This is a genomic window from Flavobacterium crassostreae (genome assembly GCF_001831475.1).
GTDB classification, from domain to species: domain Bacteria; phylum Bacteroidota; class Bacteroidia; order Flavobacteriales; family Flavobacteriaceae; genus Flavobacterium; species Flavobacterium crassostreae.
In genome coordinates, this window is the sequence record NZ_CP017688.1 from 2,825,898 (window position 1) to 2,941,240 (window position 115,343).

Genomic DNA, 115,343 nt, shown 5'->3' on the forward strand with positions numbered 1-115,343 from the left:
GGAATCCGATATTTAACACCGTATCTTTTTAATTTGGATGTGCGAATTGATAGTAAATTGAGACCGCAAATCAGTCTAAATCGTTCTATTATGATTTTTCCAAAAACAGCACTTTTTGGCAGTTATGAGTACCAATTTGATTTTGATTGGGCTAATAATTTACCAGTAGGTGAAAATTTTTCAGGAGAAACAACTTGGAATGCAGGTATCGAATATTTTTTATCTCGAAATTTTTCCTTGACGGCTGGTTATGCTAACCGATATGGTGCAGGTGCTGGTTTATCTGCCCGTTTTTAAAATGTAAATAGTATTAATTCTAAATATAAAAATCATGAAAAATACAAAATTAATTGAAGCCTTAAATAATTGTGTTACACACTGCAATTATTGCGCAGATGCTTGTCTTGATGAAGACAACGTAAAAATGATGGTCAACTGTATCCGAAATGATAAGGCTTGCGCCGAAATTTGTGCTACCACAGCAAAATTGCTTGCTTCGAATTATGAAGATGTAAAATCGCTAGTAGAAGCATGTCTAAAAATCTGTCAACAATGTGCAGATGAATGTGCGAAACACGAACACCAACATTGTAAAGATTGTGCTGAAGCATGTAAAAAATGTGCTGATGCTTGTCAAGAATATCTTGGCAAATAATTTTGCGGAAATTTTAATTTGAAATCCTAACAGGTTTAGACAACCTGTTAGGTATCTTTATAGCAATCAATTTCAAATTGGAAAGTAAAAAAACAATAATGTTCATTGAACTTTCAAGTGAACGAAACGACGATTCCTTTTCAAAACAAAAAATAATCAAGTGAAATTATTTATAAAAAATATGGTTTGTCCGCGTTGCGAAACTGCTGTAAAAGTGGCATTAGAAAAAATGGGTGTTCCAATTATTGCAATGAAATTAGGAGAAGTAGAAATAGCAACTGATTTAAACAAAAGTCAAATGCTAATACTATCAAAAAACCTGAATGAACTTGGTTTTGAATTGTTAGTTGATAAAGAAGATAAGACTATTGAAAGGGTAAAAAATTTATTAATTGATTTGGTATACTATAAAAAAGAACCGATCAAAATTAACTTTTCAAACTATTTGGCTGAGGAGTTACGTCAAGATTACAGTATTTTAAGCAAGCTGTTTTCAGAAAAAGAAGGAGTAACGATTGAACACTTTTTTATTGCTCAAAAAATTGAACGTGCAAAAGAATTACTAATTTATAATGAGATGACGCTGGGCGAAATTGCGATTCATTTAAATTATAATGATGTGGCGCACTTAAGCAATCAATTCAAAAAAACTACTGGTTTAAATCCTACTCAATTCAAATTATTGAATGATAAAAAGAGAACTGATATTGGCGCTTTGTGAATTTTACTATACTTTCTACAAATAATAAAATGAAACGCAGTCTTCACGGGCGGACTTCTGTTATTCTAAATTTATTTACTACACTTTTTATCTAGCCTCTTATAATAGATGTTCGGTGAACTTCGTTTCATAATCTCAGAAACGCAGTAAACAGTAATTTTTAGAACTTGAAACGAGTTCTGTTTGACAAAAATCACAATTGTAGGATAGCATATTATTTCTTAGCGCAATCAACAGTGTCAAATACATATTTAACACGATCAAAATCTATAGGTATTACCGAAGCATCTTAATGGGCGCTCAGAGCGGTTTCAGTTTTTCATTTTTCTAAAATAAACCTATTCCCTTTTTTTTAAAAATCCAACAAGATTTTTATACGTTGATATTCTATTTTCTCCTAAGATAAAAACTATAATTGGCATTTAGGAACCTAAGTCAAAATGTCAATTCGTAAACTTACAAACCTTAACCACAATTGTACAACTGCTTAAATTGATGCTATTTGTACATTTGGTATGTTAATTTAAACAAATAAAAAATGAAACATTCTTATCAAATTACCGGAATGAGTTGCAACGGTTGTCGCACCTCAGTTGAAAAAGCATTAAACACTATTGATGGAATTGATGCCTCAGTTACTTTAAATCCGCCTGTTGCAACTGTCACAATGGAAAAACATATTCCAATTGAAAAATTGCAAGAAGCATTATCATTAGCGGGAAATTATAGTATATCAGTAGAAAATTCTACAAATAGCACTTCTGAAAAAGTAATAGAACCCGTAAAAAAATCGTGTTGCTAAAATAATTCAGTATTTTTAGTTTGGATAAAACTTCAATAAGATTTAACGCTAAAAACCCAGTTTTATGAATGACCACAGAATAAATGGAGATATGAGTATGAATTAATACTCGTTTAGGGAATGCAAATGTATAGGTGGATTGCAATAGTAGTTGTGATACTTTTTGTATTTGTAGTCTTAAAACAGAATCGAAAAAGTAAATAATTTTTTAAATAAAAAACTTTATTCAACCTTATATTTTGACAGGGTTGAATAAAGTTTAATAAAATTTTGTAATTCTTATTTTGACTTTATATAAAAAATACAATTTTCTCTTTGCTAATAAATCACCTATGAAAGAAATACAAAAAATCAACAATGAGATCAATGATTTGACTTTAAAAATAGAGCAACAATATCCCGAATTGTACCAATATCTGAATGAAAACCCAGTAACAATTCCCTGTTGTGAAAATCCAGAGTTGGACACGAAAGTATTTTCTGATTGGCTGGAGAGTTTGAAAGATCTACTAAAAGATTTTATAGAAAATCAGCAAAAGTCACTTACTAAATGAGTAATTACAAGAAAAACAGTTTGACATTAACAGGAGCAGTTTCGTTAGGAACTGGAGTTATGATTGGTGCAGGAATTTTTGCATTATTGGGACAAGTGGCAGCACTTTCTGGCGAACTTTTCCCTTACGCTTTTCTCATTGGCGCAATAATTTCTGGATGTAGTGCTTACGCGTATATTAAGATGTCTAATGCTTATCCATCAGCGGGTGGTATTGCAATGTATCTCAAAAAGGCTTACGGTTTTAGTACCATCACTGCAGCGGGATCGCTTTTAATGGCTTTTTCAATGATAATTGGCGAAAGCCTTGTGGCACGCACATTTGGTACCTACACCTTACAACTATTTGATATCAGTAATAAAAATATTTGGACACCCATTTTGGGTGTTTTATTATTAATAATTGCTTTTTTAGTTAATATTTCTGGAAATAAAGCCATTGAACGTTCCTCCTTTATTTTGGCAGTGATCAAAATAGGTGGTCTATCGATTTTTGCCATTGGTGGATTGTGGGCAGTAGGATTTTCATTTAGCAAAACTTTGCCCACTGCGGTATCTGACAATTATTCAATACAAAGTTATATAGCCGCTTTGGCATTTACAATTTTGTCTTACAAGGGATTTACCACCATTACAAACAGCGGCGGCGAGATTGTAAATCCGAAAAAGAATGTTGGATATGCCATTATGATTTCCCTCCTGATTTGTACCGTGGTCTATTTATTAGTGGCTTTCGCAGTTGCTTCAAATTTATCAATACCCGAAATTATAACAGCTAAAGATTTTTCCCTTGCAGAAGCCTCAAAACCCACCTTTGGAAAATATGGTTTATGGTTTACAGTGGGTATCGCCATAGTAGCAACAATTTCTGGCGTTATTGCCAGTATATTTGCAGTATCAAGAATGACTGCTATGCTTACTGAAGCAGAACTTATTCCGCATAAACATTTTGGAATGCCAGGTTCATTGCAAAAGCATATGTTAGTTTATACCGTGGTAATTGCAATTATACTGACTGCGTTTTTTGACCTGAGTCGTATTGCTTCATTGGGTGCAATTTTTTACTTAACAATGGATATAATGCTACAATGGGGCGTTTTGAAAAATTTGAGAAAGGAAATAAATGCCAATGTTTCAATTATCATTTTAGCAATTGTTTTAGATTTAACTGTATTGACAGCATTTATATGGGTAAAACTATCTTCAGACCCTTTTGTTGTGCTATTATCAAGTATTTTAATGGTCCTTATTTTTATCATTGAAAAATGGTTTTTGAAATTAAGTAATCGAAACAACGAAAAAGAATAGAAAAAATATATTTAAATAAAAATTAAAAAATGAAACATACTTATCACATAAACGGAATGTCTTGCAAGGGTTGTAAGAATCACGTTGAAGGAATACTTTCAAAAATCGACGGCGTTTCAAAAGTTACTGTCGATTTAGAAAAGGAAGAAGCAATCATCGAAACCGAAGAACATTTTCACATCGAAAAATACCAAGAAGCATTAAAAAAAGATGGAGATACTTACACCATCCACAATATTGATGACCTCCCTAAAAAAGATAAGGATGCGACTTCCGTGGAAGTTAAAAAAGTAAATGGCAACGGAAAATATTATTGCCCGATGCATTGCGAAGGTGAGAAAGTCTATGACAAAGCAGGCGATTGTCCGGTGTGCGGAATGGATTTAATCCAACAACCCGTTTTGCATCAAAGTCATCAATATACTTGCCCTATGCACCCTGAAATCATACGTGATGAACCTGGTTCTTGTCCTATTTGCGGAATGGATTTAGTGCCAATGGAACCAACTGAATCTGAAGAAGACAAAAACTACCAAAAGTTATGGCATAAAATGAAAGTGGCCTTACTTTTTAGTATTCCTGTTTTTATAATCACTATGTCTGATATGATTCCGAATAATCCATTATATAAAATTATGGACTTAGAAAAATGGAATTGGGTACAATTTGTTTTAACCATCCCTATTGTATTTTATGCCTGCTGGATGTTTTTTGAAAGAGCATGGAAATCAATCATAAATTGGAATTTGAACATGTTCACCTTGATCGGAATTGGGACGGGTGTAGCTTTTATTTTTAGTATTGTTGGTTTATTGTTTCCTGAAATATTTCCTGCCCAATTCAAAACATCTAGTGGAACTGTGCACCTTTATTTTGAAGCAACTGCAGTAGTATTAACATTGGTATTATTAGGACAATTATTAGAAGCAAAAGCACACAGTAGAACGAGTGGAGCCATTAAAGAATTATTAAAATTAGCTCCAACACAAGCTACAGTAATCATTGATGGTGAAGAAAAAGTGATCTCAATTCATGATATAAAAAAGGGCGATTCTATTCGAGTAAAACCCGGAGAAAAAATTCCTGTAGATGGAATCATTACGGAAGGAAACAGCACCATTGATGAATCAATGATTACTGGAGAACCTATTCCAGTAGACAAAAGAATTGACGATAAAGTAAGTTCTGGAACCATAAACGGAACTAAATCTTTTTTAATGGTTGCCGAAAAAGTCGGCTCTGAAACCTTACTGTCTCAAATTGTTCAAATGGTTTCAGATGCTAGTCGCTCACGAGCTCCAATTCAAAATCTAGTAGATAAAATTTCAAAATATTTTGTTCCCATTGTAGTTTTAATATCAGTAATTACCTTTTTTGTTTGGTGGTTATTTGGGCCAGATCCAAAATTAGTTTATGGCTTTATTAATGCCATTGCGGTCTTAATAATTGCTTGTCCATGCGCATTAGGATTAGCAACACCAATGTCTGTGATGGTTGGAGTGGGTAAAGGTGCAAAATCAGGTGTATTAATTAAAAACGCAGAAGCCATTGAAAAAATGGATAAAATTGATGTTTTAATAACCGATAAAACAGGAACTATTACGGAAGGAAAACCCTCGGTAGAAAAAATAGTAGTTAAAGAAGGTAATGAAAATGAAGTTTTAGGAAAAATAGCTTCATTAAATAAAAATAGCGAACATCCATTGGCTACAGCCGTAGTAAATTTTGCCAAATCTAAAAATGCACCTTTTTTCAATGTAGCCGATTTTGATTCAGTCACAGGGAAAGGAGTAATTGGGTTTATTGATAAGGTAAAAATTAGTTTAGGTAACAAAAAATTATTGGAGCAAGAAGGAATTCAAGATTTTTCGACTATTGAACAGGAAGTAATTGCGGAACAAAAATTAGGTAAAACAGTTTCATATATTGCTTTTGATCAAAAAGCGGTGGGTTATATTACCATTACAGACGCAATAAAAAAATCAAGTTTGGAAGCTATTAATGAATTAAAACGTCAAGGTGTTGAAGTTGTGATGCTAACTGGAGATAACGAAAACACTGCCAGAGCTGTGGCTTCTGAGTTGAATCTAACCGATTTTAAAGCAAGCTGTTTGCCTCAAGATAAATTAGAATATATCAAAAATTTGCAAGCCCAAGGCAAAATAGTTGCCATGGCAGGTGATGGTATTAATGATGCTCCAGCTTTAGCGCAAGCCGATATCGGAATTGCAATGGGAACCGGAACAGATGTAGCTATTGAAAGTGCTAAAATTACTTTGGTAAAAGGCGATTTAAAGGGTATTGTAAAAGCCAAGAATTTAAGCCACGCTGTTATGAAAAACATCAAGCAAAATTTATTTTTTGCTTTCATTTATAATGTATTAGGAATTCCAATTGCAGCTGGAATACTATTTCCTTTCTTTGGAATTTTGCTCTCGCCAATGATTGCGGCTTTGGCAATGAGCTTTAGTTCGGTATCCGTTATTGCAAATGCCTTAAGATTAAGAAATGTTAAAATATAGAAATACACATTATTTAAATGATATTCAAAAAAAAGAGCATATTGTCTAATAATATTTTCACTATAATTTGTTTTTTAAAATTAGTTAAAAAAAATAAAAGAAATATTTTTTAAAAAAAACTACTTTTACAGCAGTGAAATTTACAAACGCCATATTATCAATTCTTTTTCTAATACTTTCCAGTATGCCTTGTGCAGATGCGGAAACAATTGTTGCAAACAGTAAAGTCACAATTAGTAGTCAATCAAGCCAACACTCACATAAAGATGTTTGTTCTCCTTTTTGTACTTGCAACTGTTGTGGCTGTCAAGGTTTCGTCTTTAATACAATATATAATTACAAAATTATTTCTATTAAAAAAATAATTGCCAAAAAAGTACCCGAATACAAAACTATTTTAACTTTCTATTTCTACGGAAGTATATGGCAACCTCCACAAATATAAAATGTGAATTTTTATAAAATTAAAAAAGTATGACTACTCTGTTATGGAGTTAATCAATACTTAATTTTAAATTATTAATAAATATTTTCATTTATATGTCAAAATCTAAACAAAAAAAAACGCTTACTGTTTATACTATCCTACGTACTATAATGATAATTTTAGTTTGTTTAATCTTACTATTAGGAATAGCTGCAAGAATTTTACACTATTATAAAAACCATTTTAATTAGTTAAAAAAAATAAAAAATAAAAGAAATATTTTTTAAAAAAAACTACTTTTACAGCAGTGAAATTTACAAACGCCATATTATCAATTCTTTTTCTAATACTTTCCTGTATGCCTTGCGCAGATAGGGAAGTAAATAGTTGGGCGCATACCACCACATTGGAACTTAAATCAAATCACGATAATCATTCCCACGATAAAGAAAAAGATTTATGTTCTCCATTTTGTATTTGTAGTTGTTGTGGTTCACAAGTTGTAAGTTATTTTCAATCAAATATTATTGACTTTCCAATACCATTCGAAGGTATTAAAACACAATTACCTACATACACATCCGTTTTTGCTTCCAATTTCTTCGGAAGTATTTGGCAACCCCCTCAAATAGTATAATGATACTCTGCAAATTTTGCGGAGTTAGAAAGTTGTGACCTTTCACAAATAATGGCAAATATTCTATTTGCTGATTTCTAATTCATTATAATATTTTTCAATGTTAGACAAAATCATACAATTTAGTATAAAGAACAAGTTCATTATACTCTTATTCACCCTTGTGCTTATAGCTTGGGGAAGCTATTCTGTTAAAAATTTACCTCTGGATGCCTTGCCAGATGTTACTAATAATCAAGTGCAAATCATTACTACTGCACCAACATTGGCAAGTCAGGAAGTAGAACAATTAATTACTTATCCACTTGAGCAATCCGTAAAAACGATTCCGAAAGTAATTGAATTACGTAGTATCTCTCGTTTTGGACTTTCAGTAGTTACAGTAGTATTCAAAGATGATGTAGATATATATTGGGCTAGAGAGCAAATATTTCAGCGCTTAAAGCAAGCCGAAGAAAACATTCCTTCCTACGCAGGTTCCCCAGAATTAGGTCCAATATCTACTGGTCTTGGAGAAATTTATCAATACGATTTATATGCCAAAAAAGGCTACGAAGATAAATATGATGCAGTAAAATTACGAACCATTCAAGATTGGATTATAATTCCACAATTACAAGGTGTTGAAGGTGTTGCAGAAGTAAGTACCTGGGGAGGAAAACTAAAACAATATGAAGTTGCCATTAATCCTAATAAACTGAATAGTTTAGGAATAACCATTACCGATATTTTTGAGGCACTGCAAAAAAACAATCAAAATACAGGTGGTGCTTATATCGAAAAAGATCAATATGCCTATTTTATCCGTGGTGTTGGTATGGCAACGGGTATCAAAGATATAGAAAACATCGTTGTTGCCAATAAAAATGGAGCTCCTATTTTAGTGCGAAATGTAGCCAAGGTTAGAGAAGGCGTTGCACTACGCTATGGAGCTGCTACTAAAGATGGTAAAGGCGAAATAGTTTGCGGAATGGCACTTATGCTTAAAGGTGAAAATTCCAAAGCCGTGAACGATAGAGTAAAAGAAAAAATGGCTCAAATCAACAAAACACTTCCTGAAGGTGTCGTTGCCGAAGCTTTTATCGATAGAGGTAAACTAGTAGATAATGCAATAGGAACGGTTACAAAAAATTTATTGGAAGGAGCCTTAATTGTAATTTTTGTATTGATTTTATTTTTAGGAAATCTTAGAGCGGGATTAATTGTTGCTTCTGTAATACCATTGTCTATGCTTTTTGCTGTAATTCTAATGAATTATTTTGGTGTAAGCGGAAATTTAATGAGTTTAGGAGCAATCGATTTTGGAATTATTGTCGATGGTGCAGTAATTATTGTCGAAGCCACGATGCACCACCTGCAAAAACTTAAAAGGCAAAAAGATTTAACCCAATCCGAAATGGATAGCGAGGTTTTCAAATCGGCTTCAAAAATCAGAAACAGTGCTGCCTTTGGAGAAATCATTATCTTAATTGTGTATTTACCAATCCTTGCATTGGTAGGAACGGAAGGAAAAATGTTCCGTCCAATGGCAATGACTGTAGGTTTTGCCATAACAGGAGCTTTCATTTTGTCATTGACATATGTACCAATGATGAGTGCACTATTTTTATCAAAAAACACGGAACATAAGCCGAATTTCAGTGATCGAATGATGGCTTGGTTGGAAGGAATTTACACTCCTTTTTTAGAAAAAGCCTTACGTTTCAAAAAAGCAGTATTGGCTATTTCATTAGGATTATTTGTACTAGCAATAGTAGTTTTTCAAAATATGGGTGGCGAATTTATTCCCACAATTGAAGAAGGAGATTTAGCTATTAATGCAACGATAATGACAGGAAGTTCGCTTTCGCAAATGGTAAAAACAACTACTGAATATGAAAAAATTCTAAAAGCAAAATTTCCCGAAATCAAAACCATAGTATCCAAAATTGGAAGTGGTGAAATCCCAACCGATCCAATGCCGATAGAAAGTGGCGATTTGATTATTGTGCTTAAAGACAAAGACGAATGGACTGGTGATTATGATAATTGGGAAGATTTAGCCAATGCAATGAAAGAAGAAATGGAAGCCATTCCTGGTGCAAATATTGAAATTTCACAACCCATTCAAATGCGTTTTAATGAATTAATGACGGGAAGCCGAAGTGATATTGCCATTAAAATTTTTGGAGACGATTTAGAAATTTTAGATACTAAAGCTAAAGAATTGATTGCTACAGTCAATAATATAGAAGGGATTGGTGACTTAAAGGCCGATAAGGTAACAGGCCTACCACAAATAACAGTAAAATATGATTACAGTAAAATAGCCTTGTATGGTTTAAACATAACGGATATAAACCAAATCATTCGTTCCTCTTTTGCCGGAGAAAGTGCTGGTAAGATTTACGAAGAGAGCAAACGATTTGACGTTGTTGTAAGAATGGATTCAGCAAACAGATCGGATATTACTGATGTTAGTGATTTATTTATACCATTACCAAATGGGCAACAAGTACCACTTTCACAAGTCGCAACAGTCTCTTATGAACAGGGTCCTGTTCAGGTTTCGCGTGAAAACGGTAAGCGTCGAATTACTATTGGGTTAAATGTACGTGGTAGAGATATAAAAAGTGTGGTTGAGGAAATTCAACTAAAATTAGACAAGAATTTCAAACTACCAGCAGGGTATTATATTACCTATGGAGGTCAATTTGAAAACTTAATTGAAGCTAGTAAGAGACTTTCAATTGCTGTACCTGCTGCGTTACTCTTGATAATGGTTTTGCTGTTTTTTACTTTCAAAAGTATGAAGCAAGCAGGACTAATATTCACTGCTATTCCACTATCTGCAATTGGAGGAGTTTTTGCTCTTTGGCTAAGAGGAATGCCTTTTAGTATATCAGCAGGTATTGGGTTTATTGCCTTGTTTGGTATTGCTGTATTGAACGGAATTGTATTGATTTCCTATTTCAATCAACTTAAAACTGAAGGTATAACTGATCCATTACAAAGAGTATTAATGGGGACAAAAACACGTTTACGACCTGTTTTAATGACAGCCGCTGTAGCCTCTTTAGGATTTATGCCAATGGCATTATCAACAAGCGGTGGAGCTGAAGTTCAAAAACCATTGGCAACGGTTGTTATTGGGGGATTATTATCGGCTACATTATTAACATTAATCGTTTTGCCAATTTTATATTTACTCTTTGAAAAAGGAATTAGAAGAAGAAAAAAAATGACAACACCAATAGTTACCGTGATTGTTTTATTAATTAGTAGTTTTTCTTTTGCTCAAAGTGGTCAACCCATTACACTACAAAAAGCCATCGATATGGCAAAAAATAATAATATTGATTTGAAAATTGCTGATAAGGAAATTGAAAAACAAACTGTCCTTAAAAAAACAGCCTTTCAAGCCGATCCATTGCAAATTGAATATATGGGTGGACAATACAATGGCATAGACTATGACAATAATGTAAGTATTCAACAATACTTCCCTATTGGTGGAAGCACAAAAGCAAACAGACAACTTCAAGAAGAATTAGCAAAATTAGCCGAAAAACGAAAAGCATTATCTGAATATGAAATAGAAAAAGCAGTAACAATTGCATATTATCAATATTTATATGGTATCTCTATTCAAAAGTTAAATGACGAACTATATGATGTTTATTCAAAATTTCTCAAAAATGCGGAACTTCGATTCCAAACTGGAGAAAGTGGGAATATAGAAGTCATAAGTGCTAAAGCTAAAATAAAGGAAATCGAAACCTTAAAAGCTCAAATTCAATTTGATTTAGTAATTTATCAAAAACAGTTGCAATATTTTATTCAGACAAATGAAGACATACTTCCGGAGAGTACAACTCCCTTAAAATATGCTAATCCATCAACTTTAAATGAAAACAAAGTAGAAACACTGTTAAGTGATTATTATACGCAGCAAGCCACCGTTTTTGAAAAAGAATCAAATGCGTTCAAAAAAATGAGAGCACCAAAATTAGGCTTGGGTTACTTTGGCCAAACATTAAACAAAGAATCCTATTTTCAAGGATTTACGGTTGGTTTACAACTGCCTTTGTTTAGTGGAGCAAATACAGCTCGTGCAAAAGCATCTGAAATAAGTATGTCGCAATCGCAATTAGAATTCGATAAAACAAAATTGACTTTAAAATTGCAAAAGGAAGAATTGGTAAATCAATTTGCAAAGCAAGAAAAAGCAACTCTGTATTTTGAAAATGAAGGCTTAAAATATGCCGAACAGATAATCTCAACAGCTCAAAAAAGTTATGCAAATGGTGATATGAGTTATTGGTCCTATATTAGTTTTCTAAATCAAGCTATTGACATTAAAAAACAAAATATCGAAGCAGTCAACGCTTACAATCAAAGTGCAATACAAATGCAATTTCCATCCATTTCTAACAACTAAAATTTCTCAAAATGAAAAATATAAAATCAAAATTCAAAATTTTATTAATACTTAATACTTTATTCTTACTACTTCTCACCTCTTGTGGCGAAAAGAAAACAGAAGAAGAAAATCACGAAGAAGAAAAATCAGAAAACGAAGTAGCATTAACCGCTGTACAATTCAAAACAGTTGGTATTGAAACAGGAGTTTTAGAAAATAGGAATCTTAATTTAGTGATAAAGGCCAATGGATACACAACAGTTCCTCCACAAAATATGGCTAATATTTCTACCTTAATTGGTGGAACAGTTAAAGATATTTTGGTTTTGGAAGGTACATTTGTAAACAAAGGAAAAGTATTGGCAACTATTCAAAATTTAGAAGTTGTCGAAATGCAAGAAGATTATAATTCAGCTATTGCTAATATTGAATACCTACAATTAGAATACAATCGTCAAAAAACATTAAGCGATGAAAATGTAAATCCTAGAAAAGTGCTTCAAGAAGTCAAAGCAAAACTGGATGTTGAAAAAGCGAGAGCAAAAGCGTCGAAGAGTAAATTACAAGCTTTGAATATGAGTACAAACGGCTCAAGTTTGGTGCCAATAATTTCGCCAATATCAGGTTATGTTGGAAAAATAAGTATTGCTAAAGGAGCTTTTGCAGAAACGGGAATAACACTTTTTGAAGTAGTTGATAATAGTCAGATGCACTTGGATTTAAATGTGTATGAAAAAGACTTAGGTTCTATATCAGTGGGGCAAACGGTAGATTTTGTTTTAACAAACCAAGGAAACAAGGCTATAAAAGGAATAATATTTGGTATCAATAAATCCTTTTCAAACGAAAGCAAAACCGTAGCTGTTCACGCCAAAATCAATCCAGCAGATTCTAAAGATTTAATTTCAGGAATGTATGTTTCTGCTAATATCAATATTAAAAATACCACCGTTCCTGCTCTACCCAAAGAAGCTGTAGTAAAAAATGGAGATAAATATTTTGTCTATATTCAAGAAGAACACGAAGAAAAAGCGACTAAGGAAAATACAGAAACTCACCAACAAAAAAAAGGAGAAGCACATACTGACGAAGCTGTTGGCGAGGAAGAAGGACATAACGAAGTACATTTCAAAGCAATAGAAGTAATGCCTGGCACAACCGATTTAGGGTACACCGAAGTAAAATTTGTTGAAGCAATTCCTGCCAATGCAAAAATTGTGACAAAAGGAGCTTTTTATTTACTTTCTGCTATGAAAGGCGGTGGAGAACACGAACATTAAAAACCATGTAAACCATATAAATTATGAAAAATACTGACAAAACACAAGATGATTCAGAATGCTGTAGAATAGAAAAAAAAATCAATAAAGCAGAACAACAACATTCAGACGATGATGGACATGATCATGACCATTCAATAAAAGAAAAATCTACATTCCAATTATTTCTACCAGCAATAATAAGTTTTGTCTTATTATTGTTGGCAATTGGATTAGATAATTATTTTAACCAAAATTGGTTTAAAGGTTGGGTCAGAATAGTTTGGTATGTTATAGCTTATGTGCCAGTAGGACTTCCAGTGCTAAAAGAAGCTTTTGAAAGCATACGTAAAGGCGATATTTTTTCAGAATTTCTATTAATGGGAATAGCCACTATTGGAGCTTTTGCCATTGGCGAATATCCCGAAGGGGTCGCTGTAATGTTATTTTATGCAATTGGCGAAATATTCCAGTCGTTGGCAGTACAGCGCGCAAAAAGAAACATTAAATCATTATTAGACCAAAGACCTGATACTGCTACAGTAATCGAAGATGGAAATACCATTGATAAAAAAGCCTCAGAAATCACTATTGGAGAAATCATTCAATTACGCCCAGGGGAGAAATTAGCTTTAGACGGAAAATTACTTTCAGACAACGCTTCTTTAAATACAGCAGCATTAACAGGAGAAAGTAAACCGGATACCAAACAGAAAGGAGAAATTGTACTGGCAGGTATGATTAACCTAAACAAAGTTGTACTTGTCGAAGTGACTACAGCTTTCACTGATAGTAAATTGTCCAAAATATTACAAATGGTTCAGGACGCTACGGCTAAAAAAGCGCCAACAGAACTATTCATCCGAAAGTTTGCTAAAATTTATACTCCAATTGTAGTGTTTCTAGCAATCGGGATCTGTTTAATTCCAATGCTTTTTGTGGAAAACTACATTTTCAATGATTGGTTGTATAGAGCATTAGTTTTCTTGGTTATTTCTTGTCCTTGTGCTTTAGTAATTTCAATTCCATTGGGGTATTTTGGTGGAATTGGCGCAGCAAGTAAGAATGGTATTTTGGTGAAAGGATCTAATTTTCTCGATATAATGGCATCTATCCAAGTGGTCGTTATGGACAAAACAGGAACATTGACCAAAGGCGTATTTAAAGTCCAAAAAGTTGTTGCCGTAGGTATTTCTGATGCCGATTTAGTAAAATATACTGCCGCATTAGAAACCAAATCCACGCATCCAGTAGGAACTGCTATTATCGAATATGCCAAAGGGTCAGAAAAAAATGCAACCGTTATTGATGTAGAAGAAATTCCAGGACACGGATTAAAAGGAAAAGTAGATGGTAACGAAATCTTGGCAGGAAATGTAAAACTGATGAAGAAATTCAATATCAGTTACGATACAGAAATAGACAACACACCATTTACAATTATAGTAATTGCCATCAATCAAAAGTATGTAGGTTACTTTCTAATTGCTGACGAAATCAAAGAAGATGCCAAACAAGCTATTGAAAGTTTGCACAAAATAAATGTAAAAACAGTAATGCTTTCGGGAGATAAACAAGCTGTTGTTGATGCTGTTGCCAAAGAGTTAAATATAGATCAAGCTTATGGTGATTTATTACCTGAAAATAAAGTCGAAAAAGTCGAGGAATTGAAATCTCAAAACTTAAAAATTGCCTTTGTTGGAGATGGTGTAAATGATGCGCCAGTAGTTGCCCTTGCCGATGCTGGAATTGCAATGGGTGGTTTAGGAAGCGATGCCACTATTGAAACGGCAGATATTGTAATTCAAAACGACCAGCCTACGAAGATTTTTACAGCAATAAATATCGGAAAAAAAACCAAACAAATTGTCTATCAAAACATTGGTTTAGCATTTGCAGTAAAAGCTATTGTTTTGGTACTCGGAGCAGGAGGTTTAGCCACAATGTGGGAAGCCGTTTTTGCAGATGTAGGTGTGGCATTGTTGGCAATTTTGAATGCAATTAGAATTCAGAGAATGAAATTTTAAGTAAATTAAACCAAATGCGTAAATCAACATCCACTATTATTTTTGCATTTCTCTTTACATTTTCAGTACTTGTATCTGGTTATATAATGCTGGGACTTCTCCCAGTGTTTATTTTTGCATTAGGATTTTTTTGGGTTATTCTTTGGCTCATTATTCCAACAAGCGTATCATTCCGCACTATTAAAACCCCTTACTTTCTAACATTGGCATTCTTCGACTTACACAAATACAAATAACGAAAAATGGACTTTTTTCCACGGCTTTCAGAAATTACCGAGTTGTCAGTTCCTGAAACAAATTCATTTCTTGTTTACCTACTGTATTCTTGTGCACTTTTATGGCTATTCATTCCTTATCTTATGAAAAGAAAACTTAGTTTTGGTCTGAATTTAAATTATTCAAATACAACAAACCCTTCTGAAGTTTCAGAAGGGTTTGTTTTTTAAAATTTGGAACATTCTGCCTAGTTCAATATCCATTCTCGAAAAGGCGAACCATTTTTTACCCATGTCTTTGAGTGATGCTCCAATATGGTAAAGTTCTGTATCGTCAATAATCAAAAAGCGGTCGTGAGCATCGGAAAAAAGCTCGATCTCAATTGGAGGGTATTGGCTGTTGTACCGTTGCAAATCCAATCGTAGCAGATTGCTGATAGTTTTGGTATAAATCATTGCAGTTACATTAGTATTCCGTTTGCCCAACAAAGTAAGAACTGTATCATCCACATAATTATCAAGCAGGATAACAGAACTTTTGGCATTTCGGATAATATCGGACACAAAAGTATAAGCATCAAAAATTTGTCCATTATAGAAAACACCTTTTTCGCTATGTAGTTTGTCGGTTTCCAATGCTTTAAAAATTTCTTCAAAATTCTGGTCGGCTTCTAATTGTTTGAGTTCAATCTTATCCAAACGATGAAAAAGCGAAGCATTACTGATGAGCATTCTACGCATTTCTGCGAAAGCGTTTATAATTTCAATACTGACTTTTATGGCAATTTCTGAACGAAGTACAGCAGAAAGCATTGCAATGCCTTGTTCGGTAAAAGCGTAGGGCAAATAACGTCTTCCGCCGTAATTTAAACTTGAGGTTCCAATTTGGAACCTCAAGTTTTCAACTTCCTTTGCATTCAGTTGAAAGCAAAAAGAAGTAGGAAATCGTTCAGTATTTCTTTTTACGGCTTTATTGAGGTTCTTTGTTTCCACCTGATAAATCTTTGCCAAGTCGCTATCTAGCATAACTTGTTGATCTCTTACGGTATAAATCTGATTTTCAATTTCCTGCCGACTAATGATAGCTTTACTTTCCATTACTTTTTATAGAATTTTTTTTTTCTCAAATTCAAAGGAACTTTCAGCCTTATCATTTAATACGATATAGGCATCGAATTTCTTTCCAGCTTTACTTTTCATCCCTTTAAGCAGAGCCGTTTTGCCTTTCTTGACTAGGCTTTCAATATCAGCAATGCTGATCTGTAGGCCACAAACATTGCGGAACTGTAACCAGTTACAAACTTCATCAGAGCATTTAACTATTTTATCTCTAATAATCAGTTGCTGGGTTTTACATTTTGGGCAAATAAGTTGGGGCAGGTTTTCGTGGATAATATTGGTTTGTAACAATTCATTTGTAATAGATTTTGCATACGTTTCCATTTCCTTTTGAAAAGCCCTTGCATCCGCTTCGTTGTTTTCAATTTTCTGCAATGCCAATTCCCATTCGGCCGTCATTGCCACATCTGCAATTTTGCGGTCTTTAACTAGCTCATAAACCTGCAATCCTTTTTCGGTTGGGATTAAAGACTTCTTTTCCCGTTCGATATAATTGCGAGTAAACAATGTTTCAATAATTGAAGCCCTTGTAGCCGGAGTACCAATACCGATATTTTGAAGGGCTTTACGTTCCTTTTCATTTTCTATTTTCTTTCCGGCACTTTCCATAGCTGACAAAAGCCCTGCTTCGGTATAAAGCACAGGCGGTTTGGTTTCCTTTTCCAAAACGGTGGCCTCCTTGATTTTGAGTTCGTCGCCTTTTTTAAGTTCGGGCAAATCCTGTAAAGTTTCAGTATCATTATCGGAAAAACTACCTTTAATAGAACGCCAGCCAGCTTCTATAACTTTAGAGCCTTTTACGATAAAATCGCAATGCAATACCTGTAATTCGACATTGGTTATCTCTTTGATACAAGATTGTGAAAGAGCTTCAAGTAATCGAAAGGCAATCATATCATAAACAGCATTTTCTTTAACAGATAATGCGGAGGGGATTTTATCTGTAATTAATAATCCGTGATGGTCGGTAACACGCAAGTCGTTCACGATGCGTTTATTAAAACGTCCCCATTTCATTTTTGATACGGCTTGCTTACAGGTTTCTTTGTCCTGCAAAGCTCTAACGAGATTTGGAATTTCAGTCCATATATCTTCAGGAATATATTTACTTCCGGTACGTGGGTAAGTGATAAACTTTTTTTCGTACAAACTTTGGGCAATATTCAGCGTTTCTTCGGCAGAAAGGTTGAACTTTTTGTTAGCTTCCTTTTGTAGTCCTGTAAGGTCAAACAATAAAGGTGGTTGTTCAGTAACGCTTTTGATTTCTACGGATGTAACTGTTGCAGTATTTCCGTTTCTTTCGATAGTTCTCAATGCATCATCTGCCTGCTTTTTATCATCCCATTTGGTTGTAGAAAGGCTTTTAAATGCAATCATTTCCTTATGGTGTAACAATTGTATCTGATAATATTTCTTTATTGAGAAGTTTTTGTTGTCTAGATAACGTTTGCAAATCAAGGCAAGCGTTGGTGTTTGTACTCTTCCGAGCGAATAAATTCCATTTCCAGCAGCTATGCTTAATGCCTGCGTAGCATTAATTCCTACAAGCCAATCGGCTTGGCTTCTGCCTTTTGCAGATTGGTATAATCCGTTAAATTCCTTTCCGTTTTTCAGGTTATCAAAGCCTTGTTTAATCGCCTTTTCAGTAAGTGAACTTATCCATAATCTCTCAAAAGGCTTACTGCATTTAAGGTATTCATAAATATATCGAAAGATGAGTTCGCCTTCACGACCTGCATCAGTAGCTACAATTATGCTATCACATTGATTAAATACTTGCTCAATTACTTTTAATTGCTTTAATGCACCTGTATCAGCTACATAATTTTTGTCCTTTTTCACTTTACGAACGGTTAATAAAAATGGGTTGGGAAGTATCGGAAGCGAGGTTTTCTGAAAACCTGATATTCCGTAATCTTCTGGCATTCCTAATCCGACTAGGTGTCCAAATGCCCAAGTAACACAATAGCCGTTGCCTGTCAGATAGCCATCCTTTTTTTCGGAAGCACCCAACAAGCAGGCTATTTCTCTTGCTACGCTTGATTTTTCTGCAATTATTGCTTTCATATGAATATTTTTATTGTTTTCATTTGTGATATGGAATACCCTAAAGCATTTCATAATTCACTACATTTTTCTACCTTTAGATTTAGCAGGCGCTTGAGGTTTTTCCTGTTGCTCTTGCTGATTTTTATCTTTTGGAGTTTGTTGTTTCGGTTGTAAAGGCTCCTTGATATTCTTTGTTGCTTCATTAGTTTTACCATCCGAATTAACCGCAGTTTGCGTTTTATGAGCTTCAGTAGGTTTCGCTTGTTCTTTAAGCTTATCGGGATTTTGAAAAGAAAAATCGGTTTTATTGGTGTCCTTATTCAACGTGATATAACCTTGATACGGCTTACCTTGCTTATCTGTCAAACCATTGATGTAAATAGTCTGACCAGCTTTGAATTTATCGTATTGCTCATTATCCAATTCCTTACCTCTAAAAGTTCTCGGAACTTCTTGCGAGTTATTTTGCTGATTGTTTTGTCCGTTGCTTTGTGTTTGCTGATTAGTATTGCCTCTATCGAACAGAAATTCTACATAACGTTTGTCTGCATTGAATTGTACCGTTGCTTCAAACTCAGTTCCTTTTTTGGAAATCATTCCCTCTAAATGAAGCGGTTTGCCTTCCATTAAAGTTTGCTTTTGCTCATCATTCAGTTTTACGTTTTTTATTTCATCAGGTATTTTTATGAATTCTGTTTTCAGTGCAATCAATTCATTCGTTAACCTATCCACGCTGATAATTGACGGAATGGTTTCGCCTGTTTTGGAATTTTTCAAATCGACCATACGCCCCATATTTCCTGAATCAAGCAAGTTTTTCTTGTCTTCATCAGTAAACTTGTGTCCGAAAAATTCAAAATTTAAATTCGGCTCTTTACGGATGCCGTGAATGGCGACCACTACCTTACCTTCGTCATTTTGTTGCAAAGAAAGTCGGGCATCCATTCGGGTAACGGCAGTGCCGAGGTTAAGACTTACAGGTACAAGTTCATTGGTTTTAAAACCTTTCAATAAAGGTTCTAATAAGTTCATTTTTTCCAGACGTTCTTTGCCTAATCCAAGATTGTTCATTGTTTCCCAATCAATCTGTTCAGGCTTGTAACGGTATTCGTTATTTTCCGTTGCTTTTTGTGTTGCTTCCATATTGTTTTGATTTATTTGTTTATGTTCAGGATTAACTGTTACCTCATCTTTTTTCATTTTTTTTTCGCCCTCTGGTGTAGGATGATCTACCTGCTTCTGAAGTTCTTTTGCTTTTTCTAAGGCTTTGTCGGCTGGTACTTGAAAGAATGTAAATTTGGTAGGGTCTTTCAGTTGTCTGTAAAAATTGGAGAAGAAGTTAGAAATCAAATCACCTTGTTTGTCCACCCGCATAAATTCGCTTTGGTTCTTCTTGGTGGGGTTAATGGTTTTCATTTTCCCGTTTTCGTCAATACTCTTTACGGCTTGAATTTTCATTTTTTCTTTATCCAACACCAATAATATATCCGATAATTGTTCGGGCAGTTCCTGTTTATTTATTGTTTCGTCATTCATAATCCAAAAAATTTAAAGTTCGATCCCAAATGTAAAATAGGCATTCACTACATTGCTCACAGGTGTATTCAAAGGCAGTGTTTGTCATTTATTTGCGTTCAATTTCTTTATGGGACTATTAAAACTCTCCCTTATAAACTGATGCACATCAGACAACTTGTAATAGAGTTTTCCGCTTATCGTATAATACGGTAGTTTGCCTACTGAACGATAACGCTGAAGCGATCGACTGCTAATTTTTAGCATCTGAAGAAGATCTTGATTATCTAGTAATTCTTCTCCGTCAATAGTATTTCGTTGTTTTTGAACATCATTTATATGTTCATTCAAGATATCAAAGCGATCCATGATACGCTCCATCCATGCTACAAATTCCATTCTATCAATATTCATAAGACTATACTTTATGTTTATATTTTTTTCGATTTGCTTATTGTAAGCTGTGCAAATTTGAGAAGTAGCGCAATAATTGTCTGCCAAGTCTTACCAATTGAAAATGATTATTTTTATTTTTTTCGATATAGGATTAACTTGAGATGTAGTTGTTATTTTGGTTGTTGAACAAGAAATACACGAGAAGATTCCATATTTACCAATTGGCATTTATGGGCATAAAAAAACAGCGTAGTAAAAACGCTGTTTGTAAGTAAATAAGAGATAAGATGATTATAAATCTTTATCCATGTATTCTTCCATAGTTACTTTAAGCTGGTCTAAAAACATAGTTCTAGATCCAGCCCTATCTTTCATTCTGTGAAAGGCATGATGAATGTCTCCTAAAGGAATACGAAATAAATGATGAAAAACTAAGCTGATTTTTCGAATGCCAATTTTTCCATTTGAAATCGCTCCTGACACATGTAAAGCATAAATTAGTTCTATCAGCGCATTTTTAGAACCTGTCCAAAAAAAATCTTTTACAGATTCTGGATTTTGTAATATGAAATCTGTTTTTTGATCAAGATTTACTTTGCTTAATAAATAAGTATAAAGTAATTCATTAGCTATTATTTTAGCTATTTTATAATCATAGTAAGTAGAAAAACTAGAATCTATTTCAAAAACAAAACTGTTAAGTCCAGTATGATAATTTATTTTACCTAACATAAAATATTCTTTATCTCTATCTATTCTTCTTGACCTATAGTACCTATAAAAATCTGAATTGCAGATATGATCTTTATATTCTTGTTTTAGTTCTTCTAATTCATTTGAAAAAAATGTATGGTACATTTGTCCATTATTAACAGGACAGGATGTTTCAATCCTAAATAACTTATTGTAATAAATTAGCTTTCCTAATATTTGAGGTTTTATATTTCTAAAAAAGTCAATCTCTTCAGATTCATCTTTAAAACCTTTTTCTACAATTTGCTTTTTAACTGTAGCTAACAATTGCGTTAAGTATATAATTATTCGTGAGGATTCATCAATTATATTACTTGTTTCCGAAGTAACTTTCATCTCATACTCCTTAATTTCATCAAGTATATTATTTAAACAAATATTCATTATATTTTATTTTTTTTATATCAAAAAACAATTAAACTGCTCCAACGAAAAACATTATAATAAATGAATAAAAAATGGAAGAGTAACTGCTTTAAAATATTTACGTTAAAATTTATGAACAAACTCAATATATAATATTTAATAAAACATTGATTTTTAATGATTTATATTTTATCTAACATAGAATTTAATAAATTATTGTTTAAAGTAAAAAAAATACTATGAAAATATAATTTATTTATTTCGATACCGTACATTTCCCCGATAATCTATTAGAATTTCCCTTTCTAGGTGGTGGATGTTATCTTTTATTAGGTACTGTTGAGGTAGATTATCATTTTCCAACAGTGACAATAACTAAAATGGCAAAGATGCCATTTGTACCTGAACCACGATATATGGATGCTAAAGATCAATACACAAAATCAAATTAAGGAAGATGTAAGTAATACGCAACGCGATCCTTATCCGGAAGAACATCAAATTAATTTACCTCGTTTTCGAATGCAAGAATAATTCAGAATTATTTAAAAGAATCAACAGAAAGTATAAAGGAGTAAGATGAAAAAGATGGAATACGCAATCGTAGATATTGAAACAACAGGCGGAAACGCTCGTGGCAGCCGCATTACCGAAATTGCAATAATCATTCACAATGGAACAGAAATTATAGAACGTTTCGAAACACTCGTGAATCCCCAAAAAGAAATACCAATTCCCATTTTTGCCCTAACAGGCATCAACAATGAAATGGTCAAAAATGCACCACTTTTTGATGCTATTTCCGAAAGAGTTTTAGAATTACTCACAGACCGAATTTTTGTAGCACACAATGTAAATTTTGATTATTCCTTTGTTCGTCACGAATTAGAAGCGTCAGGTTTTAAATGGACCGCTAAAAAACTATGTACCGTCAGAGCAGCTAGAAAAATTAAACCAGGACTTGCGTCCTACAGTCTGGGTAGACTGTGCAAATCATTAGACATTCCATTAGAAAACCGTCACCGTGCAGGTGGCGATGCAGATGCCACAACTATACTGTTTGAACTTTTACTTGAATCGGATGAAGATAAAGTAATAGACCAAATGATTAAGAAAACAGCACAAGATCAACGACTACCTCCAAATCTCCATCCTGATGATTTTAACAACTTACCCGATAAACCAGGAGTATATTACTTCTACAACGAATTCAAGAAAGTAATATATGTAGGCAAAGCCATTAACATAAAAAAGAGAGTAACAACCCATTTCACAGGGCACAGTGTAAATGCCCAAAGGCAAAACTTTTTAAGGGACATACACGCAATTTCGTTTGAAGTCTGTGCCACGGAACTGATGGCATTAATACTAGAATGCACCGAAATCAAAAAGCTTTGGCCAGCCTACAATAGAGCATTAAAAAAGTACGAACCTAAATACGGTTTATACCAATACGAAGCACGCAATGGGTATAAATATCTAGGTATCGGAAAAGTAACAAAGTTTCAAGAGAACCTCGAGCATTTTAGCAGTTTGTATGAAGGTATTAATCTACTACAAAGCTTGGCAAGACAATTTGAAATCGATTACCGTTTTTGCAAATACGATACAACTACTTCAGTAGGATCAGTAGGAATAGTAAAAGACCCAAATGTTTTGAATTTACCCGATGTAGAAAATCACAATGAAAAAGTAGAAAATGCTATTGACTTTTTAAAAAGCAACAAACAAACCTTTGGAATAATAGAAAAAGGCAGAACCGAAGACGAACGCAGCTGTATTTGGGTAGAAAACGGACATTTCTACGGAATGGGATATTTTTCAACAGATGAAGCAATAACTGATCCTTCAGAATTAAAAAATACCGTTACTCTATACAAAAGCAACCAATACATAATGCAACTCATTTTAAAATATTCAGAAAAAAATCCTAGAAAATTATTTCCCATACAATAGACATCAAGAATAAAACAACTAAAAAAATAAAATTTGATTACATATTATGTAATTTTATAAAACAGAAAAACCAATACACAACAATGGACGCAGAAGTAAAAATCATCAGCTAACTATTTAAAAAAGTTTTTGCCATTAACCTCCAAACCATTTACAGGTGCAGACTATAATTCACAAACAAAATGTATGGGAGGCTAAGAGAATCTCTAATTATTCCGTCTCTCAAACTTTAATTAGTTGAAATTCGTTTATTGGAACATCAACAAGTGTACATATTGTAATGGCGCACTTTATTACAGCGTGTGTTTTTCAAAAAGGGATAAAAACAGTCAAGATTGATAAAGCAACAATGGATTATTATATGCGCCTGACTTCTTTCTACAGCCAGTTTAGAGCGCTCGAGGTAAATTACAATCAGGTGGTAAAGATTTTATATCAAAAATTTTCTGAAAATAAAGCTTCGGCATATCTGTACAATCTGGAAAAAAAGACCTCAGAATTTGCCGTTTTATCCCAAAAAATCATATCACTTACTGAGGAATTTGAAGAAAAGCACCTGAAGAAATAGGAACTGCCAATGTTTTATATTTTCTAACAATGCCAAATAAAGTCATTATGTTCCTTTGAAAACAATAAAAAGCTGAGATATACTTTTACTTTTTAAATTCGCTTTACTACTGTAATGAGATTGGAGTCTTAATTACATCAATGCTATTTTGCATTAATGTAGAAATTCTTTGTATGCACTGACAAGGAATACAAAGAAACGATACAGTTCATATTTAAAGAATGATGACTAAATTTTAGAAGCAATGAAAAGGAGTAAGCAAATAGAGTTCTATAATGTTATATTGAAATATGATGAAAGGTTACGATTATTAGAAAACCTAGTCAGCGAAACTGACACGGACAACAAAGTGCAATCTGTTTTTACAAAAGAAAAATGTAAATCCTGTTACAGTAAAATTGACTTTGCTCAGCTCTTTTATATCTTAATGGATGAAGGTCTATTGTTTTTTGATAATGCAGATGAAAAAAATAATAGAAGTAAGTTTCAGCTATTCCTCGAAAATAATTTCACATATGCCGGCGATGATGGGGGACAGTCGAAAATTAAGTCGATCAGCAGACAGTTCTCCGAATGTAAAGGTTATACGTATAAAGGGAAGCAGATTACATTTTTAGAAGAACTCATTACAAAAATGCAGGATAGAAAAAGAAGGCTTCAAAGCTGGTAAGAGATTGTAAAAATAGTTTAGTATCAAAATTTAAATATTTGGTGATGACAAAAAAAGAAAGAAAACTCTCTTTTGTAATGAGAGTAAAACAGATAATAGAGCCTGTACTGGTGAGACTGGAAACAATTGATTCAAAAATCAGCGGATTGGGTAAAGGCGGGGTACCACCTGTATATTACAGAAATGAAGATTTAAAAAAGATATTTGGATTGTCTAGCAATACTATTATAAAATACAGACAGACAGGAATACTCCCATTTACTAAACTGGGGGATATATTTCTGTACGATGCAGCAAAAATAGATAAAATTCTTGACGAAAATAATGGCTAACAAAAGTGAATTTAGTCACAACAATGTCAAAGTAAAGGCTCCAAATTTGGAGCCTTTTTTTTTAAAAGAATTTCACTTGTACTTTAGTTTCAGTTTCTCCATATCTTCCATTATATTAACATCTAAAACTTTAGCATAGTGCTGTGTCTGCTTAATATTTGTATGACCCATCATTGCAGAGACATGTTCGAGACGCACGCCATTTCCTAGAGTGACAGTAGTAGCAAAGGTATGTCTTGAAACATACCAAGTCAGATGTTTATTGATCTCGCATATATCCGCAATCTCCTTTAAGTAAGCATTCATCTTTTGATTTGAAATCTGCGGAAGCAACCCTGTCTGTTTATTTTTATATTTTTCGATCACAGCCATGGCAGGAGGAAGCACGGGTACATTTTCCCTAATCGCAGTTTTTGTCCTATTTGTCATTATCCAAAGGTTAGCGTCATTGTCTTCGAAGAGATTTGCAGGGGTCAGGTTCAAAGCATCCACTGGTGCGTATCCTGTGTAGCAGCAAAAAAGAAATATGTCCCTGACTTTCTGTAGGCGCTCCATAAAGATTGGCTTTTCTTCAATAAGTTTAAGTTCCTGTTGGGTTAGAAATACCGCGTCCTTTACGCTTAATTTTCCGTCGTAGGCATCAAAGGGATTGCGGACAAACAAATCCATCCGTATACAATAGTTGCAGGCTGTTTTGTACATTTTCATATATTTAACCACAGAGTTGTTTTTTATTCCGACCTGCCCCTTAAATGAACTCTCGTACTTTAAGTATTCTTCAAGATTATAAACGAAAGAATTTGAAATTTCGCTGACCGGCATATCTTCTACGGTATAATGTTTTTTCATAAACGCAGTCAAAAGCTCACCACTTCGTTTGTACTTCTGAAGAGATGCAGCTGACCTTTCACCTGCGTCCACTTTTCTTTTGAAGAATTTGTTATGCCGTTGCACAACTTCATTGATTGTTGTTTTACTTGTTTGGATTTTAGATTTTCCTGTAAGTTCGGCTTTAAGCATTTCTAAAGATACCTCGGGATCAATGTTGAAAAGGTGGTTAAATTTTTTCTCGACATTAAGGCGATATAATTCAAGATAATTTTTAAGGATCTTTTCTTTTTCGAGTCGCAGTAGATTCCTGAGGTTGTTGGTGTAAATCCATCTTTCTTTGGAAATAGTTTTTCCTGTGCTGAGAGAAACTCTGTTGGTTTTGTAGGTAATGCGCGCAAATATGGAGCATTCTCCGTTTTTATCTACTTTTTCGGATTTAAGGTAAAAAATTACTTTTAACATGTTTTCTAGTTTTTAAATTAATAAACAAATTGATTTAAAAATTTTGAAGGACACCTCTGTTTACAGGGAATTCCCGGGGAATTCTTTCAATTTAGTACACTTTTTTTTGACGCAAAAATCAAAAAAATAAAAGTGTACTAAAAAGTGTACCATGCTTTGCTCTAATATGTGTTTTTTGACATATTGTAAAAAAGAAAAAACCCTTTAAATACTAGTATTTAAAGGGTTTTGATATTTAAAGTTTCTTTTGAAACTTCTACTGGCGGAGAAAGAGGGATTCGAACCCCCGGACCTGTTACAGTCAACAGTTTTCAAGACTGCCGCATTCGACCGCTCTGCCATTTCTCCAATAAAGCGCAATCCATTATGGATTGCGAGTGCAAATGTAATTATTAATTTGAATACTAAAAAATATAAATCAAATTAATTGTGACCCGACTGGGGCTCGAACCCAGGACCCCATCATTAAAAGTGATGTGCTCTACCAACTGAGCTATCGAGTCAATTTATTTTAACTTTAACATTGAGGTTTTAATTATTTTAAAGCAAAACGGCTACTTAAATTGTATTGTGACCACGGTGGGATTTGAACCCACACGCCCTTACGAGCACCACCCCCTCAAGATGGCAAGTCTACCGTTTCTCCACGTGGCCTTAAATAAAAAGGTCAAGTAAATTTTACTCGACCTTTTGTGACCCGACTGGGGCTCGAACCCAGGACCCCATCATTAAAAGTGATGTGCTCTACCAACTGAGCTATCGAGTCTATGCTTCAAGGATTAATAAGTGTTGATCACTTTAATTGTGACCCGACTGGGGCTCGAACCCAGGACCCCATCATTAAAAGTGATGTGCTCTACCAACTGAGCTATCGAGTCTTATTTATTCGCTTGAATGCGGGTGCAAATATAAGGACTTTATTTGATGTTTTCCAAAGTTTTTTGCATTAAATTTGTCTTTTTTTATTATTTAATCATAACACCTTAATTTGTAAGTATTTATTACATGAAGAAAATCATACTATTAGGATATATGGGCTGTGGCAAGTCAACCATAGCAAAAACCTTATCCAAAAAACTACAACTACCCTTTGTAGATTTAGACGACTATATTATTGAAAAATCAAAAATGTCCATACAAACCATTTTTGAAGAGCTTGGTGAAATCCAATTCAGAAAGATGGAGCACGAGGCTTTAATAGCATTATTAGCGCTAGATCAAACTATAATTATTGGCCTAGGAGGTGGTACGCCATGCTATGCTAACAATCACGAGCTCTTAAAAGCAGAACATGTAGAATCTGTCTATTTAAAAGCTTCTATAGCAACGTTATTTGAAAGACTCTTTACCAATAAAAGCAAAAGACCCCTTATTGCACATATGGATCAGGAGCAAATGAAGGAGTTTATTGCAACGCATCTTTTTGAAAGAAGCTATTTTTATAATCAAGCTAAACATATTGTCTCAGTTGATGAAAAATCAGTTGAGCAAACCGTATTGGATATAGAGGCAGTATTAGCTTAAATAAGCATAGTTTTGCTGGTTATCATCAAACACAACCTGCACGTGCTCTAATAAAGAGGTAGAGAGAGATATGCCTTTAAAATCAGCTTTAACAGGATATTTCTTGTGGTTACGATCTACAAGAACAGCTGTTTTAAATTTTTTTAGAGGCACTTCTAAAAAATGACGCACAGTATAAATCAAAGTAGTGCCAGAGTTTAGCACATCATCAATAAGTATTAAACCCTTATGGACATATTGTTCTTTATTTACAGAGGTAGTTATAGGTTGTTCTGGATGCACTTTATTAATATGTACCTCACACAATACAACCTCTAAGGGAGATATTCTCTTTAATTCTGCGGCTATTTTTTGAGCAAAGACAAATCCATTTTGAGTTATTCCAGCAAGAACAACTTCTTTTTCGTCTACAAAAGTTTCAAAAATTTGATAGGCAATTCGGGTGATTTTATGCTCTATTTCTTGGTGTGTTAAAATAATATTCTTGCTCATTTTATTTTTTTTATATATAAATTTACTTACTAAATTCTATTCTATATCTTCTTGGTCGGGTGTTGTTTCGTTGCCAAAACCATCAATATCTCTTCGGTCTTTTTTGGTAGGCCTTCCGGTGCCGTTTTTTCTGTAATGGTTCTTAGAGAGCTTAAGTAGCTCTAAATGTTGGTACACATCCGCAGGAGTATCATTGCGCCTATAGATATCTACTAGTTTGGCTCCAACACGATTTTCGGGGATATCCAACACGGTTATTATTTGAGTGATTTGGTCTTTCCTAAAAGTGATTTTATCCGTAGGAAAAACCTCCTTGGAAGGCTTTGCAACCAACCCATTTACCGTAACATGATTCTTCTTGCAGGCTTCTGTGACCATGTTTCTGGTTTTGTAATACCGAACACACCATAAAAATTTATCAATTCTCATAAAAATTTTAAAATCAGAGTTAAATAGTTTACAAAAATAAATCAATATTGTATCTTGCGCACTTAAAAATCAGCTATAATGAACAAATTTAAGTATTATTTTATTTTATCAATTACAACATTGTCTTTATTTTCATGTTCAAAAAATGAAGATCCAATACCCGTTACTCCTCCAAGAGCATATAGCGTGCAATATCCAACGGATTTAAATGATATCGAACAATATTTAAAAACATACTACATAACCGTATCTGCTGATTTTGATGCTACTATAAGCAAAATTCCAGAAGGAGGATCTCAAATATCTATTTGGGATCAGAAAATATACCAACTAAAAAACAGAATAGTACGTTTGCATGCAGTAGATTATAAGGTATATTATTTAGTTTTAAGAGAAGGTGTTGGCGAATCTCCTACTAATACAGATGGTGTTTTGGCAGCTTACAAGGGCGAGTACTTACAACAGGTGACCACTGCGGGAGTGACTAACTTGACGGCCACCTTTTTTGAGGAAATTAAGTTTCCAGAAACGTTCCTTTCTTTAAACGCTACCATTACTGGTTGGAGCGAAATTTTTCCACAGTTTAAAACGGGTAATTACACTTCCAACCCCGATAATGGCAAAATTACGTATACTGATTTTGGCGCAGGAGTCCTTTTTATTCCTTCTGGCTTAGGATATTATGCTACAGGTACAGAAGGCATTCCTTCCTACGCTCCTTTAGTTTTTAGTTTTAAACTACACGAAATACTACGTTTTGATAGTGACGGAGATGGTGTTTTAAACTATTTGGAAGATATAAATAAAGATAAGTATGCTTACGATTTTAGAAATACGTTTCTACACCCTACAACGCCATCCGTAAATGCAGATGATACCGATGGGGATGGTATTCCTAATTATAAAGACATTGATGATGATGGAGATGGATTTACCACTAAGGCAGAAATAGCTGCAGGAACAGATTATTTAAACAAAAATGAGCACCCATAAAACTAAACATCTTTCTAAAATATTTGGTAGTAAAAAGTCTCTTTTCTTTTCTTGAAAAGAGACTTTTTTATTGTAGATAAAGTAGATACTATTTTCAAAAAAGAGCACTTTTTTTATATACAAAAGCCGTTATCTTATATAAGATAACGGCTTTTATTTTGTATTATCTAAACTATTTTCGAGTAAGCACTTTTTCTACGGCTTCTACAATTGCTTGGTTGTTCAATTTGTATTTATCCATTAATTGCTCCGGTGTTCCAGATTCTCCAAAGCTATCATTAACGGCAACAAATTCTTGTGGTGATGGGTTGTTTAGAGCCAATACTCTAGAAACACTCTCTCCTAGACCTCCCAAAATATTGTGTTCTTCGGCAGTAACTATACATTTGGTTTTGGCCAAAGATTTTAATATAGCAGCTTCATCAAGAGGCTTGATAGTATGAATATTAATTACCTCTGCAGATATTCCTTTGGCTTCTAATGCTTCGGCAGCTATAAGTGCCTCCCAAACCAAGTGTCCTGTTGCAACAATAGTTACATCGGTACCTTCATTAAGTAGAATTGCTTTTCCAATTTCAAAAGGTTGGTCTGCTGGCATAAAATTAGGCACTACTGGACGTCCAAAACGCAAATATGCTGGACCATGGTGGTCTGCTAACGCAAGGGTAGCCGCTTTTGTTTGGTTGTAATCACAAGTATTGATTACGGTCATGCCAGGCAGCATTTTCATTAATCCAATATCTTCCAAAATTTGGTGTGTTGCACCATCTTCTCCTAGAGTTAATCCAGCATGCGAAGCGCATATTTTTACATTTTTGTCTGAATAGGCTACCGATTGACGAATTTGGTCGTATACTCTTCCGGTAGAAAAGTTAGCAAAAGTTCCTGTAAAAGGAATTTTACCACCAATGGTTAATCCAGCAGCAATTCCGATCATGTTGGCTTCGGCAATTCCGATTTGAAAAAAACGTTCTGGATGGTTTTTTTTAAAATCATCAAATTTTAAAGACCCAATTAAATCGGCACATAGCGCAACTACATTCTCATTTTTTTGACCTAATTCTGTCATTCCCGCTCCAAAACCTGAACGGGTATCTTTACTTCCTGTATTTGTGTATTTTTTCATTTTTTTAAATTCAAAAATTTAAAAATTAATAATTGAAATATTTTGAGTGGCAATTCAAAACGTACAATTCAAAATTTAAAATTATTAGTAATCTCCTAAGGTTTCTGGGTTTTGCGCAAATGCAAGTTCTAGTTGGGCATCATTGGGTGCTTTTCCGTGCCAAGCATGGGTGTGCATCATAAAGTCTACTCCATTACCCATTTCGGTATGTAATAATACACAAACTGGTTTTCCTTTTCCGGTTCTAGACTTCGCTTCATTCATCCCTACAATAATAGCAGTGATATCATTTCCTTTGGTTATCTCTACAACATCCCAATCAAAGGCTTCAAATTTTGCCTTAATGCTTCCCATGGCCAAAACTTCATCGGTGGTACCGTCAATTTGTTTTCCGTTAAGGTCAATTGTTGCAATAAGATTGTCTACTTTTTTGGCCGAAGCATACATAATTGCTTCCCAGTTTTGCCCTTCTTGCAATTCACCATCTCCATGAAGAGTGTAGATTAAGTGGTTGTCTTTATTTAATTTTTTTGCTTGTGCAGCACCAATCCCTACAGACAAACCTTGACCTAAAGAACCGGATGCTATACGCACTCCTGGCAAATTGTCATGGGTTGTTGGATGTCCTTGCAATCTAGAATTGATCAATCGGAATGTAGCTAACTCAGCAACCGGAAAATAACCGCTTCTGGCCAAAATGCTGTAAAATACGGGAGAGATATGTCCATTGGATAAAAAGAAAAGATCTTCGCCAATTCCGTCCATATCAAAACCTTCTTTGCGTTCCATGAGGTTTTGGTATAAGGCAACTAGAAATTCTGTACATCCTAATGAACCTCCAGGATGCCCAGAGTTTACGGCGTGTACCATTCGAAGAATATCTCTTCTTACTTGGATAGTTAAATCGTTTAATTGTTGTGTGTTAGGCTTCATTTTTTGTGTAAAAGTTAAACTAACGCAAAGGTAATTTTTATTTTGGCGCAAGACAAGGGATTTTTGATTTTGTTCTAATGGCTTGGTGTGCGGTTTTAAGCTGTGTTTTGGATTATAATTTAATCCTTAAATCACCAAAAGCTTTAGAAAACAGGAGAAAATGTCTAAAATTCAAAATGTTTAATTTAATTAGTTTGTGTAAAAATACCTTTTAATGAGATATTTTGTTTTGTAAACTACTCCAACCTCCGCCATTATACACGGTAGTAAATCCAATTGATTTTAAGGTATTTTTGGCTGCAGCACTACGCATTCCGGAAGCACAACAGGTGATTATTATGGTATCTTTTTTAATTTTTGATATGGATAGATTGAGTCCATTCAGAGGCATATTGATTGCTTGTTTTATATGGCCTTGTTGGAATTCTGAAGCAGTTCTAACATCAATAATAACAGCCCCTTTTTGAAGTAAATCTACATAATCTACCGCTGGAGTCCATCCTAATAATTTTTTTATACGTGTCCACATTTTATAGTATGTTTTGAGATTTATAATAGTTTAATTCTAACCAAGATCCGCCATTATAACACGCAACACCTTGTTCGGACAAAAAATGCTCTGCTTGACCACTTCTGTTGCCAGAGGCGCAACATAAAATTAGAGGCGAAGGGAGGTTTTTTAACTCTTCAAGTCTTTCTGGAATTTCATTTAAGGCAATATTTATAGCTCCCGCTACGCTACCTGCCATAAACTCTCCATAAGAACGCACATCTATAATGGTGCCGGAATTTTGCTGTATTAATTCTTCTACTTTTTTCATGTTGTTTGTTTTTTTAATTTTTTGCTTACCACTTATAGTATTGGTATTCGTATTTAAAACAAAATTACAGCATAAAGAAGCTACCTACAGTAACTTTTGTTACATAACAACCAAATAATTATAAATACTTAAAACGGTTGCTTTAGTGCTATTTACCTACAGTTATCTGCAGCTAGTCTTTGGAAAAAGAACCATTCAACTAAATTAATAGAATAAAAACCAAGTTAAGGTTACTTTTGATTGTACTTGTTTGCAAAATTAAAAACAGACCCATCGATTATTTAAGTTGGTTATTAAATAGGTGTACAAAACGCAAACTTGTTTTTAAAAATACTAGTTTTTAAAAGTAAAATAGATTGTTGTGTCACATTTTTGAATCCACAAAACAGAGACCTGGTCTCAAGCATTTGTAATTTAGTTGTTATTTATAATGCAAATTTGTAACCGCAATCAAAACTAGGGATAACAGCCTTAACACCTATTGTTAAGGCTGTTTTTTTTTGATAAATCTAACAAATAACTTCTTGGTTTGTACTTTGTATGGTTAACTTAAAAGCCATCCGGACGGTTTAATATTTTGGGTTGTACACCTTATTTAATCCTTGTTTTACGCTCCACAAATTGTCCAAAATAATAAGCAATAAGTATCGGAATAAGCGCTAGCCCAACATACTTTTCTATCCATCGAAACTCCGATAAGAATATCAAAAGGACGGCAGCTAATATTGTAAATGCAAAATCTACTATTACCTTCTTTTTCTTCATAGTTTTATTTTTTTTTAGCAACAACCTTTGCTATTTTGTTATTCATTTATATATTTTTTTAAAACGCTAGTTTCCCAACGTTTTAAGACCAATAATAGACCCAATTAATGTGGTTAAAAAAAACAATCTCCAGAGAGTTACTGGATCTTTAAAAAATAATATTCCTACCAGCACCGTGCCAACAGCTCCAATCCCTGTCCAGACTACGTATGCAGTACCCAAGGGTAAGCTTTGGGCTGCTTTAATTAGCAGTGACATACTCATTATTAAGGATAACAAAAAACCCAAATACCATGCATTAGATTCGGTTCCAGTTGTTTCCTTGGCTTTACCTAAACAAAAGGCAAAAAGCACCTCAAATAATCCTGCAATAATTAAAAGTAACCAATTCATTTTTTTTTCTTACAAATATAACAGCTATTTAAGTAGAAAAACAAAATCAGGAGGTAACCGTTACTTTTATTTTAAAATAAGGTGTACTCAAAAATCACAGATAAGGTTTTGTAATCTCGACGAATAGAAACATACTCTTTCAAAATATTTCGGTTCATTTGACGCCTTATTTCTAAACTATATTTGTCCTGAAGTTTATATCCAAATGTTAATCATGTAGTGAATACTTTAAGAATTAACTACAGATCCACCAACTCTTTTGTACAAAATAGAAGTCTTTATTTATATCTCTCCACAGGTTTTAGGATTGATCTAAAGAAGCTTACAATCTATCTCAAGAATTACGGAACATTTTTGAAAACACAACGGATAAAATCATTGGTTTTGCCAGACTAGCTAAATGGCATGAAAAAGTAAATCAATCTGGTTTTAAGTCTTTCAATACAATCTCAAGATCGATAATGAATCATTATCAAAGCATATTAAACTATTTTGATAACAGAAGTACTAATGCATCAGCAGAATCCTTTAACGCCAAAATAAAAGCTTTTAGATCTCAGTTTAGAGGTGTTCGAAATGTAGAATTCTTTCTTTTTAGGCTAACTACTATTTATGCCTAATTCTTGTCGCTCCACAGGTTTTGGGATTGATCCCTATTTATGCTTAATTTTTGCTACTCCACAGATTTATGTCTTGATCCGTCGTAACGTAAACAACACAACTTTCTTTAATACTTTATAGGGACAAAAAAAGCCTTTCATTTCTGAAAGGCTTTCTCAATATTTAGCGGTCTGGACGGGACTCGAACCCGCGACCCCCTGCGTGACAGGCAGGTATTCTAACCAACTGAACTACCAGACCCACTGCTATATTGCGGTGCAAAGATACAACAGAAGAAAGGATTACACAAGTACTTTTTTGTGTTTTTATCTGTTAAAAAATCTAAAAAAAACCAACCTGCTGATTATTAACACTAATAACTTAAAATTATTTTAAAATCAATAACTAGTTTTTATAAAAACAAGAATAAACTTACAAAATATACGTTTTAAAAAATGGGTATTGGGTTAATTTCTTTGAACTTTGGTTGCCTTTTTTATATCCGAACCGCCAGGAAGATGCATTTTATCGGTAAGTATGGCAATTTCATTCAAATCAAAAGTACCAAGCATGCTCATCAGAATGGTTTGATTTTCTGAATTGGTGCTTTCCATAAACAATAGCAGCTCTTTGATATTAATACTATCGTTTGCGGGTTTGGTAGCAATCCAAATATTTTTGCCATTTTCTTGAATACGCACTAGCTCTTCTAAACCGGCCGTTTTGGCATAAGCAGTAGCCGCTGCTTTCATATCCATAGAAATCTTAGTACTGGCGGTCGAAAAAACTTTTAGATTGTCTAATTTTTTTATCAAGCTCATATACCTTTGTGTTTCTTGGTCTGAAGCATCGACACTAACTTTACTCATTAGTTCCAACATTTTTTTATTGACTATAATTGTGGTTACCTCTTCGTGGTTGCTAAATTTATCAAAGCTAGTTTGAGCCAATAAAGCATTTGTAAACAAAAGTACCACCAGGCTAAGTATTGCTTTTTTCATTTTTATGTTTTTTATCTATTATTTTAAATTAAATTTCAAATCCACCTATATATGTATACTGCATATTTTGTGCCAATATCCATACTTTAGACGCACTAAATATATTGTTTTATTTTAAATCAAGGCCTCATTGGGTTATTTTATACTCTTTTAACAACAAAACCCAAACCAAATCACTGGAGACATTTAGTTACAAAACTGCTAACTTACTGGCTATTTTAGTATTGGAGTCCACATTAAATTTTTATAAATCTAAAATTATTGAAACAAAAGGTAGTATTTTTACGTTTGTATGGTTTATCAAAATTTACAAAACATGAGAACAACCTTGGTATTTGCACTAGTAGTATTTTGTTGTAGCAGCCTTTTTCTGAGTTGTCAAGATATGGATGACGTACCTACTACAGACAATTTAGTGGTTCAAGATTTTGTATGGAAAGGGCTCAACTTGTATTATTTATGGCAACCAGAGGTAGTAAATCTAGCCGATAAACGCTTTGTAAATCAGCAGGATTTAAACCATTTTCTGACCGGATTTTCGGCTCCAAAAGACGTATTCAATGCCTTATTGATGGATAAATCTATAGATCGTTTTAGCTGGATTGTGGATGATTATTTAGCCCTAGAAGGTACATTAGAAGGAACAACCAAAAACAACGGCTTAAAATATGCTCTGGCCTACAAGCCTGGCAGTACTCAAGAGTTGATTGGCTACGTTAGGTATGTAATCCCCAACTCTAGTGCGGCAGCCAACAAGGTGCAACGTGGTATGTTGTTTTATGGCATAGACGGCAGCCAACTAACGCTGAGCAACTACCGATCGTTGCTCGCTAAGGAAAATTATAGCATAAATCTTGCTACCTATCAGAATGGCATCATTATTCCTGGCACAGAATCTATTGCATTGACCAAAACGGTTCTATCCGAAGATCCGATATTTATTCATAAAATAATCTCTAAGGCAGACCATCAAATTGCCTATGTAATGTACAACGGATTTTATAGCGCATACGATACGGCTTTAAATGAAATATTTGCCACTTTTAAGAATCAAAAAATAACCGATTTTGTTTTGGATCTCCGATACAATGCTGGAGGATCTATAAACACCGCTACCCGATTGGCTAGCATGCTAACGGGGCAGTATACCGGCAAAATTTTTGCAAAACAGCAGTGGAACCCAAAAATTAATAGCTATTTTGAATCCAATAATCCTCGAGCACTCCAAAATAATTTTACAGACAAAATAGATAACCAAGCCATCCATAGCTTAAATCTCAACCAAATTTACATTTTAACCTCCAAAAATACCGCATCTGCTAGTGAATTAATCATTAATGGATTAAAACCATACCTCAACGTTATTCAGATAGGAGATGTGACTACGGGCAAAAACGTAGGTTCGGTAACTCTATACGACTCCCCTACTTTTGGCAAAAAAAACCGAAACCCAAAACACCGTTATGCCATGCAACCCATTGTTCTAAAAATGGTCAACGCTACTGGCCAAGGCAACTATACCAAAGGGATTGAACCTGATTTTTTGCTGCTTGAAAAAGTATCTAACTTAGGGGTTTTAGGAACAGACACAGAACCTTTATTAGGTGCCGCTATTGCAAAAATTACTGGGGTTAACCCCATGGCAAAACACCTTATTGTAGAGCCAACATTAGTCCCGTTTTACGAAAATAAAACACCTCCAGAGCCCAACACCATGTATCTGGAAGAAGCTCCAGAAGGTATTTTGAAGGCCTTGGATTAAGCATCCGAAATGACTACAAAAAAAGCCGTCTTATAATTAAGACGGCCTTTGGATACTGGTGTTTCGGGTTTGTAGTTCCCAAACACCGCTTTTAATTTTTATAATAAAATAGTCAAACCGGCTTTGATATTTCTTCCTCTTGTACTAAAACCTCTAGATTCTACAAAATCTTTATCTAAAATATTATTTGCTGCTGCAAAAACATGCATTCTGTTTTTAATCAATTCGTACCGAAGGTTCATGTTAACCAATTGATAATCCTCCAGTATTGCAGTATTCAACACCGGAGCATATGCTGGTGCGGGATAAGTGGTATACTCTAAATAACGATCCGAAACAAATTGGTAACTTGCAGCCAAATTTAAACGCGAGCTAGCCTGAAAAGCCAACTCTAAGTTCGCTTTGTGTTTCGGGTTTAAAATTCTAGATTGCTTTTCTAATTCCGTAAAAGTATAGTTGGCATGAATAGTTGCTCTATCACTCCATGCGTAGCTAATCATAGTCTCTACGCCTCTTGCTTTATTTATTCCTGCAACATTAAAATACTTGTAGGTCATTAGGTCAAAACCAATGGCATTGGTTTCTTCTCTCAAAAAAGCAACAGAAGACAGGGTGGCTTTTTTATCTAAAAAACTAGCCTCAAAACCCAATTCGACCGTAGCGTCTTCTTCTGGAGACAAGTCTAGATCTCCGTAAGAAGAATACAATTGGTACAAACTTGGCGCCACAAAAGCCGTGCTATACGACGCTAGCACCTTAAGTGGTAGGCTACCCAGGCTGTAGGATGGATTTACATTAAACACTAAATTAGTTCCATATTTGCTGTGCACATTTAAACGTGTTCCTGCATTTAGATTAAATCCAAAATCCGAATTATAAACTCCCGTTGCATAAGGGTCTATCATATTAAATTTTGCCAATTCTGTTGGAATAACACTATAATCACTTTTGTTGGACATTTCATGAAACTGAAATTGCGCTCCAGTAATCACAACGACCTGATTGTTGATTTTGTATTTATTGAAGGCATCTGCATTGACGCTTCTGGATCTGTAGTAAGAAAAGCTTCCAAAATTAAATAGGGATCGATCCATTAAATTGGCACTCGTTTGCAAAACCAATTCTCCTTTATTGTATCGGTACTTTGGGGTTACTCCTACTCTATATTGTTCTGAGGTGCCAAAATTATTTGGGTTATCTGCAAAGGATCCGGAGTCAAATTCATTTTTCATTTTGTCATAATTGGCAAAAAAATCAAAACTTAGTTTTTGGTTCGGTACAAAACCTACCTTTACTAAAGAGTTGACCCTCGAAAAACGATCTTCTTCAAAAGGAGTTTGGTTAAGGCGTGGTTTTGCTTCGGATATACCTGTGGTTTCGGTACTATTTAACGAGGCAAAATAATTTATTTTTTGAATCTTGCCATGCAAACCAAAACCTTGGTTAAAATCATTAACGCTATAATCCTTTTGTTTGGCTACCATTTGTGTCCCCATATCCATGTGCACATTTGCGGCAATTTTTTGATTGGTTGCTTTTTTTAGAGTAATACTAATTACTCCTGTAGCGGCGCCAGAACCGTATAAGGTGCTTGCGGCTCCTTTCATGATTTCGATGCTTTCAATCTGTTCTACAGGTAGCAAGCGCAAATCATACGACAAATTAATACCCGAGGCATCTGTAACTGGAACACCATCGATCAAAATCAAAACCTGATGTCCTCTACCGCCACGTAAATAAACCCCTAGATCTTTACCATTACGGCTTTGGTTTCCGTTAATTTCTACTCCAGCAACAGTACTCAATATACTTGCTAAAGATTGGCCTTGCTTTTTCTTTAAATCTGCAGCAGTAATGCTCACAATTACTTTACCAGATTTTTCTTTTGGTAAAGCAAATTTTGAGTCTAAAATTACTACTTCTTCTAACGGATTTGGTTTTTGTTCTTGCGCCATACCATGCATGGCAAACAACAATGCAATCGCACTAATGCGAAGGATTTTTTTGTTCATTTTAATACTATAAAATTTAAAAAATTAGGGAGAAAAGCATAGCGTGACCCATACCCAAACTTTTTTTCCCGAAAGTTTGATACTCAGCATACTAGGCAGGTCTCCTGGCTTGCGTCTTGTTGTTTACCTTCCCAAGGGACTAAATAAAATCCTCTCAGTGGCTTTGTAGTTAACAACAAGCTTTATAGCTTACAGTTGCGGGTACAGCTCAGGACTGCTCGTATCCAATACTTTTATACAAATGTAAAAGCATGGGTGTTAGAGGGCACCTGATTCCCTTTTAATGTGTTTATAAAAAATTAAAAACACAACCTCAATACGGCGGCAAAGATACTGCTTAATTGGGCTACAAAGCAAGTTCAACAAAAGTATTACGTAACCTTAATGTGGTATTTTGTTAGGATCTACCCGATTTTAATTTGGATAACCGCACCAAAATCTACTTTGTTTTGAAAAGCATCTTTTAAGGCCAAAGAGCTTATTTTACATAAAATACTTCGGATTACTCCAGCATGCGTTACTAATACCACCGGGCCCGAAGGGTTTGAAAGGAGTTCTTTTTTAAAAAAATCATCTACTCTTTGGTACAGTTCTACAAAAGATTCTCCGTTAGGCACCTGTATGTTTACAAAATCATCCATCCAGGGCTGCAACTCCTCAGGTGCAATGGCGTTCCAGGGTTGCAACTCCCAATCTCCAAAATTCATTTCTAGCAAACGGTGGTCCAAAATGGGAGATTCCGATAGATATTTGGCCAAATAAACGCACCGAGATAACGGGCTAGAATACACCGTTGCTCCTACCGGAATTTGCGCTTTGATCTCTTCAAAAATAGGCAAATAAGGGGCTAATAAACCAACATCGGATTGTCCGTAACAAATTTCTTTTTTGCAAACCGTTTGGGTATGCCGCACTAAATAAACTTCCATAAAACAACCATCGTTATATAATAAACCACCTCACAAACTTGTTGGGTTGCTCCCAAACAATCTCCGGTATATCCCGAAATCCATTTTTTAAAATATCGAGCCATCAAAAATCTAGTTCCAAAAACAGGTAGCAAAACCAATAGTACTTGCCATTGCAAATAAGCCAAAGCCAAAAGAGGTAGTAATCCAAAGAAGAATGCTCCTAGAACTTCTACCCATGTAAAACTTTGGGCAATAGGCTTGCTCTTGCTACTGGCATCTTCGCGAGAATATTCTTCGGTAAAAATAATAGATATTGCTGCCAAACGACTCAAAGAATGTGCCGTGACAAACCATCCAAAACAAAATAAATATGGTGTTGTGCTAAGCAAGAATGTGGCTTTTACCAAAGCAATAAGTGCCATAAATTTTAGCAATAATAACAAAACCACCCCAATGGCACCATAGGCTCCTATGGCGCTATCTTTCATAATCAAAAGGATTTTTTCTTTGGTCCATCCGCCGCCAAAACCATCACAAACATCCGCAAAACCATCTTCATGAAAAGCTCCCGTAACCAAAACCGAAATAACCATCGATACAACCACTGCTATTTCGGGGGTGGTTAGATAATTACTCCAAACAAATACTCCAAAGGCCACTGCTCCAACTATCCAACCAATTAAAGGAAAATAACGCGTAGCTTGGTTTAAATATTCCGGATTATGATCTATGTTTTTAGGACACGGAATTCGGGTATAAAATAGCAGTGCTGTAAAAAATAGATGTACTTGTTTTTTCATGATAGTGTTAAAATAGAGATAGAGATTAGCTTGTATGATATATAGTTTTGCGTTTATTAGGCTTTATTTAGGCTTTATTTAGAGTTTACATTAGCGCTTTCAAAAGTGGCCATTTTATTCAAAAAAGCCAACGCAGATTCTATAATTGGAAAAGCAATTGCACAACCAGTACCTTCGCCTAAGCGTAAATCCAATTGCAATATAGCCCTTGCGTCTAGATAATCTAAGAGTTTTTTGTGTGCTTGCTCTGCAGATTCGTGGCTAAATAGGGCATTTTTTTTGAGTAAAGGGTTTTGTTTTAGAGCTATTAAATAGGCAACGGTACAAATAAATCCATCTACCACAATAAGCATGTTATGCCGGTAGGCTTCTAGCATTGCGCCTGCTATCTGAAAAATTTCAAACCCGCCAAAATAGGCAAGTTGTTGCTCCAAAATATCGGTTTTGTTATAGTTTTGGACTGCTGTTTCTAAAATTGCAATTTTATGCTCTAACTGCTCTGAACTAGCTCCTGTGCCTTTGCCTACGCATTCCTTAATCGGAATTTTTGTTAGTATGTGCATCAATACCGAAGCGGTGGAGGTGTTGCCTATGCCCATTTCTCCAAAACAAATGCAGTTGCTTTCTGTTTTGGCTACATCGGCTACAATTGCGGCTCCTTTGGCAAAACACAAATCCAATTCTGTACCACTCATTGCTGGGCCATGCAAAAAAGATTGGGTACCTTTGGCTATTTTGGCCGAAATCAAATTAGAATTGGCTCCAAAATCATAATTTACTCCCGCATCTACCACCAATAGTTGGATGTTATGTTGGTTGCAAAACACATTAATGGCTGCTCCACCTGCCAGAAAATTTGTCAACATTTGTTGGGTTACGTCTTGCGAATAGGTGCTTACGCCATGCTCTGCAATGCCATGATCTGCTGCAAAAACTATCAAATGTGGCTTTTTTATCTCCGGGGTTGTGGTCTGAAAAATTTGTCCAATTTGTAGCGCTATGTCTTCCAAAAAACCCAAAGAACCTTTAGGCTTGGTTTTGTGGTCTATTTTTGCTTTTAAGGCAACTGAAATAGCGGTATTACAATTGGTTTGCGAATTGGTTGTACGGTTTGCGGGCTCTTTTGCTGTAGCGGTATTAATCGGGTTTGCAAAATTTATTTCTTGCACAAAAGGGGCTGTTGTTTTTTGTTTCCAATTTAATTGTTGTAGCATGGGTTGGTTGCCATAATTGGTTGCTGGCTTGCCTACGCAAAAGTACCCCAATGGCTCTATATGATCTGGCAATCCGAGTAGTTGCTTAAATTGGTGGTAATTTAGTATCGAAATCCACCCCATAGAATAGCCTTGCTCTGTCAAAGACAACCAAATATTTTGAGCTGCACAAACGGAACTAAACTTTATTGCTTCGTTGCTGCCCACTGTACCTATTGTAAAATGGTTCAAAACAGACCGATCATAACCAATCACTAAGCCTAGTGGCGCTTCTTCTATGGCTTCTAGTTTTAAGGCTTTGTATGCTTTTTTTTGGGACTCATTATCGGTTTGATTTGCTGCTTTTTGGTCAAAATCTACAAACAATTTTTTAACTGCTTTTTTGATAGAATCGGATTTTATCAAGTAGTATTTGGTAGCATCTGTCAAACCTACTGAGGGGGCCCAATGTCCTGCTTGCAATGCTTTTTGAATAACCTCTTCAGGAACGGGATCTTTGGTAAAGTGTCGGGTATCCCTACGGGATTTTAGGATTTCATCTAAGTAGGTCATTTTGTTTTGCATTTTAGGGTTGGGCAAGTTGCTCTGTCTCTTCGGGCCAAACCACAAAGCAGTAATCATTATGGGTAGCAACCGAAAACTCTGGTAGGATAATGGGCTGCGAAAAAAGCGGGCAATTTACCACCAAGGTATGAAACTCTCCGTTCTCTCCACAAGGATCAATCCCTTTTTGTTTTAATTCGGTTGCTAAATCTTTGGTCAAAAGTTTTCCTAAATATCCTTCTCCCATGTAGGTATTGCAGGAAACAATTCTGGTCTGGATATCATTTTGTATCATTTGGTGTACTAAATCTATTCTGTCTTGTTGCCACAAAGGTAAAATAGATTGTATCCTTGCGGCTTTACAAACCATATCTTCCCAATCTTTATGGGCTTGCAAATCGATATCTCCAAAAACAGCGGCATCTAGATGGTATTGGGTTTTTAGATCTTGTAGGGTATGGATAAATTTTTGTTCATAATCTTGCCAAGTGGCTGCTATGGCTACTAATGGTAGTTGCATTCTTTGAGCTTGTTGCTTCAAAATGGATAAAGGCAAACCATGAGAACGGGATCTTTTGCCGTTTTCGTGCATCATATTGAGTAGTACTTTGGGAACCCAACCTTGGTTTATTGCTAACATCATAGCATAACAACAGTCTTTTCCGCCACTCCACGAGGTCATAAAATGCCTACTCATCCTTTTATGGTTAGCGGAATTCCAGAAATCATTACCACTACTTTATGGGCGTTTTGTGCCAAATATTGGTTCATCCATCCTTGTAGTTCTGTAAATTTTCGTCCCATGGGTGTGGCGGCATGTACTCCCATTCCTATCTCATTGGTAACGATAATAATGGTTGCATTGGGTTGGGCTGCTATTTTGGCAAATTCTGCTTTGGCTTGTTCTAAACACAAGGATACGTCATGGTTGGTATCTACAAAAAAATTGGTTAACCATAATGTAACACAGTCTATTACGGCAACTTTTTCTACAAAATCAATTTCGCTCCAATATTTTTCTTTTTCTATATTTATCCAGTGCTTGTCTCGGTCTTTTTGATGGCGTGCAATTCTGTTTTGAAAATCTGCATCCCATTTTCGGGCCGTAGCTACATACATTGGCGTATCGGAGAGTTGTTGGGCTAGACTCTCGGCATAGCTGCTTTTTCCGGAACGCTCCCCGCCAGTAATTAAGTATATCATGGTGCTGATTGTTAGGTTAGGGTATGGTGTTATGTTAGTGCTTTTATTTTTTTTAAAAACCCATACGCGGTAAAGATAAGGTTTGTTGTATTTTTTAGGATTAAAAATAAACAAGATTTTTTATATTTTCTTTTACCTTTGTCTCTATCTTAAAATAGATTCATGAAACTTTCTTTCTTAAAAACGCTTTGTTTAGTTGCCTTGTTTAGTTGCATTAGTTGCAAAAAAGAAGAATCTCCAGATACCAAATCCGTTACAACAGCTACCAATGAAGTCCAATATGCTCGTAGTTTGGCTATTTATAAACACAAAGGGTATACTCGGATAAAAGTGCTTAATCCTTGGCCTAATGCGCAAAAAAACTATACATATGTCTTAAAAGAAAAAAACGGAGTGGTTCCGGATAGTTTGCTTCAATATCCTTCTATTGGGGTTCCGCTAGAGTCTGTTGTAGTGACCTCAACCACAAGTATACCGTATTTAGAAATACTTGGTGTAGCAAAACGTTTGGTAGGTTTTCCGCATACGGATTATATTTCTTCCAAAGAAACAAGAAAATTAATAGACAAAGGAGTGGTTAAAAATGTAGGCCAAAACGAACAATTAAACATCGAACTATTAATTGATTTAAACCCAGAGCTTATTGTTACTTTTGGTATAGACAATACCAACCCCATGATAGACAATCTAGAAAAAAGTGGTCTAAAGGTACTCCTACAAGCAGACTGGATGGAACAATCTCCATTAGGAAAAGCAGAATGGATTAAACTCTATGGTGCGCTTTTTGGCAAAGAAAAAGAAGCAAAGATACAGTTTGACAAAATCGTAAAAAATTATACCGATGCGCTAGCTTTGGTTGCCACCAAAAAACCTACTGCAACGGTGTTATATGGTGCTATGTACCAAGACCAATGGTATGTTGCCAAAGCAAATAGCTGGGTAGCGCAATTTATAAAAGATGCTAAGGCAAATTATTTATGGTCTGATGTTGGTGGCACAGGCAGTATTGGGTTGCCACTAGAACGCGTTTTAGACAAAGCCAAAAATGCCACGTATTGGATTGCCACTGGTCCATACCGTACGGTTACTGAATTAGCAAACACCAACCCACATTATAGTCAATTTAATGCCTTCAGAACCAAACAAGTGTACACCTTTGAAGGTAAAATTGGTGCTACAGGCGGCACGGTCTACTATGAATTAGCACCCAGCAGACCCGATTTAGTTTTAAAAGATTATATCAAGATTTTTCATCCGGAACTAGTTCCCAATTACACCTTTGCTTTTGCACAAAAATTAAATTAAAAACCATTGCGTCCCACATGCCCAATCAAAACAATTTATTTAACCAAAAACTAACTACACACCATAGGGTTAGTGCTCTTATATCCCATGTATCTTGACAAGCCACAAACGAAATTTTATTTTATTCTCAGTACTTAGTATAGCCTTAGTGGTTTTATTTTTTGCAAACATTAGTTTTGGATCTATAGCCATTCCGTTCCAAGAGGTATTCAAAAGCTTAACCACCGGTCAGGCTAGCAAATCCACCTGGGAGTATATCCTCATTCACTACCGTTTGCCCAAAGCAATAACAGCCGTTTTGGTAGGCATGGGACTTTCTGTAAGTGGTTTGTTAATGCAAACCTTGTTCCGGAATCCTCTTGCGGGACCGTATGTTTTGGGGCTAAGTTCTGGCGCAAGTCTGGGAGTGGCCTTTGTTATTTTAGGCACTGCCTTTATGCCTGCTGGTATCGGAGATTTATTTAGATCTTCGTACGGAATTATTTTGGCATCCACCACCGGAAGTGCTATGGTATTATTGGCTGTTTTAGTAGTTTCGCACCGCCTACGAGATACTATGGCTATATTAATTGTGGGGCTTATGTTTGGTAGTTTTACTAGTGCTGTTGTTGGTACACTAACGTATTTTAGCACCGCCGAACAATTACAAAAATTTACCTTTTGGTCCATGGGAACCTTAGGTAATTTGTCCTGGACTTCTATTGGCGTATTGTCTGTGGCGGTTTTGGCAGGACTAGGCATAAGCTTGTTGAGTATAAAACCATTAAATGCCTTGTTACTTGGAGAGAATTATGCTCGGAGTTTGGGGCTTAATTTCAAAAAAACAAGATTTTTAATTATTCTTGCTACCAGTATTTTGGCCGGAAGCATCACTGCCTACGCAGGCCCTATTGCATTTATTGGTTTGGCTGTGCCGCATATTGCAAAACTTATTTTTCAAACTAGCAACCATTTGGTTTTGTACTGGAGTACACTTTTGTTAGGAGCCACAATAATGCTAGTGTGTGATCTTGCCTCTCAACTACCTGGTTTGGACCTAATTTTACCTATAAATGCCGTAACTTCGTTGCTTGGAGCACCAATAGTTATTTGGTTATTGGTTCGGAAAAAGAAAATGATGGGATAAGGTATACTTCTTTTCTTTTTTATAGAAATAAAAAAACAAACGCTATGAGCTCTACTATTCTAAAAACCAAAGAGTTAACCATTGGTTACAAGACCAAAAACCAAACTACGGTTGTTGCAAAAAACCTGAATCTAAATTTTGAAAAAGGAAAATTAATTGCCTTAGTGGGGGCTAACGGCGTAGGCAAATCTACCTTGTTGCGTACCATTACTGGCATTCAAAAACCTCTAGAAGGCAGTGTTTGGTTAGATGGCAAAAAAATAACCGATTACAGCCCCTTAGCCTTAGCCCAAAATTTGAGTGTAGTACTCACCGAAAAACTACCGCCTAGCAACCTAACCGTTTTTGAACTAATTGCCCTAGGCAGGCAACCTTACACCAATTGGATTGGCAGACTAAGCCCTACAGATATGGCCAAAATAACTACTGCCATGGAGCTTACACAAATTTCGGATTTGGCGCTCCAAAAGCATTACGAAATAAGCGATGGGCAATTACAAAAAGTGCTCGTTGCTCGTGCATTGGCTCAAGACACCCCACTTATACTATTGGACGAACCTACTACACATTTGGATTTATTGCATAAAGTTGCTCTTTTTAAACTCTTAAAAAAGCTTACAACCGAAACCCAAAAATGTATTTTATTTTCTACCCATGATATAGATATGGCCATCCAATTGAGTGACCAAATAATCATCATGACGCCCGAAAATGTAGTCCAAGACAGCCCTTGCAATTGTATTGCTAACGGCAATTTTAAGGCATTATTTAATGACGAAAGCATTTGGTTTGACTCTAACAAAGGGGCTTTTATCATCCAATAAAAGCACGCTGCAAACTATCCTAAACCACAAATCATAACACCAAAACCCATTTTGTTAGCTCAAACCATGTTTCATTAAAGATTACCAGCCTATTTGGCGTTTGGCCTCTCCAATTACAAAAGCTACCGCATTGGCGATATTAAAACTCCGGATGTTGGTGGCCATAGGTATTTTTAAATGGGTTTGAAATTGTTCTAAAACTGCCTCGGAGAGTCCACAACTTTCTTTTCCAAAAACAAGCCAATCTCCGTCCTGAAATGCAATGTCTAAATAGGATTTTTTGGCATGAGAACTCATCAAAAAAACTCTTGAAGTATCTGGTATCTGTGCCTTCCAATCTGCTAGATTGGCATATTCTGTCACATCAAGATGCACCCAATAATCTAATCCAGAACGTTTTAAATTTTTGTCATTAATCACAAATCCAAACGGATGAATTAAATGCAACTTGCTTTGTGTACCAACACACAAACGACCAATATTCCCGGTATTATTAGGGATTTCGGGTTCCACTAAAACTATATTTAACATGCTTATGGTATTAATTTAGTATTCATTATCCGGCATTTGAAGCGTTGCAACTGCTATAACTCCACCGGCTTCTAAAGTATTTAAATGTATGTTGCCTATTCTAACCCGAACCAATCGTAGTGTCGGAAAACCCACTGCTGCAGTCATTTTTCGTACTTGTCTAAACTTGCCTTCCTTAACGGTGATAGAGGCCCAAGAGGTTGGCCCATGACGAGGGTCTCTTATTTTTTTGGCTCTAAGCCCTAAATCTGGCGTTGTTGGGAGCAATTGGGCTTGGCATTTTTGGGTTAGGTATTTGGTGCCATTATAACCTATGGTTACCCCTGCTTTTAGTTGGTCTATTGCCTCTTGAGTAATCATTCCATCTACTTGTACATAGTATTCTTTTTCTACTTTTTTAGAACGAATAAGTTGGCTCATTTTGCCATCTGTGGTCAAGAGCAGCAAGCCTTCAGAATCTTCGTCTAGCCGCCCTATTGCCATGGTTCCTTCCGGAAAATCATACAATTCTCCTAGCAGTTTTTTTTTGCGTTTTAGCGCATAAACAAACTGACTTAAATAACCATAAGGCTTATGAATAATAAAATGCGCATGTTGCATATCGGACTTCGATTATATTTTAAAACCACAAAGATAACGTTGTTTAAATAGCATCAAAATAAGATTGACCTACGTATCCAAAATCTAAAAGCAATGTTAAATGATGTGGCTTTTTATTCCAAAAATAGTATTATTAACCTTGCTTAAGGTGTTTATCCACATTCTGTATCGCTCTTTAAATCACTAACAGATCCCTAGAATAGCACCTAACTACATTTTAATTTAAAAAACACACCAACATGGAAAAGAAAAATCTAAACAAAAAGCCTAACAACGAAGATTTTAGTAAAAAATGCTCCGAAAAAGAAAACAAATCGCCCTCCGATACAATGCCTTTAGAAATTGAAGTAGATAAAGATGGTCAACAAACCCTAGTACAAAGAGCAAGAAACAACCAAGAAATTGCTGCTATTGTACCCGAAAAAAAAGAAAAAGAGGCCGATAATGAAAATTTGAATCGTGGAGTAACCACCGAAAAAGAAGCCATGATAACGGTTGAGAATAAAGATTTAAACTCCGACATTACCGCCAAAAGATATCCAAATTCGCATCCTGACAACCACACCGACCGTGGCAACATGAATCGCAATGAAGACAAATAAATATCCAAAGAGAATAGCAACAATGGTTCAAAGCCAGTAACTTTTTAAATAAAAAAGCTACTGGCTTATTTTATTATTTTGGTGACAACACCTATTAGGCGGATATTTTTTGATCTAATTGCTATTCTAAATAATTTTATTATCCTTATTTTTATCCCAAAATAAAAATACCATGTCTAGCATGTTGTCCTCCTTTTTGATTCTTTTTAGTATTGCACTTGCAATAGGTATTTTTATAGGAAAACTTCTTTTTTCTGCCCATTTTCAGACTACAAAAATAAGTTTAGAACAGAAATCACTTGCTTTAACACTCCAACTAGACCAATTGAAAGAGCATTGGAAACACGAAAAAATAGCTTTAGAAAAAAAAATAGCCACCGCCCTTTTAGAAAAAGAAACCCTAAGAGACCAAAAAGATAGTCTGGCTATACAACTTTCAAAAAAAGAAGCAGATTTTGAAAACCTCTGGGAACGCAATAAAGAACAACGCAACGAAGTAGAAAATTTACAACAAAAATTCACTAAAGAGTTTGAAAACCTCGCAAATAAGATATTAGAAGAAAAATCCAGTAAATTTACAGCACAAAATAAAGAAAACATGCAAAACATCTTGTATCCGTTGCAAGATAAAATACAATTATTTGAAAAAAAAGTAGCCGATACCCACAAAGAAAGTATTGATTATCATGCTGCCTTACGCCAACAAATTATTGGCTTGCGCGACATGAATATTCAAATGAGTAAGGAGACCGTCAATTTAACCAAAGCATTAAAAGGCGATAGCAAAACACAAGGTAATTGGGGCGAGTTAGTGTTAGAGCGGGTTTTAGAAAAATCGGGCTTAGAAAAAGGACGAGAATACCAAATACAACAAAATTTCACTAATGCAGAGGGCCATAAAGTAATTCCTGATGTAGTAATAAACCTACCCGATGGCAAAAAAATGATTGTGGACTCTAAGGTCTCTTTGACTGCCTACGAAAAATACTGTAATGAAGAACAAGAAGAAGCAAAAGCGGTTTATCTGAAAGAACATTTGCTCTCTATAAAACGCCATGTGGAGCAATTAGGCGCCAAAAACTACTCGGAGGTGTACCCCATTGAGAGTCCAGATTTTGTCTTGCTTTTTATCCCAATTGAACCTGCCTTTGCCCTAGCATTAAACCAAGATATTGGCTTATACAATAAGGCTTTTGAAAAAAATATTATCATTGTTACTCCAGCCACTTTGCTAGCCACTTTACGCACCATTGATAGTATGTGGGCCAATCAAAAACAACAAGAAAATGCTTTTGAAATAGCACGCCAAGCTGGAGCTTTGTATGATAAATTTGAAGGATTTGTGACCGATTTAATCAAAATAGGCAAAAAAATAGACGAAAGCAAAACAGAATACCATGCCGCCATGAATAAACTCACTCAAGGAAAAGGCAACCTAATTGTAAGTGTCGAAAAATTAAAAAAAATGGGAGCCAAAGCAAAAAAAGCATTGCCCGAAACTATAGTACAAAGAGCCGAACAAAAATAAAAACCAATTTTAAACAACAAACAAAATGAAAAAATTTTTTACCATTATGGTAGCCCTAACTATCCTCTCTGTAGTGAGTTATTTTAGCTTTATCTACTACGCCACATATAGTGAAGGAGTACGATCTGGACATTTGATAAAAATTAGCCATAAAGGAATGCTTTTTAAAACCTGGGAAGGAGAAATTAGTCAAGGTCTTTCGGGATCCCAAATTTTTTCTTTTTCTGTTTTAGATAAAGACAAAAAAGTAATTGAAGATCTTAAAGAAATGGAAGGACAGTATATAAAACTAACCTACATTGAACGATACAAAACCTTTCCGTGGTGGGGAGACACCAAATACTATATTACAGAAGTACACAAAGAAAACTCGCCTTTTAAATTAAAATAAACATGAGCAAAAAATGAGCAATCCTTTTAAAACCGTTGCCAGTTCCAACATAAGCATCTCGGAGTTAATGCTCCCATCGCACACCAATTTTAGCGGCAAAATTCATGGAGGTTATATTTTATCTTTACTGGATCAAATTGCTTTTGCTTGCGCTTCTAAATTTAGTGGCAACTACTGTGTAACTGCCTCGGTAGATACCGTGAATTTTTTGAACCCTATCGAAGTAGGAGAACTAGTAACCATGAAAGCCAGCGTTAATTATGTCGGAAAAAGCTCTATGATTATTGGCATTCGTGTGGAGTCTGAAAACATACAAACCGGCAAGATCAAACATTGTAACTCCTCTTACTTTACCATGGTATCTAAAGACAAAGACGGCACCAATGCAAGAGTACCCGGACTGATACTCTCTAATTTAGAAGAAGTACGTCGTTTTTGTAACTGCTTAAAGCAAATAGCGCTAAAGAAAGAACAAGACCGTCATGAAGAAAATTTTAACTATAGTGCTACCGAAACCTTAGCAAGCCTGCAAAAATACAATGTGCAAGTGGCTTTAGATTAATTTTTAAGTATACCAAAAAAGAAAAAGCGTACAGAATCTATTTTGTACGCTTTTTCTTAAAATTAAATTAAAAAAAGAACCGAAAAAAACTATTTTTTTTGTAACTTATAAGAGAACACTACCACCAAAGTCATGAAAAAATTGCTGCTTCTATTTTTTCTGTTTTTAGCTCATATAAGTTTGGGCCAACAAAAATATACCACCTCTAATGGACTGGTACATTTTGAAGCCTCCGTGCCGTTATTTGAAGCCGTTGCTGCCCAAAACAACCAAGTAAGCTGTGATTTGAACGCCACAAAAAGTCACATTACATTTGTGGTTTACATCACCGATTTTCAGTTTAAGAGAAGCCTAATGAAAGAACATTTCAATGCTAATTATATAGAAAGCCATCGGTATCCTAAAGCGATCTTTAAAGGCATTATTGAAAAATTTGATTTAAAAAACCTTGCTACAACTCCCAAAACACATTATTTAAACGGCACGCTCTACATTCATGGCAAATCCAAAGCTATCCGGGTTCCGGCTGCTATCCAAAAATCCGAAACCGGAATCCGTATAATTTCTGATTTTATAGTAGATACCGATTCCTTTGCTATCACAATTCCGTATATAGTACGAAACAAAATAGCCAAAAAAGTTCAGGTATCTGTAGTCGTAAATTTAGAATAACCGGATTTTTAAATACATTGTTGCAAGGCCTGCTTTAAAGAATCCCATTTAAATTCAAATCCGGTCTTTTGAATTTTAGCAGAAGATACCCGCCTACCCTTTAATACAATAACAGCCATTTGTCCCATTGCAAGTGCCAACAAAAAAGACGGAATGTTAGGCAACCAAAGTTTATATCCATATGCACTGGCTAGTGTTTTAGAGAATATTTTGTTGGTGGTATGGTCTGTTACAGCTACATTATATGGGCCATGCATGGCTTGGTTTATAATTGCTACATAATACGCATTACACAAATCATCTATATGCACCCAAGGCATGTATTGCTCTCCAGTGCCCAGAGCAGCACCCAGTCGGTATTTAAAAACTGGCTTTAATTGCTGTAGCAAACCAGCATCTTTGCCCAATACCAAACCTGTACGGATAGCCACCGTACGAATTCCTAGAGCAGCTATAGTAGCTACCGAAGATTCCCAGATTTGACAAGTTTTGCCCAAAAAATCATTTGCAGCAGCAGTAGTCTCAAGGCATATTTCTTGACCGTTATACGCACCATAAATCCCAATTGCAGAGGCAGATATAAAGGCTTCGGGCTTTTTATCCGTAGTTGCCAAAACAGAATACAACAAGCGTATGGAATGTTCTCTACTGGCTATAATGGCTTTTTTTCGTTTTGTGGTCCAGCGCTTGGCTGCTATATTTTCTCCGGCAAGATGGATTATATAATCTGCTTTCAAAACCGCATCTTCTTCAATGGTTTGTTTTTCTATGTCCCAAGTGTAGTAAAAAACATTCTCGGTATCTGGACGCTTGCTTCTACTCAAAATAGCAACCGTAAATCCTTTACTCAAGAGCAATTTAGTTAAATTTTTACCTACAAAACCAGTCCCTCCAGTTATCAAAACATTCTTTTTCATACCTTTATTATTTAAACTAGAACAAATATACTGTATTTTTTGTTTAACATTAATGTATTTTTGTTAAACAATTTTGTATCTTTATACTCTCATTCTAAAAAACACTTGCAATGGCTCCTAAAAACTCCCAATTATCAAAAGAAAAACTAATTTCCTTGTATATGGAATATACCTTGGAACATAATGAAAAACCCAAATCCGTTTATTTGTTCTGCAAGCAACACCATTTTACAGAAGCGGATTTCTATGCTTACTTTGGCACCTTAGAGAGTATGGAGAAAGAAATTTACAAACTATTTTTGGATAAAACCGTTGCCTTACTGCAACAAGATCCCAACTACGCAGATTATGACCTAAAAAATAAAATGCTCAGCTTTTATTTTACTTTTTTTGAATTACTAAAAGCCAATAGAAGTTATGTTACCCAAAGTTTGAATAGTTCTAAAAACCATCTTAAAGATTGGATCCAACTCTCTGCTTTGCGTACTGCTTTTTTGGATTATGTAGCAGATATAATTCCAGACGACCAAAGAATCAAACAAGAAAAACTGCAAAAAATACAACAAAAAGCCTTGCAAGAAAGTGCTTGGATACAGCTTCTAATGGCTCTCAAATTTTGGCTAGAAGATGCCTCTGCAAATTTTGAAAAAACCGATATTTATATTGAAAAATCGGTCAAATTGAGTTTTGAATTAATGCAAGTTGCTCCTATAGACAGCCTGATTGATTTTGGCAAATTTATGTTTAAAGAAAAAATACAAAAAAAATAATGAAAACGATAGACTACATTCCGACTTCCAAAATAGAACGAGCAACCAAACTGGTGCAAACTGGTGCTAAGGTTGGGGTAAACTACCTAAAATATTATGGCGAAAAAATGGTCAATAGTGATCTTACTCGTGACAAATTAAACCAAGATAATGCCGAAGATATCTATGACGGACTAAAAAGCCTTAAAGGAAGTGCCCTCAAGGTGGCGCAAATGCTCAGCATGGACAAAAGTTTTTTGCCGCAGGCGTATGTTGAAAAATTTTCTTTGTCCCAATTTTCGGTTCCACCGCTATCTCCTCCCTTGGTTTTAAAAACCTTTCAGTCCAATTTGGGCAAAACACCCTACGAAGTATTTGACCAATTCAATGCAACATCTGTAAATGCTGCTAGTATTGGCCAGGTACACATGGCAGAAAAAAACGGCAAAAAACTAGCCGTAAAAATCCAATATCCTGGAGTTGCCAATAGCATTTCTTCGGATTTGGCTTTGGTAAAACCTATTGCAATTAGAATGTTCAACCTGCAAGGAAATGACTCCGATAAATATTTCAAAGAAGTTGAAGATAAATTAATTGAAGAGACCAATTACCTATTAGAACTACAGCAAAGCCAAGAAGTGGTTGCTGCGTGTCAAAAAATAGACAACCTAACGTTTCCTAATTATTATCCTGAATTTTCGTCCGAAAAAATAATCACCATGGATTGGATGACAGGCGTGCATTTGTCCCAATTTAAGAACTCCAACCCCGAGATTGCCAATAAACTTGGACAAGCATTGTGGGATTTTTATATGTACCAAATTCATATTCTAAAAAAAGTACATGCCGATCCACATCCAGGAAACTTTTTGGTTAATGCCAAAAACGAATTGGTTGCACTTGATTTTGGTTGTATGAAAACCATTCCAGAGGAATTTTATGTCCCATATTTTGAGCTTATCGACAAAAAAGTGATCACTAATCCTGCATCATTTAGTGCTAAATTGTTCGAACTTGAAATAATACGAGCGGATGATTCGGAAGAAGAAAAAACCTATTTCACAGAAATGTTCTATGACTTATTATCGTTGTTTACCAAACCATTTCAGTCTGAAACTTTTGATTTTTCTGACGAAGAATTTTTTGGCAACATTGCCCAATTAGGCGAACGCTTCTCCAAAGACACCAACCTACGAAAAATGAACGGCAACCGGGGTTCCAAACATTTCATTTACATGAATAGAACCTTCTTTGGGCTGTATAATTTACTGTTTGATTTAAAAGCAACCATTGTGGTTAACCAATATCAAAAATACCAATAATGCAAAGAGAACTTGATGCCCTGGATAAAGATAGAATCCTAGAGATGGCTTGGGAAGATCGCACCACATTTGAAGCAATCCAAAGACAGTTTGGTCTAAAAGAGTCCGAAGTGATAGACCTTATGCGCTCCGAAATGAAACCATCCAGTTTTAGAATGTGGCGAGCCCGAGTTCAGGGCCGAAAAACCAAACACGAAAAACTACGTAGTTTTGAAAAAGGCCGTTTTAAATGCAGCCGACAAAAACAAATTAGCAACAATAAAATTTCAAAAAGATAAGCAAACCATGAAAAACATACTCCTCATAGGCGGAAGCAAAGGGATAGGAAATGCTATTTTAATGCAACAAGTAGAACAAAATAAAGTATACAACATTAGCCGCAACGCTCCCGACTTTACGCATCCTAATTTGGTGCATTACTCTATGGATGTGTTAGCCGATGCGTTGCCAGACTTGGATGCCATAGACAGCTTGATTTACTGCCCTGGATCCATCAACTTAAAACCCATAGGCAGTTTGAGTATCGAAGATTTTAGAAATGATTTTGAAATCAATGTAATTGGAGCGGTCCAGGTTATTCAGAAATATTTACCGCTTTTAAAAAAAGGAACCAATCCTTCTATGCTATTGTTTAGCACCGTTGCTGCAAAGCTAGGAATGCCATTTCACGCCAGTATCGCTACTGCAAAAGCGGGCGTAGAAGGATTAGTTAAATCACTAGGAGCCGAGTTAGCATCTGTAGTACGCATCAACGCCATAGCTCCCACCATTACGCAAACAACACTTGCAGCAGGAATTTTGCGCAACGACCGCATGAAACAAAACATGGTAGAACGCCATCCAATGAAAGGCTATCTACAACCCGAAGAAGTAGCCGAAATGGCTGCCTTTTTAATTTCGGACAAAGCCAAATCAATCTCAGGACAGATTTTTGAAATGGACTACGGAATTGTTACTTTTAAAATATAAACCCATACATTGCAATAACCAAGCATCCAATTAAACCCATGAAAAATTACGAAAGAAAAGAAATCTATAGCACTGAAAAAACAACCGATTTAGCACAAAATTACAAAACAATAATTGCTGGTTTGGGCGAAGACGTAACTAGAGAAGGACTCGAAAAAACACCAGAAAGAGCCGCCAAGGCAATGCAATTTTTGACACACGGTTACGCCATTGATCCGTTAGAGATATTAAAATCTGCCTTATTTACCGAAGACCACAGCCAAATGATTGTGGTAAAAAATATTGAAGTATATTCGATGTGCGAACACCATATGCTACCTTTTTTTGGAAAAGCACACATAGCCTACATTCCAAACGGAAAAATTGTAGGTTTGAGCAAAATACCCCGAATTGTAGATGCCTATGCCCGCAGAATGCAAGTGCAAGAACGATTGACCGACCAAATCAAAGACTGCATACAAGAAGCCTTAGAACCCCTAGGAGTAGCCGTAGTAATTGAAGCACAACACATGTGCATGCAAATGCGCGGGATTGAAAAACAAAACTCCTTTACAACCACCTCCTCTTTTACAGGAGCATTTGAAAAAAACAAAACCAGAAAAGAATTTATCAGTCTTATTTCGAACAAACTGAGTTAAACCAACCCCTAAAAACCCACCCATGAAAATTCTCTTAACAGGCGCAACAGGCTACATCGGCAAAAGACTTTTACCCCTTTTGATAGCACAAGGGCATCATGTAGTGTGTTGCGTAAGAGATATAAACCGGTTTTTTGTTCCGCTAGAATTCCAAGATAAAATTGACGTGATCGAAGTTGATTTTCTAAAAAAAGAAACTTTAGAAGCCATACCAACCAATATAGATGCCGCCTACTACCTCATTCATTCCATGTCGAGTTCTTCAGACAAATATGACGAACTAGAAGCAATTTCAGCACAGAATTTTGTAACCCAAATTAACCAAACACAAGCCAAACAAGTGATTTACTTGAGTGGCATTGTCAATGACGAATCGCTGTCTAAACATTTATCATCACGCAAAAATGTCGAAAACATCCTCAGTTTAGGAACTTTTTCTCTCACCACTTTACGAGCAGGAATTATTGTGGGCTCTGGTAGCGCTTCCTTTGAAATCATTAGAGATCTAGTCCAAAAACTTCCCCTAATGATCACCCCAAAGTGGCTCAATACCAAATGCCAACCCATAGCCATCCAAGATGTATTGGATTTTTTAACCAAATCCTTACTAAATCCCGTGGTTTACAACCAAAATTTTGACATCGGAGGTCCCGATATTTTGACCTACAAACAAATGTTGCTCGCTTTTGCCAAAGCAAAAAACCTAAAACGCTGGATCATCACCGTTCCAATAATGACCCCAAAACTCTCCTCCTACTGGCTCTATTTTGTAACCTCCACTTCCTACAAACTAGCCAGCGCATTAGTAAGCAGCATGAAAGTAGAGGTCGTTTGCAAAGATACCCGCATCAATAACATACTGCAACTCCAACCCATGCCCTACACCGTTGCATTATCCAAAGCCCTGCGCAAAGTAGCGTCCAATACGGTAGTTTCTAGCTGGAAAGACTCCTTGGTCAGCGGCCGTTTTAAAACCAATATTTCGGCCTATCGCAACGTTCCAACAACCAATTGTTTTGTAGATCTAAGACAAAAAGAAATCCTAGACCGAAATTTTACCATTAACCAAATCTGGTCCATTGGAGGCGAAACAGGATGGTATTATGCCGATTGGCTCTGGGATCTCAGAGGATTTATAGACAAATTATTTGGCGGCGTAGGCTCCCGAAGAGGCCGAACAAACAAAAATGCCCTATACCCCGGAGATGCCCTAGATTTTTGGCGCGTGCTATATGCCAACAAACACGAAGGAAAACTCCTTTTATTTGCCGAGATGAAACTACCAGGAAAAGCCTGGTTAGAATTCAAAATTATCGAAAACACCCTCTACCAATGCGCCACCTTTGCGCCTCGAGGTTTTTGGGGCAAAGCCTATTGGTATGCCGTTTGGCCCTTCCACGGCTTTATATTCAACGGGATGTTACGCAAATTAATAGGTTAGCGAAAACCCTTTGAGACCACTCGCCAAAATTACACTTTCAAACATTTTAAAATTATTTTTTAAAGTTTTGTAACATTTTAGACAATCCCGTATCTAAAAGACGAACAAATTAAAAAATAAATAAAATGAACAAATTAAAAATTGAAATCCTATTATTCTTATTTATCGGTTTATGCGTAACTAGTTTTGGACAAACCAAAACAAATTCCTTTGAAGTAACAAAAAGCGGACAAGGTAGTAAATCGATCATTTTCATTCCAGGATTCTCCTGTTCTGGCGAAGTTTGGAATGAAACAAAATCCAAATATGAGAAGGATTTTACTTGTTTCACTTTGACAATGGCAGGTTTTGCTGATGTAAAACCGCAACCTAATGCAACTTTTAAAAATTGGGAAACCAGCATTGCCAATTACATAAAAGAAAATAAAATTGACAAGCCAATTATTATTGGACACAGTATGGGTGGTGGTTTAGCTTTGGCACTTGCGTCAGATTATCCAGAACTCATTGAAAAAATTATTATTGTAGATGCACTTCCTTGTTTGCCTGCCTTGATGAATCCAACTTTCAAAACAGTAGAGAAACAAGACTGTTCAGCAATGTTAAATCAGATAAGTTCAGCAACGAATGAGCAATTTTACCAAATGCAAAAAATGTCAATTCAACGACTTGTTGCAGATACCTCAAAAAGAGAATTGGTCGTAAGTTGGAGTATGAAATCAGACAGGAAAACTTTTGCTGAAATGTACTGTGATTTTTCAAACACAGATTTGAGAGAAAAGATTCAAAATATTAAATGCCCTACTTTGGTTTTATTGGAAGAATATTTTAAAAATGTAAAACCTGCCATAGAAGAGCAATATAAAAACTTAAAAACAGCCAACTTGCAATATTCCAACAAAGGACTGCATTTTATAATGTATGACGACAAAGAATGGTATTTTAGCCAGTTGAATAATTTCATAACAACGAAATAAGATGGTATTTGAAGATATCTATAAAGCGTATTGGCAAAAAATATTTCGTTTGTGTATGGGTTACATAAATGACTACGACCTTGCACAAGATATAGCACAGGAAACATTTATTATCGTTTGGCAACAACTACCAAAATTTAGAAACGAAGCCAACATTAGTACTTGGATTTTTAGAATTGCTTCTAATAACTGCTTACGACAAATTGAAAAACAAAACCGTTTCCTAAAAGCAGAATTGCCAATCAATTTAAAACAAGAAAAAGAAGAAAATATTGAACCTCAAATTCAATTTTTATATAAGTGTATTTCGGAATTGCCAGAAACAGACCGTATCATTATTTCACTAGAATTAGAAAACATAAAACAATCCGAAATAGCCAGTATTGTTGGACTTTCAGAAGTCAACATAAGAGTGAAAATTCATAGAATAAAAGAAAAATTAACTCAAAAATTTAAAGAAAATGAACAGTAATATAAATTTTAACGAATTGTGGGCAAAGCAAAAAACAGGAGAGCCTAACAAAGAAGAATTGTTGTCGAAAATAAATACATTCAAAAAATCCAATTTAAAAAGATTAATCATAACAAACCTTTTACTAATTATAACCTCTTTATTTATTATTTTCATTTGGATGTACTATCAACCACAAATGATTACAACAAAAATAGGTATTATATTAACTATTTTGGCAATGGTAATTTTTGTAATCGCATACAACCAAAGTTTTGCACTTTTCAGAAAAGCAACTAACACACAAAATAATAGTGAATACTTGAAAAACTTAATAGCCATTAAAGCAAAACAACAATTTATGCAAACTACAATGTTGAATTTATATTTTGTTTTGCTTTCAACAGGAATTGGCTTGTATATGTACGAATACACACAACTAATGACAGCTTTTTGGGGAATATTTGCTTATGGGATTACTTCAATTTGGATTCTATTTAATTGGTTTTATTTAAGACCAAAACAAATTAAAAAACTACAATCTAAATTAAACGAAATTATTGGTAAATTTGAAATGTTAAACGAACAACTTGACGAAAAAAATAAGGGCATCCGCTAACAGCCGTTTCTCGCAATTGCGAATTTTGTGGTAGGTTCACGTTTACATTTCGCAAGAAATTTTATCTTTAACAGAAAATAATCAGTTCCGAAGTTCGCAACTGACAAAAAGCAGCGAAACGTTAGTTTTGTTGGAGCTTTATCCAGCTATCCGCTCTATCTTTTCTTTTTTTTGAAAGAAAAAAAAGAAAAGGATGCCGCTGCTATCTGGGCTAGGTATTTGGTGCACCAAAAGCCATTTTGTTTCCAAAACAAAAATCCGTTAACAAAAACAAAACCATTAAACGATTGGATTTCATTAGCAGTACTGCTACGTTTTCTTAATCTCTTAATGGTTCTACAAAAAATAATCCCTATTTAAATCACTTCACGATTCCGGCTTTATAGGTTGCAATGGCTCTGTCTCTGGCCATAGCGTGTGCTACCATAGGCTGCCCATATTCTAAATCCAATTCCGGAATCCATCTATGAACATAAATACCCTCTGGGTCAAACTTTTTTAATTGAATTTCTGGATTAAATACCCTAAAATAGGGTGCCGCATCACAACCCGTTCCGGCTGCCCATTGCCAGTTTCCAACATTAGAAGAAAGCTCGTAATCCAATAGTTTTTCGGCAAAATAGGCCTCGCCCCATTGCCACTGTATGAGCAAGTGTTTGCACAAAAAACTCGCCACCACCATACGCACTCGGTTGTGCATATAGCCCGTTTGATTGAGTTGGCGCATGCCCGCATCTACCATAGGATATCCCGTAGTACCCGTACACCAACGTTTAAAATCTTCCTCCTTATTGCGCCATGCAATACCATCGTAAGCAGTTTTAAAATTGTTGGTCAGCACTCTTGGAAAATGATACAAAATCTGCATAAAAAACTCTCTCCAAATCAATTCGCTCAAAAAAACGGCATTTTTTTGGGCAGCCCAATGGACTAATTTACGCACACTCACGGTTCCAAAACGCAAATGAGGCGACAAATACGAGGTGGTATCCATTGCCGGAAAATCACGAGTTTGGTGGTAATTGGCAATTTTAGTAAGGTTATGTGGTTTTACTTGAATGCCACTTTTTACAAAACCTATTTGCTCCAAATTTGGAAATTGAAAAGTACTTTTATAAAAATTGGAAAAATGTGCCGCACAATCGTATTGGGTTATAGGAGCGTTGCTGTGGAATTTTTCTAACCATTTATTTTTGTATGGGGTATAGACCGTATAGGGCAAACCATCGGCTTTTGTGATTTCTGATTCTTCAAAAATCACTTGGTCTTTGCAGGCATGTACAGCAGCAGCATTGGCAGCTAATAGACTATTAATTGTTTTGTCTCGGGCTATGGCATAGGGTTCGTAATCTTTGTTATAAAAAACTTGGTTAACATCAAACTCGTTGATTAGTTGTTGCCAAACTACAGCTGTATTTCCTTTTTGGATCCACAAAGAACTACCAATTTGTTGCAATTGTGTCGCAATAGCAGCTAAGGATTGGTGTATAAAACCTACTCTAGGGTCGGTATTGGGCAAACTATCTAAAATGGCGTCATCAAATATAAACACGGGCAGTACCGGAAAACCAGACTGCAAGGCCTGAAACAAACCTACATTGTCTTCTAGACGTAAATCCCGACGAAACCAAAAAATAGTTACGGTTTGCTTGTTCATTATTTGGAGTTAAAGAGTTGGTCTACCATTTTTTCGCGGTGTGCAAAAATTTGGGTTAGTTTTCTTTTTACAATCAGGGTGTTGAGGATGCGTCCTAGGATTCCAAAGGGCAAGGCATAATGTACTATGTCTGTCATTTTTACGCCTTGGTCTGTGGCTTCAAAAAAATGTTTGTGGTGCCAGAATGTGTAGGGTCCAAAACGTTGCTCGTCTATAAAATAGTGGTTGTCTCGGACGGTGGTGATCTCTGTGGTCCAAGATAGTTTTAAACCCGCTAGGGGCGAAATTTTGTATTGGATAATTTGTCCCTGGTACATGCTTTTGCCATCGTAGTCCGTGATCTTAAATCCCATGGAGTTGGGAGTTAGTTTTTGGAGGTTTTTGGGACTCGAGAAAAATGCCCAACATTCGTCTAGACTTGCGCTTACGTATTGTACGGATTCTTTTTTGTAGAGTTTCATGGTGTGGGGTTGGTATTTAAAGTTGGATCGGATCTCTAAAATGGGATTGCGTGAGGGATAGTAGTGGCGCTCTTTTTGGGCAATTGTCTTGGGTGCAACCCAAGGCTTTTGCGCAAAAAAGCGGGAACGTATAGCCCGACCCGCATTTTTTTTGCGGGTCACGCCCAAATGAGGTTACATTTTGTAATATTTGAAGGGCACAAAGAGCATTCCGAAACATTCGCCGTGTTCTTTGCCTAGGTGTTTGTGGTGTACTTTGTGGGCTTTGCGTAGGCCTTTTAGGTAGCTGTTATTGGTGTTTTTGAACCATTTGAAACGTTGGTGTATTAGTACGTCATGGATCAAAAAATAGCAGATACCGTAGGCAGTAATCCCTAAACCGATAAAAAACAAATGGTTGATGCCGCCCGCAACACCGTAGTAAAAAAGCACGATGCTTGGGATGGCAAAAATGACAAAGAAGATGTCGTTTCGTTCAAAAACGTTGGCGTATTTGGGCTGGTGGTGGTCTGCGTGAAAGTACCACATGAGTCCGTGCATGATGTATTTGTGGGTTAGCCAGGTTACACATTCCATGATTAGGAAGACGCTAAGGAAAATTAAAAAATAGAGCATTGTGGTGGTTTTTATGTTTTTCTGAATTTGTTCTGCGGCTGCTGTAGCACTAGACCATTCGTAATTTGTAGGTCACAAAGGATTGGGCTAGTAGGCCTGCTTTGGTGTAATTGGATACGCGTATGCGGGTGGTGCCAATTTGGTGGCTTGGGGTGTTGGCGAGTTTTTTTAATAGTTTTTTGTAGTAAACGTAAGCGGTATAAACGCCAAATTTGGCTTCTATGGGTAGTTTTTTTATGCCTTCGTAGGCCTCTTTGAAATCGTCTTCAATTTCGGCAATAATCTGCGCTTTTGCTTTTTCGTTAAAGGAATTTAGATCTACTCCCGGAAAATAATTTCGGTTCAAGACTAGATTATCGTCTTTTAGATCTCTCAAAAAATTTACTTTTTGGAACGCAGATCCCAATCGCATGGCTTGGGCTTTTAGTTGCTCGTATTTGGTGGTGTTTCCTTTTACAAAAACCTGAAGACACATCAGCCCGACTACGTCTGCTGAGCCGTATATGTAGGCATTGTATTCTTCTTTACTGGCATATTCTGTCTTGGTTAGATCTTGTTTCATGCTCTGCAAAAACGCCTGAATTAGTTGGTCTGAAATGGCGTATTCTTTGACGGTGTGCTGAAAGGCGTTTAAAATTGGGTTTAGGCTTATTCCGGATTGGAAGGCTTTGTAATATTCTTTTTCGAAATCTTGAATTAATTGTTCTGGATTGTATCCCTGAAAACTGTCCACAATTTCGTCGGCAAAACGTACAAACCCGTAAATGGCATAAATGGCCTCTCGGATGCTTGGTGAAAGCATGTAGACTGCAGATGAGAATGAAGTACTGTAGCTTTTGGTGACTAGCTTGCTGCATTGGAAGGAGACATCATCAAATAATTGCTTCATAATTAGGATTCTTTAAATTGCTTTTCTATTAACTGTGATACTAATTTTCCAGAAATTAATGCTGGTGGCACTCCGGGTCCTGGAACGGTTAGTTGTCCGGTGAAAAATAAATTTTTGACTTTTTTGCTTTTTAGCTTTGGTCTTAAAAATGCGGTTTGCAATAAGGTATTGGCCATGCCGTAGGCGTTGCCTTTGTAGGAATTGTATTGTTCTACAAAATCATTTTTGCAAAAGGAATGTTTAAATATAATGTTATTTTGTACACTTTGGTTGGTTAGGGTCTCAAAACGATGCATTATTTTGTTAAAATATTCTTCTCTTAAGGCCTCAGTGTCCTCAATTCCGGGAGCTAAAGGCACTAAAAAAAATCCAGACTCCATGCCCGCTGGCGCAGCGGTTGGATCTGTTAATGACGGAAAATTAGCATAAAACAAAGGCTCTTTGGGCCACTGTGGTTGGTCATAAATATCTTTGGCATGTTGTTTAAAATCTACATCAAAAAACAACGCATGATGGGAGATGTTTGGTATTTTTTTATTAAAACCTACATAAAACAATAAGGACGAAGGTGCAAATACACGGCTTTCCCAATAGTCCTTGGAATAAACTCGGTATTCTGGATCTAATAAGGTTTCGGTATGTTGGTAGTCTGCTCCGCTCACTACTAGGTCCGAGTCGATGCGGGTTCCGTGAACAACTATTGCTTTGGCGGTTTTATTTTGGACAATTATTTTTTCGATGGGCGAATTGGTATAAAAACGAACCCCTAGCTCTCGTGCTAGACTTTCGATGGCGTTTACTACATCAAACATTCCTGTTTTGGGGTGCCAGGTGCCAAGACCAAAATCAGCATAATTCATAAAACTATAAAAAGATGGGGTATCTGAGGGTTTTGCACCCAGGAACAAAACCGGAAATTCTAGAATTTGAATTAATCGTTCGTTTTTAAATTTTTTACGTACATCTCTACTTATTGTGCTAAAAAATTGCCCTACTTTTTTGGCCGTTGCTACGGTTACCAATTCTAAAGGCGATACGCCCGGACGGTACACCAACTCTTTGATGGCAATAGCATAGTTGCTTTGTGCTTCGGTCATAAAATCCTGCAAAATTTGACCGCTTCCTTTTTCTATTTCCTCAAAAGTGGCTACAATTGCTGGTAGATTGTCTGCTATGGCTATAAAATCATCTATCCCGTAGTATACTCTGTATGCTGGAGAGAGTTTAATTAGCTCATAATAATCGGTTGTTTTTTTGCCAAAATCTGCAAAAAAACGTTCAAAAACATCCGGCATCCAGTACCAACTTGGCCCCATATCAAAGGTAAAGCCATTGCTTTTTAGCTGTCTTGCACGTCCGCCTATTGAAGCGTTTTTTTCATACACAGATACTTCGTGCCCGCTTTGTGCTAAATAACACGAAGCTGCTAAGGCAGAGAATCCAGAACCGATTATTGTAATTTTCTTTTTCATTTGTTTAGCAAATATACATAATGTTTAAACAATACTAATTTAATTTAGCTACTAATTCTGAAATAGAATCAAAAAGCTGTATTTGTGGGTGTGCTTTTTCTGGACTTATAAACTCTATCATACGGCCTATAAACCATAAATTGGTGTTTTGGTCCACCAATTGCTCTGTCATTTGGTCAATATAATGGTCTATAGCATTCCGATCTGGCTGCACCGTAAGATAAGATACAAATATTATGGGTGCAAAATGTTTTTTTAAATCTTTAAGATTAATTATTGGCATGCTTTCTCCTAAATAAATTGCTGGATAACCTTGTAGCAAAATTTCGTAATTTATATACATTAGTCCCAGTGCATGTATTTCGTTCATAGGCAATGATAGCACAAAAACTTTGTCTGTTTTGGTGGGTGTTTGCTCTTGTAAAGCAGCAATATTTACTACTAATTTTTGTTTGATCAAGTTGCTCATAAAGTGTTCATGCGCCGGAGATATGGTGTCTGTTTGCCACAAAACACCCAAATCATTCATTAATGGGATAAAGACTTCGTGAAAAATTTCTTTGAAACTCTTATCTGCTATAAGCCAATTATAGGTGTTAAAAAAAAGGGCTTGATCAAAGTTCATCATGGCCATTTTAAAGGCGCTTATTGCATGATTTTTGGCATTTTTGGAAGAGGTTATTTGTTTTACTAATGCCGGTATTTCTTCTTCGGAATAGGCTGCTATTTTAGAAATTTTATAGCCATATTCATGCAATAAAGTAATATTCAAAAGTTTTTGTAAGCTTGCCAAATCATACAATCTGATATTGGTATCCGTACGCATGGGTTCCAATACGTTGTATCTTTTTTCCCAAATGCGTATGGTATGTGCCTTGATCCCCGAAAGATTTTCAAGATCTTTGATGCTAAAAACATTTTTTATATTGTTCATTGTTTTTCAATATTTGATAAACAAATGTAACAAAAAATTCATTAGCAAATCGCAAAAGGATCCAAAATAAGTAACTTATTTCAAAACGACTGTTTCCAATTGGCTGAGTTTGTCTAGATTTAGTATGGTTTTGGAGTTATCGGTACTCCTTGTGTACATGGGTACAAATTTTGCTCCATAGACCACCTCATCAAAAGTATATGAGGATCTGGTTGCTACGGTGGCGCTAAACATATCGTCAAATGTTTTTATAAAAACCAAAACCTCTCCATGGGTCTCTTTATAATCTTTTTTAGAAAAGGAACATAATGGGCTGTTTTCTGTAATAGGATGAACCAGGGTCCAACTCAAGGTTAGGGCACTAATTTTTTCTAATTCTAACTCTAGTTGGTAAAATTTATTGACCAAAATACCGTTTTCTTCTATACGCATTCCTAGGGTCATTTGTGCCTCTGCATCTGTAAAATTAGTGTTTTTAAAAGGAGACAAACGTACCATAAAAGCTTTTCCATCTTTGTAGGGAGCAATAATGGCGTTATCCGAAAATTTTAAAAAAGCGGTTGGTTTGCTAAAACGACCAAAAAATAAACCAGTAGCAATTGCAAAACTCAGCAAACCCATCAGGGCTTCGGCAGCAGACAAGGCGCTGGTCAAAAAACCAGTAGGACTGATGTGTCCGTAACCAACGGTGGTAAAAGTCTGAGCACTAAAAAAATAGGCTTGTCCAAATTGGATTAACGGACTATCTGTGCTTATAATTCCGTCTAAATGGTCTACGCCAATAAGGTAATAAATAGAGGCAAAAACAAAATTAATCCCTATGTAAAACAACAAAATGATAGTCATGAATTTCCAAGTACTCATTTCAATCATTGTGTGGTACCAACTTATACCCCCAAAGATAGGCATTCCAACTTTTTCTACATTTGCTTTTCCGTCTTTATTTATAAAACGGCCACCATAACTATTTGAATTGGTACCAAAACCAGAATTTTGGTCTGCTTTGACTTTTTGATTTATTGGGTCTGAAAATTTCATTTTTTTATTTATAATGGCCAAAATTAAACAAAAAAGAGCTTTAAAAGTTACAAAACACGAATAATACCCTGTACTTGCTCTTGTTGTTTTTTTTTTAAAAAATAAGCGCTAAAATTGAATTATAACTTTAAAAATGAGAGAACAAACTTTGAGAAAATTACTTATATTTGAACCTAAATACCCACAAAATAACTAGGAGATTTTAATATATAAATAAAACTAAAAATGGAAATGCTTTGTTAGGCAACAAAACCCTTAAAAAACCTCCCCGCTTTTAGAATTGAAACGTTATCTACGATCCTAAGTGGATTGTTGTATTTTAAGTATTATTTTGATCACAAAACCACCAATAAACAAAGTATATGGCTTCAGGATTTTTTGCCTTATTTGATGATATTGCAGCACTCATGGATGATGTTGCCTTGATGAGTAAAGTAGCAACCAAAAAAACTGCCGGAATATTAGGCGATGATTTAGCAGTAAATGCCGAAAAAGCTTCGGGATTTGTTTCCTCCAGAGAGATTCCTGTTTTGTGGGCAATTACTAAAGGCTCTTTACTAAACAAACTATTGATTTTGCCATTTGCCTTCTTGTTGAGTGCATTTGTGCCCGTTGCAATTACTATTATTTTGGTGTTGGGAGCCTTATATTTAGCCTATGAGGGAGCCGAAAAAATATACGAATACGTAGTACCGCATCAGCATTCCGAAAAAACGGTGCTTACAGAAACCCTAACTCCCGAACAAGTTTTGTTGTTAGAGAAGGATAAAATAAAATCCGCCATCGTTACGGATTTCATCCTATCTATCGAAATTGTAATCATAGCCATAGGTACTGTTTTGGGCCAACCTATTTTAAACCAAATACTCGTTGTTACCTTTATTGCCATACTAGCAACCGTGGGAGTTTATGGAGTGGTAGCACTTATTGTTAGGATGGATGATTTTGGTATTGCTTTAAGAAAAAAAAGAAGCAATAGCGTGGCACAATTTATTGGAAATGTTTTGATACAAGCCCTACCAAAGGTTATTAAAACATTGGCTTTTGTAGGAACGATAGCCTTATTATTGGTTTCTGGAGGGATTTTTGTGCATAATATAGAGCCTTTACATGGTGTTTTGGTACAGTGGCCTGCTATTTTAAAAGAATTTACGATCGGTTTAGTAGCTGGAATTATAGCTCTATTTGTGGTTGTTTTATTCCAACAGCTATTCAAGAAATAGATAAAAAACCCATTGGGTGTTGGATTAATTTTAAAATAAAGCGTACAAAAAAAGCCCCATTCTTAAAAGATGGGGCTTTTTGGATATCTGGATTTAAGATTATTTGCTTAAATACATTTTTCTTCTAGAATACAATTCATAAAATTGGTCGTCTTTTAAATCATCAATAAACAAGATACTCTCTCCTGTTGATTTCATCTCAGGCCCTAAGGCTTTGTTTACATTATGAAACTTACTGAAAGAGAAAACCGGTTGCTTGATAGCATACCCTTTTAACTGTGGGTTAAAAGTAAAGTCGGTTACTTTATTATGCCCTAACATTACCTTTGTGGCATAATTTACATACGGCTCGCCGTAGGCTTTAGCTATAAATGGTACTGTACGGGATGCTCTAGGGTTGGCTTCAATAATATAAACTATATCGTCTTTAATGGCAAACTGAATGTTGATCAAACCTACAGTGCTTAATCCTAGTGCTATTTTTTTGGTATGGTCTTTAATTTGTTGCATTACAAACTCTCCTAAGTTAAAAGGAGGTAGTGTAGCATTACTGTCTCCAGAATGCACTCCACATGGTTCTATATGCTCCATGATCCCTATGATATATACATTTTCTCCATCGCAAATTGCATCGGCCTCAGCCTCAATAGCTCCATCTAGGTAGTGGTCTAAAAGTAATTTATTACCAGGAATGGTTTTTAATAAATTTACGACGTGTTCTTCTAGCTCTTGCTTGTTGATTACAATTTTCATTCCTTGACCTCCTAATACATATGAAGGACGGATTAATAACGGAAAATCTAGGGTATCTGCCAAGGCTGCAGCTTCGTCTGCGGTTTCGGCAATTCCAAATTTAGGAAAAGGAATGTCTAATTCTGTCAACAGATTAGAGAAACGTCCTCTATCTTCGGCTAAATCTAGGGCATCAAAACTGGTTCCTATAATTTTTATTCCGTATTTAGATAATTTTTCGGCTAATTTAAGCGCCGTTTGCCCACCTAGTTGCACAATAACACCTTCGGGTTTTTCGTGCTGAATAATATCATAGATGTGCTCCCAAAATACTGGCTCAAAATACAACTTATCTGCCGTATCAAAATCTGTCGAAACCGTTTCTGGATTACAGTTAATCATTATGGTTTCGTAACCACATTCTTTGGCTGCCAATACACCATGTACACAAGAATAATCAAATTCTATTCCTTGACCTATTCTATTTGGTCCAGATCCAAGAACAATAATTTTCTTTTTGTCTGTAACAATACTTTCGTTGTCTACGTAACGGGTTCCGTCTGGTTTTTCTATCTCGGCCTCAAAGGTAGAGTAGTAATAGGGTGTTTTGGCTTTAAATTCTGCCGCACATGTATCCACCAATTTAAACACACGGTTTATATCTAGATCCATACGTTTGGCGTGTACCTCACTTTCTAGACATCCCATCATGTGTGCTATTTGTCTGTCTGCAAAACCTTTTTGTTTGGCTTCTAGCAAAAGTTCTTTGGGTAAATTAGCTACAGTATAGCTCGAAATTTCTTTTTCAAGGGTGTATAGTTCTTCGTATTGTTTTAAGAACCACATATCTATTTTGGTAATTTCATGGATACGGCTCAATGGAATTCCCATGGCAATGGCATCATAAATTACAAAAACACGATCCCAACTTGCGTGAGTTAGTTTGTCAATAATTTGTTCGTAATTGGTGTATCCTTTTCCATCGGCACCCAAACCATTTCTTTTAATCTCTAACGATTGCGTAGCCTTGTGTAGTGCCTCTTGAAATGAACGTCCAATACCCATAACTTCTCCTACAGATTTCATTTGAAGTCCTAAAGTACGGTCTGCACCTTCAAATTTATCAAAGTTCCAACGAGGAATTTTTACAATTACATAATCTAAAGTTGGCTCAAACAAGGCCGAGGTAGATTTTGTAATTTGATTTTGTAATTCATCCAAGGTGTAACCAAGGGCAAGTTTAGAAGCTATTTTGGCAATAGGATACCCTGTTGCTTTGGAAGCCAATGCAGAAGATCTAGATACACGAGGGTTGATCTCAATGGCTACGATATCTTCTTTATCATCAGGCGAAACTGCAAATTGCACATTACAGCCTCCTGCAAAGTTACCAATGCTTCGCATCATCAGGATAGCATAATCACGCATTCTTTGAAAAGTCGTGTCTGACAAGGTCATTGCTGGTGCCACCGTGATAGAATCTCCAGTATGTATCCCCATTGGATCCATGTTTTCGATAGAACAAATAATAACTACATTATCATTTTTATCTCTCAATAATTCTAATTCATATTCTTTCCACCCCATCAAGGCCTTATCAATTAAGACTTCATGAATCGGAGAAGCCTCTAAACCTCTGGTCAAAAGCTCGTCAAAATCTTCTTTTTTGTACACAATTGCCGCTCCGGTTCCTCCTAGGGTAAAAGAAGGACGGATTACTAAAGGAAAACCATATTCTTGTGCTATTTCTTTACCTCTAAGATAAGAAGTACAGATTTCAGCAGGCGCAGCAGGTACGCCTATTTTTTTCAAGAGCTGTTTGAATTGCTCTCTATCTTCGGTTATGTTTATGGCGTTAACATCTACTCCAATTAATTTTACTCCAAAATCAGCCCAAATCCCTTTATCTTCGGCCTCAAGACACAAGTTAAGTGCCGTTTGTCCTCCCATGGTAGGCAAAACAGCATCAATTTGAGGATGTGCCTTTAAGATTTCAATGATTGATTTTGTGGTTAACGGTTTTAAATAAATATGATCGGCCATTGATGGGTCCGTCATAATTGTTGCGGGGTTTGAATTTATCAAAATAACTTCTATCCCTTCTTCACCAATGGAGCGTGCAGATTGAGAACCTGCATAATCAAATTCGCAAGCTTGACCAATAACGATAGGACCGGAACCTATTATTAAAACGGATTTTATGGATGTGTCTTTTGGCATTTTGTTGTAATTATAGTATAGTTTGTTTTTTTACTTTTTCTCGAAGACGCTTTAAATATATGGTTTAAAATCGAGCGCTGTTTGTTTATTTAGCATAAAAATCGAGTTTGCTTTATAAAAAAAATAATATTTTAACGACAAGGTATAAAAAAAGGCGGTACTAAAAAAAGTAACGCCTTATTTATGTTTATACAAACATTATTTTTTGTGTCTTGGGTCACAAGAAACAGTCAATTTATGTCTTCCTTTAGCTCTTCTTCTAGCAAGCACTTTTCTTCCATTCGCAGAAGCCATTCTGTCCATAAATCCGTGCTTATTTCTTCTTTTTCTTTTCGATGGTTGAAATGTTCTTTTGCTCATTGCTTTGTATCTTTAAATCTTATTTATATGTCTACTCCGTTTAGAATTCCTATTATTCTAAAACCGAGTGCAAATATACAAAGAGTTTTTTTTCTGGCAAGCAGTTTTATAAAAATATTTTTTAATTCCTTTTACTATCTTTGCAATCTTAAATATTTACACACTATGTTTCACAAGAATATCAAACTTATTATCGCTGGACTTATAACAATTACTAGCATTTGGCAATTTACAGAAAACAATATTGGCAACGGAATTTTTCTGTTACTCCTTACAGCAATTCCTGTTTTTCTTTATTTTAAAAACGAATTTATCTTATTGGCTTTCCTAAAATTACGAAAACAAGATTTTCCAGCTGCACAAAAATGGCTTTCGTACATTAAAAATCCAGAAACTGCCTTAGTACAAAAACAACAAGGATATTTTAATTACCTACACGGTATTATGCTTTCGCAAACCAATATTAATCAAGCCGAAAAATATTTTAAAAAAGCCATCGAACTTGGATTATCCATGGATATGGATTTGGCTGTAGCCAAATTAAACTTGGCTGGTGTTGCCATGTCTAGAAGACGCAAACTAGAGGCTACCAACCTCTTAAACCAAGCCAAAAAATTAGACAAACAAGGCATGCTAAAAGAGCAAGTGGCCATGATGAAAGAGCAAATGAAGAAGATGTAAACTACTTTACCTAAAATACCTAAGGCCGTTTCTGCTAAAGAAACGGCTTTTTTTGTGGGTGGTATAAATTTGCCCAAAAGAGGCTTTTTAGCGCCTAGGTGTTGGCTGATAAGTACCCAAAATAATCGCTGGCAAATGGGTGTTTAGCCACCTGTATTTGTTTAAAATTAGAACATGCGTGCCGCCCGCAACCACAATGCAGTCCGAAATATATTTTATAGGAAAAACATCGTCTTTATCTCCATGGATATGAATTACGTTAGTATCTACGGTGGTTCTATCCCACAAGATTACTTGTTGCACTGCCCATTCTAAATATCCAAGATCCCGAACAGACAAAAACTTTTCATACAACTGCAACCTTTTACGGACTGTGTCTCCAAAAGAAAACCGCGCCAAATTCTCTACATTCAAAAGCAATCGCATTGGCAAGAGCTTATAGGCTTTGGTGGTTTTGGCAATTTTCATCCTTCTAGGAAACTCTAAATTGCTTTTGACGCTCGAAATAATAATCACTTTTGCCACGGTTAGGTATTTGGCTATTTCTTGCACCATTATCCCTCCAAAAGAAACCCCTATTAAAACCGGATTGGGTTGGGTTATTTTCAGGGCAATTCGTTGGGCATAAGCAGATAGAGACTCTTGTTTTTGAGGTATTTCCCACTCTAACAAATGAATTTCGAAAATATCTTCCGGAAGTGCAATTCGTTCAAAAATTGCAGAACTTGCCGCTAAGCCAGGCATAAAATAAACGGCTATTTTACTCATAATCAGTACTAATAATTAATTCCAATTTACAAGGACAGCATTGCTTTAAATTGGCTGCTAAAAATACTTTTTTTATACGTAAAAGTTGCTGAATTATTCTTTTATATTTAAAAACTTAATTAACTTTTGTTAATTAAGTTTTTGATAGATACATGTAGTTTTACAAACTCTAAATAATAGAGCAAAATGTATCAAACATAAACGCACAACTTCTTAAATTTATAAGCATTATTGTGACGGTTTTAAGCTAAACTATACAAAATATATTAAGTGTGAAAAATAAAAAAAACGATCAATCTAAAAAAACAATGACAAAAGCATACTTACTAACATTATTTTTAATTTTTTTTTTACCAAATATCAAAATTTATTCTCAGTTAATAATACAAGATAGCCTTAAAGTAATTGCAGAAAAACAACTAAAAGAAGTTGTAATTCATGGTACTAAAAAACCAACATTAGAAGCGAAATCAGATAAATTTATTTTTAATGTAGAAAATTCTTCTCTTGTTGACGGAAACAATGTTTTAAATGTCCTAGAACAAACGCCTCTATTAAATGTAGATGAAACAAGTGGAATTAATATTATGGGATTTCAAAAAGCGGCAGTATATATAAATAGCAGAAAATCAGTTCTTACAGGAAAAGATTTATTAGATTATCTAAAAAATATGCCTGCGGACAATATAGTTAAAATTGAAATCATAACAACTCCATCCGCTAAATACGATGCAACAGACGGAGGAGTTATCAATTTAATTTTAAAAAGATTAGAAACAGACGGTTGGAAAGGTAGTATTTCACTTACCAACAAACAAAAAAGAATGAATAGTACCAGTAAAAGTGGTTATCTAAATTATCACAAAAATAAATTTTCACAAAGTACAACATTGTATATAGGTAAAGACAATACTTTGGTATATGATTATAATATAAATAAAATGTATAGCGATAATTCTAAACAAATAATCGATTCAGAAAAAAATACAAAAGATTTTCATTTAGGCGGAACAACAGCTTTGGATTATGAATTAAATGAAAAAAATTTAATAGGTGGTGTTTTTGAATTACATTATGCAAAAGAAAACAATCATATTTTTAATGACAATTATACAATTTTAAATGACAATACCGAAAATAACAAATACCTATCAAATAATAACAATGATGAGATAGGCAAAATGGTTTCGGGCAATTTATTTTATAAACTAAATGAGGAGAGAACAGAAAAAAGTTTAGACTTGAATTTTGATTGGACTTATTACAGCATAAATAAAAACAATGTTTTAAACACATATTTATCTGAAAACCAAAACCAATGGACTTATGCGAATTTAATAAAGACCGAAGAAACAAAAAATAATTATGCTTTTAAGATAGATTATGCGCAACCAATTGCAAAAACAGGCTATAATCTTGAAATTGGGAGCAAAATAAATTTTTTAGCGATAAAAAACCCATATATTTTTAACAACTGGAATGGCAATCAATTTATTATTGATTTAGCAACTACTAATAAATTCAACTATAATGAAAATATAAATGCTATATATTTTAACATCAATAAGCAATATTTAAACAAAATAAATTTAAAATTGGGATTAAGAATTGAAAACACGAATACTAATACACTACAAGAATCAGATCAGATAAATAACAATCATAATTATACTAATTGGTTACCATATGTAAATTTAAATTACAAAATAAATACTAAAAATAACCTCACCATAAGTTATAAAAAATCAATTTTAAGACCTTTTCCAAATGAAATGAATCCTTTTATAAATTATATTAATATAAATAATTTAAGTGTAGGTAATACTTATTTAAAAGTTGAAGATACCGAAAATTATAAATTAACATATATTTACAAGAAGGCATATTCATTTATTTCATATTATCAAAAAACCTCAAATTTTATAAATAATAGTATATATCAAGAAGGAAGTACGTTTATTACAAAACCAATAAATTTAAATGGGTTTATGCACGAATATTATTTAGGCATTAATGTTTCGCAAGCATTATTCAAAAATAAAATTAATTTAAATATTAGCACAGGGGTTTCAGTTTTTGACAATTCTGAAATTGAAAAACAAAATAATATTAAACTAAATGGGGGTGATTTTTATCGACTAAAACTTTCATTCAATTATAAAGACATACTAAAAACAAGTTTGAACTTAGATGCTTACTTATCTTTTGTTTCTCCATCAAACTATGCTAATTTCACAATTAACGACCCCTCATATAGAACAGCATTTAACCTCAATAAAAAATTTGAAAAACAAAATATTAAAATTAAAATAAACGTAAACGATCCGTTTAATATTTATAAATGGCGAACAACATTTTATAGCCCAATAGGCGCTTTTGGAACCAATAAACAAAGAGATTTTAGAGGGATATCAGTTAGTATTACCAAACAATTTGGCAATAATAAATCCAAAGACACTGAAAAAACTGAATCTGAAAAGGGAAGAATAGAAACTGGTCAAAGTACCAAATAATAAAATATTTAGCAATTTTAAGTGTAGTTGCAAATGCGCTAGAGATGCTAGATTATATATTGCAATAGAAGTCAAGTTTAAGATTGACGAATTTTAAACTTAAAAAAGTGGAAAGTGGAAACCGAAAAACTAAAGAGTAGGTAAAAAAATTATACCAATTATCATGAATAAATTAAATTTCGAAGATTTCAAAAAGAAAGCTCAATCAATTGAAGCCAGTAAATTAGTAAAAGTTATTGCTGGAGGAATAGGTGGTTCTTCTTCTGATAAAGAATGTCATCCTGATGAAAGATGCTAACGTAAAATAGAAAGTTAAAGAGGTCTTATTTTAAGACCTCTTTTAAAATTAAAACTAAATAATGAGTACGAAAATATTAGAGAGACTTTGTAATGAAGGAAGAGAATTTTGGAGTAATACTATCAAATTTCTTTTATACAAACAATATGAGAATATTTTTGATTTGATTGATTTTGAGAATCAGGATATTTATTCCGATCCATTACTTTTTGCATATTATAATAATCCTGAAAATATTAGCCTAAATAAGAATATACTAAATGCAATTTTATTGCAAGGCTTTAAAAAAAATAAAAAAATAAAAATTCAATTAGATAAACATAAAAAAACCTATATTTCAAACATTGGATGGATCTCTAAAACTGATGAAACAATAGAATTTTCTAAGGAAGACATGGGTATTGAAAAAATTTATAAAATTAAAGATACTAATATAGAAATATTAAAATATCCTATAGACCTATTAGAAACATTTTATGACGGAAATGAAGTTGAAATTGAAGAGATTACAAAAAAACAAATTGAGAATCTCACAAAAGCATATTTGTTAATTAAAAAATATGTTCCAGACCATTTTTTTCTAATAAATAATTATGCTAAAAAGTCTGTAATATTTTGTGCCAATCCAAATTATATAAATTCATTTGCACATAGAAGAGCCCTTGGAATTTCTTTTTTTAATGCTTATCAAATCAATTATGACGAAGTTTTTTTTGTTGATGATATTGCACATCAAACTGGACATGTTTTAATGCATACTATGTTTTTTGACAAAAAGAAACTATTTCAAATAGATGATCAAACAACATTAATACAGGATTATTCAATTAACATAAAAAATAATAATGATAATAGAAATGTTGATATCTGGTTTCAGGCTCTATTTACATACTATACTAGTTTTTTGTGTTTAGATAAATGTATTGATGCTAATGTTTTTGATAAACAACAAGAGACAGAAGCTATAGGAAGGATTTTATTATATATTTACAGATGCTATTATGATCTGAATTTGATAGGAAACACGAAGCAAGATCGAAAAATGTTTGATAAAATAACCCTATCTATAAAAAAAAGCACTACTGAAAGTTTAATTTTTTCAAACGATGGGCAAAAAATTTTAAATATAATAAAGAATAAGTATGCGAAAATGTTTAATAAATATTATATGAAATTTGAACATTTAAGTTTTAAAAATCAGACCTATAATTTTGATTTAACTATTTTCTTAAATGACAACCCTACATATGACCTATAAAACAATTCAAATAGTATTTTTTTTATTTAGTACTCTTTATACAAAAGCACAAGTAGTAAAAAATTTCAAACCCTGCGGAGATGGAGTATTCTATCCTTACTATAACAATAGGCTTTCCTACACTCCCGATTTTTACTTAGTTAAAAACCATTTTAAATCTAATTATAATGACATAGATTACAAAAATACAGCTAATAATACAGGAATGATTCATATTGTTTTTAGTGTTAATTGCAAAGGCGAAACTGGTAATTATTCAATTGATACATTCGATTATGATTATAAATATTGTACAATAAACGATGCAATAAAAGAAAAGTTATTGAAACTTACACAGGAATTAAAAATTTGGCAATCCATCAATGAAAATCAAAAAATACAGAATTTTCATAAATATTTCATTTTTAAAATTAAAAATGGCAGCCTAACAGAAATTTTACTCAAATAATAGATTATGAAACTATATAATTGTATTTGCTTTTTTTTGCTTTCCAACTTTATATATTCTCAAGAATTTAAAACAGAAACAAAATTATATTTGGAGGACTTAAAAAAAAGAAATAACGATACTCTTGACATTACTACTCCTAGAAAAATATTTGAAATAGGATATAGAAATTGTTATTATGGACAAAATGAAAGAGGCGAAGAATTGATGCAATTTGGATTGAAAAACATGAAAGATGTGACCCCTGAAGACATTCGGCACTCATCCGTACAAAACACTAAAAACGGTTTTTTTGTACAAGCAATAGAGAAATTAGACAAAGCTTGCGTTTTAGACTCTACATCACACGGTTACTACGGGTGGGTTTTATTGTTTTTTTACCACGACTACAAAAGAGCTTTAGAGCATTTTAATTTATATGATAATTTAACCCCAACATTTTCAGATGTTGCAAATGGTGACGATATTCATTTCTTAAAAGGCATTGCAGAAATGAAATTAGGAAATTATAAAAAATCTATAATTGAATTTAATTTAAGCCAAAGTACTTCCGATAAAAGGGGAGCTAAATTGAACTACCCATTTGAATTACAGTTATATAAAGGAAGATGTTACGAAAAGGTTAAAAAATTTAAAAAAGCTCTAAATTGCTATGACATTGCCAATAAAATTGTCGAAGTATCCGATAATTATTATTACAAAGCGATGCTTCTAAAAAAAATGCAACAACCTAAACAAGCATTAATTAATCTTGAAAAAGCATATCAATTAATCAAAGTTGGCAGAAAAAATAGAGATAACTATTATGAAGTATTTGATGAAATTTACATACAAGACATTAGTAACGAGTTAGAAAGCTTAAAAAAATAAAATGTTTAAATCATTTCCATATTATAAACAATTAGAGGGTAAGGATTGTGGACCTACTTGTCTTAAAATCATTGCCGAATTTTACGGTAAGTCCATTTCAATAAATTACATTAGAGGTTTGTGTTCAACTACAAGAGAAGGTAGTAGTATGCTAGGTATTATCGAAGCATCCGAAAAACTAAATCTTAATACATTTGCAACAAAAATAAATTTTAACACTCTATTAGAAGCTCCTTTACCCTGTATTATTTTATGGGACCGCTATCATTATGTTATAGTTCACAAAATCAAAAAAAATAATATTTATATTGCAGACCCAGCTATTGGAAAAATTAAATATCAAAAAAACTATTTTATCAAAAAATGGATAAATGTCGTTGATGCTAATGATGAAACAGAAGAAGGGCTTGCTGTTTTTTTTGAACCAACAGAAAATTTTAGTAGTGCAGCATACGACAAAGAAGATGAAAAATTTAATCCGTTAAAATTTTTAAAAAAATATCTATTAAAACATAAAAAATTAGTTCTTTTTTTAATTCTATTTCTTACAATCGAAAATGGACTCCTAATTTTTTTTCCATTTCTAACTAAAAATATCGTAGATAAAGGAATAGAACCTAAAAACTTAAATTATATAAATTTAATTCTACTAGCTCAATTAATGATTTTTATCGGTTTAACAACCGCTCAAATACTGAGATCAAGAATTCTATTACATTTAAGTACACGCATTAACATAACTATAGTTTCAGATTTTTTTATAAAATTAATGAAATTACCAATTAGTTTTTTCGATTCCCGACTTACAGGTGACATAATGCAACGAATTAGAGACAATTCACGTATCGAACAATTTTTGACAGGAAATTCATTAAATACGTTTTTTTCATTGATTCAATTCTTTATATTTGGTGGAATATTAATTTACTACAATTTTATTATTTTTCTTATCTTTTTTTCAGGTAGCATTTTATATTTAAGTTGGTTATTCTTTTTTCTTAAAAAAAGAAAACTACTTGATTATGAAAGATTTTCTCATACATCAGAAGAACAATCTAAAATACTTGAATTAATTACAGGTATGCAAGAAATTAAAATTAACAATGCAGAAAATCAAAAAAGAAAAGGTTGGGAAGAAATTCAAGAGAAACTTTATAAAATTAAATTAAAACTTTTAAACATAGAACAATGGCAATTAGTTGGATCTAGTTTTATTAGTCAATTAAAAGATATAATTATTACTTTCTTTTCGGCTACACTAGTAATCAAAGGCGAATTAACTTTAGGTATAATGCTTTCAATACAATATATAGTAGGACAACTTAACGCACCACTTTTTCAGTTAGTTGCGTTCGTTCGTACCGCACAGGATACAAAAATTAGTTTAGAAAGATTAAATGAAATCCATTCAAAAATTAATGAAGATGAATATTTAAAACAAAAAAGTATTGATATAAAAAACAAAAACATAATATTAAACAATATAACTTTCAATTATACAGGCAACCCAAATTATGTTTTGAAAAATCTTAATTTGATTATTCCTAAAAATAATATTACAGCTATAGTTGGCACAAGCGGTAGTGGAAAAACTACTTTATTAAAAATGATAATGAAATTTTATACTCCAAACGCAGGAACAATATTTTTAGATAACATTAATATTGAAAATGTAACTTCATACAATTGGCGAGAAAATTGTGGCGTTGTAATGCAAGATGGCTTTATATTTAATGATAGTATTGCAAATAATATAACCGTAGGCTTTGAAAATATTGACATAGATAAATTAGAATATGCAATTAAAGTAGCAAATATAAAAGAATTTATTGAAGACTTACCCTTAAAACTTAACACACAAATCGGCGCAGACGGCTCAGGCATATCAGGAGGACAAAAACAAAGAATACTTATTGCAAGAGCAGTATATAAAAATCCACAATATCTATTTTTTGACGAAGCTACATCTGCATTAGATGCAGAAAATGAAAAAACAATTCACAATAATTTACAGCAATTTTTCAAAGGTAAAACAGTATTAATTATTGCACATCGTTTAAGTACAGTAAAAAATGCAGACCAAATTATTGTACTTAAAAATGGAGAAATTTCAGAAATCGGAAATCATGAGCAACTAGTACAAAATAAAGCAGATTATTTCAACTTAGTAAAAAATCAATTAGAATTAGGAAATTGACAAATACTATTTTAGATTTTTTAACAAACTTTTTACACAAAAAAATAATGACGGGATATTGTCCTACATAAATAATGAATTTGAAAACAACAATAATTCGCATAGAGGAAAAAGTAGACTACAATTATTCCGTAGAATTTTAAGAGTTGCAAATCGAACTAATTGTATAGGCGCTTTTGGAACCAATAACCAACGAGATTTTAGAGGGATATCAGTTAGTATTACCAAACAATTTGGCAATAATAAATCCAAAGACACTGAAAAAACTGAATCTGAAAAGGGAAGAATAGAAACTGGTCAAAGTACCAAATAATAAAATATTTAGCAATTTTAAGTGTAATTGCAAATAATTCTACCCAAAAAAATAAATTTTACCGTAAATTACATCACCGCTACAACTGGCGGAAACTATTATTATTTTATTACTAGAAAACCATTCGAAGAGCACGTAGATATAACATTCTCTAAAAAATTATGTTTAAATAATTTGTCTATTTCTATTTATACAAATGATATTTTTAATACAAATATTCCGCGTTTTGATGCACTGGAAACAAATATCAAATACCAAAATAAATACGACTCAAGAAGAATTGGTTTTTCAATAAACTATACATTTCCTTCTAAAAACAACCTAACAAAAGAAGAAAACACAGTAATAGATGACAAAGAAGAAGAGAAAACTATAGCTAAATAAAAACCAACACAACTTTATTTCTAAAGACTAATTCTTGCAATTGGTATAAGCAAGCATTGTGGACTCTAAAGCTGAAAAGTATCGTAAAAAAAATGCGCCCAAAAACAGGTAAAACAAGTTAGGGGTTTTTAGTAAACGGATTACTAAAACCCCCTAACATCAGTAAGACTTTAAATCTAATAAAACTAGCCATTATAAGTAGATCTAATTGTGCGATGTTATTTTTCTATTTCTCGCATATTTTCCATTTTCTTTTTGGCCAAAAATCCAGCAATGTCTTCAAAATGCTCCACTACTCTTTTGTTTCCAAATTCAAAAACCTTGGTAGCCAATCCATCGAGAAAATCTCTATCGTGCGAAACTAAAATTAGCGTTCCTTCAAAATCCCGTAGGGCTTCTTTGATAATATCCTTGGTTTTCATGTCTAAATGATTAGATGGCTCATCCAGAATTAATAAATTTACGGGTTCTAACAGCAATTTAATCATCGCCAAACGGGTTTTTTCGCCACCCGAAAGCACTTTAACTTTTTTGGTAATGTCGTCTCCATGAAACATAAAAGCACCCAAGATATTTTTTATCTGAGTACGCACATCCCCTACCGCAATAGCATCAATGGTTTCAAAAATGGTGGCATTCTCATCCAAAAGGGCTGCTTGATTTTGTGCAAAATATCCTATTTGGGAGTTATGTCCTATTTCTAAACTACCGCTATCAATACCAATTTCGTTCATTATGGCTTTGATCATGGTAGATTTACCTTCACCGTTTTTTCCAACAAAAGCTACTTTTTGTCCTCTTTCAATGACCAAATTGGCATCTTTAAAAACCACATGGTCTCCATAGGATTTTCTTAAATCTTTTACAATCACTGGATATTGCCCAGAACGAGCGGCAGGCGGAAATTTTAATTTTAATGCAGAATTGTCTACTTCGTCTACCTGAACAATAACTAGTTTTTCAAGCATTTTTACACGAGATTGTACGGCATCTGTTTTAGAGAATGTTCCTTTAAAACGATCAATAAAAGTTCTATTATCTGCAATCATTTTTTGTTGCTCATCATAGGCTTTTTGTTGGTGTATACGACGGTCTTTACGGAGTTCTAAATAATGCGAATATTTGGCCTTATAATCATAAATACGTCCCATTGTAACCTCAATGGTACGATTGGTAATGGTATCTACAAAGGCTCTATCGTGCGAAATCACGACAACTGCTTTGGCTTGATTAATTAAAAAATCTTCTAGCCACTGAATACTTTCTATATCCATGTGGTTGGTAGGTTCGTCTAACAAAATCAAATCTGGCTTTTGCAAAAGTATTTTTGCTAACTCAATACGCATTCTCCATCCTCCTGAAAATTCAGACGTTTGTCTTGAAAAATCCTCTCTTTCAAACCCCAAGCCAGTCAATATTTTTTCTACTTCGGCTTCATAATTTACTTCCTCAATGGCATAAAATTTTTCACTTAGGTCCGAAACCCTTTCAATCAACTTCATATACGCATCGCTCTCATAGTCTGTACGGATGGTTAGCTGCTCATTGATTTGATCTATCTCTGCTTTCATACTGAAAATTTCGCCAAAAGCCTTAGAGGCTTCTTCCATAACGGTGGCTCCATCAGTGGTTAATAAATGCTGCGGCAAATAAGCCACTACCGCATCTTTGGGAGCAGAAACATTTCCGGTGGATGGCTTGCTTTGCCCTGCAATAATTTTTAAAAGTGTTGATTTTCCAGCACCATTTTTGCCCATTAAGGCAATTTTATCATTTTCATTTATCGCAAAAGAAACCTCGCTAAAAAGTGTAGTACCACCAAACTGTACCGAAATATCGTTAACTGTAATCATTGTAGTATTGCTGTATTATGGGATTTGTAAATTTATTTTATAGATAACTTACCAATGGCGTTATTTTTTATTTTTTCAAGGTGCAAAGGTAACCTAAATAACTAAGTTGTAAATACAAAAAACAAAAGCTTCTAGAAACATTTTGAATAGTCTCCAGAAGCTTTTATGCATCCGCTTAGTGGCGTGCTTATTTGTTTTTGTGGATTGTATGCCAAATATGTGCATTGGAAACTCCTATGTCTTCTGGATTAAAAACGGGATCTTTGCCCTCTTTTCGTTGTTTTTCATAATCTTTCAAAGCCAATAATGCTGGTTTTTGTAATAAAAGGATTGCAATAATATTAAACCAAGCCATTAGACCCACTCCTAAATCGCCAATATCCCATGCTAATTTGGCTTGATTGATAGAGCCATACATAATCACTAGCATCATGATTATTTTTAATAAATGAGTATAAACGGGTGATTTTAGATTTCGGGTCAAATACGAAATATTGGTTTCGGCAATATAATAATACGCCAGAATAGTGGTGAAAGCAAAGAAAAATAATGCAATAGCCACAAAGTAAGAGCCAAATCCAGGCAGAACACTATCCATCGCACTTTGAGTAAAGCCAGGGCCTACCGAAACGTTTTGTGCTCCATGGTATAAAAACTCTGTGCCTCCAGAACCAAATGCAGGATTTTGTACATTATATTTGCCAGTAATCAACAACATAAATCCAGTGGCAGAACACACCAATAAGGTATCAATATATACCGAAAAAGATTGTACCAAACCTTGTTTAGTTGGATGCGAAACATTGGCAGCAGCAGCAATATGTGGTGCAGTACCCTGACCTGCTTCATTAGAATAAATACCTCTTTTTACTCCCCACTGTATAGCCAAACCAAAAACAGCACCAAATCCGGCTTGGAGGTTAAAGGCGCTTTTAAAAACTAAAGAAATCACCCCAGGCAGCTGGTCTATATCTATTGCAATGATTATTAAAACTATCAAAATATAGCCAATAGCCATTATAGGTACTATAAATTCCGTGAATTTGGCAATTCGTTTTACGCCTCCAAATACAATGGCTCCAAAAATAACAGCAACCACAGCTCCAGAAATCCACCCATCAATTTGAAAAGCATTTTGGATCCCGTCTGCTACTGAATTTGCTTGAACTCCCGGCAGCAATAAACCAGCCGAAATTACAGAAACTACCGCAAACAAAATACCAAACCATTTTATGCCTAAACCTCTTTCTATATAAAATGCAGGGCCTCCTCTAAATTGTCCTAAATGTTTTTCTTTATAAATTTGTGCTAATGTTGCTTCTACAAATGCAGTACTAGCTCCCAAAAATGCTACCATCCACATCCAAAACATAGCTCCTGGACCCCCAAAAGCAATGGCTGTAGCTACTCCAGCTATGTTTCCGGTACCTACTCTTCCTGCCAAAGACATGGATAAGGCTTGAAAAGAAGAAACTCCTGACTCCGAGCTTTTGCCATCAAATAACAATCGAAACATTTCTTTGATATGCCGTACTTGTAAAAAACGGGTTTTTATAGAAAAATAAAGCCCTGTGCCCAAACATAAAATTATTAAAGCATTACTCCAAACAACAGCATTTAACATTTCAATAACCTTTTCCATAAATTAATTTTAAATTAGTAATTATCATTAAAGCACTAAAAACGGCGTTTTAAAGACTTTTTTTTATAAAAATATACTAAATTTAGCAAAAAAACTAACCCAATAGCGCCTAATAACGATTAGAAGCCAAAAACAGACCCTCAAACAACTCCTCCAAAAAAACCAAATTAGTACGTTACTTTTACTTTTTTAAGATAAAAAACAAATTAATCTCTATCAAAACAACCAATCCCTACAATACACTACCAAAAATGCCACATGAAAACAATGTGGCATTTAGATTGGGTTGGTATGCAATTAAATGCAAACGCTATTCTTTGCGCCATTTTTTAGTCTCTTCAAAAACATGTTCTAAAATGGCTGCTTCTTGCGCATCAAAGACCACATTTCTTCGGCTCATAACTATCCTGGCAGTCTCAAAAGCTTTTTTGGTAATATAGGTCGAAAAGCCTGAAGCACCGCCCCAAGAAAAACTAGGCACAAAATTGCGAGGAAAACCACTGCCAAAAATATTAGCACTAACTCCCACTACTGTACCGGTGTTAAACATGGTGTTGATACCGCACTTGCTGTGATCTCCCATCATCAAACCACAAAATTGCAGCCCTGTTTTAGCAAAGCCTTCGGTTTGGTAGCTCCATAATTTTACTTCTTCGTAATTGTTTTTTAAATTAGAATTATTACTATCCGCACCAATATTGCACCACTCTCCCAGAACAGCGTTTCCTAAAAAACCATCGTGCCCTTTGTTGGAATTAGAAAACAAGACCGAGTTGTTTAGCTCTCCTCCTACTTTAGAATTAGGTCCCACAGTGGTGGCGCCATAAATTTTGGTAGCCAATTTAACGACACCGCCTTCGCAAAGTGCAAAAGGACCACGAATTACAGAACCTTCCATTATTTCGGCATTTTTACCTATATATATAGGTCCGGTTGACGCATTTAGGGTTACAAAGGCTAGTTTTGCTCCTTCTTCTATAAAAATATTTTCTGGAGCAATTACTTGAACGTTTTTGGGTATGGGCTGGGATGTTCTGTCTTGGGTCAAGAGTTCAAAATCTTCTCTAATGGCTGCATCGTTTTTTGAAAAAATATCCCATGTAGCAGTAACAGTCAAACAAGTATCGTGGTATTCCAGAATTTCGTAATCCTCAAAATCAATTTCTTCTTGCTCTTCGTTAGAAAAAAAAGCCACTACTTCTTCTCCCTTAAAAACAGCTTGTTTGTCTTTTAGATTACAGATTAAATCCACCAGAGAGGGTGTAGGCAAAAATGAAGCATTAATCATCACGTTTTGCTCTAGCTCCACCATTGGGTATTTGTCGGATAGATATTCTTGGGTTAGCGTAGTGGTGGTAGAACCTAGATACATTTCCCATTTTTGACGAATTGTCAGTATCCCAATTAAAATATCTGCAACCGGTCGGGTAAAAGTAAAAGGCAATAAGGCGTCTCTAGAGGGACCATCAAAGAGTATGTAATTCATAGGTTTTAGTATTAAATTTTTATCCAACACAGACTCTGGCCTGTTGTTGGTGCTTTTTTGTGCAGTGTCAAAGTTACAAAGTTTTGGAGTAGATAAAAACAAAAAAGCCTCCCGATTACGGAAGGCTTTAGTATAATAAAAAACTCGTTACAATTATTTAACGTGTTTAGCGTATTTAGTTTTGAACTTGTCAATACGTCCTGCAGTATCAATAAGTTTGTTTTTACCGGTGTAAAAAGGGTGCGAAGTTCTAGAAATCTCCATTTTTACAACTGGATACTCTACACCTTCGTGTACAATAGTTTCTTTAGTTTCTGCTGTAGATTTAGTAATAAAAACATCTTCGTTAGACATGTCTTTAAAAGCAACTAATCTGTAATTCTCTGGGTGTACACCTGTTTTCATCTTGTATTTTTTTTATTTGTTTGGCTATAATTCCTTTTGAAGCGTTCCTTTTGACAGGAAAGGTATAAATTCCTTATAACTTTTTGGTTTATGCTATTATTTTGAATTTGCAAATTTACAACTTTTTTTCAATAAACAATTCGTTGACTGCTTTTTTTTATAAAATAGTAAAACTATTTTTTGCTCCGGAATATATCGGGAATTACTATATTTGTGCATTAATCTAAAAATCAATAGGTATTATGGTAAATGAAATTGTTAAGAAAAACGGTGTGAGTTTTGGTATTATAACTGGTGTGCTTTCGGTACTTATTACTACCTTTATATATGTAGTAGATCTAAAACTATTTACCTCTACATGGATTGGTTTTGCGAGTATTGCTGTGTATTTAGTTGTTGGAATTATTTTATTGATTAAGACCAAAAAAGACTTAAATGGACTGTTTTCTTTTAAAGATGCTTTTACGACTTATTTTATTTCGGCTGTGATTGGAATTCTGATTTCGGTGGCATTCAATATTATTTTATTTAATTTTATTGATCCTGCTGCCAAAGAAATAATTAAAGAGAACACCCTTAAATACCTGATTGCTACGCTACAAAAATTCAATACGCCTACTACTGCTATCAATGAGGCTATTACAAAACTTAAAGAGAACGATCAATTTTCGATACCAGAATTACTTAAAGGATCTGTGTTTAGCATTCTTTTTAGTGCTTTGTTTGGTTTAATTTTGGCTGCTTTCTTTAAAAGCAAATCACTATCAAGAGAATCCTAAAATAAATGAATTTATCCCTATTAATCCCCCTATTGAACGAGGAGGAATCTTTACCAGAATTATACACTTGGATCCTTAAAGTGATGCAGGACAACAATTATAGCTACGAAATTCTCTTTTTGGATGATGGTAGCACGGATACTTCTTGGTCACTAATTAGCCAATTTGCTTCCGAAAATCCCAATGTTAAAGGCATTCGTTTTATGCGGAATTTTGGTAAATCGCAGGCGTTACACGCTGGTTTTGCTAAAGCCAAGGGCGAAGTTATCATTACGATGGATGCAGATTTGCAAGATAGCCCTGAGGAAATACCTGGTCTTTATGAAATGATTGTAAATCAGAATTATGATTTGGTTTCGGGCTGGAAAAAGAAACGTTATGACTCTGTGGTGGCAAAAAACTTGCCTTCTAAATTATTTAACTGGGCGGCTCGTAAAACCTCTGGGGTGCAACTAAATGATTTTAATTGTGGTCTCAAGGCATACAAAAATATTGTAGTCAAAAATGTGGAGGTTTCTGGGGAGATGCACCGCTATATTCCGGTGTTGGCAAAAAATGCTGGTTTTAATAAAATTGGCGAAAAAATTGTGCAGCATCAGGCCCGAAAATACGGACAAACAAAGTTTGGTATGGAACGCTTTGTTAACGGTTTTTTGGATTTGATCACGATTTGGTTTTTGTCCCGATTTGGAAAAAGACCCATGCATTTATTTGGTGCCATGGGATCGTTGATGTTTGTTATTGGTTTTTTGTTGGCTGGATATATTGGTGTTTTAAAGTTGTACCATTTGTATAACCATATGCGCTATAGTTTGGTTACGGATAACCCATGGTTTTATATTGCATTGACTACCATGGTTTTAGGTACGCAATTGTTTTTGGCGGGTTTTTTGGGCGAAATTATTTTGCGAACCAAAAGCAACGAAAAAAGGTATAAAATTGCCACTAAACTTAATTTGTAATCTAGCCCTGATAGTAGTGAAAATCCTACTGAGCCGGGGTTCGGCGAGGTAGATTGTAACGGATAGCAGGAAATAGCTCCTTAAAAAAAATAGTAAAGGTTTGTTTTAAATACTAAAAAAATATAAAATGGATATAAAGCCAAATATTTTAGAGGCGGTAAATGAATGGTTAACGCCAACGTTTGATACGGCTACGCAAAATGCGGTTAGAGAGATGCTTGCTTGGTCTCCTAAGGAGTTGGAGGAGAGTTTTTATAAAAACTTGGCTTTTGGAACCGGCGGTATGCGTGGGATTATGGGCGTGGGTAATAACCGAATTAACAAGTATACTCTGGGCAAAAGCACCCAGGGATTGGCCAATTATTTGCATACTTGTTTTGTTGACCAACCTCTAAAGGCGGCTATTGCTTATGATTGCCGCAAGGATAGTGATACGTTGGCCAAAACGGTTGCGGCGGTTTTGTCTGCAAATGGTATTGAGGTGTATTTGTTTTCGGAGCTCAGACCGACTCCAGAATTGTCTTTTGCGGTAAAGCATTTAGAATGCCATTGTGGGATTGTTCTGACTGCTTCGCATAATCCACCAGAATATAATGGGTATAAGGTATATTGGCAGGATGGCGGACAGATTGTTCCTCCAGAGGATGAGGCTATTATTGCTGCTATTGAAAAGGTGGATTACAGCCAAATTAAATTGGAAGCTAAGGAGGATTTAATACATTATATAGATACGGAGCTGGATGCGGCTTTTATAAAATCATCTATTGCTAATGCTAGTTTTGCGACCCCGCAAGAGGCTAAAAACAATTTAAATGTTGTTTTTACGTCTTTGCACGGTACTTCTATCACCGTAATTCCGGATACGTTGGCACAGGCTGGATATACTAACGTACATGTTGTTGCAGAACAAGCGGTGCCAGATGGTAATTTTCCTACGGTAAAATCTCCTAATCCAGAAGAACCCGAAGCCTTGACGATGGCTTTGGCCTTGGCGGCCGAAAAAAATGCCGATATTGTGGTGGGTACGGATCCGGATTGTGACCGTTTAGGGGTTGCTGTTAGAGATAATGAAGGACAAATGATCTTATTGAACGGCAACCAAACCATGATTTTGATGACTGCTTTTTTGTTGGAGCAATGGAAAAAAGCGGGCAAAATTAATGGCAAGCAATTTGTTGGTTCTACCATTGTTTCTACTCCTATGATGATGGAGTTGGCTACCAATTATGGCGTAGAATGTAAGGTAGGTCTGACGGGATTTAAGTGGATTGCCAAGATGATTAAGGATTTTCCGGAATTGGAATTTATTGGTGGTGGCGAAGAGAGTTTTGGCTACATGGTTGGGGATGCCGTGCGAGATAAAGATGCTGTTGCGGCTACCTTGTTGGTGTGCGAAATTGCGGCTCAGGCCAAAGCAAATGGAAGTTCTGTATACCAAGAGTTGCTAAAACTTTATGTGGATCATGGTTTTTATAAAGAGTATTTGGTTTCTTTGACCAAAAAAGGCATTGAGGGCGTGCACCAAATTAATCAAATGATGGTGGATTTGCGCGAAAATCCGCTAAAGGAAATCAATAACCAAAGGGTGATTATGGTGGAGGACTACCAATCTGCAAGGGCTAAAAATTTACTTGATGGGTCTGTAACAGAGATGGCTATTCCAAAATCTAATGTGTTGATTTATTATACCGAAGATGGCTCTAAGATTTGTGTGAGACCAAGCGGAACGGAACCAAAAATAAAATTCTATATCAGTGTGAATACCCCACTAGAGTCTGTGAAAGATTTTGACGCTGCGCAAGAGGAGTTAGACCAAAAAATAAAAAACATCATTGTTTCTATGCAATTGAGTTAACTTGGTTTTAATACTGAATATCAATTAGTAGACTCGTTTGTTGTTACCAACATAACGAGTCTTAACTTTACTTATTTTAATGAATAATTTTAAACGAATATTTTCTTTTATCCTTCCGTACAAAAAGTACGCATATCTAAATATCTTTTTTAATATATTGTATGCGCTTTTTAGCACGCTTTCTTTTATGGCGTTAATCCCTATGATGCAGGTGTTGTTTGACCAAGCCAAAAGAAATACCATCCGACCGACCTACCAAGGAATCTGGGAATTGAAAGACTTTGCAGAAGCGTATTTAAGCTATTTTATCACCCATACTACCGATACGCTCGGAGTGGGTTATACGCTATCTATTATGGTTACGGTGATAATCTCTATCTTTTTGTTAAAAAATGTAAGTGATTATTTGGCGTTGTTTTTTATTACTTTTTTGAGAAATGGTATTTTGAGAGACATGCGTAATGCGATGTACAAAAAAACGATAGAGTTGCCTTTGGCGTTTTTTTCTGAGAAAAGAAAAGGAGATGTTATTGCCCGAATTTCTGGAGATGTCAATGAGGTACAAGCGTCTTTTTTATCCATCTTAGAACTAGCCGTAAAAGAGCCACTAACCATTGTGTTTACTATAATCATGATGCTCACCATAAGCCCTAAACTAACGTTATTTGTATTTATTTTTATTCCGGTTTCGGGCTATGTCATTTCGCTCATCGGAAAACAATTAAAAAGACAATCTACTAAGGCTCAAGAAGAACAGGGTGTTTTTCTATCCACCATTGAAGAAACCCTTGGAGGCCTGAAGGTGGTCAAAGGGTACAATGCAGAGCAGTATTTTAACGGCATTTTTACGGAATCAACAAATCGGTTTTTTAAACTATCCAATAGCATTGGCAACAGACAGAATCTTGCCTCTCCTATGAGTGAATTTATGGGTATCATGGTTATTGCCATATTATTATGGTATGGCGGGAGTATGGTTTTGATAGAAAAAACCTTAAACGGCGCTTCGTTTATTGCCTACATGGGACTGGCTTACAACATCTTGACTCCTGCAAAAGCGATCTCAAAGGCTTCGTATAGTATTAAGAGAGGAAATGCAGCAGCAGAACGTGTTTTAGAAATTTTGGACCAACAAAACCCCATAACTTCCAAAAAAAACGCACTCCAAAAAACCAATTTTGAGTCTGTTATTGCCATAAAAAATATTAACTTTAGGTATGAAGACGAAAATGTTTTGAAAGACTTTTCTTTGGAAGTAAAAAAAGGACAAACCGTAGCCCTTGTAGGACAATCCGGAAGCGGAAAAAGTACTATTGCTAATTTATTAACCCGTTTTTATGATGTCAATCAGGGAGAAATATCCATTGATGACACCAATATTAAGGATCTGGATTTACACTCTTTACGAGCATTGATGGGACTGGTTACCCAAGATAGTATTTTATTTAACGATACCATCAAAGCCAATATAGCCCTAGGAAAATTAGACGCTACAGATGCCGAAGTTATAGAAGCACTAAAAATTGCTAATGCATACGAATTTGTAACCGATTTGCCTAAAGGGATTTACACCAATATTGGTGACAGCGGTAACAAATTATCTGGAGGCCAAAAACAACGCTTGTCTATTGCTAGGGCGGTTTTAAAAAACCCACCTATTATGATTTTGGATGAGGCTACCTCTGCCTTAGATACAGAGAGCGAAAAATTTGTACAAGTTGCCCTAGAGAACATGATGCAAAACAGAACCTCCATTGTGATTGCACACCGTTTGTCTACCATCCAAAAGGCCGACGTTATTGTAGTTATGCAAAAAGGAAAAATTGTAGAACAAGGCACCCACGAGCAATTAATTGCACAAAATGGAACCTATAACAAATTAGTTACCTTACAATCTTTTGAATAATAATCTGGACATGCTATTTTTGTTGTCTTTAGCGTATTCAAAAAACTAGTATATCTACTTAAAATTCTAAAAAATGTATCTTCAGAATCCTGATATTAAACTTCCTGAAGATCCAGATACCATTGTTTGGAAGTATCTGGATCTATCCAAATTTTTAGACTTATTGATGTCTAAAAAATTATTTATGTCTAGATCCGATAAATTTGAAGACCAATACGAAGGCACCTTTAGCGAGCCTACCTACGAGGAGATTAAAAAACTCTCTGCCAACAACCCCGATTTTTTAAATTATTATAAAACCCATCGCGAAAAGGTAGCCATTAGCAGTTGGCACCTCAATGAGTACGAATCTTTTGCTATGTGGCAAATTTTTACACAAAACAGTGAGGGTTTGGCCATTCAGTCCACCATTAGCCGTTTGCAAAAAGCACTAAATCCGGAGACTAATTACGCACAATATATTGGCGAGGTTAATTACATTGATTATAAAAAGGAGTACATTCCGTTTGATGATTTATTTTTTCCTTTTTTGTTTAAGCGTAAAAGTTTTCAATACGAAAAGGAAGTGCGAATTATCACCGACGTAAAACAAAATAATATTACTCTAAATGATGGGTTAAAAATTAACGTAGATATTAACCTGCTTATTGAAAAAATCTACATCCATCCAAAATCAGAAAATTGGTACAAAAACCTAGTTATTGCACTGGTGAAAGAGCTTGGATTTGACTTTGAGATTGACAAATCCGATCTAGAAAGCGCCATTTTGATTTAAAAATACCCCAAGTGTTTTTTAAAACGGTTATTTGGGAGCAGTTTTTTATTCGTCTTTAATTGTTTGATAATAAACACTGTTGGAATGTCTGGTATATATATCAAACATTTTTTTGTTTTCTGCGTACAATTTCAAAGCTTTTTCTTTATATCTAGTATATTCGGATTCGTTTTTTTGAAATTTATAGATCTTACATTTATAATATTCGTTATCCGCAAATTCGTTAATTTCAGTTTGTTTGTTAAAACATTTTAATGCGTTTTTTAAATCGTTTACTTCATAATAAGTTACTCCTAATTGGTAATAATCATATAAACCAGCGGAATAATTTTTGGTATTCAATTGGTCCTTAAATATTTTAATTGCTTTTTGTTTTTGATTTATGGCACTATAACAAATTGCTTTGGTTATATTTAAATGATAATCGCCATTAATGCAATATCCAATATTATAGTTTACTAAACTATCGAGTTTTTCAATATCTTTAATAGCTCCTATATAATCTCGAAAAAATTGGTAACGACACCAAGCCCGATAACCTAAATTAAAACTGAAATCTAAATCAACCGCTTTGTCAATTAATTTTTTCCAGGTTAAAAAATCGCCGCTTTTGAGATATGCAGTTGCTTTCTCTCTATAAGCATACGCAAAATCTGGACAAATTGTAATAGCATTATCCAGCGTTTCTTGAAATTCTCTTTGAAATTGATATAGTTTTTCTATTTTTTCGGCTTCAATACACGCTTTGTATTGTAACGTATCCCCTTTATACAGATAAGCATTACAATTTGGTTGTGAATACATCCAAATTGGTAGAAATAAAAGTATGTAACTGAAATTTTTCAAGGTAGTATTTCTTTTAATTGGCCATTTTCTATTTTAAAAATCAAATATTGATAATAATCTATTTCTTGTCCTCTGCGTTTTTTCTTTTTCCAGCCTTTTAAGGTTTTGGTAATATCCATAAGTTGTTCTGTTATGGATTTGTCAAAAACTTTTTCTTCATAGTTTTGATTCATTGAAATCAAACGAAATCGGTCTGTTTTTCCTTTACAGTTAACTACAAAATTAATTCGGATTAACCCAGTTTCATTTTTAATGTTTTCTGATTTATATTTTTCAGCAAACTCTTTTTCAATCGCCAATTTTTCTCCTTCGTATTCTAAACCCATAGAATTGTTAAAGTATTGAAAAATGCGTTTTGAATTACATAACTCAAATTCTGTGTCGTCCGTTTTTGAATTAAATGCGATGTCCCCAACATAATTTGGGTATTCCGATTTAGTTTCACTTTTTTCTTGACCGAAAGAAAAAAACGGCATAAATAAAAGGAATTGTACTATTTTAGTCATCATATATTTTTTCTTATTCTGCAGTAAACTATTAGGTCGAGCTTTTGACGCTTGGAGAGTTTGCCAATTAGATAAGCTTTCTACTTTTGAAGTAACTAAAACGGGATACAAAACGATAATTATACTAAATTTTAGCTAGCTCAAAAGGCTGGTTGACGAGCGGTTTTTAGTTTATTTTTGTCCGACTCTCAAATAGCAAAATAATTCTAGTCAAGTACCTATTTATCAAACTAAAAAGAATCGAAAAAGACTAATCCAATTAAAGCCAAAAATCCTGTTCAATAAATTTTATTCTGGTTACGTTTCTTATTTCTAGAATATGTCTAACCTCTAAATTGGATTATACGTTACTACCTCCCAAGTGGTGTTAGATAAGTCAATATAATTGTAATGCAAAACATCATTTTTGTCAAATTGACCATTTTTATTGGTGTCTTCTACGGTTCTAAAATACAATCTGTTTTTAGACTCTATCAAACTCCAATCTATTAGCTCCTGAAAATTAGTAGACACTTTTGTAAAACGAGCGCCACTAATTTCGCTTAAATACAAGGATTTAATATCGCTGGAGTCTAATTTTCCGTCTTTATTAGTATCTACATCATACATGGTGTAGACCATTATTTGTTTTTTGGTTCTATCGGCTACCGTTTTTAAGTAGGTGGCGGTTTGTATCAAAGCAGGTTTGTTGGTCAAGGGACGTATAGAATCGGAGTTGGTCTTCTGGAATTTTAAATTTTGTAAATATCCGGTAATTTCGTTTTCTCCAAAGTTAGAAATAGTAAAACTCAAATCAATAACACTCGAAGATCCGTATCTTGATTTTGTTCCTCTTTCGTAAACTCTTAGGTCTGCCACTGGGTGGATCAAATAGTCTGTCCCTTCCATTTGGATAGGTAAATCTGCAATTGCAACTTGGGCAGAATCTACTTTGACTGCTGCTTTTGTTTTGTTTGCTGCATCGTATATCACTTTAGGTTTTTCGGCTTCTTGCTTACAACTTGCCAAAAAAAACATAGAAATACTTAATAATGCGATAGATACTATTTTCATAATGTGGTAATATTAAAGATACACCAAATGTAATCATTTTTAAAAACCAACACCTTATTTAATCGCAATTTATAGCGAATTATATGCTTTTGGATTTAGGCTATTATACCCCAAATAGCTACAATCTTACATTTAATTTGAGATTAAAAACCCGTGTTGTCATGTAGTTTGGAATGGCATATTCGTTCTTAGAATATACGTCTCGCACAAAGGTATTGGTAATGGCGTTTTGGTTATTAAATAAATTGAAAATCTCAAATCCTAGGGTTAATTCTTTACAGTTTTTAAAAAATCTGTTTTGTGGTTTGAGGTGGTTTCCATCTATAAATACTTTGGAAAAACCTATATCTACTCGTCGGTAATCATTTAATCTGTTTTGGTATAAATAAGGATCCGCGTAGGCAGGAGAACCGCCTGGCAAACCTGTATTGTAAACCAAATTTAAATGCAACTTAACGGTCGGTATATTGGGCATATAATCCTGGAATAAAACCCCAAATTTTAAACGTTGGTCGGTTGGTCTAGCAATATAACCTCTGTTGTTAGTATTCTCTTCTGTTTTGAGATAACCAAAGCTAAACCAAGACTCCGAACCTGGCACAAACTCTCCATTCCAGCGTAGATCTATCCCTTGCACATAGGCTTTGGCATTATTGGTTGCTGCATAACGTATCCTAACATTATCAATGGTATACGTATTTACATTAGTAATATTTTTATAATACAACTCAGTTATAAATTTAAAAGGACGGGACCACATAGTAAAACTATAGTCATTACTCAAAACAACATGTAGCGCCTGTTGCGCCTTAACATTGGGTCTTACTACACCATCTGCAGCACGAAGTTCTCTATAAAATGGCGGCTGGTGGTACATTCCGCCCGAAATCTTAAATACCATATCTTGTTCCCAGTTTGGTTTTATAGCAAATTGTGCTCTTGGGCTAATTACAAACTGATTTACATTAGTGCCATCCGTTGTTGCGGCTAGTTGCCAATCTTGCATCCGCACACCTGCATTGTACCAAATTGCATGGCGGTTTAGCATTCCTTTTTTACTCCACTGCAAATATCCTGAAAACCGATGGATGGAAGTCGCGTTTTGTGCCCGTAGACTTTGATATGGAGCTAATGGCCCAGAATAAACCGCATATGGCTCGTCTTTTTTGATTAAGTCCAAACGCACTGGGTTTATGGAAAATCCAGCCGAATCTATGACCTCCCACTCTACCACTCGATCTCTAATGGATTCATGGGTGTATTTTGCGCCCCATTCTAAGGTATGGCTTTGGTAATCCAAAAAACCTTTAAGCTCTATATTAGCAATTAAGGCATCCAAATCATTGCGTGCATGGTTTAATTGAGAGCCTACACCTCTTGAAAAATTAACATTCCCAAAAGTTTCTGAACCTATATTGGTGTCTATTTCTCCCAATTGGTATTGCGCCAATATATCAAAATGCTCTTGCTCTTGGGTATGAAAAAGAGAACTTATCCATTTTAGCGTAAGGGTTTCTGTAGGTTTAAAAGTAGTTTTTAATGCCCCAAAATAGGTACTGTACTGATCCTTTTCTTGCCCCTGATAATATACCAAAAGCGCTATAGGATTGCTAATGGTCCCAAACTTGGTTTGCTTGGTTAAGGGTTTGTAATTGTAATTATTTTGCGAAATATTGCCCACAAAACTCCAATTCCATTTAACCGAAGCTTGATAATTTATATGGGTTTGCAGGTCTACAAAAGAGGGAGTATAGTTTGTCTGTGTGTCTTGACTTTTAACCAACAAACTGTTGTTTCTATAACGCACTCCAGTGACTGCTGCCCATTTATTATTTTTGGAAACCGCATCTAGAGCCAAACTTCCGCCCAAAAAACTAAGCTCCATACTGGATGCAAATTTAGTCGGTGTTCTGTAGGTAATATCCAAAACAGAAGCAAGCTTGTCTCCAAATTTTGCTTGAAATCCTCCTGCAGAAAAATCTACATTTTGGACCAGATCGGTATTGGTAAAACTCAACCCTTCTTGTTGGCCGGAACGAATCAAAAAGGGACGGTACACTTCAATTTCGTTTACATACACTAAATTTTCGTCATAATTACCACCCCGAACTGCGTATTGGGTACTCAATTCGTTATTAGAGTTGACTCCTGCTAGGGTTTTTAGTATGTTTTCAATACCTGCATTTGCTCCTGGGATTTTTCGAATCATCTCGGGCGAAATACTCGTTATTCCGGTGGTGTTTTTTTTGTTGTTAGAAGTAATCACTACCGCCCCCATTTGTTCCTCTCTGGCATTCATTACCAAATGAAACTCATAGACTTCGTTATTTTTTAAAGCCATCGAAACAGTGGCCTTTTTTAAAGAAACATGGGTAAATACCAATGTTATTTGTTGCTCCGAGGGCACCAACAAACTATAAAAACCGTTGCTATTGGTTTGTGTAACCACCCCAGCTCCAGAAACATTAACGTTACTTATTGGAAGATTATTATTATCTAAAACAAGTCCTTTTACTCTTGCAGATTGCGCAACAGAAGACAACACGGTCCAAAAAAAGACTAAAACAAAAACAAATTTATTGGTTATCAAGATTTTTAACTATTAGTATTGTTGACTTCTAAAAAAACGCGTCTCAAAGGTACTTGAATTTCCTACATTATCCGTGACTATTACTTTTAAATCATTGGCTCCCTCTGCAACAATACCATCACTGAAGTTATGAGTAAGGGTTCGGGATTTATAATCGTACTCCAACAAAATCCAATTGCCATTTAAATAACCCGCATACGATTTAATACCAGAACCACTATCACTTACAGAAAATCGCAGCGTTTTTTGTTTGCTAATCCATTTTCCTGCAATAGAATTTGCAATGGTTATAGAGGGTGGTTTGGTGTCGGTAACTAATTTATAAGTACCAAGGGATCGCACCTTGGCCGAAAACACATTTCCTTTGGACCAAGTATAATTATACCCAACCCTGCCTCTGCTATCTATGTCTGCTATAAACACTTTTTCTTTCTGAGCTTCTGTATAGGTCGAATCTGTGATGGATATCGTAAAGTTTGAATGCACCGGAACCGAATCGTTATGCAAATACAAAGTGCTATCTTTGACGTCAAAATCCATTTCAAAATCATCATAAAAAGTCCCTGCTGGAAAAAATACCGCTATATTTTGTTTAGTAAAGAGATTATCCCTAGCCACTTTTACATAATAATCCGAGTGCACCGCAAGGGTATTGACCACCGGATCTGCCCCATCATAGGTTATTGGAACAGTGATGATTTTGACATTATTAAAAAAATCCGAAACCTCAATACGGTACACAGAGGCCAAATTAGGCACTACATCTATTATCCCATTGGTTGCATCTGTTGCAATAAAACTAAGAGGATACGGGGTTTTCATAAACAACTTTTGTACCCGTTGGTTGGTTTGTTTGTATCTAGGATAATCCAGCAACGCATTAATGTAACGCATTTCGTCAAAACCATAGGTATCCAATTGATAGCCAAAACTAGGATTGCCGTTCCAATAGGTTTGTACCTTATAAGCACCGTTTTTGTTGTACGAAACACTATCATAATCTACGGTGGTGATTCCAAAACCAATTTTTCCATTTGCCTTAACACTAGAAGCTAAATAAGTCCCGTCTTTTTGTAAAGAAACACTTAAAAGCAATGGTCTTTTGGATTGATTCACTACCGTATTAGCCTCTAAAGGATAAACATATAAGCCCGATATAAATGGTTTTTTGCTGTCTTTAATACTGGTATCATATCCAAATAATAGCGGATTGATGATCTTCTCGGTCTTGCTATCTCTAAATTCAAAATGCAAATGCGGGCCTTGCGAAGAACCAGAATTTCCCGAAAAGGCAATAACCTGTCCTTTTTGCACCGGCAATTCGTCTGGTTTTAAAAACAGTTCTATTTCAAAAGCCTGTTCTCTATAATAGGCTTTTTGTATGTAATCTTGGATTGCGCCATTGGCTGATTTTAAATGTCCATACACAGAGGTAAATCCGTTAGGATGTGTTATATAAATTGCTTTGCCGTAGCCGTAAGGAGACATCTTAATTCTAGACACATAACCATCCGCCACTGCATGTACGTCTAAGCCTTGTCTTTGTTGGGTTTTAAAATCCCAACCAGCATGAAAGTGATTGGGTCTGAGTTCTCCAAAGTTTCCAGAAAGTTGGGTCGGAATATCTAAAGGAAGCCTAAAATAATCTTTGGGATAATTGGTTTGCGCAATACAACCACTAAAAAGCAGTATAAAAAAAGGTAAAAATCTCATCTTATTCATTTTTGCTAAGGTAAAAAAAGTAATTCGTTAAATTTTATAAAAAAAGACTTTTTGTAAACAATTACAAAACAAGAGTTTGCTTTTTTTAAAATAAAAAAACGAATAAAATATTGTAATAATAAAAACTAATACTAAATTTGTAATATTAAGTAATGAATCGGAAATAACAATGAGTGTAATTGCAGAAATAATTGATACTCTCGAAAACAAAATTAAAAAACTGATTTTAAAACTTGAAAGTTTAGAAAAAAACAATCAAGAGTTAGAGAGTAAAGTATCCAAATCTGCACAAACCATACAATCTCAGTCACATGAGATTGAAGCCTTAAAAAAGCAATATGAATCGCTCCAAATTGCCAGCACATTACTAGGCAGTGACAATAATAAAAGAGATACAAAGCTAAAAATAAATTCATTAATTCGTGACATTGATTACTGTATAGCACAACTTTCAGATTAATAAACATGGATGAAAAGCTTAAAATAAAAATATCAATTGCTGACAGAGTCTACCCGCTAACGGTAGATCCTGCTCAAGAAGAAGGACTTAGAAGTGCTTCTAAAAAAATTGATCTTATGATTAAGCAATTTGAAGAAAATTATGCCGTACGAGACAAACAAGATGTTTTGGCCATGTGTGCCTTACAGTTTGCATCTCAAGTAGAACAAAAACATATCGATAATGCAATCAATGGCGAAGAAACTATTGAAAGAATTAAAAATTTAAACGTTCTATTAGACCAACATCTCAACAATTAAACGTTCTTTACAGAAACTAAGATACTGCCTACATTAGTTCCCAATTGGTAAACTCAACACTAACATTTTAGAATGAGCGAATCATCACTACTAAAGCATGCCACGCTCCGGCGAGGAAACTTGAACAGTGAGTTAGCTCAAAACTTGTCTTTTCGAGTTTATACAATACCACTAATGTAGGCTTTTTTTATATATAAATTTTAAACAAACATGGACATAGTAACAATCATTTCAGGAATTATAGGTATAGTAGTTGGATTTGGAATTGCAAAAATAATTGAAAAAAGCAACATCTCTAATTTAATTAAAAATGCCAAAAAAGAAGCCTCCTCTATATTAAAAGACGCTAAAGTAGAAGCCGAGAATATCAAAAAAGATAAAATTCTGCAAGCCAAAGAAAAATTTATAGAACTTAAATCAGAGCACGAACAAGTTATCTTATCTAGAGATAAAAAAGTTGCCGAAGTAGAAAAAAGAACCAGAGATAAAGAATCGCAAATTTCTAACGAATTATCCAAATCCAAAAAGGTAAACGAGGACTTTATCCAAAAAACCAACGAATACAATTCTAAAATTGATATTCTAGACAAAAGACAAGCCGAAGTAGACAAGTTGCACAAAAGCCAATTACAACAATTAGAAGTAATTTCAGGGCTTTCTGCAGAAGAAGCTAAAAACCAATTAGTAGACGGATTGAAAGCAGAAGCCAAATCAAAGGCAATGTCTCATATTCAGGACACCATTGAAGAGGCCAAATTAACCGCACAACAAGAGGCCAAAAAAATAATCATCAACACCATTCAAAGAGTAGGAACCGAAGAAGCCGTAGAAAACTGCGTTTCTGTTTTCAATATTGAATCCGATGATGTTAAAGGTAGAATTATTGGTAGAGAAGGTAGAAACATCCGTGCACTGGAGGCTGCTACAGGAGTTGAAATAATTGTAGACGATACCCCTGAGGCAATTATACTATCTTGTTTTGACCCAGTACGTAGAGAAATAGCCCGTTTAGCATTACACAAACTAGTTACAGACGGACGTATACATCCTGCAAGAATTGAAGAAGTTGTTGCAAAAACAACCAAACAAATTGATGACGAGATCATTGAAGTAGGAAAACGCACCGTTATTGATTTAGGGATTCATGGTTTGCACCCTGAATTAATCAAAGTTGTTGGACGCATGAAATACCGTTCTTCCTACGGACAAAATTTACTGCAACACTCTCGCGAAGTTTCTAAACTTTGTGGGATTATGGCCGCCGAACTTGGTTTAAATGTAAAATTAGCCAAAAGAGCGGGTCTATTGCACGATATCGGAAAAGTTCCGGATGCAGAGAGTGACCTACCACATGCTTTATTAGGAATGCAATGGGCAGAAAAATATGGCGAAAAAGAAGAGGTTTGCAACGCCATTGGAGCGCATCATGACGAGATAGAAATGAAATCCTTACTATCTCCTATTATTCAAGTATGTGATGCCATATCTGGAGCAAGACCAGGAGCAAGACGTCAAGTTTTAGATTCGTACATCCAACGATTAAAAGATCTAGAAGAAGTTGCATACGGATTTACGGGAGTAAAAAATGCCTATGCCATTCAAGCAGGTAGAGAATTGCGTGTAATTGTAGAGAGCGAAAAAGTTTCTGACGAAAATGCAGTAAACCTATCTTTTGAAATTTCGCAAAAAATACAAACAGAAATGACTTATCCAGGTCAAGTAAAAGTTACCGTTATCCGAGAAACTAGAGCCGTAAATATTGCCAAATAAGCGCAAAAAGTATCTCCATAAAATAAGTAAATAAGTAAATAAGCACAAAAAGCATTTCAGTAAATCCTGAAATGCTTTTTTTTGGTTTGCCACAGTCTAGCTTTTTCTGGGATGAAACTCTTGCACCACCTTAGCCAAAAACGTTCTGTCTAAATGCACATAAATTTCTGTAGTAGTGATCGACTCATGCCCTAGCATCAATTGTATTGAGCGCAGGTCTGCCCCATTTTCTAATAAATGCGTAGCAAAAGAGTGCCTAAAGGTATGTGGGCTTATTTTTTTGGTTAGGCCTGTTTTTAGACTTAAATCTTTTATAATAGTAAAAATCATTGCTCTGCTGAGTTGCCCTCCACGTCGGTTTAAAAATAAGGTATCCTCAAAACCTTTCTGGATATGCAGCTGCTGTCTAACTCCTTTTTTATAATAAGCAATGTATTTTTGAGCTAATTCTGCTATGGGTACAAAGCGTTCTTTATTTCCTTTTCCGGTTACTTTTATAAAACCTTCGTCAAAAAACAAATCCGATATTTTGAGCGTAATTAGTTCTGAAACCCGCAAACCACAACCATACAAAACCTCTAACATGGCACGGTTGCGCTCTCCTTGGTCGGTTGCTAAATCTATAGCTGCAATTAAGGCATCAATTTCATCTAGAGCTAAGGTATCGGGCAATTTTCGGCCTATTCTAGGTGTTTCAATAAGTTCTAGAGGATGGTCTGTTCTATACTCTTCAAAAATTAAATAATTAAAAAAACTCTTTAGACCCGAAATCATTCTTGCTTGAGAGCGTGGATGGACTTGGGACGAAAGAGCATAAAGGAACTGTTGCAGCGTTTCTTGGGTGATTTGAACCGGAGAAACCGAAATAGCATTTTGTTCCAAAAACAAACACAACCGCTCCAGATCAAAGGAGTAGTTCTCAACTGTATTTTTAGAGAGTCCGCGTTCTATTTTTAGATACGACTGATAGCTTTTTATATAAAAATCCCAATTCATGACACAAAGTAACGGATTTTATATCCATAAAAAAACCTCCCGATTAGGAGGTTTTATATAAAATGAATTAAGACTAAAATTATAATTTATAATTAAAACCTAAATTAAGTGAAGAAATAGATCCTCCATCACGAGAAATTCCTTTATAACCTGCAAAAACTTCAAATTTATCCGTTTGGTAACCAAATTTTGGTTGGTAATAAACACCACCATCGCTAGTTCCTTTACCAACATAGATTGCATATCCTAAATCAGCACCTATGAAAAAATCTTCTGCAATAGTATATTGAGCAGTACCGGCTAATGGTAGAAAACCAATTGGATCCGTTTTAACTTCAATACTACCAAATGGACCTAAATCCGTAGTAGATGTTTTTCCTAAAAATGTAGTATAACCAGTAGTTGCACCTACTTTAAATTGCTCATCAATTTCCCATAAATAAGCAACATCTGCTCCTACATTTAAAGAAAAAGCGTCTTTAATATCGCCCATTGGCAAGCCAACATGAGCTCCAATTTTAAATTGCCCTTCTTGTGCATTAGCAATTCCAAAAGCAAATACAGCAGCAACTGTTAAAATAATTTTTTTCATTTTTATTTTTATTTATAATTTGAAGTGCGAATGTATCTATATCTCTTTTAAAAAACACTTAAATCACGGATAAAAAGCAGCTCTTTTTTTACTTAAAAATCGCTTTTTTAAACATAAAACATTCAAAAACAGCTAAATAGAAATTTTAAAAATCACTACATTTAGTGATGTAATAAATAAATATTTTAACAGTAAATAACTTACAAATATTTTAAAATCATAACTATTTCTTTCTATTCAATTTATTTCTTTAGATTAAATTGCGTCTTGATAAAATTTAGTATTCAAAAAAAGAAAAAAAAATGAAAAAAACAGGAATAACAAGCATTGCAATAGTTGCTTTGGTGTTTAATACACAGGCACAATTAGTAAAATTTGGTCTAAAAGCTGGAGTTAATTATGCCAATGCAACAGCAGCAGAAGTTACTATTGACAAACAAAATTACCAAACCGCTGCAATAGGCAGTTATCATGCCGGAATTGTTGCTCGAGTTAAGCTTACAGACAAATTTGCGGTACAACCCGAATTAATTTATACTACCGAAGGCGCGAGTTACAAAAATGCAGCTACCCAATTTAAAAATGAACTTGGATACCTTTCCATTCCGTTATTGGCACAACTAACTATCGGTAACGTATTCATTTTAGAAGCCGGTCCGCAAGCACATTTTTTAGTAAGCCAAAAAAATAATTTTGATCTAGAAGATTACAACACCTTTGAATTTGCAGCAGCAGCAGGGTTAGGTGTACAGCTTACCAAAAGTGTTTTTGTTCAAGGACGTTATGTTATGGGTGTTACGGATCCGTCTAAAAATTCAGATATTAAAAGCGCAACAGTACAACTATCTGCTGGATTCTTTTTTTAGACCATTAAATTTTTACTGTTTGGAGGTACTGTTTTGTACTTTATCAACTTTAGGGAAACTAAAAATAAGTAGTCATAACCCTACATGTTGTATATCAAGCATTTATATTAAAAAAAACATAAAAAAAAGCAAAAATTGTTATGAAAATCAAAAAAAAGAATGGTTATGTAGTTTTTTTAATACATTTGCGTAAGTTTTTTGCACTAAGCAAAAAAAATAATTAACTATAAATTTAATAATTCGATGAAAAAAGTTTTTTTAATTGCAGTAGGTTTTTTTGCTTTTCAAGCAGCAAATGCACAAGAGGATAACTCTTCTTACAAGCCAACAGTTGGAACAATTACCACTGAGGTAAATTTAACCGGAGGTTTAAACAATGCTAATTTCAACCTTAATGGTGGAGGTTTAAAATTTAGATATTTTTTAAAAGAAGATATGGCTCTTAGAGTTGGTCTTGGGTTAAATAGCGAAACGTCAGAAGTTGAGATGACAACTCCTGTGGTAGCAACAGCTACAACTAAAAGTTCTTCAAATACAATCAAATTAGGTATTGAGAAACATTTTGCTGGATCAGATAGATTATCTACGTATGCTGGAGCAGATTTATTGATCAAAATGGGTAATGAATCTGAGGAAGGTAAATACAATAATACAACTACAAAAACAGAGCAAAAAAGTTCTGGATTTGGAGTTGGCTTATTTACTGGTGCAGATTATTACATTGTAAAAAAAGTATATTTAGGTGTTGAAGCTGGATTAAGCTTTATGTCTAATACCTTAAAAGACAAAGAAACTACCACTACAGGCCAACCTACAATTACCGTTCCTGGTAATAAAGGTTCTAATTTAGCCACTAATGTATTTGGTGGTGTTAGAATTGGATACCAATTTTAATACTTAACCATAAGAATAAGTAATCCCGTTTTGAGAATCTCAAAACGGGATTTTTTTTGGTACCTAAATTAATTCAGTCCCAAAATACGTTCTGTAGTAGGTAACAACTAAGATGTTTTATTTTAGATTTAGTACAACTTCAGTTTTAGAAATCATTTTAATTGGAATGATTTATTTATTTTTACAAAAAATAAAACTTATGAAAATTTGCATTATCAATGGCCCTAATTTAAATTTATTAGGCAAAAGAGAGCCCGAAATCTATGGTAGCCTTACGTTTGAAGATTATTTTAGTTCGCTTACCAATCGTTTTCCTTCTATTGCATTTACTTATTTTCAGAGCAATATTGAGGGCGAATTAATTGGTAAAATTCAAGAATTAGGATTTTCTTATGATGGTATCATTTTGAACGCAGGTGCCTACACCCATACTTCGGTAGCTATAGGAGATGCCATTAAAGCCATTACTACACCAGTGATTGAGGTACATATTTCTAACACATATGCCCGAGAAACCTTTAGACACCAATCGTATATTTCTGGAAATGCAAAAGGAGTAATATTGGGATTTGGATTAAAGAGCTATGAATTAGCGGTGCAATCTTTTGTTATTTAAGCAACCCGTCCTAATGGGTATGCTGTCCCTATGGGCTTGGCTCTATATGTATTAAAACATGTCCCAATTGAGGCATTTGTTCTCGTAAAGTATCTTTTAGTTGGTGGGCTAAATCATGGCCTTGTTTGACTGTAATGGTTCCATCTACTATTGCATGCAAATCTACGTGGTATTTCATGCCTGCCTTTCGGATAAAACATTTTTCGGTGGCTACAATTCCCATCACGGTTACAGAAACCTTGCGTATCTCTGCAATTAAATCATCATATAGGTGCTCGTCCATGACTTCGGCCAAAGCGGGTCTAAATATCTGGTAACTATTATACAAAATAAAAAAAGAAGCCAATAGCGCTGCCCAATCATCGGCAGCTTCGTAACCTTTGCCTAAATACAATGCCAGACTAATGCCAATAAATGCGGCTACTGAGGTAATTGCGTCACTACGATGGTGCCAGGCATCTGCTCGCAAAGAAGAACTGTTGGTTTGTATGCTTTTTTGGATTACTAACCTAAAGGAATATTCTTTCCAGAGGATAATGCCTCCTAGAACTAGTAAGGTCCATGGTTTGGGCAAATCATGCGGAATTTGAATATTGAGAATGCTCTTATAAGCAATAAGTAATGCCGATGCAATCAAAAAACCAACCACCAAAAAGGTAATTAATGGTTCTGCTCTTCCGTGCCCGTAGGGATGGTTTTTGTCTGCTGGTCTGCTTGAATATTTAATTCCGAACAAAACCAATAGGGACGCAAAAATATCGGTGGTAGACTCGATAGCATCTGCAATTAAGGCGTAAGAATTGCCAAAAAAACCCGCAAATCCTTTTATAATAGCTAGAGCGCTGTTGCTTAAAATACTAAAATAGGTTGTTTGTATTGCTGTTTTTTCTGCAGACATGGAGGTAGTAAATTAAAAAATCGTTTAAACATTGCTTTTGGTTGGAATAAAAAAAGAATGTTTAAACGATATTGGATATATAGTATCGATACGCTATTCTCGAATGATGTTGGCGCCTATGGCTCGCAATCTTTCGTCAATTCTTTCGTATCCACGGTCAATTTGTTCTATATTTTGAATGATACTGGTTCCTTTTGCGGAAAGCGCTGCAATTAATAACGAGATTCCAGCACGTATATCTGGCGAAGACATGGTGGTGGCTTTTAATTGAGACTGAAAATCATGCCCCATAACCACTGCTCTATGCGGATCACATAGCATTATTTTGGCTCCCATATCAATTAGTTTGTCTACAAAAAACAACCTGCTTTCAAACATTTTTTGATGTATCAAAACATCGCCTTGTGCTTGTGTAGCTACCACTAAGACAATGCTTAGTAAATCCGGCGTGAATCCAGGCCACGGAGCATCTGCAATGGTCAAAATGGAACCATCAATATCTGTTTTTAGTTTGTATCCGTCTTGGTGTGAAGGTATGTAAATATCATCTCCTCTGCGCTCTAGGGTGATTCCTAGTTTTCTAAAAACATTGGGGATTTGGCCTAAGTTATCCCAGCTAACGTTTTTGACGGTAATTTCGCTTTGGGTCATGGCTGCTAGTCCTATCCAGCTTCCTATTTCAATCATATCTGGCAAAACCCGGTGCTCACAACCACCAAGACTCGCTACACCTGTGATGGTTAGCAAATTGGATCCTACTCCAGTTATATTTGCTCCCATTGCGTTTAGCATTTTGCATAGTTGTTGCAAATAGGGCTCACAGGCAGCGTTATAAACGGTAGTGGTTCCTTTGGCTAACACGGCTGCCATAACAATATTGGCTGTTCCGGTTACTGAAGCTTCGTCAAGTAGCATCGAAGCTCCTTGCAAACCATCCGGGGCTTCTACGCCATAAAAATGGTCTTCTCTATTGTACCTAAATTTTGCCCCAAGGTTTATAAATCCTTCAAAATGGGTATCCAAACGTCTTCGTCCTATTTTGTCTCCTCCGGGTTTGGGTATGTATCCTTTTCCAAAACGAGCAAGTAGTGGTCCTACAATCATTATGGAACCACGTAATGCCCCTCCTTCTTTCTTAAAGGCTTCGGTTTCTAAATAATCAATAGCGATATTATCTGCCTGAAATAGGTAGGATCCAGGGCCTTTTTTTTCTATTTTGACTCCTAAATTCCCTAACAATACAATTAGTTTATTGATATCAATAATATCGGGTATATTATTGATTAACACCTGCTCTGAGGTCAAAAGTACCGCACACAATATTTGTAACGCTTCGTTTTTTGCGCCTTGTGGAGTTATTTCTCCTTTTAGACGAATCCCTCCTTCTATTTTGAAAATTCCCATATATTCTTTGTAGTTATAAATTATTTAGGTCTAAAATATACCTGTTTTCTTGTTTTTTTTGGGGTAACCAATTGTATTAACTAGTCTAAAATCCAAAAAACTAGTTTTATTTTTTATATTTTGGCTTGACCAATTTAGTGTTTCTGTTGCTCTGAATTTTGGGTTGGCTCGCTGGGGTTATTTTATTGGATATTCTTTTATTGGTACGCAATAAATCTGTGGTGTTCAATAACTCTTCGGAACTATGTAGCAGGTTCAGTTTGCCATCTGACAATTCGTATAGGTGTTCAAAAATAACATCGTCTTTTACGGTGTCTTTGTTCCAACTCAAATACGATTTTTTCATGTGGTTTGCAATAACCACAACCAAAGCTTCTTTCATCTCTCCTTCTTCCCATTTATTAGCAACATCAATCATGTATTTTATGTTGTTGCCATAATACCGGTATTTAGGATAATTTTGAGGATACTGCAATACGTCTGGCTTTAGCTGCAAGACTTCGCGAGAAGGGATAGGATATGGAGATACTACATCTAATTTAAAATCAGACATAATAAACAATTGGTCCCATAATTTGTGCTGAAAATCCAATACATCTCTTAAATGCGGGTTCAAGCTCCCCATTACCTGAATGATGTATTTGGCTGCTTTATTGCGCTGCTCATCATCTTCTATGGCGGTGGCTTGGTCTATTAATTTTTGCAAATGGCGGCCGTATTCCGGAATAATCAAATGCGATCTTTCGGCATTGTATTCCAGATGATGGACCACATCATTTGCATTTTCTTTGGTGTATTTTGAATTCATGGTTTGCATTTTATTTTGGAGCAATAAATGGTAGTACTATTTTTGGAACAACCAACCTACTATAACGGTTTTATTTCAAATTATAACGAAACAATTCCTTCAATGGTTGCAACCTCTAGGTATTTGTCAATAACCTCTTGAGGATCTTTCATGCGTACATCTACAGAAAGACTGGTAAATTTGCCTGTTTTGGATTTGGTAGTTTTTATAACCGCTCCCATACAATCAAAGGCTTGCTCCACGCGTGCAACATTATCTCCCACAGAGGGAACTATGAATTTGTATAAATACAAAGCAGGCCAATCGTTGTTTCTCTCTAACTCTGCTTTTAATCTAACGTAAAACTCTTCTGTTTTCTTATCCATTTTTTATAAAAAATTAAAGCAAAGATACAGTTTCAAAAGCAAAATATGAATTTTGAAATAGGTATTTTTAGTCCAAATACTTTTTTAAAGTCTTGTTTTTTCTTGTTTTGGATAAGTTTAAGTAAGTTTGTACCTTATTTAGATAAAAGTGTCAAAAGAAATCGTTATTCTTATCGGCGGACCCGGAACAGGCAAAAGCACCTTAATTGCCGCATTAGTGGCACAAGGATATTGTTGTTATCCCGAAATTTCGAGAGAAGTTACCCTTGAGGCACAAAAACAAGGTGTAGAACAGCTCTTTTTGGAACAACCTTTGTTGTTTAGCGAGTTGTTATTAGAGGGTCGTAAAAAACAATTTTTGGATGCTCAAAAAGAACCCCATTCTATGGTTTTTATGGACCGCGGACTCCCCGATGTACTGGCCTACCTAAACTATATTGGTACCGATTACCCCAAAGAATTTGACAGTCTCTGCAAAGAGTTTCGGTATTCTAAAGTGTTTATTCTTCCGCCTTGGCCAGAAATTTATGTGCAAGATCAAGCGCGTTACGAAAATTTTCAACAAGCCTTACAAATTCAAGAACACCTTATAACTACCTACCAAACCTACGGCTACCAACTCCTTGAAGTACCCAAAGACACGGTAGACAACCGAATACTTTTTATATTAGACCGAATTTAGGACTAAAACCTGTGCTGCTATTTTGTATGGATTGGATTTTTATTAGCATCCGATTTGTAATTAAAACCAAAAAAAAAGAATGTCTGAGGCTCTAAAAATACTTCAAAAATACTGGAAACACCAGGCGTTTAGACCCCTTCAAGAAGAAATCATTGAAGCCGTTATGAGCGGCCAAGATACCTTTGCGTTGCTGCCTACTGGCGGCGGAAAATCAGTGTGTTTTCAGGTTCCTGCGCTACTCCAAGAAGGCATCTGTTTGGTTTTATCGCCATTAGTGGCACTTATGAAGGATCAAGTAGCTAATTTAAATACACTAAACATCAAAGCCATGGCATTGACGGGCGGCATAAAATCCGACCAAATGACGACTCTTTTAGACAATTGTAAATTTGGAAATTACAAATTTTTGTACCTATCTCCAGAAAGATTACAGTCTGATTGGATTTTGGAACGCCTAAAAAACTTGCCTATAAATCTCATTGCCATAGATGAAGCCCATTGCGTATCCCAATGGGGGCATGACTTTAGACCTGCTTACCTAAAAATTGCCGTTCTCAAAACCCATTTTCCTAAAACCCCTTTTTTGGCCTTGACCGCCAGTGCAACTCCTAGAGCAAAGGCAGCAATTATGGAAGAGTTGGGTCTGGAAAATCCACGGGTTTTTCAACAATCTTTTTATAGAGCAAATCTAGCATATATGGTTTTTGAAGTAGAAGACAAACTCTTTAAAATAGAGCAAATTTTAAAAAAAAATCCAGAGCCTTCCATTATTTATGTACGCAACCGAAAATCCTGCGTTAGCATTGCCACCCAATTGCAGGCCGCAGGGTTTAAAGCTACTTATTATCACGGTGGTCTTGACGCTAACGAAAAAGAAAAAAACATGGCACTTTGGATCCAAGATAAGGCGCAAGTTATTGTAGCCACCAATGCTTTTGGAATGGGAATTGACAAAGCCAATGTTAAAACAGTTATCCATGTACAACTGCCCGAAAATTTAGAAAACTACTACCAAGAAGCCGGTAGAGCCGGACGAAATGAACAAAAGGCCTTTGCGGTTTTATTGACCAGTCCTGGAGATAGTGCACAAGCCGAAAATCAATTTTTGCACGTTCTGTCTGATAAAAAATTTCTAAATACCCTTTATAAAAAACTATGCAACCACTTGCAGATTGCCTATGGCGAAGGCATACAAGAACAATTTGCCTTTAACCTCAATCAGTTTTGTACTAAATATGGTTTTCCGTTATTAAAAACCTATGCTGCTTTTCAATTTTTAGACCGTCAGGGAATACTTACTCTTTCTCAAGAATTTTCGCAAAAAATAAGTTTGCAGTTTTTAATCTCTTCTAAAGAATTATTGCGTTACACCAGCCTAAACCCTAATGATGCAGAAATAATTTACAGCCTACTACGTACCTATCCTGGCATTTACGAAGTGCCAACAGTATGCAATCTCCAATTTATTGCCAAAAAAACAAACCGTCCTGAGAATCAAATTCTGGCTCTTTTGCATAAGCTAAAAGAAAAAGAAATCGTTTCTTACAACGCCAAAAACAAAGACAGCTTACTGACCTTTAATGAAATTAGAGAAGACGAGCGCACCATTAGCAAAGTGGCAAAACGTTTAGAAAACCAAAACCAATTGAAACACCTCCAATTTAAAGCTGTTATTCAATACGTTACCCAAAATACTAGCTGCAAAAGCAACTTTATACTCGAGTATTTTGGAGAAAAAACACCCTCAGATTGTGGTATTTGCTCCTATTGTATTGCTAAAAAACAACCTAAATTGCATCCAGAATTACTCTCAAAAAAAATCATTACTTTATTGAAAAGTACCGATTTAAATTCTAGAGAAATTCAATCCAAAACCAATTGTAGCACCAACGACACTATCTTTGCCATTCAAAATCTCTTGCACGAACAAAAAATACATTTAACACCTAACAATAAATACACCTTAAAAATATAATGGAAAAATTACGAATTGTATTTATGGGAACCCCCGAATTTGCGGTAGGTATCCTAGAGAGTATACTCAAAAACAACTATCAAGTAGTAGGCGTAATTACTGCAGCAGATAAGCCTGCTGGTCGGGGTCAAAAAATAAAACACTCTGCCGTCAAAGAGTATGCGCTTGCCAATAACCTAAATTTATTGCAGCCCACCAACCTAAAAGACCCTTCTTTCTTAGAAGAATTAAAAGCCCTGCAAGCCAATTTGCAAATAGTAGTAGCCTTTAGAATGCTGCCAAAAGCAGTATGGGATTTGCCCCAATTTGGCACCTTTAATCTACACGCTTCTTTACTTCCTAACTACCGGGGCGCTGCTCCTATTAACTGGGCTATAATAAATGGCGAAACACAAACTGGAGTTACCACTTTTTTTATAGACGATAAAATTGACACCGGTGCCATTATTCTGCGAGATCAAACCGCTATTGATCCCAACGAAAACGCAGGCCAACTCCACGACCGTCTTCTTGCATTGGGTTGTGATACCGTAAAGAATACTCTAGCGCTAATTGCTACCAATACGGTGCAAACAACGGTGCAACAAGATACCGCCGAAATCCAAACGGCCTATAAGTTAAACAAAGAAAATTGCAAGATTGACTGGGGCAAATCCGCCACAGAAATCCATAACTTGATCCGAGGATTAAGTCCCTACCCTGCCTCGTGGTGTTACTTTTTGGATAAAGAAGAAAAATGGAGTGTCAAAATCTATGAATCCAAAATTATAGAAGAAAAGCACCACCTTGCCATAGGAAGTGTTGTTTGTAACAAAAAAGAAATCAAAATAGCCGTTTCGGATGGTTATATCCAAATAAATAGCTTGCAATTTCCGGGAAAGAAAAGAATGACAACTCCCGAGTTTTTAAATGGGATGGTTTTTTCGAAAAATTTAATGGTAATATAATACCAATAAAATACGATATTGTGCAAAAACAATAAAAAAAATAATCTTTTGTTAACAATTAAATTAAGTTATCAACAAAAAATATTAAAATATCACAAAATACTTGTGTGGTTTATATTTACCACTAAATTTGTTACTGACATTTTTTTTAACCAACAATTAATAAACTATTTATTATGAACAAATCAGAATTAATCGATGCTATCGCTGTAGACGCAGGAATTACTAAAGCGGCTGCTAAATTAGCGCTTGAATCCTTTTTAGGAAACGTAGCTGGAACTTTGAAAAAAGGAGAAAAAATATCTCTTGTAGGTTTTGGATCTTGGTCTGTATCTGCTAGAGCGGCTAGAGATGGAAGAAACCCACAAACTGGTAAAACCATTCAAATTGCAGCAAAAAATGTAGTAAAATTCAAAGCTGGTGCAGAATTAGAAGGTGCTGTAAACTAAGTATAGTTCAGAGCCTAATAATATATAAAAAACCCTCAATAGAGGGTTTTTTTGTGGATATAACTCGTTAAAATTGGTTTTTGTGAAAAAAAATATTAGTTTTAATAAAAAATTTTGCCAAAAGTATGATTTCTGAAACCCTAATAAAAGGACAACTACTTATTTCTGAGCCTTCTATAATTGGAGACACATCCTTTAATAGATCTGTTATTCTATTGGCAGAGCATACCAAAGATGGTTCTGTGGGATTTATTATCAACAAACCATTAAAATATTGCATTAATGATTTGGTGCCAGAAATTACTGCAAAATTTAAAATTTATAATGGCGGCCCTGTAGAACAAGACAATCTTTATTTTATACACAATGTGCCTAACTTAATCCCAAATAGTATTGAAATTTCTAACGGAATTTACTGGGGTGGTGATTTTGAGTCTACCAAAGAGCTTTTAAACAACAGCATCATTAAAAAAGACAACATTCGGTTTTTTTTGGGATATACCGGTTGGGGAGAAAACCAATTAGAAACCGAAATGAATGCGAACTCCTGGATAGTGGCGCCTAATATTTATAAAAACAAAATAATAGGCAAAGCAACAACCCATTTCTGGAAAGAACAAATAATAGAACTTGGTGGCGAATACCTAATATGGTCTAATGCTCCAGAGAATCCCTATTTAAATTAACTTGGCCAAAATAATTCTATCACAAAAATTAGGCGATACTGGCGTTCAACAATTTTAAAATTTGTTCGGAAAACGCGGTTCCAAATATCTTTTTTCTGTATTTTGTAATTGGCTGTACTCCTTTTATTACATTGGTCACGAATAACTCATCTGCTTTTTGTAGATCAAAAGGAGATATGGTTTCTTCCAGAACTACCAAGTTATCCATTTTTCGGGCTAGTTCTAAAATTTTTCTTCTCATAACCCCATTCAAACAACCTTCAGAAATAGCTGGAGTTATTAATTTATTGCCCGATACCATAAAAATATTACCCTGTGTTGCTTCTACAACATTTTTAGAATCATTCAATAACAAACAATTATCCAAGCCATTTTCATGCGCATAGATACTAGCGGTAGTATGTAGCAATCTATTAGTAGATTTGATAGAAGAAAGCAACTGCTTGGTTATATAAAAATCTTTATACAAGTCTGCCTCATAAACGTCTTTTGCTATACTATAAGCAGCCTCATTTAGCGCAGTGGCATGAATTAAATACGAAACCTCATTGGTTTCCGGAAGATAATATCCGCCATCGTTTCTAAAAACCGTAATCCTGGCTCTGGATGTAGTTCCGAGATTATTTGCCGTGGC

Annotated in this window: 112 protein-coding genes, 6 tRNA genes, 2 pseudogenes and 1 riboswitch (2 of these 121 cut by a window edge); of the genes and pseudogenes, 64 read left to right on the top strand and 56 right to left on the bottom strand. The window is 34.8% G+C overall.

Annotated elements, in window-relative coordinates; genetic code table 11:
• From LB076_RS12480 to LB076_RS12525, 12 genes are all read left to right on the top strand, one after another.
• Positions 1 to 297, top strand: the 3' portion of a protein-coding gene (locus LB076_RS12480; RefSeq protein WP_066336731.1) for a multicopper oxidase domain-containing protein. 2,124 nt of this gene lie to the left of the window's left edge; 297 of the gene's 2,421 nt are visible here — the last part of the coding sequence; its start codon lies off the left edge, out of view; it ends in the stop codon at positions 295 to 297.
• A gap of 34 nt (positions 298 to 331) precedes the next feature.
• Positions 332 to 655, top strand: a complete 324-nt coding sequence (locus tag LB076_RS12485) for a four-helix bundle copper-binding protein (protein WP_066336729.1) — start codon at positions 332 to 334, stop codon at positions 653 to 655.
• 160 nt (positions 656 to 815) lie between these two features.
• Entirely contained in the window at positions 816 to 1,376 is a 561-nt protein-coding gene (locus LB076_RS12490) for a helix-turn-helix domain-containing protein (protein ID WP_066336727.1), read from the top strand.
• Between the two features lie 538 nt (positions 1,377 to 1,914).
• Positions 1,915 to 2,178, top strand: coding sequence for a heavy-metal-associated domain-containing protein (locus LB076_RS12495; protein WP_066336725.1), 264 nt, complete (start codon positions 1,915 to 1,917; stop codon positions 2,176 to 2,178).
• 332 nt (positions 2,179 to 2,510) lie between these two features.
• Positions 2,511 to 2,732: a hypothetical protein gene (locus LB076_RS12500; protein WP_066336718.1), complete on the top strand. Its 222-nt coding sequence runs from the start codon at positions 2,511 to 2,513 to the stop codon at positions 2,730 to 2,732.
• Complete coding sequence (locus LB076_RS12505) at positions 2,729 to 4,039, top strand: APC family permease (RefSeq protein ID WP_066336716.1); 1,311 nt, start codon at positions 2,729 to 2,731, stop codon at positions 4,037 to 4,039. The genes LB076_RS12500 and LB076_RS12505 overlap by 4 nt, the downstream gene beginning before the upstream one ends.
• A gap of 29 nt (positions 4,040 to 4,068) precedes the next feature.
• On the top strand, positions 4,069 to 6,561 hold the full coding sequence (locus LB076_RS12510; protein WP_066336713.1) for a heavy metal translocating P-type ATPase: 2,493 nt from the start codon (positions 4,069 to 4,071) through the stop codon (positions 6,559 to 6,561).
• A gap of 133 nt (positions 6,562 to 6,694) precedes the next feature.
• Positions 6,695 to 7,006 (top strand): DUF6660 family protein, encoded by a 312-nt coding sequence (locus LB076_RS14200; RefSeq protein WP_425598057.1) that lies wholly within the window; start codon positions 6,695 to 6,697, stop codon positions 7,004 to 7,006.
• 340 nt (positions 7,007 to 7,346) lie between these two features.
• Positions 7,347 to 7,625, top strand: a complete 279-nt coding sequence (locus LB076_RS14160) for a hypothetical protein (protein ID WP_078055316.1) — start codon at positions 7,347 to 7,349, stop codon at positions 7,623 to 7,625.
• 100 nt (positions 7,626 to 7,725) lie between these two features.
• Positions 7,726 to 12,045: a CusA/CzcA family heavy metal efflux RND transporter gene (locus LB076_RS12515; RefSeq protein WP_066336711.1), complete on the top strand. Its 4,320-nt coding sequence runs from the start codon at positions 7,726 to 7,728 to the stop codon at positions 12,043 to 12,045.
• An 11-nt stretch (positions 12,046 to 12,056) separates the two neighbouring features.
• Positions 12,057 to 13,307 (top strand): efflux RND transporter periplasmic adaptor subunit, encoded by a 1,251-nt coding sequence (locus LB076_RS12520; protein WP_066336709.1) that lies wholly within the window; start codon positions 12,057 to 12,059, stop codon positions 13,305 to 13,307.
• A gap of 23 nt (positions 13,308 to 13,330) precedes the next feature.
• Entirely contained in the window at positions 13,331 to 15,313 is a 1,983-nt protein-coding gene (locus LB076_RS12525; protein ID WP_066336706.1) for a heavy metal translocating P-type ATPase, read from the top strand.
• A gap of 425 nt (positions 15,314 to 15,738) precedes the next feature.
• On the opposite strand, the gene LB076_RS12530 is transcribed toward LB076_RS12525, so the two are convergent.
• The 5 genes from LB076_RS12530 to LB076_RS12550 all read right to left on the bottom strand — a co-directional run bounded on the left by LB076_RS12530 (position 15,739) and on the right by LB076_RS12550 (position 21,744).
• Positions 15,739 to 16,626, bottom strand: a complete 888-nt coding sequence (locus LB076_RS12530) for an ORF6N domain-containing protein (protein ID WP_066336704.1) — start codon at positions 16,624 to 16,626, stop codon at positions 15,739 to 15,741.
• 6 nt (positions 16,627 to 16,632) lie between these two features.
• A complete protein-coding gene (locus tag LB076_RS12535) occupies positions 16,633 to 18,714 on the bottom strand; it encodes a type IA DNA topoisomerase (RefSeq protein ID WP_066336701.1) in 2,082 nt (693 codons plus the stop codon).
• Between the two features lie 60 nt (positions 18,715 to 18,774).
• On the bottom strand, positions 18,775 to 20,232 hold the full coding sequence (locus tag LB076_RS12540; protein ID WP_066336698.1) for a DUF3945 domain-containing protein: 1,458 nt from the start codon (positions 20,230 to 20,232) through the stop codon (positions 18,775 to 18,777).
• Positions 20,233 to 20,316: 84 nt separating this feature from the next.
• On the bottom strand, positions 20,317 to 20,625 hold the full coding sequence (locus LB076_RS12545) for a helix-turn-helix domain-containing protein (protein ID WP_066336860.1): 309 nt from the start codon (positions 20,623 to 20,625) through the stop codon (positions 20,317 to 20,319).
• A 273-nt stretch (positions 20,626 to 20,898) separates the two neighbouring features.
• On the bottom strand, positions 20,899 to 21,744 hold the full coding sequence (locus tag LB076_RS12550) for an RteC domain-containing protein (protein WP_066336696.1): 846 nt from the start codon (positions 21,742 to 21,744) through the stop codon (positions 20,899 to 20,901).
• Between the two features lie 239 nt (positions 21,745 to 21,983).
• Between LB076_RS12550 and LB076_RS14100 the strand changes: the two are divergent.
• The 5 genes and pseudogenes from LB076_RS14100 to LB076_RS12570 form a co-directional block, all read left to right on the top strand.
• Positions 21,984 to 22,260 (top strand): annotated as a pseudogene (locus tag LB076_RS14100) (hypothetical protein); the annotation flags it as partial.
• A gap of 45 nt (positions 22,261 to 22,305) precedes the next feature.
• Positions 22,306 to 23,682 carry an exonuclease domain-containing protein gene (locus tag LB076_RS12555; RefSeq protein ID WP_066336694.1) on the top strand — a complete coding sequence of 459 codons (1,377 nt, stop codon included), beginning with the start codon at positions 22,306 to 22,308 and terminating at the stop codon, positions 23,680 to 23,682.
• A 277-nt stretch (positions 23,683 to 23,959) separates the two neighbouring features.
• Positions 23,960 to 24,250, top strand: a pseudogene (locus LB076_RS12560) (plasmid mobilization protein); the annotation flags it as partial.
• 283 nt (positions 24,251 to 24,533) lie between these two features.
• Positions 24,534 to 24,920 (top strand): hypothetical protein, encoded by a 387-nt coding sequence (locus LB076_RS12565; protein ID WP_232505657.1) that lies wholly within the window; start codon positions 24,534 to 24,536, stop codon positions 24,918 to 24,920.
• Positions 24,921 to 24,964: 44 nt separating this feature from the next.
• Positions 24,965 to 25,252 (top strand): helix-turn-helix domain-containing protein, encoded by a 288-nt coding sequence (locus LB076_RS12570; RefSeq protein WP_066336689.1) that lies wholly within the window; start codon positions 24,965 to 24,967, stop codon positions 25,250 to 25,252.
• A 72-nt stretch (positions 25,253 to 25,324) separates the two neighbouring features.
• Here LB076_RS12570 and LB076_RS12575 read toward each other — a convergent pair whose 3' ends face one another.
• The 6 genes from LB076_RS12575 to LB076_RS12600 all read right to left on the bottom strand — a co-directional run bounded on the left by LB076_RS12575 (position 25,325) and on the right by LB076_RS12600 (position 27,423).
• Complete coding sequence (locus tag LB076_RS12575) at positions 25,325 to 26,545, bottom strand: site-specific integrase (RefSeq protein ID WP_066336686.1); 1,221 nt, start codon at positions 26,543 to 26,545, stop codon at positions 25,325 to 25,327.
• Positions 26,546 to 26,805: 260 nt separating this feature from the next.
• Positions 26,806 to 26,893: transfer RNA gene (locus LB076_RS12580), tRNA-Ser, on the bottom strand.
• Positions 26,894 to 26,975: 82 nt separating this feature from the next.
• Positions 26,976 to 27,048 (bottom strand) — tRNA-Lys (locus tag LB076_RS12585).
• A gap of 68 nt (positions 27,049 to 27,116) precedes the next feature.
• Positions 27,117 to 27,199, bottom strand: a tRNA-Leu gene (locus tag LB076_RS12590).
• A gap of 39 nt (positions 27,200 to 27,238) precedes the next feature.
• Positions 27,239 to 27,311, bottom strand: a tRNA-Lys gene (locus tag LB076_RS12595).
• A gap of 39 nt (positions 27,312 to 27,350) precedes the next feature.
• A tRNA-Lys gene (locus LB076_RS12600) sits at positions 27,351 to 27,423 on the bottom strand.
• A 127-nt stretch (positions 27,424 to 27,550) separates the two neighbouring features.
• On the opposite strand from LB076_RS12600, the gene LB076_RS12605 reads away from it, so the two are divergent.
• Positions 27,551 to 28,069, top strand: a complete 519-nt coding sequence (locus LB076_RS12605) for a shikimate kinase (protein ID WP_066336684.1) — start codon at positions 27,551 to 27,553, stop codon at positions 28,067 to 28,069.
• Here the strand turns inward: LB076_RS12605 and LB076_RS12610 are convergent.
• The gene (locus LB076_RS12610; RefSeq protein ID WP_066336680.1) at positions 28,061 to 28,561 is read right to left on the bottom strand and encodes a phosphoribosyltransferase domain-containing protein; all 501 of its coding nucleotides are present in this window, start codon (positions 28,559 to 28,561) and stop codon (positions 28,061 to 28,063) included. The two genes, LB076_RS12605 and LB076_RS12610, sit on opposite strands and share 9 nt — an antisense overlap.
• Positions 28,562 to 28,597: 36 nt before the next feature.
• Entirely contained in the window at positions 28,598 to 28,990 is a 393-nt protein-coding gene (locus tag LB076_RS12615; RefSeq protein WP_066336678.1) for an RNA-binding S4 domain-containing protein, read from the bottom strand.
• A gap of 78 nt (positions 28,991 to 29,068) precedes the next feature.
• Here LB076_RS12615 and bamM point away from each other — a divergent pair, with 78 nt between their 5' ends.
• Positions 29,069 to 29,983 carry a BamM family beta-barrel-assembly machinery protein gene (bamM, locus tag LB076_RS12620; protein WP_066336676.1) on the top strand — a complete coding sequence of 305 codons (915 nt, stop codon included), beginning with the start codon at positions 29,069 to 29,071 and terminating at the stop codon, positions 29,981 to 29,983.
• 172 nt (positions 29,984 to 30,155) lie between these two features.
• On the opposite strand, the gene LB076_RS12625 is transcribed toward bamM, so the two are convergent.
• The 6 genes from LB076_RS12625 to LB076_RS12650 all read right to left on the bottom strand — a co-directional run bounded on the left by LB076_RS12625 (position 30,156) and on the right by LB076_RS12650 (position 34,021).
• The gene (locus LB076_RS12625; RefSeq protein ID WP_066336674.1) at positions 30,156 to 31,109 is read right to left on the bottom strand and encodes a transketolase family protein; all 954 of its coding nucleotides are present in this window, start codon (positions 31,107 to 31,109) and stop codon (positions 30,156 to 30,158) included.
• 84 nt (positions 31,110 to 31,193) lie between these two features.
• Positions 31,194 to 32,042, bottom strand: coding sequence for a transketolase (locus LB076_RS12630; protein WP_066336673.1), 849 nt, complete (start codon positions 32,040 to 32,042; stop codon positions 31,194 to 31,196).
• Between the two features lie 211 nt (positions 32,043 to 32,253).
• A complete protein-coding gene (locus LB076_RS12635; RefSeq protein WP_066336671.1) occupies positions 32,254 to 32,571 on the bottom strand; it encodes a rhodanese-like domain-containing protein in 318 nt (105 codons plus the stop codon).
• A gap of 1 nt (position 32,572) precedes the next feature.
• Positions 32,573 to 32,863 (bottom strand): rhodanese-like domain-containing protein, encoded by a 291-nt coding sequence (locus LB076_RS12640; RefSeq protein WP_066336668.1) that lies wholly within the window; start codon positions 32,861 to 32,863, stop codon positions 32,573 to 32,575.
• A 591-nt stretch (positions 32,864 to 33,454) separates the two neighbouring features.
• Entirely contained in the window at positions 33,455 to 33,628 is a 174-nt protein-coding gene (locus LB076_RS12645) for a hypothetical protein (protein WP_157776692.1), read from the bottom strand.
• A gap of 66 nt (positions 33,629 to 33,694) precedes the next feature.
• Positions 33,695 to 34,021, bottom strand: coding sequence for a DMT family transporter (locus LB076_RS12650; protein WP_066336665.1), 327 nt, complete (start codon positions 34,019 to 34,021; stop codon positions 33,695 to 33,697).
• A 374-nt stretch (positions 34,022 to 34,395) separates the two neighbouring features.
• Here LB076_RS12650 and LB076_RS13735 point away from each other — a divergent pair, with 374 nt between their 5' ends.
• Entirely contained in the window at positions 34,396 to 34,641 is a 246-nt protein-coding gene (locus tag LB076_RS13735; protein WP_232505685.1) for a transposase, read from the top strand.
• Between the two features lie 167 nt (positions 34,642 to 34,808).
• On the opposite strand, the gene LB076_RS12655 is transcribed toward LB076_RS13735, so the two are convergent.
• Positions 34,809 to 34,882: transfer RNA gene (locus LB076_RS12655), tRNA-Asp, on the bottom strand.
• Between the two features lie 206 nt (positions 34,883 to 35,088).
• Positions 35,089 to 35,622: a DUF4252 domain-containing protein gene (locus tag LB076_RS12660; protein WP_066332127.1), complete on the bottom strand. Its 534-nt coding sequence runs from the start codon at positions 35,620 to 35,622 to the stop codon at positions 35,089 to 35,091.
• Positions 35,623 to 35,938: 316 nt separating this feature from the next.
• On the opposite strand from LB076_RS12660, the gene LB076_RS12670 reads away from it, so the two are divergent.
• The gene (locus LB076_RS12670) at positions 35,939 to 37,384 is read left to right on the top strand and encodes a S41 family peptidase (protein WP_066332132.1); all 1,446 of its coding nucleotides are present in this window, start codon (positions 35,939 to 35,941) and stop codon (positions 37,382 to 37,384) included.
• A 98-nt stretch (positions 37,385 to 37,482) separates the two neighbouring features.
• Here LB076_RS12670 and LB076_RS12675 read toward each other — a convergent pair whose 3' ends face one another.
• The 6 genes from LB076_RS12675 to cobU form a co-directional block, all read right to left on the bottom strand.
• Positions 37,483 to 39,396, bottom strand: coding sequence for a TonB-dependent receptor plug domain-containing protein (locus LB076_RS12675; RefSeq protein ID WP_066332134.1), 1,914 nt, complete (start codon positions 39,394 to 39,396; stop codon positions 37,483 to 37,485).
• A 77-nt stretch (positions 39,397 to 39,473) separates the two neighbouring features.
• A riboswitch (cobalamin riboswitch) is annotated at positions 39,474 to 39,728 on the bottom strand.
• A 72-nt stretch (positions 39,729 to 39,800) separates the two neighbouring features.
• Positions 39,801 to 40,325 carry an alpha-ribazole phosphatase family protein gene (gene cobC, locus LB076_RS12680; protein WP_066332135.1) on the bottom strand — a complete coding sequence of 175 codons (525 nt, stop codon included), beginning with the start codon at positions 40,323 to 40,325 and terminating at the stop codon, positions 39,801 to 39,803.
• Positions 40,310 to 41,107, bottom strand: a complete 798-nt coding sequence (locus tag LB076_RS12685) for an adenosylcobinamide-GDP ribazoletransferase (protein ID WP_066332136.1) — start codon at positions 41,105 to 41,107, stop codon at positions 40,310 to 40,312. Before LB076_RS12685 ends, cobC begins: the two co-directional genes overlap by 16 nt.
• Positions 41,108 to 41,181: 74 nt before the next feature.
• Positions 41,182 to 42,873: a nicotinate-nucleotide--dimethylbenzimidazole phosphoribosyltransferase gene (gene cobT / locus LB076_RS12690; protein ID WP_066332723.1), complete on the bottom strand. Its 1,692-nt coding sequence runs from the start codon at positions 42,871 to 42,873 to the stop codon at positions 41,182 to 41,184.
• A gap of 13 nt (positions 42,874 to 42,886) precedes the next feature.
• Entirely contained in the window at positions 42,887 to 43,561 is a 675-nt protein-coding gene (locus LB076_RS12695; protein ID WP_066332139.1) for a Dph6-related ATP pyrophosphatase, read from the bottom strand.
• Positions 43,558 to 44,067, bottom strand: a complete 510-nt coding sequence (gene cobU / locus LB076_RS12700; protein WP_066332726.1) for a bifunctional adenosylcobinamide kinase/adenosylcobinamide-phosphate guanylyltransferase — start codon at positions 44,065 to 44,067, stop codon at positions 43,558 to 43,560. Before cobU ends, LB076_RS12695 begins: the two co-directional genes overlap by 4 nt.
• A gap of 162 nt (positions 44,068 to 44,229) precedes the next feature.
• Here cobU and LB076_RS12705 point away from each other — a divergent pair, with 162 nt between their 5' ends.
• The 3 genes from LB076_RS12705 to LB076_RS12715 all read left to right on the top strand — a co-directional run bounded on the left by LB076_RS12705 (position 44,230) and on the right by LB076_RS12715 (position 47,322).
• Positions 44,230 to 45,372 carry an ABC transporter substrate-binding protein gene (locus LB076_RS12705; RefSeq protein WP_066332141.1) on the top strand — a complete coding sequence of 381 codons (1,143 nt, stop codon included), beginning with the start codon at positions 44,230 to 44,232 and terminating at the stop codon, positions 45,370 to 45,372.
• Positions 45,373 to 45,466: 94 nt separating this feature from the next.
• Complete coding sequence (locus tag LB076_RS12710) at positions 45,467 to 46,498, top strand: iron ABC transporter permease (protein ID WP_066332143.1); 1,032 nt, start codon at positions 45,467 to 45,469, stop codon at positions 46,496 to 46,498.
• A 44-nt stretch (positions 46,499 to 46,542) separates the two neighbouring features.
• Positions 46,543 to 47,322 (top strand): ABC transporter ATP-binding protein, encoded by a 780-nt coding sequence (locus tag LB076_RS12715; RefSeq protein ID WP_066332728.1) that lies wholly within the window; start codon positions 46,543 to 46,545, stop codon positions 47,320 to 47,322.
• A gap of 81 nt (positions 47,323 to 47,403) precedes the next feature.
• Here LB076_RS12715 and LB076_RS12720 read toward each other — a convergent pair whose 3' ends face one another.
• Together LB076_RS12720 and LB076_RS12725 are read right to left on the bottom strand one after the other, a co-directional pair.
• Positions 47,404 to 47,853, bottom strand: coding sequence for a tRNA (cytidine(34)-2'-O)-methyltransferase (locus LB076_RS12720; RefSeq protein WP_066332144.1), 450 nt, complete (start codon positions 47,851 to 47,853; stop codon positions 47,404 to 47,406).
• A 15-nt stretch (positions 47,854 to 47,868) separates the two neighbouring features.
• Complete coding sequence (locus LB076_RS12725; protein WP_066332145.1) at positions 47,869 to 48,453, bottom strand: pseudouridine synthase; 585 nt, start codon at positions 48,451 to 48,453, stop codon at positions 47,869 to 47,871.
• Between the two features lie 239 nt (positions 48,454 to 48,692).
• On the opposite strand from LB076_RS12725, the gene LB076_RS12730 reads away from it, so the two are divergent.
• The 5 genes from LB076_RS12730 (at position 48,693) to LB076_RS12750 (ending at position 52,208) form a co-directional block, all read left to right on the top strand.
• Positions 48,693 to 49,055: a hypothetical protein gene (locus tag LB076_RS12730; protein WP_066332147.1), complete on the top strand. Its 363-nt coding sequence runs from the start codon at positions 48,693 to 48,695 to the stop codon at positions 49,053 to 49,055.
• A gap of 172 nt (positions 49,056 to 49,227) precedes the next feature.
• The gene (locus tag LB076_RS12735; protein ID WP_066332149.1) at positions 49,228 to 50,583 is read left to right on the top strand and encodes a DNA recombination protein RmuC; all 1,356 of its coding nucleotides are present in this window, start codon (positions 49,228 to 49,230) and stop codon (positions 50,581 to 50,583) included.
• A 25-nt stretch (positions 50,584 to 50,608) separates the two neighbouring features.
• Positions 50,609 to 50,974, top strand: coding sequence for a 6-phosphogluconate dehydrogenase (locus LB076_RS12740; protein ID WP_066332152.1), 366 nt, complete (start codon positions 50,609 to 50,611; stop codon positions 50,972 to 50,974).
• Between the two features lie 13 nt (positions 50,975 to 50,987).
• Positions 50,988 to 51,536 (top strand): acyl-CoA thioesterase, encoded by a 549-nt coding sequence (locus LB076_RS12745; RefSeq protein WP_066332154.1) that lies wholly within the window; start codon positions 50,988 to 50,990, stop codon positions 51,534 to 51,536.
• A 132-nt stretch (positions 51,537 to 51,668) separates the two neighbouring features.
• The gene (locus tag LB076_RS12750; RefSeq protein ID WP_066332156.1) at positions 51,669 to 52,208 is read left to right on the top strand and encodes a YceI family protein; all 540 of its coding nucleotides are present in this window, start codon (positions 51,669 to 51,671) and stop codon (positions 52,206 to 52,208) included.
• Positions 52,209 to 52,216: 8 nt separating this feature from the next.
• On the opposite strand, the gene LB076_RS12755 is transcribed toward LB076_RS12750, so the two are convergent.
• Positions 52,217 to 53,125 carry a TIGR01777 family oxidoreductase gene (locus LB076_RS12755; RefSeq protein WP_066332158.1) on the bottom strand — a complete coding sequence of 303 codons (909 nt, stop codon included), beginning with the start codon at positions 53,123 to 53,125 and terminating at the stop codon, positions 52,217 to 52,219.
• Between the two features lie 110 nt (positions 53,126 to 53,235).
• Here LB076_RS12755 and LB076_RS12760 point away from each other — a divergent pair, with 110 nt between their 5' ends.
• From LB076_RS12760 to LB076_RS12800, 9 genes are all read left to right on the top strand, one after another.
• Positions 53,236 to 53,895, top strand: a complete 660-nt coding sequence (locus tag LB076_RS12760) for a TetR family transcriptional regulator C-terminal domain-containing protein (protein ID WP_066332159.1) — start codon at positions 53,236 to 53,238, stop codon at positions 53,893 to 53,895.
• Positions 53,895 to 55,196: an ABC1 kinase family protein gene (locus tag LB076_RS12765; protein ID WP_066332162.1), complete on the top strand. Its 1,302-nt coding sequence runs from the start codon at positions 53,895 to 53,897 to the stop codon at positions 55,194 to 55,196. Before LB076_RS12760 ends, LB076_RS12765 begins: the two co-directional genes overlap by 1 nt.
• Entirely contained in the window at positions 55,196 to 55,474 is a 279-nt protein-coding gene (locus tag LB076_RS12770) for a TIGR03643 family protein (protein WP_066332164.1), read from the top strand. Before LB076_RS12765 ends, LB076_RS12770 begins: the two co-directional genes overlap by 1 nt.
• A gap of 7 nt (positions 55,475 to 55,481) precedes the next feature.
• On the top strand, positions 55,482 to 56,165 hold the full coding sequence (locus LB076_RS12775; RefSeq protein ID WP_066332166.1) for an SDR family NAD(P)-dependent oxidoreductase: 684 nt from the start codon (positions 55,482 to 55,484) through the stop codon (positions 56,163 to 56,165).
• A gap of 38 nt (positions 56,166 to 56,203) precedes the next feature.
• Positions 56,204 to 56,803 carry a GTP cyclohydrolase I FolE gene (folE, locus tag LB076_RS12780; RefSeq protein WP_066332168.1) on the top strand — a complete coding sequence of 200 codons (600 nt, stop codon included), beginning with the start codon at positions 56,204 to 56,206 and terminating at the stop codon, positions 56,801 to 56,803.
• Between the two features lie 22 nt (positions 56,804 to 56,825).
• Entirely contained in the window at positions 56,826 to 58,244 is a 1,419-nt protein-coding gene (locus LB076_RS12785) for an SDR family oxidoreductase (protein WP_066332170.1), read from the top strand.
• 125 nt (positions 58,245 to 58,369) lie between these two features.
• Positions 58,370 to 59,221: an alpha/beta fold hydrolase gene (locus tag LB076_RS12790; RefSeq protein ID WP_066332173.1), complete on the top strand. Its 852-nt coding sequence runs from the start codon at positions 58,370 to 58,372 to the stop codon at positions 59,219 to 59,221.
• A gap of 1 nt (position 59,222) precedes the next feature.
• Entirely contained in the window at positions 59,223 to 59,693 is a 471-nt protein-coding gene (locus tag LB076_RS12795) for an RNA polymerase sigma factor (protein WP_066332175.1), read from the top strand.
• Positions 59,683 to 60,291, top strand: a complete 609-nt coding sequence (locus LB076_RS12800; RefSeq protein ID WP_066332180.1) for a hypothetical protein — start codon at positions 59,683 to 59,685, stop codon at positions 60,289 to 60,291. Before LB076_RS12795 ends, LB076_RS12800 begins: the two co-directional genes overlap by 11 nt.
• A gap of 361 nt (positions 60,292 to 60,652) precedes the next feature.
• Here LB076_RS12800 and LB076_RS12810 read toward each other — a convergent pair whose 3' ends face one another.
• From LB076_RS12810 to LB076_RS12840, 7 genes are all read right to left on the bottom strand, one after another.
• On the bottom strand, positions 60,653 to 61,948 hold the full coding sequence (locus LB076_RS12810) for a cryptochrome/photolyase family protein (RefSeq protein ID WP_066332188.1): 1,296 nt from the start codon (positions 61,946 to 61,948) through the stop codon (positions 60,653 to 60,655).
• On the bottom strand, positions 61,948 to 62,409 hold the full coding sequence (locus LB076_RS12815; protein ID WP_066332729.1) for an SRPBCC family protein: 462 nt from the start codon (positions 62,407 to 62,409) through the stop codon (positions 61,948 to 61,950). Before LB076_RS12815 ends, LB076_RS12810 begins: the two co-directional genes overlap by 1 nt.
• 174 nt (positions 62,410 to 62,583) lie before the next feature.
• Positions 62,584 to 63,024: a sterol desaturase family protein gene (locus tag LB076_RS12820; protein WP_066332194.1), complete on the bottom strand. Its 441-nt coding sequence runs from the start codon at positions 63,022 to 63,024 to the stop codon at positions 62,584 to 62,586.
• A gap of 49 nt (positions 63,025 to 63,073) precedes the next feature.
• Positions 63,074 to 63,913, bottom strand: coding sequence for a phytoene/squalene synthase family protein (locus tag LB076_RS12825; protein ID WP_066332196.1), 840 nt, complete (start codon positions 63,911 to 63,913; stop codon positions 63,074 to 63,076).
• A gap of 2 nt (positions 63,914 to 63,915) precedes the next feature.
• The gene (locus LB076_RS12830) at positions 63,916 to 65,385 is read right to left on the bottom strand and encodes a phytoene desaturase family protein (RefSeq protein WP_066332200.1); all 1,470 of its coding nucleotides are present in this window, start codon (positions 65,383 to 65,385) and stop codon (positions 63,916 to 63,918) included.
• Positions 65,386 to 65,419: 34 nt separating this feature from the next.
• Positions 65,420 to 66,319 (bottom strand): MerR family transcriptional regulator, encoded by a 900-nt coding sequence (locus LB076_RS12835; RefSeq protein ID WP_066332202.1) that lies wholly within the window; start codon positions 66,317 to 66,319, stop codon positions 65,420 to 65,422.
• A gap of 75 nt (positions 66,320 to 66,394) precedes the next feature.
• Positions 66,395 to 67,357, bottom strand: coding sequence for an ion channel (locus tag LB076_RS12840; RefSeq protein WP_066332732.1), 963 nt, complete (start codon positions 67,355 to 67,357; stop codon positions 66,395 to 66,397).
• A 362-nt stretch (positions 67,358 to 67,719) separates the two neighbouring features.
• Here LB076_RS12840 and LB076_RS12845 point away from each other — a divergent pair, with 362 nt between their 5' ends.
• Positions 67,720 to 68,580, top strand: coding sequence for a DUF808 domain-containing protein (locus LB076_RS12845; protein WP_066332204.1), 861 nt, complete (start codon positions 67,720 to 67,722; stop codon positions 68,578 to 68,580).
• Positions 68,581 to 68,679: 99 nt separating this feature from the next.
• Here LB076_RS12845 and carB read toward each other — a convergent pair whose 3' ends face one another.
• Both carB and rpmH read right to left on the bottom strand, forming a co-directional pair.
• Positions 68,680 to 71,532 carry a carbamoyl-phosphate synthase large subunit gene (carB, locus tag LB076_RS12850; RefSeq protein WP_066332206.1) on the bottom strand — a complete coding sequence of 951 codons (2,853 nt, stop codon included), beginning with the start codon at positions 71,530 to 71,532 and terminating at the stop codon, positions 68,680 to 68,682.
• Between the two features lie 198 nt (positions 71,533 to 71,730).
• On the bottom strand, positions 71,731 to 71,892 hold the full coding sequence (gene rpmH, locus LB076_RS13740) for a 50S ribosomal protein L34 (RefSeq protein WP_026706823.1): 162 nt from the start codon (positions 71,890 to 71,892) through the stop codon (positions 71,731 to 71,733).
• Between the two features lie 165 nt (positions 71,893 to 72,057).
• On the opposite strand from rpmH, the gene LB076_RS12855 reads away from it, so the two are divergent.
• On the top strand, positions 72,058 to 72,573 hold the full coding sequence (locus LB076_RS12855) for a hypothetical protein (protein WP_066332734.1): 516 nt from the start codon (positions 72,058 to 72,060) through the stop codon (positions 72,571 to 72,573).
• Positions 72,574 to 72,660: 87 nt separating this feature from the next.
• On the opposite strand, the gene LB076_RS12860 is transcribed toward LB076_RS12855, so the two are convergent.
• Positions 72,661 to 73,341, bottom strand: a complete 681-nt coding sequence (locus LB076_RS12860; RefSeq protein ID WP_066332209.1) for an alpha/beta hydrolase — start codon at positions 73,339 to 73,341, stop codon at positions 72,661 to 72,663.
• Positions 73,342 to 73,613: 272 nt separating this feature from the next.
• Between LB076_RS12860 and LB076_RS12865 the strand changes: the two genes are divergently transcribed.
• From LB076_RS12865 to LB076_RS12895, 8 genes are all read left to right on the top strand, one after another.
• Positions 73,614 to 75,854 (top strand): outer membrane beta-barrel family protein, encoded by a 2,241-nt coding sequence (locus tag LB076_RS12865; protein WP_066332212.1) that lies wholly within the window; start codon positions 73,614 to 73,616, stop codon positions 75,852 to 75,854.
• Positions 75,855 to 76,017: 163 nt separating this feature from the next.
• Positions 76,018 to 76,152 (top strand): hypothetical protein, encoded by a 135-nt coding sequence (locus LB076_RS14145; RefSeq protein ID WP_255308086.1) that lies wholly within the window; start codon positions 76,018 to 76,020, stop codon positions 76,150 to 76,152.
• Between the two features lie 61 nt (positions 76,153 to 76,213).
• On the top strand, positions 76,214 to 77,410 hold the full coding sequence (locus LB076_RS12870; RefSeq protein ID WP_066332214.1) for a hypothetical protein: 1,197 nt from the start codon (positions 76,214 to 76,216) through the stop codon (positions 77,408 to 77,410).
• Positions 77,385 to 77,858 (top strand): hypothetical protein, encoded by a 474-nt coding sequence (locus LB076_RS12875; protein ID WP_141672805.1) that lies wholly within the window; start codon positions 77,385 to 77,387, stop codon positions 77,856 to 77,858. Before LB076_RS12870 ends, LB076_RS12875 begins: the two co-directional genes overlap by 26 nt.
• Before the next feature lie 6 nt (positions 77,859 to 77,864).
• The gene (locus LB076_RS12880; RefSeq protein WP_066332223.1) at positions 77,865 to 78,728 is read left to right on the top strand and encodes a tetratricopeptide repeat protein; all 864 of its coding nucleotides are present in this window, start codon (positions 77,865 to 77,867) and stop codon (positions 78,726 to 78,728) included.
• A gap of 1 nt (position 78,729) precedes the next feature.
• Positions 78,730 to 80,925, top strand: coding sequence for a peptidase domain-containing ABC transporter (locus LB076_RS12885; protein ID WP_066332228.1), 2,196 nt, complete (start codon positions 78,730 to 78,732; stop codon positions 80,923 to 80,925).
• Between the two features lie 58 nt (positions 80,926 to 80,983).
• Positions 80,984 to 81,238, top strand: a complete 255-nt coding sequence (locus LB076_RS12890) for a hypothetical protein (RefSeq protein WP_066332233.1) — start codon at positions 80,984 to 80,986, stop codon at positions 81,236 to 81,238.
• 27 nt (positions 81,239 to 81,265) lie between these two features.
• On the top strand, positions 81,266 to 81,622 hold the full coding sequence (locus LB076_RS12895; protein WP_066332235.1) for an outer membrane beta-barrel protein: 357 nt from the start codon (positions 81,266 to 81,268) through the stop codon (positions 81,620 to 81,622).
• A gap of 218 nt (positions 81,623 to 81,840) precedes the next feature.
• On the opposite strand, the gene LB076_RS12900 is transcribed toward LB076_RS12895, so the two are convergent.
• The 4 genes from LB076_RS12900 to LB076_RS12915 form a co-directional block, all read right to left on the bottom strand.
• A complete protein-coding gene (locus tag LB076_RS12900; RefSeq protein ID WP_066332237.1) occupies positions 81,841 to 83,475 on the bottom strand; it encodes an ABC-F family ATP-binding cassette domain-containing protein in 1,635 nt (544 codons plus the stop codon).
• A 187-nt stretch (positions 83,476 to 83,662) separates the two neighbouring features.
• Entirely contained in the window at positions 83,663 to 85,117 is a 1,455-nt protein-coding gene (locus LB076_RS12905) for an alanine/glycine:cation symporter family protein (RefSeq protein WP_066332239.1), read from the bottom strand.
• Between the two features lie 310 nt (positions 85,118 to 85,427).
• A complete protein-coding gene (locus LB076_RS12910) occupies positions 85,428 to 86,603 on the bottom strand; it encodes a GlmU family protein (RefSeq protein WP_066332737.1) in 1,176 nt (391 codons plus the stop codon).
• A 153-nt stretch (positions 86,604 to 86,756) separates the two neighbouring features.
• Positions 86,757 to 87,008, bottom strand: coding sequence for a type B 50S ribosomal protein L31 (locus tag LB076_RS12915; protein WP_066332243.1), 252 nt, complete (start codon positions 87,006 to 87,008; stop codon positions 86,757 to 86,759).
• 242 nt (positions 87,009 to 87,250) lie between these two features.
• On the opposite strand from LB076_RS12915, the gene LB076_RS12920 reads away from it, so the two are divergent.
• From LB076_RS12920 to LB076_RS12940, 5 genes are all read left to right on the top strand, one after another.
• Complete coding sequence (locus tag LB076_RS12920) at positions 87,251 to 87,787, top strand: DUF4199 domain-containing protein (RefSeq protein WP_066332244.1); 537 nt, start codon at positions 87,251 to 87,253, stop codon at positions 87,785 to 87,787.
• A 5-nt stretch (positions 87,788 to 87,792) separates the two neighbouring features.
• The gene (locus LB076_RS12925) at positions 87,793 to 88,749 is read left to right on the top strand and encodes a glycosyltransferase family 2 protein (RefSeq protein ID WP_066332245.1); all 957 of its coding nucleotides are present in this window, start codon (positions 87,793 to 87,795) and stop codon (positions 88,747 to 88,749) included.
• 127 nt (positions 88,750 to 88,876) lie between these two features.
• A complete protein-coding gene (locus tag LB076_RS12930; protein WP_066332247.1) occupies positions 88,877 to 90,604 on the top strand; it encodes a phospho-sugar mutase in 1,728 nt (575 codons plus the stop codon).
• A gap of 79 nt (positions 90,605 to 90,683) precedes the next feature.
• On the top strand, positions 90,684 to 92,510 hold the full coding sequence (locus LB076_RS12935; RefSeq protein WP_066332249.1) for an ABC transporter ATP-binding protein: 1,827 nt from the start codon (positions 90,684 to 90,686) through the stop codon (positions 92,508 to 92,510).
• Between the two features lie 73 nt (positions 92,511 to 92,583).
• Positions 92,584 to 93,285, top strand: coding sequence for a DUF2971 domain-containing protein (locus tag LB076_RS12940; RefSeq protein ID WP_066332251.1), 702 nt, complete (start codon positions 92,584 to 92,586; stop codon positions 93,283 to 93,285).
• 45 nt (positions 93,286 to 93,330) lie between these two features.
• Here LB076_RS12940 and LB076_RS12945 read toward each other — a convergent pair whose 3' ends face one another.
• The 5 genes from LB076_RS12945 to LB076_RS12965 all read right to left on the bottom strand — a co-directional run bounded on the left by LB076_RS12945 (position 93,331) and on the right by LB076_RS12965 (position 99,993).
• Entirely contained in the window at positions 93,331 to 94,089 is a 759-nt protein-coding gene (locus LB076_RS12945) for a hypothetical protein (RefSeq protein ID WP_176699269.1), read from the bottom strand.
• A 38-nt stretch (positions 94,090 to 94,127) separates the two neighbouring features.
• Positions 94,128 to 94,748, bottom strand: a complete 621-nt coding sequence (locus tag LB076_RS12950; protein ID WP_232505658.1) for a hypothetical protein — start codon at positions 94,746 to 94,748, stop codon at positions 94,128 to 94,130.
• 219 nt (positions 94,749 to 94,967) lie between these two features.
• On the bottom strand, positions 94,968 to 95,690 hold the full coding sequence (locus tag LB076_RS12955) for a CREC-EF hand family protein (RefSeq protein ID WP_066332259.1): 723 nt from the start codon (positions 95,688 to 95,690) through the stop codon (positions 94,968 to 94,970).
• 118 nt (positions 95,691 to 95,808) lie between these two features.
• Positions 95,809 to 98,280 carry a TonB-dependent receptor gene (locus LB076_RS12960; protein WP_099092439.1) on the bottom strand — a complete coding sequence of 824 codons (2,472 nt, stop codon included), beginning with the start codon at positions 98,278 to 98,280 and terminating at the stop codon, positions 95,809 to 95,811.
• 12 nt (positions 98,281 to 98,292) lie between these two features.
• Positions 98,293 to 99,993, bottom strand: coding sequence for a M23 family metallopeptidase (locus LB076_RS12965; RefSeq protein ID WP_066332264.1), 1,701 nt, complete (start codon positions 99,991 to 99,993; stop codon positions 98,293 to 98,295).
• 178 nt (positions 99,994 to 100,171) lie between these two features.
• On the opposite strand from LB076_RS12965, the gene LB076_RS12970 reads away from it, so the two are divergent.
• The 3 genes from LB076_RS12970 to rny all read left to right on the top strand — a co-directional run bounded on the left by LB076_RS12970 (position 100,172) and on the right by rny (position 102,531).
• Positions 100,172 to 100,462 carry a hypothetical protein gene (locus LB076_RS12970; RefSeq protein WP_066332266.1) on the top strand — a complete coding sequence of 97 codons (291 nt, stop codon included), beginning with the start codon at positions 100,172 to 100,174 and terminating at the stop codon, positions 100,460 to 100,462.
• Positions 100,463 to 100,467: 5 nt separating this feature from the next.
• Positions 100,468 to 100,761 (top strand): cell division protein ZapA, encoded by a 294-nt coding sequence (locus LB076_RS12975; RefSeq protein WP_066332268.1) that lies wholly within the window; start codon positions 100,468 to 100,470, stop codon positions 100,759 to 100,761.
• Between the two features lie 210 nt (positions 100,762 to 100,971).
• Positions 100,972 to 102,531, top strand: coding sequence for a ribonuclease Y (gene rny, locus LB076_RS12985; RefSeq protein ID WP_066332269.1), 1,560 nt, complete (start codon positions 100,972 to 100,974; stop codon positions 102,529 to 102,531).
• Positions 102,532 to 102,627: 96 nt separating this feature from the next.
• Here rny and xerD read toward each other — a convergent pair whose 3' ends face one another.
• Both xerD and LB076_RS12995 read right to left on the bottom strand, forming a co-directional pair.
• Entirely contained in the window at positions 102,628 to 103,527 is a 900-nt protein-coding gene (gene xerD, locus LB076_RS12990; protein WP_066332271.1) for a site-specific tyrosine recombinase XerD, read from the bottom strand.
• Between the two features lie 79 nt (positions 103,528 to 103,606).
• Positions 103,607 to 104,119, bottom strand: a complete 513-nt coding sequence (locus tag LB076_RS12995) for a hypothetical protein (RefSeq protein ID WP_066332273.1) — start codon at positions 104,117 to 104,119, stop codon at positions 103,607 to 103,609.
• Between the two features lie 302 nt (positions 104,120 to 104,421).
• On the opposite strand from LB076_RS12995, the gene LB076_RS13000 reads away from it, so the two are divergent.
• The 3 genes from LB076_RS13000 to aroQ all read left to right on the top strand — a co-directional run bounded on the left by LB076_RS13000 (position 104,422) and on the right by aroQ (position 106,495).
• On the top strand, positions 104,422 to 104,985 hold the full coding sequence (locus tag LB076_RS13000; RefSeq protein ID WP_066332275.1) for a porin family protein: 564 nt from the start codon (positions 104,422 to 104,424) through the stop codon (positions 104,983 to 104,985).
• Between the two features lie 243 nt (positions 104,986 to 105,228).
• The gene (locus tag LB076_RS13005) at positions 105,229 to 105,879 is read left to right on the top strand and encodes an outer membrane beta-barrel protein (RefSeq protein ID WP_066332277.1); all 651 of its coding nucleotides are present in this window, start codon (positions 105,229 to 105,231) and stop codon (positions 105,877 to 105,879) included.
• A gap of 199 nt (positions 105,880 to 106,078) precedes the next feature.
• Positions 106,079 to 106,495 carry a type II 3-dehydroquinate dehydratase gene (aroQ, locus tag LB076_RS13010; protein WP_066332745.1) on the top strand — a complete coding sequence of 139 codons (417 nt, stop codon included), beginning with the start codon at positions 106,079 to 106,081 and terminating at the stop codon, positions 106,493 to 106,495.
• Between the two features lie 28 nt (positions 106,496 to 106,523).
• Here aroQ and LB076_RS13015 read toward each other — a convergent pair whose 3' ends face one another.
• The 4 genes from LB076_RS13015 to LB076_RS13030 all read right to left on the bottom strand — a co-directional run bounded on the left by LB076_RS13015 (position 106,524) and on the right by LB076_RS13030 (position 109,970).
• Entirely contained in the window at positions 106,524 to 107,393 is an 870-nt protein-coding gene (locus LB076_RS13015) for a cation diffusion facilitator family transporter (RefSeq protein WP_066332281.1), read from the bottom strand.
• A 93-nt stretch (positions 107,394 to 107,486) separates the two neighbouring features.
• A complete protein-coding gene (murA, locus tag LB076_RS13020; RefSeq protein ID WP_066332283.1) occupies positions 107,487 to 108,797 on the bottom strand; it encodes a UDP-N-acetylglucosamine 1-carboxyvinyltransferase in 1,311 nt (436 codons plus the stop codon).
• A gap of 106 nt (positions 108,798 to 108,903) precedes the next feature.
• Positions 108,904 to 109,605 carry a DUF4290 domain-containing protein gene (locus LB076_RS13025; protein WP_066332749.1) on the bottom strand — a complete coding sequence of 234 codons (702 nt, stop codon included), beginning with the start codon at positions 109,603 to 109,605 and terminating at the stop codon, positions 108,904 to 108,906.
• Between the two features lie 80 nt (positions 109,606 to 109,685).
• Entirely contained in the window at positions 109,686 to 109,970 is a 285-nt protein-coding gene (locus LB076_RS13030) for a DUF493 family protein (RefSeq protein WP_066332285.1), read from the bottom strand.
• Positions 109,971 to 110,118: 148 nt separating this feature from the next.
• Here LB076_RS13030 and LB076_RS13035 point away from each other — a divergent pair, with 148 nt between their 5' ends.
• The 5 genes from LB076_RS13035 to LB076_RS13055 all read left to right on the top strand — a co-directional run bounded on the left by LB076_RS13035 (position 110,119) and on the right by LB076_RS13055 (position 114,709).
• Positions 110,119 to 110,652: an AAA family ATPase gene (locus tag LB076_RS13035; RefSeq protein WP_066332287.1), complete on the top strand. Its 534-nt coding sequence runs from the start codon at positions 110,119 to 110,121 to the stop codon at positions 110,650 to 110,652.
• A gap of 79 nt (positions 110,653 to 110,731) precedes the next feature.
• On the top strand, positions 110,732 to 112,627 hold the full coding sequence (locus LB076_RS13040; protein ID WP_066332290.1) for a RecQ family ATP-dependent DNA helicase: 1,896 nt from the start codon (positions 110,732 to 110,734) through the stop codon (positions 112,625 to 112,627).
• The gene (fmt, locus tag LB076_RS13045) at positions 112,627 to 113,574 is read left to right on the top strand and encodes a methionyl-tRNA formyltransferase (protein ID WP_066332292.1); all 948 of its coding nucleotides are present in this window, start codon (positions 112,627 to 112,629) and stop codon (positions 113,572 to 113,574) included. Before LB076_RS13040 ends, fmt begins: the two co-directional genes overlap by 1 nt.
• A 176-nt stretch (positions 113,575 to 113,750) precedes the next feature.
• Positions 113,751 to 114,023, top strand: coding sequence for an HU family DNA-binding protein (locus tag LB076_RS13050; protein ID WP_066332294.1), 273 nt, complete (start codon positions 113,751 to 113,753; stop codon positions 114,021 to 114,023).
• Between the two features lie 125 nt (positions 114,024 to 114,148).
• Positions 114,149 to 114,709, top strand: a complete 561-nt coding sequence (locus LB076_RS13055; RefSeq protein WP_066332296.1) for a YqgE/AlgH family protein — start codon at positions 114,149 to 114,151, stop codon at positions 114,707 to 114,709.
• Positions 114,710 to 114,737: 28 nt separating this feature from the next.
• Here LB076_RS13055 and LB076_RS13060 read toward each other — a convergent pair whose 3' ends face one another.
• Positions 114,738 to 115,343: the 3' portion of an aminotransferase class IV gene (locus LB076_RS13060; RefSeq protein WP_066332298.1), read on the bottom strand. The gene runs 228 nt beyond the window's last position; 606 of the gene's 834 nt are visible here — the last part of the coding sequence; the start codon falls outside the window, past its right edge; it ends in the stop codon at positions 114,738 to 114,740.

Bases quoted from the DNA above. Each gene is read 5' to 3' on its own strand.
- LB076_RS12645 (WP_157776692.1), bottom strand. From the start codon at position 33,628: ATGAAGAAAAAGAAGGTAATAGTAGATTTTGCATTTACAATATTAGCT.
- LB076_RS12695 (WP_066332139.1), bottom strand. From the start codon at position 43,561: ATGAGTAGGCATTTTATGACCTCGTGGAGTGGCGGAAAAGACTGTTGT.
- LB076_RS12575 (WP_066336686.1), bottom strand. From the start codon at position 26,545: ATGTTAAAAGTAATTTTTTACCTTAAATCCGAAAAAGTAGATAAAAAC.
- LB076_RS12535 (WP_066336701.1), bottom strand. From the start codon at position 18,714: ATGAAAGCAATAATTGCAGAAAAATCAAGCGTAGCAAGAGAAATAGCC.
- LB076_RS13000 (WP_066332275.1), top strand. From the start codon at position 104,422: ATGAAAAAAACAGGAATAACAAGCATTGCAATAGTTGCTTTGGTGTTT.
- LB076_RS12705 (WP_066332141.1), top strand. From the start codon at position 44,230: ATGAAACTTTCTTTCTTAAAAACGCTTTGTTTAGTTGCCTTGTTTAGT.
- LB076_RS12855 (WP_066332734.1), top strand. From the start codon at position 72,058: ATGTTTCACAAGAATATCAAACTTATTATCGCTGGACTTATAACAATT.
- LB076_RS12740 (WP_066332152.1), top strand. From the start codon at position 50,609: ATGAAAAAATTTTTTACCATTATGGTAGCCCTAACTATCCTCTCTGTA.
- LB076_RS13050 (WP_066332294.1), top strand. From the start codon at position 113,751: ATGAACAAATCAGAATTAATCGATGCTATCGCTGTAGACGCAGGAATT.
- LB076_RS12510 (WP_066336713.1), top strand. From the start codon at position 4,069: ATGAAACATACTTATCACATAAACGGAATGTCTTGCAAGGGTTGTAAG.
- LB076_RS12845 (WP_066332204.1), top strand. From the start codon at position 67,720: ATGGCTTCAGGATTTTTTGCCTTATTTGATGATATTGCAGCACTCATG.
- LB076_RS12945 (WP_176699269.1), bottom strand. From the start codon at position 94,089: ATGTATTCACAACCAAATTGTAATGCTTATCTGTATAAAGGGGATACG.
- LB076_RS12785 (WP_066332170.1), top strand. From the start codon at position 56,826: ATGAAAATTCTCTTAACAGGCGCAACAGGCTACATCGGCAAAAGACTT.
- LB076_RS12885 (WP_066332228.1), top strand. From the start codon at position 78,730: ATGTTTAAATCATTTCCATATTATAAACAATTAGAGGGTAAGGATTGT.
- LB076_RS13015 (WP_066332281.1), bottom strand. From the start codon at position 107,393: ATGTCTGCAGAAAAAACAGCAATACAAACAACCTATTTTAGTATTTTA.
- LB076_RS13005 (WP_066332277.1), top strand. From the start codon at position 105,229: ATGAAAAAAGTTTTTTTAATTGCAGTAGGTTTTTTTGCTTTTCAAGCA.
- LB076_RS12725 (WP_066332145.1), bottom strand. From the start codon at position 48,453: ATGCAACATGCGCATTTTATTATTCATAAGCCTTATGGTTATTTAAGT.
- cobT (WP_066332723.1), bottom strand. From the start codon at position 42,873: ATGACCTACTTAGATGAAATCCTAAAATCCCGTAGGGATACCCGACAC.
- LB076_RS12835 (WP_066332202.1), bottom strand. From the start codon at position 66,319: ATGAACAATATAAAAAATGTTTTTAGCATCAAAGATCTTGAAAATCTT.
- LB076_RS12870 (WP_066332214.1), top strand. From the start codon at position 76,214: ATGAGTACGAAAATATTAGAGAGACTTTGTAATGAAGGAAGAGAATTT.
- LB076_RS12840 (WP_066332732.1), bottom strand. From the start codon at position 67,357: ATGAAATTTTCAGACCCAATAAATCAAAAAGTCAAAGCAGACCAAAAT.
- carB (WP_066332206.1), bottom strand. From the start codon at position 71,532: ATGCCAAAAGACACATCCATAAAATCCGTTTTAATAATAGGTTCCGGT.
- LB076_RS12775 (WP_066332166.1), top strand. From the start codon at position 55,482: ATGAAAAACATACTCCTCATAGGCGGAAGCAAAGGGATAGGAAATGCT.
- cobU (WP_066332726.1), bottom strand. From the start codon at position 44,067: ATGATATACTTAATTACTGGCGGGGAGCGTTCCGGAAAAAGCAGCTAT.
- LB076_RS12640 (WP_066336668.1), bottom strand. From the start codon at position 32,863: ATGAAAAAAGTAGAAGAATTAATACAGCAAAATTCCGGCACCATTATA.
- LB076_RS12650 (WP_066336665.1), bottom strand. From the start codon at position 34,021: ATGAATTGGTTACTTTTAATTATTGCAGGATTATTTGAGGTGCTTTTT.
- LB076_RS13025 (WP_066332749.1), bottom strand. From the start codon at position 109,605: ATGAATTCAAAATACACCAAAGAAAATGCAAATGATGTGGTCCATCAT.
- LB076_RS12530 (WP_066336704.1), bottom strand. From the start codon at position 16,626: ATGGAAAGTAAAGCTATCATTAGTCGGCAGGAAATTGAAAATCAGATT.
- LB076_RS12825 (WP_066332196.1), bottom strand. From the start codon at position 63,913: ATGAAGCAATTATTTGATGATGTCTCCTTCCAATGCAGCAAGCTAGTC.
- LB076_RS12920 (WP_066332244.1), top strand. From the start codon at position 87,251: ATGGTAAATGAAATTGTTAAGAAAAACGGTGTGAGTTTTGGTATTATA.
- fmt (WP_066332292.1), top strand. From the start codon at position 112,627: ATGGAAAAATTACGAATTGTATTTATGGGAACCCCCGAATTTGCGGTA.
- LB076_RS12670 (WP_066332132.1), top strand. From the start codon at position 35,939: ATGAGAACAACCTTGGTATTTGCACTAGTAGTATTTTGTTGTAGCAGC.
- LB076_RS12615 (WP_066336678.1), bottom strand. From the start codon at position 28,990: ATGAGAATTGATAAATTTTTATGGTGTGTTCGGTATTACAAAACCAGA.
- rny (WP_066332269.1), top strand. From the start codon at position 100,972: ATGGACATAGTAACAATCATTTCAGGAATTATAGGTATAGTAGTTGGA.
- LB076_RS12930 (WP_066332247.1), top strand. From the start codon at position 88,877: ATGGATATAAAGCCAAATATTTTAGAGGCGGTAAATGAATGGTTAACG.
- aroQ (WP_066332745.1), top strand. From the start codon at position 106,079: ATGAAAATTTGCATTATCAATGGCCCTAATTTAAATTTATTAGGCAAA.
- LB076_RS12910 (WP_066332737.1), bottom strand. From the start codon at position 86,603: ATGAATTACATACTCTTTGATGGTCCCTCTAGAGACGCCTTATTGCCT.
- LB076_RS12495 (WP_066336725.1), top strand. From the start codon at position 1,915: ATGAAACATTCTTATCAAATTACCGGAATGAGTTGCAACGGTTGTCGC.
- LB076_RS12730 (WP_066332147.1), top strand. From the start codon at position 48,693: ATGGAAAAGAAAAATCTAAACAAAAAGCCTAACAACGAAGATTTTAGT.
- LB076_RS12795 (WP_066332175.1), top strand. From the start codon at position 59,223: ATGGTATTTGAAGATATCTATAAAGCGTATTGGCAAAAAATATTTCGT.
- LB076_RS12965 (WP_066332264.1), bottom strand. From the start codon at position 99,993: ATGAGATTTTTACCTTTTTTTATACTGCTTTTTAGTGGTTGTATTGCG.
- LB076_RS12750 (WP_066332156.1), top strand. From the start codon at position 51,669: ATGAAAAAATTGCTGCTTCTATTTTTTCTGTTTTTAGCTCATATAAGT.
- LB076_RS12820 (WP_066332194.1), bottom strand. From the start codon at position 63,024: ATGCTCTATTTTTTAATTTTCCTTAGCGTCTTCCTAATCATGGAATGT.
- LB076_RS12520 (WP_066336709.1), top strand. From the start codon at position 12,057: ATGAAAAATATAAAATCAAAATTCAAAATTTTATTAATACTTAATACT.
- LB076_RS12735 (WP_066332149.1), top strand. From the start codon at position 49,228: ATGTCTAGCATGTTGTCCTCCTTTTTGATTCTTTTTAGTATTGCACTT.
- LB076_RS12770 (WP_066332164.1), top strand. From the start codon at position 55,196: ATGCAAAGAGAACTTGATGCCCTGGATAAAGATAGAATCCTAGAGATG.
- LB076_RS12790 (WP_066332173.1), top strand. From the start codon at position 58,370: ATGAACAAATTAAAAATTGAAATCCTATTATTCTTATTTATCGGTTTA.
- LB076_RS12605 (WP_066336684.1), top strand. From the start codon at position 27,551: ATGAAGAAAATCATACTATTAGGATATATGGGCTGTGGCAAGTCAACC.
- LB076_RS12925 (WP_066332245.1), top strand. From the start codon at position 87,793: ATGAATTTATCCCTATTAATCCCCCTATTGAACGAGGAGGAATCTTTA.
- folE (WP_066332168.1), top strand. From the start codon at position 56,204: ATGAAAAATTACGAAAGAAAAGAAATCTATAGCACTGAAAAAACAACC.
- LB076_RS12800 (WP_066332180.1), top strand. From the start codon at position 59,683: ATGAACAGTAATATAAATTTTAACGAATTGTGGGCAAAGCAAAAAACA.
- LB076_RS12975 (WP_066332268.1), top strand. From the start codon at position 100,468: ATGGATGAAAAGCTTAAAATAAAAATATCAATTGCTGACAGAGTCTAC.
- LB076_RS12915 (WP_066332243.1), bottom strand. From the start codon at position 87,008: ATGAAAACAGGTGTACACCCAGAGAATTACAGATTAGTTGCTTTTAAA.
- LB076_RS12860 (WP_066332209.1), bottom strand. From the start codon at position 73,341: ATGAGTAAAATAGCCGTTTATTTTATGCCTGGCTTAGCGGCAAGTTCT.
- LB076_RS13040 (WP_066332290.1), top strand. From the start codon at position 110,732: ATGTCTGAGGCTCTAAAAATACTTCAAAAATACTGGAAACACCAGGCG.
- LB076_RS12525 (WP_066336706.1), top strand. From the start codon at position 13,331: ATGAAAAATACTGACAAAACACAAGATGATTCAGAATGCTGTAGAATA.
- LB076_RS12955 (WP_066332259.1), bottom strand. From the start codon at position 95,690: ATGAAAATAGTATCTATCGCATTATTAAGTATTTCTATGTTTTTTTTG.
- LB076_RS12905 (WP_066332239.1), bottom strand. From the start codon at position 85,117: ATGGAAAAGGTTATTGAAATGTTAAATGCTGTTGTTTGGAGTAATGCT.
- LB076_RS12760 (WP_066332159.1), top strand. From the start codon at position 53,236: ATGGCTCCTAAAAACTCCCAATTATCAAAAGAAAAACTAATTTCCTTG.
- LB076_RS12515 (WP_066336711.1), top strand. From the start codon at position 7,726: ATGTTAGACAAAATCATACAATTTAGTATAAAGAACAAGTTCATTATA.
- LB076_RS12765 (WP_066332162.1), top strand. From the start codon at position 53,895: ATGAAAACGATAGACTACATTCCGACTTCCAAAATAGAACGAGCAACC.
- LB076_RS12995 (WP_066332273.1), bottom strand. From the start codon at position 104,119: ATGAAAAAAATTATTTTAACAGTTGCTGCTGTATTTGCTTTTGGAATT.
- LB076_RS12635 (WP_066336671.1), bottom strand. From the start codon at position 32,571: ATGTGGACACGTATAAAAAAATTATTAGGATGGACTCCAGCGGTAGAT.
- LB076_RS14160 (WP_078055316.1), top strand. From the start codon at position 7,347: ATGCCTTGCGCAGATAGGGAAGTAAATAGTTGGGCGCATACCACCACA.
- LB076_RS12660 (WP_066332127.1), bottom strand. From the start codon at position 35,622: ATGAAAAAAGCAATACTTAGCCTGGTGGTACTTTTGTTTACAAATGCT.
- LB076_RS12935 (WP_066332249.1), top strand. From the start codon at position 90,684: ATGAATAATTTTAAACGAATATTTTCTTTTATCCTTCCGTACAAAAAG.
- LB076_RS12545 (WP_066336860.1), bottom strand. From the start codon at position 20,625: ATGAATATTGATAGAATGGAATTTGTAGCATGGATGGAGCGTATCATG.
- LB076_RS12875 (WP_141672805.1), top strand. From the start codon at position 77,385: ATGACAACCCTACATATGACCTATAAAACAATTCAAATAGTATTTTTT.
- LB076_RS12540 (WP_066336698.1), bottom strand. From the start codon at position 20,232: ATGAATGACGAAACAATAAATAAACAGGAACTGCCCGAACAATTATCG.
- LB076_RS12485 (WP_066336729.1), top strand. From the start codon at position 332: ATGAAAAATACAAAATTAATTGAAGCCTTAAATAATTGTGTTACACAC.
- bamM (WP_066336676.1), top strand. From the start codon at position 29,069: ATGAACAAATTTAAGTATTATTTTATTTTATCAATTACAACATTGTCT.
- LB076_RS12550 (WP_066336696.1), bottom strand. From the start codon at position 21,744: ATGAATATTTGTTTAAATAATATACTTGATGAAATTAAGGAGTATGAG.
- LB076_RS12830 (WP_066332200.1), bottom strand. From the start codon at position 65,385: ATGAAAAAGAAAATTACAATAATCGGTTCTGGATTCTCTGCCTTAGCA.
- LB076_RS12745 (WP_066332154.1), top strand. From the start codon at position 50,988: ATGAGCAATCCTTTTAAAACCGTTGCCAGTTCCAACATAAGCATCTCG.
- murA (WP_066332283.1), bottom strand. From the start codon at position 108,797: ATGGGAATTTTCAAAATAGAAGGAGGGATTCGTCTAAAAGGAGAAATA.
- LB076_RS12610 (WP_066336680.1), bottom strand. From the start codon at position 28,561: ATGAGCAAGAATATTATTTTAACACACCAAGAAATAGAGCATAAAATC.
- LB076_RS13030 (WP_066332285.1), bottom strand. From the start codon at position 109,970: ATGGATAAGAAAACAGAAGAGTTTTACGTTAGATTAAAAGCAGAGTTA.
- LB076_RS12500 (WP_066336718.1), top strand. From the start codon at position 2,511: ATGAAAGAAATACAAAAAATCAACAATGAGATCAATGATTTGACTTTA.
- LB076_RS12940 (WP_066332251.1), top strand. From the start codon at position 92,584: ATGTATCTTCAGAATCCTGATATTAAACTTCCTGAAGATCCAGATACC.
- LB076_RS12720 (WP_066332144.1), bottom strand. From the start codon at position 47,853: ATGTTAAATATAGTTTTAGTGGAACCCGAAATCCCTAATAATACCGGG.
- cobC (WP_066332135.1), bottom strand. From the start codon at position 40,325: ATGGAAGTTTATTTAGTGCGGCATACCCAAACGGTTTGCAAAAAAGAA.
- LB076_RS12555 (WP_066336694.1), top strand. From the start codon at position 22,306: ATGAAAAAGATGGAATACGCAATCGTAGATATTGAAACAACAGGCGGA.
- LB076_RS12900 (WP_066332237.1), bottom strand. From the start codon at position 83,475: ATGATTACAGTTAACGATATTTCGGTACAGTTTGGTGGTACTACACTT.
- LB076_RS12880 (WP_066332223.1), top strand. From the start codon at position 77,865: ATGAAACTATATAATTGTATTTGCTTTTTTTTGCTTTCCAACTTTATA.
- rpmH (WP_026706823.1), bottom strand. From the start codon at position 71,892: ATGAGCAAAAGAACATTTCAACCATCGAAAAGAAAAAGAAGAAATAAG.
- xerD (WP_066332271.1), bottom strand. From the start codon at position 103,527: ATGAATTGGGATTTTTATATAAAAAGCTATCAGTCGTATCTAAAAATA.
- LB076_RS14145 (WP_255308086.1), top strand. From the start codon at position 76,018: ATGAATAAATTAAATTTCGAAGATTTCAAAAAGAAAGCTCAATCAATT.
- LB076_RS12685 (WP_066332136.1), bottom strand. From the start codon at position 41,107: ATGAAAAAACAAGTACATCTATTTTTTACAGCACTGCTATTTTATACC.
- LB076_RS12815 (WP_066332729.1), bottom strand. From the start codon at position 62,409: ATGAAACTCTACAAAAAAGAATCCGTACAATACGTAAGCGCAAGTCTA.
- LB076_RS12570 (WP_066336689.1), top strand. From the start codon at position 24,965: ATGACAAAAAAAGAAAGAAAACTCTCTTTTGTAATGAGAGTAAAACAG.
- LB076_RS12675 (WP_066332134.1), bottom strand. From the start codon at position 39,396: ATGAACAAAAAAATCCTTCGCATTAGTGCGATTGCATTGTTGTTTGCC.
- LB076_RS12715 (WP_066332728.1), top strand. From the start codon at position 46,543: ATGAGCTCTACTATTCTAAAAACCAAAGAGTTAACCATTGGTTACAAG.
- LB076_RS13055 (WP_066332296.1), top strand. From the start codon at position 114,149: ATGATTTCTGAAACCCTAATAAAAGGACAACTACTTATTTCTGAGCCT.
- LB076_RS12625 (WP_066336674.1), bottom strand. From the start codon at position 31,109: ATGAAAAAATACACAAATACAGGAAGTAAAGATACCCGTTCAGGTTTT.
- LB076_RS12810 (WP_066332188.1), bottom strand. From the start codon at position 61,948: ATGAACAAGCAAACCGTAACTATTTTTTGGTTTCGTCGGGATTTACGT.
- LB076_RS12755 (WP_066332158.1), bottom strand. From the start codon at position 53,125: ATGAAAAAGAATGTTTTGATAACTGGAGGGACTGGTTTTGTAGGTAAA.
- LB076_RS12630 (WP_066336673.1), bottom strand. From the start codon at position 32,042: ATGAAGCCTAACACACAACAATTAAACGATTTAACTATCCAAGTAAGA.
- LB076_RS12505 (WP_066336716.1), top strand. From the start codon at position 2,729: ATGAGTAATTACAAGAAAAACAGTTTGACATTAACAGGAGCAGTTTCG.
- LB076_RS12970 (WP_066332266.1), top strand. From the start codon at position 100,172: ATGAGTGTAATTGCAGAAATAATTGATACTCTCGAAAACAAAATTAAA.